A 112,717-nucleotide genomic window follows, 5' to 3' on the forward strand; every position below is an offset into this window, starting at 1 on the left:
GACGCGTAGGCGACCAGCTCCGCGAACGGCCAGCCCATGTCGGCGAGCGTGTCGCGGCCGATCTCGACGCCGTTGACCGAGACGGTCATCGTCAGATCGAGGAACCCCTCCGCGTCGTGCCGCTCCGCCACCTCGTCGGCGGTCGTGATCCACGGGCCGAGCGTGCTGCCGAAGTCCTTGCCCTTGCAGGGCCCCAGGCGCACCTTCATCTCGCGGGCCTGGACGTCGCGGGCCGACCAGTCGTTGAAGACCGCGTAGCCGAAGATCCGCTCGTGGGCGGCGGCCGCGTCGAGCGAGCGCGACGGCCCGGTGCCCCCGATGACGGCCGCGACCTCGAGCTCGAAGTCGAGGCGCTCGGAGGCGGGCGGCACGAGCTCCTCGCCGGTCGCGAGCAGAGTGTGCGGATTGGTGAAGTAGAAGGTCGGCGCCTCGTACCACTCGGGGACCACGCCCTCGGAGGAGTCGATGCTCCGGACGACGCCCTCGACGTGCTCCTCGAAGGCCACGAAGTCGCGGACGCTCGGCGGGTCCAGCGGAGTCCGCAGGCGCACGGCCGACAGCGGCTCGCCGTCGCCGGAGACCAGCGAGGCGCCGCGGCGCAGCGCCTCCGGGAGACCGCCGCGGACGACGTCGAGCACGGTGAGCCCGTCCGCGAAGGCGATCACGCGGTCGTCGACGACGAGCCCCTCGGCGGAAGCGCCGTCGGACCCGATCCAGCGCGCGAGCCTCATCGCGGCACCGCGGGACCGGAGAGCAGCGCCTCCGCGTTCCCGCCGAGCACCGCCTCGAGCGTCGGCGAGTCGAGCGCTTCCCGCGCCGCCCCGACCGGGTCCTCGACGCCCATGTCGAACGGGTAGTCCGATCCGAGCAGCACCCGGTCGGCTCCGGCGACCTCGACGAGGGCGCGCAGCTGCGAGGGCGAGTGGGTCAGCGAGTCGAACCAGAGGCGGCGCAGGTAGCTGGACGGCGGGTGCTCGCACGAGCGGGCCTCGGGGCGCACGCGCCAGCCGTGGTCGCTCCGGCCGATCGAGGTGGGGAGGTAGCCGCCCGCGTGGGCCGCGACGATCCGCAGGTCCGGGAACCGGTCGAGGACGCCTCCGAAGATCAGGTGCGACAGCGCGATCGCGTTCTCGGCGGGCTGGCCGACGATGTTCGAGAGGTAGTGCTCGTCGATCCGCTCGTCGAGGGTGCAGCCGAAGGGGTGCAGGAACAGCACGGCGCCCGTCTCGGACGCGCGGGCCCAGAACGGGTCGAGTCGCGGATCCGAGAGCTCGACGCCGTTCGCGGTGGAGGAGATCTCGACGCCGGCGAGCCCGCGTCCGAGCGCGTCGTCCAGCAGGTCGACGCAGAGCTCCGGGTGCTGCGCGGCGACCAGCCCGAGTCCGCGGAGCCGGGTGGGCGCCTGCGCGACCAGCTCGGCCACGAGGCGGTTCGCCTCCCGCGCCGACCAGTCGGCCAGCGCCGCGTCCGCCCAGGGGTAGTAGTGGGAGGGCGACGGGGAGACGACCTGCACGTCGACTCCGGTCTCGTCCATGTCGGCGAGGCGGCGCTCGAGCACGGTGAGACGCCCGAAGCGGGAGCGGATCATGCCGCCCGAGACGGCGAGCGACTCCGGTCCCTGGCGGCGCGCGTCGAGCGCCTGCGCGGCGGCGATGCCGTCGGGGTCGCGCGCGGCGACCGCGGCCTGGAGCCCGGGGAGCAGGACGTGCGCGTGGACGTCGACGACGCTCATGCCGGCTGCCCCACGACGGCGGCGACGCGGCGCATCAGCCCGGGGACGTCGGCTCCGCGGTCGTGCGCGAAGAGCCAGTCGCACAGCTGCACCGAGGCCTCGACGACCTGGCGGGCGCGGTCGAGGCGGCGGGCGGTGAAGGCCTGGAAGACCGACTCGTCGACGGTGTCCGCGGCGAGCAGCAGCTCCGAGAGCACCAGGGCGTCCTCGAGGGCCATCGCGGCGCCCTGGGCGACGGTGGGCGGGCAGGAGTGGGCGGCGTCGCCGATGACCACGACGCGGCCGCGGTTCCACGGCCCGTCGATGAGGTGGCTGGTGAACCAGGTGTAGTTGACCCGGGAGCTGTCGTCGATGCTCTCGCGCACCTCGTCCCAGGGCCCGTGGTACGCCCGGGCGAGCTCCTTCATCGTCGCGACCTGCTCCTCCGCGGAGAGCAGCTGGCGCTCCTGCGCGTCCTCGACGAGGTAGGCGTACATCCGGTCCTCGCTCGTCGGGCAGTAGCCGGCGATGTAGCAGGGGCCGCCGTACACGAGGTCGGTGTGGGTGACCTCGGCGGGGCGCGGCACGAAGGCGCGCCAGATGCCCATGCCGTTGCGCTGCGGAGTCGTCTCGATGCCGATCATCGAGCGGACCGCGGAGTGCAGGCCGTCGGCGCCGATCACGAGGTCGTAGCGGTCGCTGACGCGCTCCCCGCCGACGGTGGAGTGGAGGGTGACGGCGTCGCCGTGGTCGTCGAGCGCGTCCACGCGGGTCGACCAGCGGACGCGGGCGCCGAGCTCCTCGGCCCGCGCGAGCAGGATCCGCGCCAGCTCGGGGCGGTACATCCCGATCGTCGCGGGGAATTCCGGGCCGCCGGTCTTCGCGTCCGGGATCAGCGCGACCACCGTGGCCTGCGGATCGGGTGCGCGCAGGCCCAGCACGTCGGCCGGGTAGGAGCGCTCGAGCACCTCGTCCCAGACGCCCAGCCGGGCGAGGGTGCGGCAGGCGTTGCCCTGGATCGTGATGCCCGACCCGGTGTCGGAGAGGCCGTCGCGCGAGTCGAGGAGGTCGACGTCGACCCCTCCCTCGCGCAGGAGGATCGCGGCGGCGAGACCGGCGAAGCCGGCCCCGACGATGCCGACGGAGGAGAGTGCTGGCATGACCGGCTCCTTCAGAGTGGTGGTGCGGAGGCGACGAGCGCCGGGGAGGTGGGGCTACTTCAGGGCGATCGGGTTGACCGGGGCTCCGACGGCGCCCGTGAACGGGATAGGGGCGGCGACGAGGAGGAACTCCCAGACTCCATCCGCGCGGCAGTCGGCCGCGAGTGCGTCGAGGTCCCACATCTCGCCGATGGTGAGGCCCATGTTCGGGATGGCGACCTGGTGCAGCGGCTGGAAGGCCTCGTCGAACTCGTTCGGGCGGACCTCGAAGCCCCAGGTGTCGGTGGCGACCGCGGCGACGTCGCGCTCGCGCAGCCAGCCCGCGGTGGTGAAGGAGAGGCCGGCGCTCGGGCCGCCCGCGTACCCGTTCCAGCCCTCGCGCCTGGCGCGGGCGAGGCGTCCGGTGCGGACGAGCAGCAGGTCGCCCTCGCCGACGCGGGAGCTCGCTCCCTGCGCGGCGATCGTGCGCTCGAGGTCGGCGACGGTGATCGCGTAGCCGTCGGGCAGCTCGCCGCCCTCGCCGATCGCGCTGCCGACGTCGAGGAGCACGCCGCGGCCGTTGAGCAGGGCGCTCACGTGCTCGATCCCGGTCACTGCGTCGCCCTCGCTCGTGACGACCCGGCCGGCGGCGCGGCCGTTCCAGGCCTTCCCGCGGTCGAAGATGTGGCCGAGGCCGTCCCACTGGGTGGAGGCCTGGAGCGGCATGGCGACCACGTCGTCCGCTCCGCCGATGCCGTGCGGGAAGCCCTGGTCGCCGAACTCGGCGTCCAGGCCCGTGTCGAGCATCGTGTGCACGGGGTTCGTGCGGCGGCGCCAGCCGTTCTGCGGTCCCTCGGAGTCGAAGCGCTGCGAGAGGCTGAACGCCGCGCCGCGAGTGACGAGGCGGGCCGCGGCCAGGCGGCGCTCGTCGGTGATGAGGTTCGCGGTGCCGACGCGGTCGTCCTCGCCCCAGCGGCCCCAGTTGCGGTGGGCCTCGGCGGAGCGGCGGACCTCCTCGGCGGGGTCGCTGCGGTCGAGATCCGCCGGGTCGCGGGTCGGCGGGGTCGTCATCGGGGCTGCTCCGCCACGCAGGTGAAGCGCTGCGTGCCGAGACCGGTCACCGAGCCCTCGAGGCGGTCGCCGGCCTTGAGGAAGATCCCGCGCGCCTGGCCGTTGCCGGCCGGGCTGCCCGTGAGCAGTAGGTCGCCGGGGAGGAGGGGGATCGTCTGCGAGGCGGCCGAGATCAGCCGCGGGATGTCGAAGAGGAGGTCGCTCGTGTCGGCGTCCTGCATCGTCTCGCCGTTGAGGTCGAGCCGCAGCTCGAAGGGGGCGTCCGCGAACTCGGAGGCGGGCACGGCGAACGGGCCGGTCGGATTGAAGCCGGGCGAGTTCTTCGCGCGGAACCAGTCGGTGCCGATCTCGGGCATGTCCTTGCGGAAGATCAGGTCGCGGGTGCTCACGTCGTTCACGATCGTGTAGCCCCAGACGTGGTCCATGGCGTCCTCGGGGGAGACGTGGAACGCCTCCGTGCCGATGATCACGGCGAGCTCGAGCTCCCAATCGTGGCGCTCGCTCGCGGCGGGCAGCACCAGGTCGGAGTCGGCGGCGACCACGGTCTGCGGCAGCCCGATGAAGAAGTAGGGCTCGCCGTGCGCGGCGCGGGCGTCCATCATCGCAGCGGCCTCGGCGCGGACCTGCTCCACGGGACGGGGATCGTCGGGCGAGCGGTGGCCGACGACCAGCCCGATGACGTGGGTGCGGTAGTTGGCGCCGGTCTGCAGCAGCTGGCGCGGGGCGACGGGGGCGAGGAGCTCGACCTCGTCGAGGGCGAGGCCCTCGGAGTGCCCGGGAATCGCGCGGACCGCCTGCTCGAGTTCGGCCCAGCGGGCGAAGACGTCGTTCACGTCGGCCGCACCCAGCTGAGCCAGGTCGACGCGGTGCACCCGCCCCTCGGAGACGACGCCCAGATCGGTGGAGCCGCCGGCGGCGGCAGGGCCGCCGGGAGCGCGGTAGCGCACCAGGCCGAATCGGACGTGGGCGTCCTCGGGTCGCAGCGTCATCGGTGACGGTCCTTCCGGTCCTGCGGCGTCGTCGCCGCTTCCTCACTCTGACGCCGGCCGGGGGGATCCGCCAGATCGATTCGACGATGCCGCCCATCGATCGGACGGATGCGCGACGGCATCGGCGCGACTGATGCGGACGATAGCCAACTGCGGGTTCCCTGATGCGCTCGGACGTCGCGAGAGTGAGGTCACGCCGCGTCGACGCTCGTCCCGGCCGCCGACGACGCTCACCAGCTCAGGAAAGGATCAACGATGATCAAGCTGCTCTCCCATCTCTCGTTCGTGACCATCACCGCCCCCGACGTCGAGGCGAGCGTGCGCTTCTACGAGGAGCAGGTCGGCCTCACGGTCGTCGACCGCACCGACGACGCCGTCTACCTCCGCTGCTGGGGCGACTACTACCGCTACAGCGTCGTGATCGTCGCCGGCGACGAGCCCTCGCTCGAGACCATGGCGTGGCGCACCTCCAGCGCCGAGGCCCTCGAGGAGGCTGCTCGTCGCATCGAGGAGGCCGGCTCCGCGGGCGAGTGGTTCGAGGGCGCCGGCATCGGCCGCGCCTACCGCTTCACCGGCCCCTACGGCCACTCGATGACCCTGCACTGGGACGTCGAGCACTTCCACGCCGAGGGCGACGCCGGCTCGATCTATCCCGACCGCCCGTCGCGCCGCAGCCGCCACCTCGGCGCGCCCCGCCAGCTCGACCACGTCACGATCGCCTCGCGCGACGTCGACGGTTTCGCGAAGTGGTACAACGACGTGCTCGGCTTCCGCATCATGGCGCGCACCGTCCTCGACGAGGCGCCGATCTCGGTCTTCTCGGTGCTGACCACCAACGAGAAGTCGCACGACCTGGGCGTCGTGCTGGACGGCTCCTCGCGCCCCGGCCGCGTCAACCACTACGCCTTCTGGGTCGACCAGCGCGAGGACCTCCTCCAGGCCGCCGACATCCTGATGGAGAACGGCGTGCCGATGGAGTACGGCCCCTCGATCCACGGCATCGGCGAGCAGAACTTCCTCTACTTCCGCGACCCGTCCACGCTCCGCATCGAGATGAACACGGGCGGCTACCGCAACTACGTGCCGGACTGGACGCCCAACACCTGGAAGCCCTCGCTCGGCTCGAACAACTTCTACCGCAACAGCGCCATGCCGATGTCGATGACGGAGTCGTTCCCGCCGGCCGACGGCCCGAGCGCGACCGAGGAGGGCGTGCCGGACGAGATCAAGGACGCGCTGCTCAACCCCTACAAGGTGCAGGGCCGCGGCTGATCCGCCTGCGCTGATCCGCCTGCGCTGAGCCACGCGCTGATTCGTCGGCTCCGAGCCGCGCGGCCGCCGAGCCTCAGGAGCGCCGCACCGCCGGGAGGGGGTGCGGCGCTCCTGCGCGTCGCCCGCCCGGGACGACGGCCGCCCGAGCACTCCGCGGAGCGCTCCCTCAGCGCTCGACCCGGACCGACCCACCGCTGTCGGCGGACCGGCGAGCGGCGTGCAGCACGTCGAGGCCGTGCACCGCGTCGTCGAGGGGCACGGGCGCGGGGCCGCCGTTCAGGTGCTCGGCGAGGCCGACGTAGAACGCCCGCCACTCCCCCGGCAGCGTCTCGACCGGCCGCGCCCCGTCCGCCGTGTGGAGGGAGCCCCACAGCTCGGCCCGCTCGATGCCGTAGCGCGCGTCGAGCGGATCCTCGCCCCGCCGCACCAGCGCGTCCTGCTGCCCGTCGAAGCCGTGCTTCTCGAGCGCACCGGCGAGCCCCTGCAGGCGGAACCGCGGCTGCTCGACACTGCTCACCATCGTCATCCGCAGGTGCGAGCGCATCCCGCCCGCATGCCGCAGCATCAGCAGCGCGTCGTCCGGCACGGCGCTCGCAGCCCGGCGGCGGCCGACCTCGGCGTACACGCGGTCGACCGGACCGAACAGCGCCACCGCCTGGTCGACGAGGTGGCTGCCGAATCCGCCGAGCACCCCGTCCACCCCGCTGGCCAGGGCCTCACCGCGCCACCCGGGGGCGGCTCCCTCGATCCACCGCGCGATCGTCGACTCGAAGAGCACCGGCTCGCCGACGAGGCCCTGCTCGAGGACCGAGCGGAGCGTCAGGAAGTCGCCGTCCCAGCGCCGGTTCAGGAAGGCGATCAGCGGGAGCCCGGTCTCCACCGCGCGAGCCGCGAGCAGGCGCGCACGCTCGGGGGTGTCGGCGAGCGGCTTCTCGACGACAGCGCCGATGCCGGCATCCAGCAGCGCGCTGACGTGCTCCACGTGCAGCCGGTCGGGCGTCGCCACGACGGCGACCGCGGGGCGGGGCCGGACGTCCGCCAGATCCTCGATCGAGCCGACGAGCGGCACACCGGTCGGGGCGGTGCGCTCCCGCCCCGGCGCCGAGTGGGCGACGACCGCCACGAGCTCGAGCCCGGGCACCGAGCGGATCAGCGGGAGGTGGATGCCGAGCCCGCTCATCCCCGCACCGACGACGGCGATCGGCACGCGTCCCCGGGCCCCTGCGACGGTCATCGCGTCAGCTGCTCACGCTCATGGCCTCGACGCTCGGGCGGCCGTCGGCGATCCAGCGCGGGAAGGACACGTCGAACAGCTGCTCGCGCACCATCTCCGCCCCGCCTGTGAGCGGCTCGTCCTCGTCGCCGATCGAGCGCACCATCTGCAGGTCCCGGGTGGCGAGCGGCAGGGACAGCTCGTAGACGCGCTGACGGACGCCGGCCAGGAACATCTCACCGGACGCGGCGACGGCCCCGCCGAGGACGATCGCGGTGGGATTGAAGACGTTGACCAGGGTGGCGATCGACTCGCCGGCCAGTCGCGCCGAGAGCCGGATGAGCTCGATCGAGACGGGATCGCCGTTCTGCGCGGCGATCGAGATGTCGACGGGAGTGATGTCGCCCGACTCCTCGAGCCTCGCCGCCAGAGCGTCGCTCCGCCCCTCCGCGACGGCGGCGCGGGCGTCGCGGACGAGGGCCCAGCCGCCCGCCTCCGCCTCGAGGCAGCCGACCTTGCCGCACCGGCAGAGGTGCGTGCCGTCGGTGACGCGGACGTGCCCGATGTCGCCCGCCGCTCCGGACGCCCCGCGGTGCAGGACGCCGCGGGTGAGCAGCGCCGCGCCGATGCCGGTGCCGACCTTGAAGTAGATCAGGTCGGCGCGGGCACCCCAGCGCTGGCGGCGCCGCTCGCTCAACGCCAGGAGGTTCGAGTCGTTGTCGACCCAGACGGGGGCTCCGTAGTGGTCGACGAACGGGGTCCGCACGTCGTAGCCGTTCCAGCCCGGCATGATCGGCGGCGCGACCGGCCGGCCACTGTCGAACTCGACCGGGCCGGGCAGCCCGACGCCGACGCCCCACACGGGCACGTCGTCGTCCCGCTCGGCGAGCAGGGCGTCGAGCATGGCCGTTCCGGCTGCGATGGTCGCCTCCGGACCCGATGAGATGTCCCAGTCGCGATGCGCCCGCGCCAGCACGACACCGTCGAGGTCGGCGATGCCGACCCGCAGGTGCAGTCCCCCGGCCGCGCAGACGAGGATCAGGCCGCGCTCGGCCCGGAACCTCAGGGTGCGCGGCGCGCGTCCACCGCTGGAGGGACCGAAGGTCGACTCCTCCAGGTAGCCCATCTCGGTCGCCTGGTCGAGACGCTGGGTGATCACGCCGCGGCCCAGCCCGGTGGCTCGGCCGAGCTCGGGCTTGGTGCGCGCGGCACCGGTGCGGACGAGGTCGACGATCGCCAGGAGACTCGTGGTCGAGTCGGTCTGGGCGGCGAACCGCAGTGCTGAGGAGGTGGCCATGATCGATGATAGGTCTGCGGTACAAGTACTTCCGTCCCGGATGGCGGAGTCAGCGTCGTTCTGCTACAGAAGCGGAGGCGGACAGGCGGGCCGCCGCGGCCCGGGCTCCCCGGACGGCGAGCGCCACGCTCATCAGCGTCGGGTTCATCGACGTCGCGGTCGGGATGACCCCGTTGCCGCCGACGATGAGGTTCGTGTGGCCCCAGACGCGCGAGTCCGGATCGACGACGGAGGTCCCGTCGTCGGCGGCGCCCATCCTGGTCGTCCCCATGTAGTGCAGGCTCGATCCCGGCGGGAGCAGCCGCGGCTCCGCGATGAAGGTGCCCAGCGCCTCTCCCGCACGGCGGAGGTGCTCGGTCGCGTCGGCGATCTCGGCTTCCTCCTGCTCCCCGAGCGCGTAGTCGACGGTCATGTTCGGGAACCCCCGGTAGTCGAGCTCGTCATCGTCGAACGAGACGCCGTCCTCGACGCGGGGCTGCTTGCGCATGCCATAGCCCATGTTCACGTACCCCCACTCGTTGCCGTGCTCGGGATGGTCGGGCGAGAGCGGGAACGGCGGGCTCTCGGCGTACATCACCTGCAGCGAGAACGGGTGGCCGGGCTCCGAGAACGGGATGCGGTTGACCGCCGAGATCGGGTCGGCCGGATTCACCGCGCGCGCCGCCTTCTCGCGGGCGAGGTCGTCGCGGGTGGCGAAGCGCCCCATCGAGTCGCCGTCGAGCGACACCGTCGAGATGACGACCGGGTGCTCGGTCAGGTAGCGGCCCAGCGCGGCGGGCCGCACACCGGAGGCCCAGAGCAGCTGCGGCGTGCGGAAGGCGTCCGCGGCCACCACGACGAGATCGGCGGGCAGGTCCTCGACCTCGCCGGTGCGCAGGTCCTCGACCCGGACGCCGACCGCCGTCGTGCCCTCGAGCAGGATCCGGCGGACCAGGTGCAGGTCGCGCAGCTCGAAGCGCTGCGACAGCGGCGACGCGGGATCGATCAGCGGGCCCAGCACGACGTCCGCACCGGCCCAGCGCATGGTGCCGTCCGGCTGCGGGTCCCCCGCGACGGGCAGGGTCCCGACACCGGCACCGTCGGGCAGCTCGGCTGCGAACTCCTCCTCGAGCAGCGAGCGCAGGGCGGCGCCGATCCCGGAGTCCGCGAAGGCGGCCGCCTGCGCGTGCAGCAGGTGCTCGGCCGTCTCGACCAGCCCGTCCCACTCCGCGTCGTCGAGGAACGGGACGCGCTCGGAGCCTGCGGGCCGCGGAATCGCGCAGGTCCAGTGGGCGCCCATCCCGCCGACGTTCGTCGACTCGGCGGCGGCCGGGAACGTGTCGGTATGGGCCGAGCCCGCCCCGCCGAAGTCGAGGAGGTGGGTCCCCTGCCGGGCCGTGAACATCCCCTCGACCACGGCGGCCGCCGGGATGCCCAGCGACTCCCGGTGCTCGCCCGCCTGGGGCCCCTGCGAGCGCTCGCGGGCCCGCTCCTTCTCCCCCGGGTCCGCGATGTTGCGGACGCTCTCGCCGGGGGTCGGTGTGACCTGCGGTCCCGCCTCGAGCATCACGACGCGCGCATCGTCGGTCGATTCGAGGAGGATTCGCGCGTAGGCGGAGCCGATGGGACCGCTGCCGACGACGACGACGACAGGGCCGCTGGTGCTGGTGCTGGTGCTGGTGCTGGTGCTGGTCACGGGATGCTCCTGGTGGTGGGGCCGGCGGCGGACTGCGGTGTCACGCCGAGCGGGAGTCGGACGGGGACGAGGACGAGGACGAGGACGGCACCGGGGACGGCGTCGAGGCCGGCGCCGCCTCCGCGAGGGGAGCCGCCGAGGGCGGGGGCTGCTCGTCCGAGAGGCGGGCGGCCGGGAGGAGCGCAGCGACGACGATCCCGAGGGCGTAGACGCCCGCCAGCACGAGGAAGATCGGCGCCATCACGTCGGCGTAGGCGGACGCGACCGCCTCCTGGGTCGCCGCATCGGCCGAGCGGACGGCGGCGGGAGTCGCCCGCGCGGCGTCGACGCCCGCTGGGAGCAGCGCGGCGACTCCGGCTCCGAGCGAACCGCCGATGGCGGCCGTGCCGATCGTGGATCCCATCTGGCGCACGAGATTCGACGTCGCGGTGATCGCCCCGATCTCGCCGGGCGCGACCCCGCTCTGGGCCAGCACGACGATGAGGCTCATGAAGCAGCCGGTGCCGATGCCGACGACCGCCATCAGCGCCATCGGCACGACGAGCGGGGACCCGTGCGGGACGACGGCCATCGCGGCGAGCCCGAGCGTGGCGAGCGACGTGCCGACGACGGGGAACGCCCGGTACCGCCCGGAGCGGCTGATGATCCAGCCCGAGGCGATGTTGGCGACGAGCATCCCGAACACGGTCGCGATCGGCACGAGCCCCGAGACGGTGGCGGAGGTGCGGTAGGCCATCTGGATGAAGGTCGGCACGTACGAGACGATCGAGAAGAGTCCGACGCCGATGATCGCCGAGAGGGCGATCGCGCAGGCGACGGTGCGGTCGCGCAGCAGGTGCAGCGGCAGGATCGGGACGTCCGAGCGGCGCTCGACGACGACCAGCACGGCGGCGCCGACCACCGCCGCCGCGAACGCGGACACCGTGGTCGCGTCGAGGCCGGCGCCGAGGCGGGTCACTCCGACCACAAGGCCGACCAGCGCGACGGTCAGCGCGACCGCGCCCGCTCCGTCGAAGCTGCGCCGGCCGCGGGGCGGGAGGGCGGGGACGGCCCAGAGCGCGAGGACGAGCGCCGCGGTGCCGACCGGCAGGTTGATCCAGAAGATCCAGGGCCAGCCGACGGTGTCGGTGATGAGGCCGCCGAGCACGGGGCCGATGAGGATCGCGAGCGGGAAGGCCGCGCCCACGATGCTCATCACGCGCGGCCGGTCGCGCAGCGTCGTGACGGTCGCCACGATCGTCTGCGACATCAGCTGCAGCCCGGCCGAGCTCATCCCCTGCACGACGCGAGCGGCGATCAGCTGCGGCAGGTCGGAGGCGAAGCCGCACACGAGCGAGGCGAGCAGGAAGAGCACGAGGGACGCGAGGAAGACCCGGCGCGGGCCGACCTGATCGCCGATCCGGCCGAGGACGGGCAGGAGCACCGTGCTCGCGAGCGTGTACGCGACGATGACCCAGCTCATCTGGTCGAGCGCGCCGATGTCGCCGGCGATCGTCGCGAGCGAGGTCGAGACGACCGTGTGGTCGAGGGCGCCGAGGAAGGACACCGCGAGGAGCGAGCCGACGAGCAGGCGGAGCCGGAGCGGCGACAGCGCAGCCGGGTCGCGGCGGGCGGCGGAGGGAGCGGAGGAGTCGGAGCGTGTCATGAGGGGCATCCGATCGATCGGATGATCGACGCGACCGTGTGTGCCGCAGCCTCCGTCAGAGGCGGCGAACGGGTCGTGCAGACCCCGGCGTCCCCGTCAGCATACCGCTTCCGCTCCATCGTGGCACTCTTTTGTAGTATTCAGACCTTGAGAAGCCCGGACACCCGGACGGGGACGATGAGCGGCTGGTCGCCGCCGGCCGTGAGGTAGGGGACGAGGAGCTCCAGGGCGACCTCGACCCGGTGCTCTCCCGGCGCGAGCGGACGGGGCGCGGCGAGCAGCAGCCGATCCTGGAGGAACCACCAGCCCGACTCCCCCCCGAGCGCCACCGGTGCGACCGGCCGGCCGTCGAGGATCACGGACAGCGCACCCACCGGCTCGCCGTCGATGACGAGCTCCAGGGAGAGGACGCAGTCCAGGGCGAGGGAGCGGATCCACGGCAGGCCGACGTCGAGCTCGAGTCCGGCCGTCGTGGTCCGGAGCGCATCGGGGCGCAGGGCGGTCGTCATCGAGAGCTCTCCTCCTGGCGGCGCCGAGAACGCCTCCGGTGCGATTCTTTTTTCGGAAGTCGACAGAAGTATGACAGGGACGATACAAAGAGCCCATGACCGATGCACCTCTCCCCGCCGGCTGGACCTTCGCCGCGAGCACGTTCAACTGGACCGTCGACCTCCAGCGCGCCGATCGGAGCGCCGCCGAGATCGTCGCCGGCATCGGCACGGCGGGGATCGTCGACGTCGTGGAGCTCGAGGCCGGCCAGGTGCTGCGGAGCTTCCCCGCGCCCACGCGCGCGGAGTCGGAGGGACTCGCCGAGCGGCTCGCGGAGGCGGGCGTGCGGGTCGATGTCTTCGGCGCGAGCCTCGACGACTTCGTGACGCCCTCGCGCCGGCGCACGCACGACGAGCGACTCGCCTTCCTCCTTCCCCAGTTGCGCGCGGCCCGATGGCTCGGCGCGCGCTCGGTTCGCCTCCCGCTCGGGCAGGCCGGGCGACCTCTCCTGGAGGCGCTGCTCCCCCACCTGCACGAGCTCGATCTGGTCCTGCAGGAGGAGATCCAGGGGCAGCAGGCGCCCGCGCGGCCCGATGTCGCGGCAGCGCTCGAGACGATCGCCGCGCTCGACGATCCGCGCCTCCGGCTCGCCGTCGACGTCAGTCTCCTGATGCCGGCCCTGCCCACCAGCTACCTCGCGCGCCTCGCGGAGGCGGGGCTGCCTGCGGACTTCGTCTCGCGCCTCGCCGACGACTGGACCGGCCACGGGACCGGGGACGAAGTCGTCCGGCTGCTGCGCTCGGGCGCCGTCCCGCCGCACGTGCACGTCCTCTACATGGACCTGCTGATCCGCTTCGGGCGCACCTCGCCCGGCGAGCTGATCCCCCTGCTGCCGCTGGCCACGGGCGTGCACCTCAAGTTCTGGGACCTCGACGACCGCGACGGACGCGTCACCGCTCCGCTCGAGTCTCTGGCGCCCCTCCTGCTCGAAGCGGACTTCCAGGGCACCCTCACCAGCGAGTGGGGCGGTCACGAGTGGCTCCCGGAGAAGGATCCCGACGCGATGACCCGTGAGCACCTGCGCCTGGCCGCCGCCGCACTCACCCGCGGCCTGCGATGAAGCCGACGGCCCCACTCGCCCGAGAAGACCCGTTCTCGGGGTGGAGAACGGGCCTTCTCGGCCGACCGAGGTGATCGTCTAGGCGAGCACCGTCTCCCGCGCCACGGTCACCCGATTGGTGACGTAGCGCTGCGGGGCGATCTGCATGTAGAGCAGGCGCATCGTGAGGACGATCTCGACCTGGACCGCGGCGCCGGGGGCCGGCGGGTCGTCGAGCGTGATGACGACGTCGGGCCGGTCGGCGACGAACCAGAGCGTCTCCCACTGCTCCTTCAGGTCGTCGATGCGGTAGCTCGTGCCCTGGAGCTCGAAGCGGAGGCGGTCGCGGGGGATTTCGACCCCGTCGACGCTCGCGCCGACGTCGTCGACCGCGGAGAGCCAGAGGCTGCGGTACCAGGGGAGCTGGACCGAGACGGCGAGGCCGTCGTCGGTGCGGCGGACGTCCTCGGGCGCGAAGAGGGAGTTGTGGGTGGCCATGGCGGTTCCTTACTGCTCTCGGGAGGACGGGGCGCTCGAGGACGCGGCGACGGCGTCCTCGATCGCGGTGCGCATGAGCGCGTGCTGCTTCTTGACCAGGTCGATCGGGTCGGCCTCGCCCAGGTCGGAGAAGGCGTGGCCCTCCCACTCGCTGGAGAGGTAACCGGTGTAGCCGCCGTCGACGAACTGCTTGACGATGCGAGGGATGTCCATGGCCGGCTCCTGGCCGTCGGCGCCGATGTCGTAGAACTTCGCGTGCACGTGGAAGATCTGCGGCATGATGTCGAGCCACTCCTCCGGCGGCACGAGGCCGTGCATGTTGAAGGCGAGACGGGTGAACGGGCCGAAGCGGAGGAAGTCGACGCCCTCGCCCGAGAGGTAGTCCTCGAACTTCTGGTTGCGCACGTGCATCGGCGTCGGCTCGTGCCAGATCTCGTCCATGACGGGGAAGTGCTTCTCATCCATCCCCATCTGCGACAGCGTGCGCAGGAGGGTCGGCGAGAGGCTGTGCATCGTCGAGGAGAAGTCGGCGGTGAAGCCGAGCCGGTCGGACTGCAGCTCGTCGTACATCTCGCGCATCTGGAGCACCTGCGGGTTGTTGGGGCCCGACGGAGCGTGGATCTCGTAGCCGAGCTTGAGGTCGTACTTCTCGGCGAGGGGCAGGAGGCTGCGCAGCAGCTCCTTGCCGTGCGAGCGGATGACGACCTTCGAGAAGCCGAGCGTGTGCGCGGTCTCGAGCTGGCGGGCGAGGAAGTCGTGCTCCTCGTCCGGGCTCATGTCCCGCTCCTTGCGGCGGCCCATGTCGAGGTTCGTGCCGACGGCGCTGGCCTCGAGTCCGTACTTCTCGAGCGAGTCGAACCAGAGCTTCACGAACTCGTCGTCGACGTCGGGATAGGTGCGCAGCAGCTGCGCGATGTTGAACTCGACGCCCGGGCCGATGCCCTCGTCGTGCACAGCCCTGATCAGCGTCTCGGGCGTGTACTGGCCGGCCGCGAACTCGCTCGTCATCGAGTAGAGGGTGGTGCCGAGCTTGATGCCGGTGCCGGCGATGCCGTCGGCACTCGTGGTCGTGGTCTGCGTGTCCGTCATGAGCGGTCTCCTTGGTCGGTGGGGGTCGGGGCCGGTCGCACGGTCATGCGCGGACGGGAGCGGCGAGGTGCTGCGCGAGCTGACGTCGCGCCGCCTCGGCATCGGTGGTCATGCGCGAGCCCGAGGCCTCAGCGGCCGAGCGCTGCACGGCCTGCTCGTCGCGGATGATCTCGAACGGGTCCTGCCAGGAGTTCCAGTGCCAGCCCTCGTACTCGCTCGAGATCGCGCCGGTGTAGCCCTGCTCGACGAGCAGGCGGACGAGGTCGCGGACGGGCACGGAGGGCTCCTCAGCGTTCTCGTCGATGCCGAAGAACTTGCCGTGGACGTGGCGGACGAACGGCATGATCTCGAGCCAGTCCTCGACCCGGGCGGGCCCGAAGAGCCCGGTGCCGTTGATCGCGAAGTCGATGCCCAGGTCCGGTCGGCCGAAGCGGTGCGCGAGGCCGATGAACGCGCCGAAGCGCTGCCCGTGCACCTCCTGGTCGGCGGGCGGGCCCTCGGCGTAGAAGCCGTTCCAGAGGTCGACGATCGCATGCAGCAGCTCCTCGCTCGCCCCGCGGCGGCGGTAGGCCTCCAGCAGCGAAGGGGCGAAGGCCGAGACGGTCGCCCCCCAGTCGGCGGTGAAGCCGAGGAGGGGGGAGTCGAGCTCCGCGAAGCGGTCGCGGAGCGCGAGGATGCGCGGGTGCGACGCGTACTGGTCGGCATGCACCTCGAGCGCGAGCGTCACGCCGTACTTCTCCGCGACGGGGAGCAGCGCCTCCATCGAGTCGGGCGTCAGCGAGATCTGGACGCGCGCGATCGGGAAGCCGAGGGTCGCCGCGGCGACGATCTGGCGCTCCATGTAGGCGATCAGCTCGTCCTGGTCGAGCAGGCGGTCGCGGCGCAGACCGACGTCGGCGTTGACCGCGAGGGACGTCTGCACCAGCCCGGTCTCGGCCACGAGGTCCTTGAACCAGCCGGCGAACGAGTCCTCGATCTCGGGGAAGCCGCGGAAGCTCGAGAAGCCGATGATCTCGAGCCCCGGGCCGTAACCGTCGGTCGCGACCTTCCGGATGAGCTGCTCGAGGTCGTACTCACGGGCGTGGAAGGCGCGGGTGAAGCTGTAGAGGGTCACTCCCTGGATCGGAGTGCCGAGGGTGGTGCTCATCGCTGGTCCGCCTTCATGGTCGCGGTTCCGTGCTCCTCGATGTGGAGCACGCCGTGGTCGGTGACGATGTACGGGATGTACAGCGTCAAGTCGACGGCGACCTCGTGGTCGGCGCCGGGGTCGGCGAGCGCCAGGTCGCCGGACAGGACGGCGGAGTCGAGCGGGAACCACCACTCGTCCGTGGCGTCGACGAGCTCCTCGAAGCGGAACTCGCGGCCGTTCATGCTCCAGCGCAGCGACTCCTCCGGGGCCGCGACGCCGTCGACGGTGAGGCCGGCGCCCGCGATGCACGAGCCCGGGAGGGCGCGGTACCAGGGGATGCGGACCTCGACGGCGACGCGGCCGTCCTCGCTGGTGAGCGTCCCTCGCTCGATGATGCGGTCGGGTATCACGGGAGTACCTCCATCTCGCCGGGCTGTCGCCCGGCGTCGTCGTCTGGTGCGGGGAGTCGGGTCAGCCGGCGAGCAGGGCGGCGATGCGCCGGGCGCCGCGGACGGCGAGGCCGACCGAGGTGAGCGTCGGGTTGCAGGCGGTCGCCGTCGGGATGACGCCGTTGCCGCCGAGGAAGAGGCCGGGGACGTCCCAGACCTCGCTGTCGGAGTCGACGACGCTCTCGCCGTCGTCGGTCTCGCCCATCCGGGTCGTGCCCTGGTAGTGCAGCGAGGACCCGAGCGGCATCACGAAGGCGCGGTCGTCGAGCGGTTCGCCGATCGCCCGGCCCAGCCGCACGATCTCCTCCCGTGCGCGGTCGATCGTCTCGTGGTCGCGCGGAGTGAGCGTGTAGTGGATCACCGGTGTGGGCATCCCGGTCCCGTCGAGCTCGTCGTCCGAGAACTCGACGCGGTCGCTGGACTGCAGGTCCTTGGCGCAGAAGAGGCCGAGGCCCACGATGGAGCCCGGCGCGGCCGGATCGTCCTCGGCGATCGGCACCGGCGAGGCGTCCAACTGCATGATCTGCCCGTGGAAGGGCAGCTCGTCCACGAAGGGCACCCAGGTGACGCCGCTCTGCTCGCTCAGACCGATGGCCGCGTCGGAGTCGACCTGCTGAACGGCGTCGGCGGCGTCGCGGATGCGCACCGCGAAGACGATCTGGGCCTGGTCGTTCAGCGTGCGGCCCAGGGCCGGCGGGCGGATGCCCGACGCCCAGAGCAGCTGCGGGGTGCGCAACGCATCGGCAGCGACCACCACGGCCCGGGCCGACACCGTCTGCACCTCACCGGAACGGACGTCGCGGACCTCGACGCCGACCGCCCGGCCGTCCTCGGCCAGGACGACGCGGACGACCTGCGACTCGTCGAAGAGGGTGAAGCGCGGGTTCGCGCGCGTCTCGTCGCCGAGCACCACGTCCGAGCCCGACCAGACCAGGCGCCCGTCGTCTCGACGGTGCGCGGCGAGTGGCATCGGCTGCACGGACGTCTCGGCGACGCGGCCCCGGTCGACGGCCTCGGCGAGGCGGCCCCGGTCGACGGCCTCGGCGAGGCGCGCGCGAACCAGGTCCCCGAAGGGCGCGCCGTCGAAGGCGTGCGTGGTGACGCCGAGCAGGCGCTCCGCCTCGCCGAGCAGCTCGTCGAGGTCGGGGAGGAACGCGATGCGCTCCGATCCGCCGGGTCGCGGGCAGGCGCCGGTCCAGTGCGCGGCCATCCCGCCGACGTTGGTCGACATCGCGACCGCGGGCAGGCCGTCCTCGCCGTCGACCCGGTAGTGCTCCTCGAGGAGGAAGGTCCCGGCCCGGGCCGCGCGCATGCCTGCCTTCACGCCTCCCGGGTCGCTGATCGTCGGCGCACCGGCGGCCGAGCCCTCGGAGAGGCGCTGCGCGCGGGTCCGTGCGTCGCGGTCCTGGATGTTCTTGACGTGCGCTCCGGCGGGAGAGGTGACGGTCGGGCCGAGCTCGAACATCGCGATCGTTGTCCCGGGCGAGGTCTCGGTCAGGATGCGGGCGTAGGCCGCGCCGGTCGGACCGCTGCCGACGATCGCGACGTCGACGGCCTCCGGGTACCGGCTGGTCATGCCTGCTCCGCCCAGCCCTTGATGCGGGCGACGGAGGCGACGGACTCGGTCTGCGGGTAGTACTCGAGGCCGATCGGGCCGTCGTAGCCGGAGGCGCGCAGGTCGGCCAGGCGGGCCGGCCAGTCGATGTCGCCGGTGCCCGGCTCGCCGCGTCCCGGCGCGTCCGCGATCTGCACGTAGCGGATGACGTCGGCGGCGGCGGTCATCTCGGTCGCCGGGTCCTCCCCCTCGACGGTCGAGTGGTAGAGGTCGTAGAGGACGCCGAAGAAGGGCGAGTCGACCTCGCGCGCGACGTACGCGGCCTCGGCCGTGCGGTCCAGGAGCGATCCGGGGTGGTCGACCCGGACGTTCACCGGCTCGAGCACGAGGGTGATGCCCGAACCCTCGATCTGCGCGATCGCGCGGCGGTAGATCTCGGCGAGCTTGTCGAGCTGCACCTGGCGCTTGCTCCCGCCGAACCCTGTACCGCTGCCGACCACCATGCGGGTGCACTTCAGCTGCTGGGCGATCGCCACCCCGCCGTCGAGGGCGGCGAAGAACGGCGAGTCGTCGAAGGGAGGGATCATGAACTGGGTGCGCGGCTCCGAGAGCTGAGCGGTCAGGACCACGCCCGTCTCCTCGAGCGCGGCGGCCAGGGCCGGCACGTCCTTGGGCTTCGCGGGGGCATCGACGCCCGTCGGCCCCCACATCTCGACGGCGGTGAAACCCGCCGCGGCGGCCGCACGGACGCGGTCGGCGTAGTCGGCTCCCGCCTCGGTGAAGAGGAGCTCGATGTTCGGGGCTAGCTGGTACATGGGATCTCCTGATGGACGGAACGGTCGGTTCGGATCGCGGGGCGTCAGAACATGGGGTGGTCGTGGACCGGCGACTCCGGGACGGCCTGCAGCACGTCCCAGTGCTCGACGATCCGGTCGCCGTCGAAGCGGTAGAAGTCGGCGACCGCGGCGTCGGGCGCTCCGGGCCGCGTGGCCCGGACGTGGACGACCGCGAGGTCGCCGTCGACGAGAGTGCGCTGCACCTCGAAGCGGGCGTCGGGCGAGCCGTCGAACTTCGGGGTGAGCATCGCGACAGCGGTCGCCGGCCCATCGGGGATGGTCGGGTTGTGCTGCCGGTAGTCCTTCGAGACGAGGAAGGCGAACGCCTCCGCGACCCGCTTGCGCGTGTAGAACAGCTCGACGAAGCGGGCGAAGTCCGCCCGGCGGTCACCCGTAGGGGCGGGCGCCTCCGCGGCGCTCATCCCTTCAGGCCGCCGGCGAAGCCCTGGATGAAGCGCTTCTGGGCGAAGAGGTAGAAGGCGAGGATCGGGATCATCGAGATGATGACGATCGCGAAGATCTGGTTCCACTGCGAGACCAGGGAGCCGATGTAGTAGTACATCGCGACGGGGAGCGTCTGGCTGGTCGAGCCGCCGAGGAAGATCAGCGACGTGAAGAAGTCGTTCCAGACGATGAGGCCGGCGAGGATCGCCACCGTCCCGGTCGCCGGCGACATCAGCGGCAGCACGACCCGGAAGAAGATCTGGGTGCGGGTCGCCCCGTCGATCGACGCGGCCTCCTCGTACTCGGTGCCGAGCCCGCGGAAGAAGCCGGCGTAGAGGAAGATCGCGAGCGGCAGGAGCATCCCGCTGTAGAGGATGATCATGCCCCAGACCGAGCCGGTGAGGCCGATCGTCCTGGCGCCGATGTAGAGGGGCACGGTGCCCAGCTGGGTCGGCAGCACGATCGCGATCAGGAACAGCAGGTAGGCCCCACGGCTCCAGCGGCGGGTGCTGCGCGAGATCACGTAGCCCGTCAGCGAGCCCAGCAGCACCATCACGAGGATGCTGCCCGCGGTGATGATCGCGCTGTTCAGCAGGCCGAGCAGCACGTTCGACTGCCCCGTCGCCGAGAGCACGTCGACGAAGTTCTGGATCGTGGGCGAGGCGGGCGGCGCGAGCCGGGAGGTGCTGAACACCTCCTCGTCAGGCTTCAACGAGATCGCGATGAGGAAGTAGAAGGGGAGCAGGTAGACCAGCGCGACGACCCAGAGCGAGACCTCGCGGACGGCGGTCCATCTCGTGTAGCGGAACATGTCACTCCTTGCCGGTGCGGTCCTGCGTGACCCGCTGCTGGACCACCGCGAAGAACAGGATGATGAGGGTGAGGATCAGCGCCAGTGCGGCGCCGTTGCCGAACTGGCCGAGGCTGAACGCCTGCTTGTAGACCTCGGTGGCGAGGGTCGAGGTCGCGTTGGCCGGGCCTCCGCCGGTGAGGGCCATGATCTGGTCGAAGATGCGCAGGCCGTTCACCAGGCCGAGGGTCGTCGCGATCGCGATCGACGGGCGGATCGAGGGCAGCGTGACGTGGACGAAGCGCGACCAGAGGTTCGCGCCGTCGATCGCGGCCGCCTCCTCGACCTCCACGGGGACCGAGGCGAGGCCGGCGGCGTAGATCACCATGGCGAAGCCGATGTTCTGCCAGACGACGACCACCAGAACCGCCCAGATGGCGAAGACGGGGTCGGCGAGCCAGGAGCGGGCCATCGAGCCGAGGCCGACGCCCTGCAGCACCACGTTGAGCGGCCCGTCGAACTGGAAGATGAACTTCCAGATGTAGGAGGTGGCGAGCGGGCTCAGCACCACCGGCATGAAGAAGAGCGTGCGGAGGATGTAGCGGGTCTTGAGGAGGCGGTTGAGCCCCACGGCGAGGCCGAGGCCGGCGAGGTTCGAGAGGATCACCGAGGCGAAGGCGAGGAAGAGCGTGTTGACCAGCGCCCCGACCTTGCTCGGATCGGCGAAGATCTTCGCGAAGTTGTCGAAGCCGACCAGGTCGAAGCCGCCGATGCCCGTCCAGTTGGTGAAGGCGAAGAAGGCGCCGACGCTGGTCGAGACGTAGTGGATGGCGATCACCATCAGGATGCCGGGCAGCGCCCACCACCAGTGGCCGAGCTGGAGCAGGCCCTTCTTGCGGCGGGGCGGATGGGTGACCCGGTCGAGGGGACCCTTCGGCTTCCGGGGCGGAACGACGAGCCCTGTGGTCGCGTCTCGTACGGTCGATGTCATCGGGTCCTCGCTACGTCGTCGTGAGCAGGTGGTGAGCGGAGCGTCCCGCCCGGCCGCCGAGCGGCCGGGCGGGACCGGGATTCACTGATCCCAGGCGGTGTCCATCGAGGCGAGGACCTGGTCGATGCTCGACTGGCCCGTGAGCAGTCCCTGCACGCCGGTCGCCATGGCGTCGTAGACCGAGGCGTTGGCCCAGGCCTGGTTGGGCAGCGGGGTGTAGTCGCCGTTCTTCAGCAGGTCGGAGACGCCCTCGTAGGTGCCGCCGGTGAAGTCCATGTCGGCGAGGCCGGAGACGGGGAGGCCTCCGGACGCGTCGGCGAAGGCGGTCGCCTGCGCGGGGTCGGCGAGCCAGTCGAGGAAGTCGCCGGCCGCCTCCTTGTTGGCGGACTTCGCGTTGATCGACAGCGAGTAGGTCGGGCTCGCGACGCCGTAGGGCTTGTCGCCCGAGGTGGCGGGCGGGAACGCCTGCGCCACGAAGGTCTGGTCGGGCGAGGCCTTGGCCAGCTCGGAGGCCGAGCCGAGGGGCCCGAAGAAGGAGAGAGAGGCGCCGGAGGTCATGTTGTTGGTGATGGCGTCGAAGCCGGCACCCTCGACTCCGCCCTGGAAGCACCCCGCCTCGTTGAGATCGACGACGGTCTGCAGGGTGTCCTTCCAGCCCTCGCTGTCGGCGAAGGTGACGTCGCCCGCGGCGCGCTGCTCGTTCCAGTCGGGCGTCTCGGCGAAGACGCGGGTGGCGGAGACGATGAGAGCGGTGATCCCGGCGTTGGGAGCGGCGCCGCCCGCGACGACGAACATCGACTTCCCGGCGTCCGCGGCCGTCGCGCAGGCCTTCTCGACCGAGGCGAAGTCTGTCGGGAAGTCCGCGAGGCCCACCGAGTCTGCGGTCGTCTTGTTGAGGATGAGGCCCGCGTAGGAGACGCCGAGGGGGAGGCCGTAGATCGAGTCGTCGACGGAGTAGCTGCTCTCGCTGCCGGGCGGGATGACCTCGGCGGCGTCGGGGATGGCCTCGAGGAAGCCCGCCTCCGCGAGGGGGATGACGCTGCGGCTCTGGCCGGAGCCGGCCTCGGTCTCCATCACGTCGGGGGCGTTGCCCGCCTGGAGCTGGGTGCGGATCGCGTCGCCGTAGGTGTCGTTGGGCTGGGGCGAGAGGGTGATGGTGACGCCGGGGTGGCTGTCCATGTAGTCCTGCGCCAGCGTCTCGAACGGGCTGGCGATGGTGTTCGACTTCGCGTAGGTCAGCGAGAACGAGGTGGAGCCGTCGGAGCTCTCACCCGAGGGAGATCCCGAGCAGCCGGCGAGGAGCACGGCTGCCACGGCGGGGAGGGCGAGGTAAGCGGATCTGCGGACAGGGAAGCGACGCTGCTCTGACATGTCCAACCTTTCTGACGTCGATGTCACGGTGGGGAGCCGGGGGCGGCTTCGCTTCAGTATCACAGCGATGCGTCTGAAACACACATAAGACTTCGCGATGATCGACATAAGTACGGGCGCGGGCGCCTGGCGAGCCCGCGGCGTCCCGCGCGCGGTCCGGGCCGGGCGGAGGGGGTCGCCACCCGGCGAGGCCGACCGCACACTGCCCGCCGCGAGGACTGGCCCTGCGGCGCGATCGATGCGTCACGAACGGTCGCCACGGCGGCCGGATGACGACCGTTCGTGACGCATCGCCGGAGCGACGGGGGTGAGGACCCGGGGACGCGCACCCATCCGGGTGTGCGCCCGCTCCGAAGAGAGGCGGGGACTTCAGGAGGAGACAGATGGCACGCGGCAGATGGCACGTCGGCACGATCGTCGCGCGAGTGCGCGCATCCGCAGCGATCGGGGCCTCCGGGCTCGACGCGGTGGAGAGGGCGGAGCGCCGGGCCGAGGTCCTGCGCATCGCCGGAGGAGTCGACTCCGGTCGTCTCGGCGACGACCAGGCGATCGCGGCGTTCGGCCGGATCGTCGACGGCCTGCAGAGCGACCTGCCCGGCTCGGCGCTCGGCGCCTAGCCCGCGAGGCCGGCGTCCCGGCACCCGCCCGGAGCGGACGCCCGCCGGGCCGACATCCCGAGCCTCCGCGCGGCGCTGAAATCCGGGGCGAGCGTGCCGACGGCCCACTGGGCGCGGAGACCAGGCACCCCGAGCACCCTCGCGTCGCAGAGCCCCGCTATCCCAGCGTCCCGAGCGCGATCCGCGGCAGCAGCCGCTGGATCGCGACGGCCGCCGCGCCGCGCGCCCACTCCACGAGCCCGCCGTCGTCGACGAGCAGCGCCAGGGGCGGAGCGTCCGGGTCGCGCGTGGCCGCGATCGCGGCGTCCACCACCGCGGCCTGCTCCGAGTAGAGGGCGACACCCTCCCCGGCCAGGATCACCGTGCCGGACATCGAGAGGTTGCCGATCGCGGCGATCATCGTCCCGAGCGCGTTGCCGGAGTCGGCGAGGATGCGCTCGGCACCGGGGTCGCCCGCGCGAGCGGCGGCGAAGCCCTCGGCCAGGGTCAGCTCGCGGCCGGTGGCGACGAAGAGCTGGCGGAGGAGCGAGGGCAGGCTGAGCATCGCGGTCGAGCAGCCGCGGTGGCCGGCCTCGCAGACGGGGCCGGTGGGATCCAGCGGGTAGTGGCCGCCCAGGCCGAGCCCCGCCTCCGGGGGCGCGACCACCCGGTCGTGCACCACCAGTCCGTAGCCGACGCCCGCGCCGACCGTGAGCACCGCGAAGTGCGGGATGCCGCGGCCGCGCCCGAACCAGTGCTCGGCGCCCGTGAGCGCGACCACGTCGTTCTCGAGGGCGACCGGCAGCCCGAGGGCGGCGGAGAGCGGAGCGGCGAGGTCGACGTCGCGCCAGCCGAGGAACGGCGCGCGGCTCACCCGGCCGTCGGCGCCGATGCTCCCGCCGAGCGTCACGCCCAGGCCGGCGAAGGCGGAGGGGCCGCCGAGCTCGTCGACGACCGAGACGATCGCGGCGATCACGTCGGCGGGCTCCGTGCCGGGCAGCGGGCGGACCAGCTCCCGCTCGGTCCGCGCGCGCAGGTCGGTGCGGACGGCGAGGACCTCGGTGCCGGTGATCTTCACGCCCGCGAAGCTCAGCGCGTCGGCGCGGATGTCGAGCGGGCGGGCGGGGCGGCCGACTCCGGTGCTCTGCTCGGGGCCCTCGACGACCAGGCCGCCGTCGAGGAACGGGCGCGCGAGCCGGGTCAGGCTGGCGGGCGAGAGGCCGAGGCGGCGGCCGAGCTCGGCCCGCGAGACGGGACCGTGGATCAGGACCTCGCGCGCCAGGAGCTCGGAGGAGCTCCCGGAGGCGTCCTCGGCGACGATGGTGTCGGTCACGGGGCTCCTTCTTTCCGGCCTGGTAGAAAGCTACCGGCAGTGCGCCGCTCCAGGAACGGATCCGGTCACCCTCACCACTCTTGACACCCCTATTACTTCTGCTCTAGAAATAAGCCATGCACCGCAGCATCGCCCCCACGAACGACGCCGTGACCCTCTCCGGCCGGGAATCGCGCCTCTTCCACTTGCAGGACGGGGGCACCAGCGTCGTCGTCGACGCCCGCCTCGTCACCTTCCCCACGATCGTGCACTGGGGCGCCGCGCTCGGAGATCTTTCCGCCGCCGAACTATCCGCCCTCGCCGACGCCGCCCTCCCCCAGCGCGTCTCGGGCGGACTCGACGCCTTCGCGCCGTTCGGCCTCGTCGCCGTCGAGGCCGACGGCTGGCAGCACGCCCCCACCTTCGAGGGCACCCACGAGCGCGCGGCCGCGTCGGAGCGGTTCGAGGTCGAGAGCATCGAGGCGCTCGGCTCCGCCCTCCGGACCGTCGCCACCGGCGCGGGCGTCCGGCTGACGGTGGACCTCGAGGTCGATGCGGCCGGCCTGCTCACCCAGCGCGCCCGGGTCGAGAACCTCGACGCCCGCCCGTTCCGCCTCGAGCGCTTCGAGCTCGGCTTCCCGCTCCCCGCGACCGCGCGCGAGATCCTCGACACCACCGGGCACCACCTCCGCGAGCGCCACCCCCAGCGCCGCCCGCTGACCATCGGCGAGCACACCCGCCGCACCCGCCGCGGCCGCCCCGGCGCCGACGCGACCCTCCTCCTCGCCGCGGGCATGCCCGGCTTCGGCTGGGAGCGCGGGCTCGTGCACGGCGTCCACCTCGGCTGGAGCGGCGACAGCTCGCTCCGCGCCGAGCGCACCGTCGAGGGCGTCTCGCTCCTCGCGGCCGGCGAGCTGCTGCGGCCCGCCGAGATCGAGCTCGCGCAGGGCGAGAGCTACGAGACCCCGGTCGCCTACGGCTCCTGGGGCGACGGGCTCAGCGCTCTGCAGGCCCGGTTCCACGCGTCGCTCCGCGCCCGCCCGCAGCACCCCGTCGCTCCGCGGCCCGTCACCCTCAACACCTGGGAGGCCGTCTACTTCGACCACGACCTCGCTCGCCTCACCGCCCTCGCCGAGCGGGCCGCGCGGATCGGGGTCGAGCGCTTCGTGCTCGACGACGGCTGGTTCCTCGGCCGCCGCGACGACACCGCGGCGCTCGGCGACTGGACCGTCGACCCTTCGGTCTGGCCGGAGGGCCTCACTCCGCTGACGGACGTCGTCACCGGCCTGGGCATGCAGTTCGGCCTCTGGGTGGAGCCCGAGATGATCAGCCCCGACTCCGACCTGGCCCGCGCGCACCCGGAGTGGATCCTCGGCCCGGCCGGCCATCTGCCGGCCTCGGGGCGGCAGCAGCAGGTGCTCGACCTCTCGCAGCGCGGCGCGTTCGAGCACGTGCGCGACGCCCTCGACGCGCTGCTGACCGAGTACCCGATCGCGTACCTCAAGTGGGACCACAACCGCGACGTGATCGAGGCGGTCTCGCCCGCCACCGGCCGCTCCGCCGTCCACGAGAACGTGCTCGCGCTCTACCGCCTGCTCGACGAGCTGCGCTCCCGGCATCCCGGCGTCGAGATCGAGTCGTGCGCCTCCGGGGGCGCCCGCGTCGACCTCGGGATCCTCGCCCGCACCGATCGCATCTGGACGAGCGACTGCATCGACCCGCTCGAGCGGCAGACCATCCAGCCCTTCACCCAGCTGGTGGTGCCGCCCGAGCTGATGGGGCAGCACATCGGAGGGCCGCGGTCGCACTCGACGCAGCGCACCCACTCGCTCGCCTTCCGCGCCGGCACCGCGCTGCCCGGCCACCTCGGCATCGAGTGGGACGTCTCGGATCTCGCCCCCGCCGTCGAGGAGGAGCTGACCGCCTGGGTCGCCTTCCACCGCGAGCACCGGGCGCTGCTGCACACCGGGACGGTCGTGCGCGCCGACCTCGCCGACGACGCCGCCTCGCTCTCCGGAGTCGTCGCCGCCGACCGCTCCGCCGCCCTCTTCACCTTCGCCCAGCTGCGCACCGGCGAGACCTACCCGCCCGGCCGGATCACGCTCCCGGGCCTGGACCCGGAGCGCACCTACTCCGTGGCGCTCGCCCCGGTCACGTCGCCGCTCGGCGGCCCCGGGCAGTCGCCGCTCGGCTGGGCCGAGCACGGGACCGCGCTCCGCGGCCGCGTGCTGGGCACTGTCGGGCTCCAGGCCCCCGTCCTCGATCCGGAGCAGCTCGTCGTGCTCGTGCTCACCGCCCTCTGACCCGCCCTCCCGGCTCCGGAGCCGACCCGCTCCACGGCCGCCGCACCTGCTCTCGCACCGCCCTCCGCGGTCGAGCGCGCCCTGAGACCTGTCCCCACGCGCAAGGAGGCGCCGCATGTCCGCTCATCCGCATCCCCCCGGGTTCTCCCGGCGGCTGTTCCTCTCGGTGCCGCTCGCCGCGGCGTCCGCCGCCGCCCTCGCCTCGTGCGCCTCCCCCGGCGCCGGCGACGGAGTGACCACGCTCGACTTCTTCCAGTTCAAGGCGGAGGCGGTGGAGGACTTCGCGCGGATCATCCGCGAGTTCGAGGCGGCCAACCCGGACATCCGGGTCATCGCCAACAACGTGCCCGACCCCGACACGGCCATCCGCACCCTGCTCGTCAAGGACAAGGTGCCGGACGTGCTGACCCTGAACGGCAGCGGCTACTACGCCGACCTCGCGAAGGCCGGCGTGTTCCACGACTTCACCGGCGACGAGCTCGTCGAGCGGGTGAACCCGGCGGCCCTCGACATCCTCGCCGCCCTCGGCAGCTTCGAGGGGAACGAGGTGAACGCGCTCGCCTTCGCGAACAACGCGGACGGGATCCTCTACAACCGCACGATCTTCGCCGAGAACGGGATCGAGGTGCCGACCACCTGGGACGAGCTGATCGCCGTCTGCGAGACGCTCACCGCCGCCGGGATCACTCCCTTCTACGGCGCCCTGCTCGACAACTGGACCGGCGCCCCCGCCTTCAACGCGCTCGGCGGGCAGCTGCAGCCGGACGGCTTCTTCGACGCGATGCGCGAGGAGGGAGCGGCGCTCGGCCCCGACTCCCCCGTCTCGTTCACGAAGGACTACGCGACGACGATGGAGCGGCTCGGGCAGCTCTTCTCGTACACGCAGGAGGGCTCGTTCGGCCGCGGCTACGACGACGGCAACCAGGCCTTCGCCGCGGGCGAGGCGGCCATGTACCCGCAGGGCATCTGGGCGATCAACCCGGTGCGCACGAACAACCCGGACATCGATCTCGGCGTCTTCCCCTACCCGGTGCTCGACGACCCCGCGGACACGCGGGTCACCTCGGGCGTCGACGTGGCCGTCGCCATCGGCCGCGGCACTCCGAAGCTCGACGCGGCCCGCCGCTTCGTCGACTTCCTGCTGACCCCCGGAGTCGTCGAGCCGTACGTCGAGAGCCAGGCCGCCTTCTCGCCGCTGGTCGGCGCCGCACCCAACTCGGACCCCACGCTGGCCGAGCTGCAGCCCTACTTCGAGCAGGGACGGCTGATCGGCTTCGTCGACCACCAGATCCCCGCGAGCATCCCGCTCAACCCCACGCTCCAGGCGTTCCTCGCCAGCGGGGACGCCGACGCGGCGCTCCGGACCCTCGACAGTGAGTGGCGCAAAGTCGCGGCACGCACGACCAGGAAGTGACCCCATGACCACGACCACGACGGCCGCCGCGCAGGCGGTGGCGACCACTCCTCCGCCGCCCGCGCGCCGCAAGCGCACCATCGGCCGCACCTCGAAGACCTTCTACTGGATGACGGTCCCCGCCGTCCTGCTCTTCTTCGTGCTCCACACGGTCCCGGTCCTCACCGGAATCTTCTTCAGCTTCACGGACTACGCGGGCTACGGCTCCTGGGACCTGATCGGCGCCTCGAACTACCTCGCGCTCCTCCAGGACGACCGCGTCTGGAAGGCCTACGGGTTCACCTTCGGCTTCGCGATCGTGGCGACCGTGCTGGTGAACGTGATCTCGCTCGCCATCGCCGTCGCCCTCAACGCGCGGATCAAGTTCCAGACGGCGTTCCGCGGGATCTACTTCATCCCCTACGTGCTCTCGACCCTGGTCATCGGCTACGTGTTCCAGTACCTCTTCGCGAACTCGCTGCCGCAGATCCTCGGCGCGATCCCGGTGATCGGCGAGAACATCCTCGCGAACGCCGACTGGGCGTGGGTGGCGATCGTGGTGCTGGCGGTCTGGCAGGCCTCGGCCTTCTCGATCATCATCTACCTCGCCGGACTCCAGACCATCCCGGGCGAGCTCTACGAGGCGACCTCGCTCGACGGAGCGGGGAGGTGGCGGCAGTTCACCTCGATCACGTTCCCGCTGATCGCCTCCTTCTTCACGATCAACATGGTCATCTCGATGAAGAACTTCCTCCAGGTGTTCGACCACATCATCGCCCTCACCAACGGCGGTCCCGGCACCTCGACGGAGTCGATCACTCTGCTGATCTACCGCGGCGGCTTCCAGGGCGGCGAGTACGCCTATCAGACGGCCAACGCCGTCCTCTACTTCCTCATCATCATCGTGGTCTCGCTGATCCAGTTCCGAGTCCTCAGCCGCAGAGAGGCGTCGTTCTGATGACATCGACCATCACCCCCACGACCGCGATCGCCCTCGGCGAGCCCGAGGGGCGGCGCCGGCCCTCCCGCGACACCTACCGGATCAACTGGTGGGCGACCGCGCTCATCGCGGTCTGCTCGCTGACGATCCTCCTGCCGCTCTACTTCGCCGTCGTGACCGCGCTGAAGACGCCCGACCAGCTCGGCGGCACCGGGTTCGAGCTGCCGACTTCGATCTCGTGGGGCAACTTCGCCGAGGCGTGGACGGCGACCCGCTTCCCGCAGGCCTTCGTGAACACCGCGCTGATCACGGTCGGAGCCGTCGTGCTGACGCTGTTCTCGAACTCGATGGTCGCCTACGCGGTCGCCCGGAACATGCACAGGCCGTTCTTCAAGGGCGTCTACTTCTACCTGCTCGCCGCGGTCTTCGTGCCGTTCCCGATCATCATGCTGCCGGTGGTGAAGGAGACGGCCCTGCTGGGCCTGGACAACCAGGCCGGGCTGATCCTGCTCTACGCCGTGTTCGGGCTCTCGATCAACACGTTCATCTACACCGCCTTCATCCGCTCGATCCCCATCGAGCTCGAGGAGGCGGCGCGCACCGACGGCGCCTCGACCTGGCGGACCTACTGGCAGGTGATCTTCCCGCTGCTCGGCCCGATGAACGCGACCGTCGGGATCCTGACCTGCGTGTGGGCGTGGAACGACTTCATCCTGCCGCTCGTGGTGCTCTCGGACCCGTCCGCCCGCACCCTGCCGCTGGCCGAGTACGTCTTCCAGGGGCAGTTCAACACGAACTACACCGTCGCCTTCGCGTCCTACCTGATGGCGATGGCGCCGCTGCTGATCGTGTACCTCTTCGCGCAGCGCTGGGTGGTCAGCGGAGTGATGCGCGGGTCGATCAAGTAGCGGTCGCGGCGAGCGCCGCCTCGAGCAGATCGGTGAGCACGGTGCCGTGCGAGCCCGCGTCCTCCGGGTGCCACTGCACGCACCAGAGCGGCGCGGACTCGTGCTCGAGGGCCTCGACGGTGCCGTCGTCGGCGCGGCCGACCACGACGAGGCCCTCGCCGGGACGGTCGACGGCCTGGTGGTGGGAGCTGCGGACGTCGAGCTCGGCGGCGCCGAGGATGCGAGCGAGGGCGCTGCCCGGCTCGAGCGCCACGCGGTGGTCGACCATCCCGGACAGGTGCTCGCCGGGGACCGACCGGCCGACGTGACCGGCGCCGGGCAGGTGCTGCACGAGGTCGCCGCCGAGGGCGACGTTGACCAGCTGCATCCCGCGGCAGATCCCGACCAGCGGGGTCCGCGTCTCGACGGCACGGCGGACGAGCGCGATCTGCGCGCGGTCGGCGGCGGGGAAGGACTGGCCGCGGTGCGGGTCGTCGGGCCGGCCGCCGTAGAGGGACGGGTCGACGTCCTCGCCCCCGGTGACCACGACGGCGTCGGCGGCGGCGAGCCGGCGCTCGAGCTCGGCGGCGCCGGCCTGCTCGGCCGGGACGCGGTCGACCACGAAGCCCGCGGCGGTGGCGGCCGAGACGACGCTCGCGGTCAGCAGCTGCAGCTCGATCTCGAACTCGGGGTCCTCGCGGCCGCCGTCGGCGACGTCGACGACGAGCAGGACGGGGCGGTCGGAGGCCATGCGGACATCGTGCCACCCGGCCGGCTCCTGCAGAACGTCGGCGGAGAGGAGGCCCCCTCGGTCGAGAGGCGAGGAACCGCGCTCTCGGCGGGCGTTCTGCACGAGCCCGCAGACCTCTCCCGGGGTCTGGTCAGGATCCGGTACCGCGATCTAGGATGTTCACGTTCACATTCCGTGCGAAGACGCACACCTCCGCGGCCCTGCGGATCGTGCCTCGACGCCGCACCCGATCACGAGGGCCATCTGCATGAGACGATCACGATCGGCGGTGAGGACCGCTCTGGCGGTCGCGACCGTCGCCGCCACGGCGCTGCTCGGCGCCACGGTCCCCAGCTCCGCCTTCGGAGCCACCGAGACCCCGCTCCTCCACTACACGTTCGACACCGCCCCCACCGGCACCACGGTCGCCGACACCAGCGGCAACGGCTACAGCGCGACGCTGCGCGGCTCCGGGGCCCAGTTCCGCAACGGGCTCATCAGCCTCCCCGGCGGATCCGCCGCGGCCGCCCCCTACCTCGAGATCCCCACCGCCGGCCTCGTCGGCAAGAAGGACCTGACCTTCTCGACCTGGCTCGCCCACAAGGGCGGGACCGGCAACGTCGCCGCCGCGTTCGTCGGAGCGCCCGTCGCCTCCGGCGCCTCGTTCTCCTCCGGCTACTGGCTGCTCAACCCGAGCAACCTCTCCGGCTACACCAAGTCGGTCGTCACCAACTCGGTCAACGCGGGCGCTCCCTACAACACCGAGGTCGGCGCCGGAGCGACGGGCACCCCGACCGTCGGCGCGCGCACCCCCTCGGGCCTCTCGCTCTACACGACCGTCGTCGACGGCTCGACCGGCAAGCTCACCGTGTACGTCAACGGCGCGCAGATCTCGCAGAGCACGATCGCCCGCGACGTCTCCTCGTTCGGCCCGTCGCTCGTCGCGTACATCGCGCGCTCGACCTACAACGACCCGGGCTGGAACGGCGAGATGGACGACTTCGCCGTCTACGACAGCGCCCTCAGCAGCAGCTCCGTGCAGGCGCTCTACTCCTCGCAGGCCCTCGACCGCGCCGTCGCGTCGGTCACGGTGCCCACGGAGGCGACCGCCGGCTTCACGGTGCCCACCACCGCCAGCGGCGTCGGCATCACCTGGACGTCGAACAGCGCGGCCGTGGCCATCACCGGCGGCACCGCGACCGTCACGCGCCCCGCCGCGGGGCAGGCGGACGCCACCGCCACCCTCACCGCCACCTACAGGGTCGGCACCGAGACCCGCTCGGTCGACTACACGGTGCGCGTCGCCGCGCAGCTGGACGACGCGACGAAGGTCCAGCGCGACCTCGCCGCGATCGCCATCCCGAACGTCGGCGACATCCGGACGAACGTCTCGGTGCCCACCACCGGCACGCTCGGCTCGAGCATCGCCTGGAGCGTCGTCAGCCCGAGCGGAGCGACCGTCCGCGACGGCAGCGCCGCCGGCACCCGCACCATCGACGTCGACCGCCCCGCGACCGGGAGCCCCGCGATCGACGTGGTCGTCCGCGCGACCGCGACCAGCGGATCCACCACCCGGACCCGCGACTTCACCCTCCGGGTGCAGCCGCTCCCCGCCGGCACCGACGACACCGAGGCGTACGTCTGGGCGTTCTTCACCGGAGAGGGCGACGGCGCCGAGCGCATCAGCCTCGCCGCCTCGAAGGGCAACGACGCGCTGAGCTGGAACACGCTGAACGGCGGCAAGCCGGTCTTCACCTCGAACCTGGGGACGATGGGCCTGCGCGACCCGTTCATCATCCGCTCGCACGAGGGCGACAAGTTCTTCATGCTCGCCACCGACCTGAAGATCGACGGGCTCCCCGGCGGCTTCGACACCGCGCAGAAGTCGGGCTCGAAGTACATCGAGGTCTGGGAGTCGACCGACCTGGTGAACTGGTCCGCCCAGCGCCACGTCAAGGTCTCCACCGACTTCGCCGGCAACACCTGGGCCCCCGAGGCGTACTGGGACGACGAGCTCCAGACCTACGTCGTGTTCTGGGCCTCGAACATGTACCCGACCACGAACACGGCCGACCGCGCCTCCGTCACCTACAACCAGATGATGTACGCGACGACCGAGGACTTCACCTCCTTCTCGGAGGCGAAGCCGTGGATCGACGTCAAGCGCGGCGCCGGCAAGGGCACCATCGACTCGACGGTCGCGAAGGACGGCGACACCTACTACCGCTTCACCAAGGACGAGGCGTCGATGACCCTCCGCGAGGAGAAGAGCACCGACCTGCTGGCCACCGTCTCGGGCTCGCTGCCCGGCACCGGCGGACCGGCGGACGAGTGGTCGCTGGTCAAGGAGAAGGTGGCCTCGGGCCTGCCCAACGGCGAGCCCGGCAAGACCTTCACCAGCGGTGAGGGCCCCAACGTCTTCCCCGCCAACGAGGGCGACGTGAACGGCCTCGACTGGTTCCTCTTCATCGACCAGCCGAACTACCACGACGGGCCGAACCACTACATCCCGTTCGGCACCGACGACCTCGCGAACGGCGACTCCTGGCAGCCGCTCGGAGCGAAGCTCCGCACGGGCCTGCCGCAGAACGCCGACGGCGGCAAGCCGCGCCACGGCACGGTCATCCCGGTGACGCGCTCCGAGTACCAGAAGGTGCTCGAGGGTTACGCCCCCGGCCTGGCCGTCGCCTCGGTCGCTCCGCTGACCGCGACGACCACGGCCGGCACCGCGCCGGTCCTGCCCCGCGCCACGATCACGACCGCCGCCGGCACCACCAGCACGGTCGACGTGGCCTGGGACGCCGTCGCGCCCGCCGCCTACGCCACGGCCGGGACCTTCACGGTCTCGGGCGTCGCGCAGGACGCGTCGCGCATGCCGGTGCAGGTCACGGTCACCGTGCAGTCCTCGCTGAAGGTGAGCGCGACCGCCACGTCGCGCTGCGTCGCCGGCAAGGTCGTGCTGACGGTCGTCGGCAGGAACGGCGACACGGTGCCCATGGACGTCTCGATCAGCACCCCCGAGGGCGTGAAGACGATCGCCGGCGTGAAGCCCGGCGCCTCCGGCTCCGCCGCGTTCACGGTGCGCTCGACGCAGCTCGCCGCGGGCGAGGCGACGGTCACCGGCACGGCCACGGTCGGCGGCAAGACCGTCACAGCCACGGCCACCGCGCCCTACAGCGCGCGCAGCTGCGGCTGACGCACGGCACTCCCCGGGAGCCCGTCGCACCTCACCGGTACGGCGGGCTCCCGTCGTCGTGCGGGGGGAGCCGGGAAACCGCCCTGACGCCGAGACGCCGCTCCCTCGGCTGCGCTTCGACGGACGGCGCGGCGCCTCGGTACGCGGGCGGGGGCCCGGGACGGCCCGCCCGGCGTCATCCGGCGACGGCTGCCTGCCCGGCTTCGAGCAGGTCGCGGACGTTGCGCGGCTCGCGTCCGAGGAGGCGCCCGAGCTCGGGGCCGGTGCCCGCGAAGAAGCCGTGCTCGGCCGCCTGGTGCATCCCGAGGGTGAAGCGCACGAGGAACTCGGGCTGACCCGCCGCGACGCGCGCGGCGACCCACTCGTCGTCGCCGAGGACGCGCAGCTCGACGGGTCGCCCGCCGACCTCGGCCGCGATCCCGGCGATCTCCTCGAACGTCGGAGCCTCCGTCGCGGTCAGCATGATCGGCCCGTCCTGCGGGCTCCCCGAGAGGAGGAGCCGGGCGGCCGCCTCCGACTCGTCCTCGCGGGCCGTCCACGAGACGCGACCGTCCGAGGGGACCTCGATCACTCCGGTCTCCCGCCACGGTCCGAGGAAGAGGCCCAGGCTGTGCGCGTAGAAGCCGTTGCGGAGCGACGTCCAGGCGAGCCCGGACTCGGCGAGCAGGCGCTCGGTCGCCGCGTGGTCCCGGCCCGGGCCGAAGGGGGTGTCGGCGGCGGCGCCCTGGTGGCTCGTGTAGAGGACCCGTCCGACTCCGGCCGCGACGGCCGCCTCGACGGCGGTGCGGTGCAGGGCGACGGCGTCGGCCCGCGGATCGCTCGAGGAGACGAGGAGCAGCTGATCCGCTCCGTCGAAGGCGCCCGGGAGGGAGGCGGGGTCGGCGTAGTCGCCGACGCGCACCTCCACTCCGCGCTCCGCGAAACGGGCGGCCTTCGAGGCGTCGCGGGCGACGACGGCGATCCCGGAGGCGGGGACGGAGTCGAGGAGGTGGTCGACGGTGGCGCCGTTCAGAGCGCCGGTGGCACCGGTCACGATGATCATGGGGAGAGCCTTCCGATGAGGGGTATCAGCGATACCACGAGGAAGATAACCACGGAATTCCACTGATAGCAACAGTGCGCTACCGTCGATACGTGACCAGTCCCACCCCTCCAACCGACACGCGCCTGCGCATCGTCGAGGCAGCCGCCGGCCTCCTCCGCGACGACGGCCCCGCCGCCGTCACCACGCGAGCGGTCGCCCAGGCGGCCGGGCTGCAGGCCCCGGCGATCTACCGCCTCTTCGGCGACAAGGACGGCCTGCTCGAGGCGGTCGCGGAGCACGTGCTGGCCACCTGGGTCGACTCCAAGGCGCGGACGGTCGAAGCGGCCGTCGCCGGCGGCGTCGACCCGGTCGAGGACCTGCGCTCGGGCTGGGCCGCGCAGGTGGAGTTCGGCCTGGCCAACCCCGCGCTCTTCCGCCTCCTCAGCGATCCGGGTCGCGCCTCCGGATCGCCGGCCGCCCTCTCCGGGCGGCGGGTCCTCGCCGCGCGCGTGCAGCGTGTGGCCGCCGAGGGCCGCCTCCGCGTGCCGGAGGAGCGCGCCGTCGGCCTCATCCAGGCGGCGGGCACCGGCGTGGTCACCACCCTGCTCTCCACCCCCGCCGCCGACCGCGACCCCGGTCTCGCCGACGCCGCGCTCGACAGCGTGCTCGCGGGGATCCTCACCGACCCGCCCTCCCCCGGCGACGGCGGGCGGCTCACCGCCCTCGTCGGCGTCCGTGCCCTCGCACCGGAGCTCGCCGGCCTCACGCCCGCGGAGCGCCTGCTGCTCGCGGACTGGCTCGACCGCGCCCTCGCGGCGGCCGAGCAGGAGTGACGGGCGCGCAGGAGTGACGGGCGCGCTTCCACCACAGGAGTGATGGGCGCCGTCCCGCCGCGGGAACGACGGCGCCTCCGTCCCGCAGAGGCGCGGGCTTCGCGGCTAGGCGCGCCTGCCGTCGGGCGGGAGGATCGACGCCTGGATGAGCGGCACGGGGAAGTGCGACGCCCGCAGCGGGTCGAGCAGGCTGTCGGTGATCCCCGCGGTGAAGTCCTCCGTGCCGAAGACCTTGAACAGCGCCTCCCGCCCGAACTTCGAGCTGTCGGCGACGAAGAACGCCTCGCGCGCGGACGCCATCATCAGCCGCTTGAGCTCGAGCTCGTAGCTGGTGGTGCTGTAGATGCCGTCGTCGCCCACGGTGTCGGCGCCGAAGATCGCGACGTCCACCCGCAGGTTCGAGAGCTGCTGCACCGAGGTCGGCCCCCACATCGAGAAGGCGTTCGGCAGGAGCTCGCCCCCGATGAAGACGAGGTGGATCGTCTGCTTGCGGGCGACGGCGAGGGCGACCCGCAGGTCGCCGGTCACGACGGTGAGGCGCTGGTTCTCGAGGTGCCGCGCGACCTCGAGCGTCGTGGTGCCCCCGTCGAGGAGGATCGTCTGCCCCTCGAGGACGCGCTCGGCCATCGCCCGCCCGATCGCCGCCTTCTCGCTGCGGTGCAGCTCCTCCTTGAAGTGGTGCGGAGTCTCGGACTGCTTCACCGGGATCGCGCCTCCGTGCGTGCGCTTGACCAGGTCCATCGCCTCGAGCCGCTCGAGGTCGCGCCGGATGGTCGACGGAGTGACGTCGAACCGCTCCGCGAGGTCTCGCACCGACTGGAAGCCGCCGTCCTGGAGGGCGTCGACGATCTCTGCTTGACGGGACATCCCACACCTCGATCCTGGTCTCGCCTCCGTCGAGGCTACGGGGCGGAGCGGGGAGGAGGCGCAGACGGCGCGCGGAAACGCGCAGATTGCGCGCATGCGCGGGCGGTTGCGCGTCTCAATTGCCGGGTGCGCGGCGAGCCTGCGCGGTCCAACGCGCCGTTTGCGCCCGGGATGCGCGATTCGCGCGCTTCTCCCGTCTGATGCGCGAAAGAGTGCAGCCATCTGCGCGTTATCGCTTGACGCAGTGCTCGATCAGCGATTAGCGTCGGGCTCCTGCGACGGATTCCGACACAGCAGCGTCAGAACACCGCACCGGATGAGGGCCGAACGGCCGCCATCCTCTCGTTCACGAAGGAGTCAACGAATGGACCGCTCTCGACTTTTCCGAGGCATGACGCTCGCAGCGGGCGCCGCAATCCTCCTCACCGGATGCACGACCGTCGGCGCCGGCTCCGACACCGCCGCCGGCAGCGGAGGCTCGGCCGCCGCGGGCGAGATGGTCATGGTGACCGTCGTCAAGGCGCAGACCATCCCGTGGTTCCAGCGCATGGCCGTCGGCGTGCAGGACTTCGCCGACGAGACCGGGATCGACGCCCGCCAGGAGGGCGCCGACGACGTCAGCCCCGAGAAGCAGACCGCGATCGTGCAGGACCTGATCGCGCAGCGCCCGACGGCCATCACGGTCGTCCCGAACTCGCCCGAGTCGCTCAGCAACGTACTCGCCCAGGCCCGCCAGCAGGGCATCATCGTCGTCTCGCACGAGGCGTCCGGCATCGAGAACGTCGACGTCGACATCGAGGCCTTCGACAACGCGTCCTACGGCTCCGAGATCATGGACAACCTCTCGGAGTGCATGGGCGGCGAGGGGAAGTACGTCCAGTTCGTCGGCGGCCTGACCGCGAAGACGCACATGGAGTGGGTCGAGGCGGCGTACGAGACGCAGCAGGCCGACTCCCCCGGCATGACGCGCGTCGAGACCCCCATCGAGAGCACCGACAACCAGGAGACGGCGTACGAGCGCGCGAAGGAGATCCTCGCGAAGTACCCCGACATCGCGGGCTTCCAGGGCTCCGCCGGCAACGACGTCCCCGGCATCGCGCGCGCGGTGCAGGAGGCGGGCCTCCAGGACCAGGTGTGCGTGATGGGCACCTCGATCCCGTCGGTGGCCAACCAGTACCTGGCCGACGGCTCCATCGACAAGATCTTCTTCTGGGACCCGGCCCTCGCCGGTGAGGCCCAGCTGTCGATCGCGAAGATCCTCGCCGACGGCGGCGAGATCACCGAGGGCACCGACCTCGGCGTCGAGGGCTACGACTCGCTCAAGAAGCTCGACGGGTTCGACAACGTCTTCGTCGGGAACGCGTCCGTCGCGGCCGACGCGGAGACCGCCGCGCAGTACGACTTCTGATCCCCCTCCACCCCCCGCTCCGGGGCGCGCCGCCCGCGCGCCCCGGAGCACCCTCAGGAAGGTCGACGATGACCGACGCTCCCCCCGGCACCACCGCCCCGATCCTCAGCGCCCGCGGCATCACCAAGCGATTCGGCGGCGTCACCGCCCTCGACGGCGTCTCGCTCGACCTGATCCCCGGCGAGGTGCACTGCCTCGCCGGCGAGAACGGCTGCGGCAAGTCCACCCTGATCAAGATCATCTCCGGGGCCGAGCGCCCCGACGCGGGCGAGATCTCCATCGACGGGGACACCCGCTCCCGGATGGACACCACCTCCGCGATCACGAGCGGGATCCAGGTCATCTACCAGGACTTCTCGCTCTTCCCCAACCTCACGGTCGCCGAGAACATCGTGCTGACCTCGGCCGTCGCGGCGAAGCACCGCCTCTACCGCGCCGGCACCGCGCGCCCCCGGGCGAAGGCCATCGTCGACGAGCTGCAGCTCGACCTGGACCTCGACGCCGACGTCGCCGACCTCTCGGTCGCCGACAAGCAGCTCACCGCGATCTGCCGCGCCCTCGTCAACGACGCGCGCGTCATCATCATGGACGAGCCCACCACCGCGCTGACGCACACCGAGGTGGCGCGGCTGTTCACGATCGTGGAGCGGCTGCGCAGCCGCGGCGTCGCGCTCGCGTTCGTCTCGCACAAGCTCGAGGAGGTCCTCGAGATCTCGCAGCGGGTGACGATCATGCGCTCCGGCCGCGTGGTCACCAGCGGCCCCGTCGCCGACTTCGACCGCCGCTCCATCGCCGAGCACATGACCGGCCGCGAGCTCGACGAGTCGCGGATCGTGAGCACGCTCGACGAGTCGGCGCCCCCGATGCTCGAGGTCGTCGGCCTCTCCCGCCCCGGCGCCTTCCACGACGTCTCGTTCTCGGTGCGCCCGGGCGAGATCCTCGGCATCACCGGACTCCTGGGCTCGGGCCGCACCGAGATCGCGGAGGCCGTCTTCGGCTCCCAGCCCGCCGCCTCCGGGATCATCGCCGTGGACGGAGCGCCCACCGCGGTGCGCAGCATCCGCGACGCCGTCCGCGCCGGGATCGGCTACGTGCCGGAGGACCGCCTCTCGCAGGGCCTCTTCCTGGAGAAGCCGATCGCGGACAACATCATCGCGGGCTCCCTCGACGCGCACCGCACGCCGTGGCGCTCGCTCGACAAGCGGCGGATCCGCGCGACCATCGACCGGCTCTTCGCCGAGCTGTCCATCAAGGCCCCGAACCCCCAGGCGCCCGTCCGCTCCCTCTCGGGAGGGAACGCGCAGCGCGTGGTGATCGCGAAGTGGCTGGCGACCGACCCGAAGGTGCTGATCCTCAACGGCCCCACGGTCGGAGTCGACGTCGGCTCGAAGTCGCAGATCCTCGAGCTGCTGCGGCGCGAGGCCGCCCGCGGGATGGCCGTCGTCGTGATCTCGGACGACGCCCCCGAGCTGGTCGCCTGCTGCCACCGCGTGCTGGTGGTCGCCCGCGGCCGCATCGCCCACGAGCTCCGCGGCGACGAGATCACCGCCGAGAACCTCCAGAACAGAATGGCGGTCTGACGTGTCCACGCTCCGATCCCTCCGAGGCGCGAACAACGAGGGCGTCCTCGCCCTGGTCCTGGTCGCCCTCGTGATCGTCATGACGGCCGTGAACCCGGTCTTCTTCAGCGCGACGACGGGTCTGTCGATCCTCCGCAGCGCCACCGTGCCGCTGATCTTCGCGCTCGCGGTCCTGATCGTCATCGTCTCCGGAGGCATCGACGTCTCGTTCGCGGCCGTCGCGATCTTCTCGGCCTACACGGCGGTCAGCGTCACACTCGCCACCGGGCAGGACCTCCCCGCGCTCGCGATCATCGCGATGGCCGTGGTGATCGGCGCGGTGCTCGGCCTGGTCAACGGCTTCGTGATCGCGAGGTTCCGGCTTCCCACACTGATCGTCACGCTCGGCACGCAGGGCGTGTTCGTCGGTGTGATGTACACCTTCGTCGGCGCCCAGTACTACGCGCAGCTGCCCCCGTCGCTCGCGGCGCTCTCCTCGGTCAACGTCGTCGACGTGGCGACCTCGGGCGGCCGCGCGGCCCTCCACCTGATGACGCTGCTCGCCGTCGTGCTCGCGGTCGTGGTCTGGCTGATGCTGACGCGCACGATGTTCGGACGCTCGCTCTACGCGATCGGCGGCGACATCGAGGCCGCCCGCCGGGCGGGCTTCCGCGTGGTCAGGACCCAGCTCTCGGTCTACGTCCTCGTCGGCGTCCTCGCCGCCCTGGCCGGGATCGCGCACATGGTCCTCGGCCGCAGCGCGAACCCGCAGGACCTGGTGGGCGACGAGCTCGACATCATCGCCGCGGTCGTCCTCGGCGGCGCGTCGATCTTCGGCGGCCGCGGGTCGGTGCTCGGCACGGTGCTGGGCGTCGTCCTGATCCAGGTGATCAACAACAGCCTGCTGCTCGCCGGCGTCCCCAGCGCCTGGCTGCGCGCCGCGGTCGGAGTCCTGCTGATCGTCGGAGTCGGCGTGCAGGCGATCGCCGCGCGCCGCAAAGCGAAGCGGGTCCGGCCCGTCGACGACGACGTGAGCCACGAACGAGAGAGCGCGAGGGTCGCATCATGACCGACGGATCCCGGACCACCTCCGAGCACCCGGCTCGGCGCATGAACGACCGCCTCGACGCGTTCACCCGCGGTGTCGTCGGACGCGCCGCGGGCAACCGCGGGACGGGCCGGATGCTCATCGCGCTCGTCGTCGCGGTCGCGATCTTCGCGATCGCCAATCCCCGCGTGTTCCTCAGCCCGCTCAACCTGCAGAACATCGGCGTCGCGGCTCCCGAGATCGGCGTGATCGCCATCGCGATGATGCTCGCCATGCTCACGGGCGGCATCGACCTCTCCCTCGTGGCGATCGCCAACCTGTCGGCGGTGACGATGGCGACGATCTACTCCCAGGTCGCCGCCGCCGACCCCGCCGCCGCGGAGGCGATGACCGTGCCGATCGTCCTCGCGGGCCTGGTCGTCGGAGTCCTCTGCGGCGCCCTCAACGGATTCCTCGTGAGCGTCGTCGGGATCACCCCGATCCTGGCGACCCTCGGCACCATGCAGATCCTCAACGGCATCGCGGTGGTGTGGACCGGCGGGACCACGCTCTACGGAGCGCCGTCGGCCCTGACGACCTTCGGCATGATGGCCGTCGGGCCCGTCCCGGTGCTGTTCCTGGTGCTGCTCGTGGTGGCCGTCGCGGTCGCCCTGCTGATCAACACGACCTCCCTCGGCCGCAAGGTGCAGCTGGAGGGAGCGAACCCCGAGGCCGCGCGCTTCTCGGGCATCCGCAGCGTCAGCGTCCTCTCGCGCAGCTACATGATCGGCGGGCTGCTCGCCGGCGGCGCCGGAGTGCTGTTCCTCGCCCGCAACCCCACCGCGTCCGCCGACTACGGCTCCTCGTACGTGCTGCTCGTCATCGTCATCGCGGTGCTGGGAGGGACGAACCCCTCGGGCGGCTTCGCCTCGGTCGCCGGAGTCGTGCTCGCCACTCTCACCCTCCAGGTCGTCTCGAGCGGATTCACCGCTCTGCGGCTGACCTCCTACGAGTACGCCATCGCCCAGGGCGTCCTCCTCATCGCCGTCATGGTCCTCGACTCCGTCACCGCGAACCGGCCGCGCCGGCAGCGGGCGACGGCCCCGACCCCTCCCGCGCCCGCGCGGCCCACCGTGGACGCGTCCACCAGAACGGAGCACCAGTGAAGAAGATCATCAACGAGCCGAAGGACTTCGTCGACGAGTTCGTCGAGGGCATCCTGCTCGCCCACCCGACCCTGGTGAAGACGCCGGGCAACGACCTGCGGATCCTCGCCCGCGCCGACGCCCCCGTCGCGGGGAAGGTCGGGATCGTCACGGGCGGCGGCTCCGGCCACCTGCCGCTGTTCAAGGGCTACGTCGGCACGGGGCTGTGCGACGCGGTCGCCATCGGCAACGTGTTCTCCTCGCCGTCGTCCGCGCAGATCCTGGAGGCGACCAAGGCCGTCGACGGCGGCGCCGGCGTCCTCTACCTGTACGGCAACTACGGCGGCGACGTCTTCAACTTCGACCTCTCGGTCGACATGGCCGAGCTCGAGGGGATCCGCACGCTGACCGCCCTCGGACGCGACGACGTCGCCAGCCAGCCGAAGGAGCGGGCCGCGGACCGCCGCGGAGTCGCCGGGATCTTCTTCGCGTTCAAGGCGGCCGGCGCCGCCGCCGAGCGCGGGGACTCGCTCGACGAGGTCGCGGCCGTCGCCGAGGACGTCATCGAGCACACGGCGACCATGGGAGTGGGCCTCTCCCCGACGATCCTCCCGATGACGGCCAAGCCGAGCTTCGAGCTGGCCGAGGACGAGATGGAGATCGGGATCGGGATCCACGGCGAGCCCGGCATCCACCGCGGCGCCCTCGAGTCGGCGGACAGCATCGCCGAGCACCTCACCGAGCGGCTCGTCGCCGACCTCGGCATCGGCGAGGGCGACCGCGTGGCCGTGCTCGTCAACGGCATGGGCGCCACTCCCCTCGAGGAGCTGTACCTGCTCTACCGGCGGGTCCACGGGCTCCTCGCCGGGCGCGGCGTCACCGTCGCGAAGAACTACATCGGCGAGTACGCGACCAGCCTCGAGATGGCCGGAGCGTCGATCTCGCTCCTCGCCCTCGACGACGCGCGTCTCGAGCTGCTGAACGCCCCCGCCCAGTCCCCCTTCTTCCGAGAGGTCTGATCACGATGAACGGAACCGAACTCAGCTCCGCGATCGCGAAGTGCCTGGTCGTCTTCCCCGAGCACGCCGACGAGCTCGGCGACCTGGACCAGGCGCTCGGCGACGGCGACCTGGGCATCACGGTGTCGCTCGGCGCCAAGGCCGCCCGCGAGGCGCTCGCGCTGCTCCCGGACACGGCGACGCCGACCGAGGTCGTGCTCGCCTGCGCCAAGGCCTTCGCCAACGCGAACCCGTCGACGATGGCCGCGCTCGTCGCGGGCGCGCTGCTCGCCGGCTCCCGCGTCTGGGGCGACGCCGCCACCATCGGCTCCGGCGACGTCAGCGCCTTCGCGCTCGCGGCCGCCGAGTCGATCAGCCAGCGGGGCAAGTCGCAGGTGGGCGACAAGACGATCCTCGACGCGATGTTCCCCGCGGCCGAGGCGCTGCGCACGTCGGAGCCCGGCCCCGCCGCCCTCGACGCGGCGATCGCGGCCGCCGAGCAGGGCGTGATCAGCTCGAAGGAGCTGCAGTCCCGCCGCGGCCGTGCGTCGTGGCTGCAGGACCGCAGCATCGGCCTGCAGGACCCCGGAGCCACCGCCTACCTGCGGTTCCTCCAGTCCTGGAAGGCCGCCACTTCCGACCAGGGGGCGGAGCTCCCCGCGGAGACGACCTCCGACACAGAGATGAAGGTGCACTGAGATGGCGAGAATCGGATTCCTCGGACTGGGGACCATGGGACGCGGCATGGCGGACAACCTCGTGAAGGCGGGGCACGACGTCACCGTCTGGAACCGCAGCGCGGTCCCCGAGGTCGCGGGAGCGGCGACGGCCGGGTCCGTCGCCGACGCGGCGAAGGGCGCGGACTTCGTCCTCTCCTGCTTCGCCGACGACACGGCCGTGCGCGAGGTCGTGCTCGCCGAGGGCGGGCTCGCCGGCCTCGTCGATCCGTCGACGATCGTCGTCGACCTGTCCACGATCAGCCCCGAGGCCAGCGACGAGGAGCGCGCGGCGTTCGACGCCCGCGGCGTCCGCTTCCTGGACGCCCCGGTGTTCGGCTCGAAGGGCGAGGCCGCGGCGGGCGGGCTCTGGGTCGTCGTCGGAGGTGACGCCGAGGTCTTCGCCGAGGCGCGGCCCGTGCTCGAGGCGATCAGCGAGACCGTCCACCACATCGGCCCCGGCGGCTCCGGTGCGCGGATGAAGCTGGTCGGCAACCTGATCGTCGCGTCGCAGCTGCTCGCGCTCGGCCAGGCGCTCACCCTCGCCGAGAAGGGCGGGCTCGACCTGCACAAGGTGCTGGAGGTGCTCGCCGTCACCGACTTCAAGTCGCCGATCTTCGACGGCGTCGGTCCCTCCGTCCTCGCCGGCGACTACTCGCCGTCCTTCGCCCTCGCGCTGATGCAGAAGGACGCGGGGCTGATCCAGGCCTACGCGGACAGCGTCGGTGCGCCCGTCCCCGGCGTCGCGACGGCCCGCCACTACATCGACGAGGCGATGGCCGCCGGCTTCGGCGGGGAGAACGCCTCGGCGCTGATCAAGGCGATCGCCGCCGAGGCCGACGTCGACCTGACCCGGCGCTGACCCTCCGCCCCGGGGTGCCCCTGCCCGGCCGTGACGGCCGCCGCAGGGGCTCCCCCGGCACCCTCCCCGTCCCGGCCGCGCCGCGTGCTTCACTGGAGGGATGACCACGCGTGACGACCACATCGCCGACTTCGCCGAGTTCCTGACCGCCTCCCCCTCCTCGTACCACGCGGCCGCCGAGGCGGCACGGCGCCTCGAGGGAGCCGGATTCACGGGGCTGGACGAGACGCAGGCGTGGCCCGCGGAGCCCGGCCGGTACTACGTCGTCCGCGACGGCGCGATCATCGCCTGGCACCTGCCCGAGGGCTCCGGGGCGACCACGCCCTTCCGCATCCTGGGCGCCCACACCGACTCCCCGGGCTTCATGCTCAAGCCCCGGCCGACGATCGGCTCGAAGGGCTGGCTGCAGGCCGGTGTCGAGATCTACGGCGGCCCGCTGCTCAACTCCTGGCTCGACCGCGAGCTCGAGCTGGCCGGGCGCGTGGTCACCCGCGACGGCTCGACGCGCCTGCTCCGGACCGGCCCGCTGCTGCGCATCCCGCAGCTCGCGATCCACCTCGACCGCACGGCGAACGAGGGCCTCACCCTCGACCGCCAGAAGCACACCGTCCCCGTGTTCGGCATCGGCGACGCCTCCGAGGTCGACCTGCTCCAGCTGCTCGCCGCGCACGCCGGGCTCGACGAGGCCTCCGACATCGCCGGCTACGACCTGCTCACCGCCGACACGCAGGAGCCGCGCCGCTTCGGCCTCGACGAGATGTTCCTCGCCGCCGGGCGGATGGACGATCTCAGCTCCGTGCACGCCGGCCTCGTCGCGCTCCTCGCGGCGAGCGCCGATCCCGCGGCGCCGCCCGCGCACATCAGCGTGCTCGCCGCCTTCGACCACGAGGAGCTCGGCTCGGCGAGCCGGTCCGGAGCGAGCGGGCCGTTCCTCGAGGACGTCCTCTCGCGCATCGGCACGGCCCTCGGCGCCGGTGTCGACGAGCGCGCCCGGGCGATCGCCGCCTCCTGGTGCCTCTCGGCCGACGCCGGCCACTCCGTGCACCCCAACTTCTCCGAGAAGCACGATCCCGCGAACCAGCCGGTGGCCGGGAAGGGGCCGCTGCTCAAGATCAACGCGACGCAGCGCTACGCGACGGATGCGCGCGGCGCGGCGCTGTGGGCGGGCGTCTGCGAGCGCGCCGGGGTCGGGTACCAGGAGTTCGTCTCGAACAACTCGGTGCCGTGCGGATCCACGATCGGCCCGCTGACCGCGACCCGGCTCGGCATCTCCACGGTCGACGTGGGAGTGCCGCTGCTCTCGATGCACTCGGCGCGCGAGCTCGCCCACGTGGACGACCTGGTCGCCCTGACCGCGGCGATCGAGGCGTTCTTCACTCCCTGAGCGGGGTCCGGGGCGACCGGGGCCCGTGGCTCCGCGCAGCCTGTGGGCGGACCCTGCGACTCCGCGCAACCGCCAGGCGGGCCCCGCGGCTCCGCTCAGTCGCCGGGCGGCCGCCGGCGCTGCTGCTTCGTCTCGGAGCGCCGCTGCTTCGCGGCGAGCCGCCGGCGGGTGGAGCCGCGCGTGGGCCGGGTCGGGCGCCGCGGGGCGGAGGGAGGCGCGAGGGCCGCGGTGATGATCCCGCGGAGGATCTCGAGGGCCGTCTCGCGGTTGCGCAGCTGCGAGCGCTCCTGCGCCACCGTGACGGTGACCGCCCCGGAGACGAGCCGCCTCCCGAGGCGCTCGAGCAGGCGCGAGCGCTGCTCGTCCGAGAGAGCCGTCGACTCCTCGACGTTCCAGGTGAGCTGCACGCGGCTGTCGGAGGTGTTCACGTGCTGCCCGCCGGGCCCGGAGGAGCGCGAGAACCGCCACTGCAGGTCCGATGCGGGGACGACGAGCCCCGGCCGCACCTCGAGATCCATGCGGCAAGCCTGGCACGCGCCCACCCCGGAGCGGGAGCGCCGGCGATCCGCTCCCGGGTGCGGTGTCCTCTTCCGGACGTGTCCGCTACAGGCTCTTGTCCCCTCCGTGGTCACGTCCGGACACTGGAGAGGTGCCCGGGCGGGCGCATCGGCCGACTCCTCAGGGCCACCCGAAGGCGTCGAGGGGTCGGCCGCACGGCTCGGTCCCGCGGGAGCTCAATCGCGCGGCACCGTCTCGGCGAGGTCGATCTCGCCGTCGCCCAGCGCTCCCGGCTCGAGTGCCTCCGGATCGTCGAGCACCGATTCGCCCACACCGGCGTCGCCGTCGCGGGTGCGCGAGTCCGCCGCCCACGCCGTGCCGAGCGCGAAGAGCGTCGCCACTCCGTAGTGCTCCATCGCGGCGGCCACGCGGCGGCGGCCGGTCCGAGGGTTCATGCCGAGCCGGTGCGACGCGGTCTCGAGCGTGACGCCCTGGCGCATCAGCCGGAGCAGCGGCAGCCAGCTCTGGTCGACGGCTCCGATCGGAGCGGCCTGCCGCCACAGGACCTCGAAGTACGACTCGACCAGCCCCGCCAGCGCCGCATGGCGCACGCCGAGCACGCTGGTCGGCTTCGTCTCGCCCCGCTCGAACGGGACGGCGAGGTGGTCGCCGTCGACCCAGAACCAGCTCGGCGGGCTCTCGAGGAGCCGGTACTCGACGCCCGCCGCCTGGTACGCCTCCACCCGGGCGAGCACCCGGGGGTCGCGCGCGCCGGCGGCCGGCATGATGACGCGCACCCGGTCCTTCGCCGCGAGCGCGTGCCCGAAGCGGACCGCCCGCTCCGTCGGCGGGTCGAGGAACCGCTCCACGTTCGGGAGCACCGCCACGAGCGAGCCGCAGTCGCGGCGGATGAGGTCGAACCAGAGGTCCTCGGACGCGTGCGGCCCGTGGCGGAGGAGCATCGGCACGGGATCCGTCGTGTCCTCGCCGACCCGCCAGGCGCCGAGCAGCATCGGCAGGCCCGCGACCACGCTCTCGATCCCGTCCAGCGACTCCCTGCTCGCCCGCCGCGCCGACTCGGTGTGCCGGGCGATGGCCGCGGCCGCCCACTCCATCGGCGCCGGAAAGTCGAGCTGCTCGCCCTCGCCGCCCATGAGCCCCCGGCCGCGGAGCCGCTCGATCGCCGCGGCGACCTCGGCCTCGTCGATGTGCGTCAGCTCCGCCGCGTCGGCCAGCGTCGCCGGCCGCCCCCGCAGCAGCGCGGCCAGGAGTCCGTCGTCGTCCATGCGTCTCCTTCGCTGTGGGCCGTCACCCGAGGGTGCCGTCTCCGGGGTCCGGGGAGCAAGAGACGCGCGGCGGACGGCGGGGAGCGGCCAGGCGGGGGCGGGGGATGAACTCGTGACGAGCACGGACCTCGGCTCACCTGAGGACGTCCAGCGGAATCCTTCTTCTCCGCTCTCGATCGCGATCTCTCGCAGTGGCGCCTCGTCACCGGGAAGGCGGTGGTCACTGCGGACGTCCGGGATCGATCAGGAGCGCGGTACTGCGGTCACTCGGACAGCAGCGGGATCGAGCGGCCCAGGCGCCTGCCGTACTCGGCGATGGCGCGGCCGACGGGGAGCCGCTCGGCCTCGTAGCGCTCGAGTGCCTCGTCGACCGGGTGCCGCGCGAGGGAGGCGGCGAGGGCCAGCGCGTCGCCCGCCGCCTTGGCCGCGCCCATGGCCGTGTGCGGCCGCACCGTCACGGCGGCGTCACCGAGGAGGGCGACCCGGCCGCGGACCGTCCGCGGCGGGACGTAGTCGACGATCGCCTGCAGGAAGGGCTGCGACTCGGCCAGGACGGCAGCCGCGAAGGGCGGCGGCAGGCGGTCGACCGCGTCCTCCTCGAGCCGGCGGCGGAGATCGGGAGCGAGGTCGCCGGGCGCGAGGGACACGCTCTCCGGCGGACGGCCGGACGCCGTCATCACTCCGCGGAGGGCGTCCTCCGCGAGGGGCCGGTACCAGACCCAGTTGTAGCGCCGGCGGCCGGGCTCCACCTCGCCGGCTGGTCCGGGGACGAGGTAGCCGAGCATGTGCTCGCCGGGCGCGGTGTAGAAGACGAAGCGTCCGAGCAGAGTCGCCGCGGCCCCGGCGGGGAGCGCCGACTCCGGGATCAGCCCGCGCCAGGTCGAGTAGCCGGCGTAGCGGTTGCCCGGCGCCTCGGGCGCGACCGCCGCGCGCACGACGGATCCGAGGCCGTCGGCTCCGATGACGACGTCGAACTCCAGGCCGCTCCCGTCGCGCAGCTCGACGACGACCGGGTCCGTCCCGACCGAGGGGCGCACCCCGGCGACGGCGTGGCCGAGGAGGTAGCAGTCGGCGGGGATCTGCGCGCGGAGCGTGTCGTAGAGGTGGTCCCACGACACCTGCGTCTGCGGGGAGGGGTCGCGGCCGATCACGCGCCCGGAGCGGTCGAGGGTGATCCGCTCGTGCGCGACGACGCCGACCCGCGCCTCGTCGTCGCGGCCGATCGCGTGCAGGAGGTCGATCAGGTCCTGCTGGGCCACCAGCCCGGCGCCCCGCCGCGACAGGCCCGTCGCCGACCGCTCGAGGACCGTCACGCGGTGCCCGTCGCGGACGAGCAGGGCCGCGGCGAACAGTCCGCCGATCGAGCCGCCGACGATCCCGACGTCGAGCGGGCGCACCGCTCCTCCTGCTGCCATGAGCGCGACCGTACCGGCGAGCGGGCGGCCCTCGTTCCTACAGACGGCGGAACGGCGCCCCTCAGGCGCGGTCGTCCGCCCGGAGCGACCGGATCATCCCGCGGAGCAGGCGCGCCGCCGCCTGCCGCTCCTCCTCCGCGAGCCCCTCCAGCATCCGCAGCTCCACCCCGCGGACGGCGGCGGACGCCTCGGCGAGGCTGCGGCGTCCGCGCTCGGTGAGCCTGGCGGGGAGCGCCTTGCCGACCGGAGCAGCGTCGGGGCGGGTGACGACGCCGTCGCGCTCCAGAGTCTGCAGCAGGACGTTCATCGACTGCCGGGTGACGAAGGCGCCCCGCGCGAGCTCCGAGTTCGAGAGGCCCGGCCGCTGGGCGAGGAGCTCGAGGCAGGAGTAGTGGGTGACCGTCATCCCGAGCGGGCGGAGCACGGCCTCCATCGCCGCGCGCAGGGCGCTCGACGCCTCCTTGAGGAGGTAGCCGAGCGAGGTCTCGAGGTCGATGCCGTCTTGACTCATGTCAGTATTCTGACATACGCTCCTGTGTGTCAGAAATCTGACACAACCGAGGAGGAACCCCATGCCCGTCACCGGCCCCGACTTCGTCTCGCTCCAGGTCCGCGACCTCGCGGCGTCCCAGGCGTTCTACGAGCAGTACCTCGGCCTGGTCCGCTCGCCCGCCGGCCCGCCGCACGCCGTCGTCTTCACGACGACTCCGATCGCCTTCGCCCTGCGCGACCTCGCGCCCGGCACCGACCTCGACTCCGCCTCCCGCCCCGGTGTGGGCGCCGCGATCTGGCTGCACGCGACCGGCGTGCAGGAGATCCACGACGCGCTCGTCGCGGACGGGCACCCCGTCGTCGCGGCTCCGATCGACGGCCCGTTCGGGCGCACCTTCACCTTCGCCGACCCGGACGGGTACCACGTCACCCTGCACGACCGCGCCTGAGCGGAGTGGGACGGGGCGGGGCCGACCGCGCCTGAGCTCAGCGGGGCGGAGCGGACGGGACGAGGCCGGGCGCCTCAGCCCATCGCGCGCAGCTGAGCGGCGAAGAGGTGCAGCGAGCGGTCGACCTCGGGCAGCGCCGGCGTCCGGTTCAGGTGCCCGTGGGGCATGCCGGCGGCCAGGTGCCCGGTCACGGCGACGCCCGCCTCCGCGAGCTGGCGCAGGAGCAGCTCAGCCGACCCGCGCAGCTCGTCGTACTCGTTCACGAGGACCGTGACCGGAGGCAGACCCGCCAGCGGCGCGGAGCCGGGCAGCGCCTCGACGGGGAGGTCGGAGATCCGGCCGAGGTAGGTGCGCACCATGCCCTCGATGCTCGACGGAGGGAAGCGGAGGACCGGCGGCAGCTCCCGCAGCTCGGCCGCGATCGCGTCGTCGACGGCGGGGTTGGGGAAGTGCGCGAAGGGGTAGGCCAGGAGCACGTGCTCCGGCAGCCGCGCGCCGGCATCGCGCTCGCGGAGGACCGCGCCGAGGGCCAGGGCGGCCCCCGCGCTCGCGCCGCCGATCGCGACCGGTGTCGATCCGGCCTGCGTGCTGCGGAGGTGCCGCCAGGCGGCGTGCACGTCGTCGAGGGGGACGGGGTAGCGGACGTCGGGGCCGGCGAGCCGGTAGTCGACGGAGACGACCCGGGCCCGCGCCCGGTCGGCGAGCTCCGCCGCGACGACGTGCGACTCGCGCATGTCGACGCTGCCGGCGGCGAATCCTCCTCCGTGCACCCAGAGCAGAGCGCGCTCGGGCGCGGCGGGCGAGTACACGCGCAGCGGGACCGGTCCGTGCGGGCCGGACGCCGTCTCCGCGACGACGTCGATCCCCTCCGGCAGCGACCAGGGCCCCGGATCCTCCTCGAACGCGGCCATGCGGGCGGCCTGCTCGGCGTCGAGCGGATACGCGAGGCCGTCCAGGAGGGGCAGCCGATCGGCGAGGTACGGATCGAGCGGCATCGGCGCCTCCTGCGGGGTCGGGGTCGCGGACCACGCTAGCCCGACCGCGGCGCCCAGGTCCTCGAGCGGTGCCGGCTCAGCCGCGGCGCTGCAGCAGCAGCACGCCGTCCAGGAGCACTGCGGCCGTGCCGTCGGGGGCGGTCACGGCGCGCTCCCGCGTCTCGACGAGCAGGGCGGTCCACTCGGCCGGGTCGAGGGCGAGCTCGGCGAGCTCCTCCTCGGGGGCGACGAGGTGCGCGGCTCCGTGCCGGTGCTCGTCGGCGCTCGCCCACGGCGGAGGCGCGACGTGCGAGACGACGGCGAGGCGCCCGCCCGGAGCGACGACGGAGGCCGCCCGCCGCAGCACCTCGATCCGCGGGAACTCCGCCATCGAGTGCAGGAAGCTCGCCGTCACCAGATCGAACTCCCCGACGACCGGCCAGCCCTCGGCGAGGTCGGCCTGCACGAACTCCACCTCGGCGCCGTGCTCGACCGCGGCTGCGCGCGCCCGGCTCAGCGCCGTCTCGGAGAGGTCGAGCCCGGTCACGCGCCAGCCGAGCGACGCCAGCCACAGCGCGTCCGCCCCCTCGCCGGCGCCGAGGTCGAGGGCGCGGCCCGGCGGCAGCGAGCCGACCACCCCGACCAGCGTCGCGTTCGGGCGGCCCGACCAGATCCGATCGGAGTCGGCGTAGCGCGCCTCCCACTGCTCGCGTGCGGTGCTCATGCTGCTCCTCGTCCCCGGGCGCAGGGGCACCCGGGTCGAGGATGCCGCGCCGCCGGTCCGGCCGCCACCGGTCGTGCCGAAGCGGCACGGGCGCCCGCACCCGCGGATCGGACGGCCGGACGGAGTCGCGGCGCCGCGCGGACCCGCCGGACGCACTTCCCCGACACGCCCCGCGCCGATTAGCGTCGGTGCATGGCCCTCCGACTCGAAGAGATCATCGTCGACTGCACCGACTTCCGCACCCTCGGCCACTGGTGGCAGGAGGCGCTCGGCTGGGACGTCGTCGACGAGGACGAGGACGGCATCGAGCTGCTCGCCCCGTCGGGCCGCGGGCCGAGCCTCCTCTTCCTCGACGTACCCGAGCGCAAGACCGTGAAGAACCGCCTGCACCTGGATTTCGTGCCGGACGACCAGGAGGCGGAGGTCGCGCGGCTGGTCGGCCTGGGGGCGACGCGGTCCGATGTCGGGCAGGGCGAGCAGTCCTGGGTCGTGCTCGCCGACCCGGAGGGCAACGAGTTCTGCATCCTCTCGGCGCGGGAGTGAGAGCGCTTCCACTTTCCGGGACGGTTGTCGGGAAAGCGCTTCCATGCGCATGCATCGAAAAAGATTCTGAAATGTCAAGGGTAGAACGATCGTTCTCGACTCCCTAGCATCGCCTCCGACGCGTTTCCCGACCGGGAGCGCGCGGAGCCGAGGAGTCACCGTGACCACCTACGACAGACCCGTCGCCGCCGTCGGCATGACGCAGTCGCAGCAGCAGGGCGAGCTGCTCGCCGGCCGCGCCCTCGAGAACCGCGCCCTCGGCCTCTACGCGTACGCCTACCGCCTCACGCTGTCGGACTCCGCGGCGAGCGCCGCCCTCCGCCACGCGGCGGTCACCGTCCGCAGCGGACGGCCGCAGGGACTCGACGACACGGGCGCCCTCGACCTGATGCGCTCCGAGGTCGGACGCGCGAGCGTGCAGCGCGGCGGCTCCGCGATGGAGCGCGCCGAGCAGGCCCCGCCGGCGATCCGCGAGGACGACCTGCTGCGCTCGGGCTTCCACCGCCGCCTGCACGCCCTGCCGACGCTCGAGCGCCAGGCCTGGCTGCTCCGGCACACCGGCGGCCACGACGTCGACGCGATCGCGGCGATGCTGCAGGAGCCGGCGGAGCGCATCCGCTCGGCCCTCGCCTCGGCCGCCCGCACGCTGGTCGAGGGCGAGCTGGCCGAGAGCGAGTCCGCGGAGTAGCGCGGCACGAGGTGCCCGAGAGACGCCGGGTCCAGCCGGCGGCGCCCCTCAGGCGTCTGGGACCCGGCCGCGACTCGGCGCGACCGGGAGGACGGGGTCAGTCGAGGTAGTCGATGTCGTCCCACGGCTGGTGGACGTCACCGGTGTCGCGGTCGTCGTCCGGCACCTCGAGCTCCTCGAAGATCACCGGAACACCCGTCGAGATCAGGACGCTGACCTGGCGGTTGCCCACGATCACGAAGTCGACGAGGCCTCCTCCGGCCTGCGTCGCCTCGGTCGCCGACCGCTTCAGCTCGGCGACGTCGGTCCCCTGGGACAGCCCGTAGGTCTTGCCCTCGATGGTGACGGTGGTGCGGATCATGTGGCGCTGCTGCTCCTCGGCTCGATGGGTTCAGCGTACGAATCGAGACAGAGCGCTGCCAGGCCTTGCGGTGGACGCCCGCGGCTGCCACGGGTGAAGGGGCCGGCCGAGGCGAGCGGCGTCCGGAGCCGCGGCCGGAAGCAGCGTGACGGGCCGCCCGGGCGGATCCGCCGCTCCTGACCTCGGTTCCGGACGTCGGGCGGCGGAGTCAACCGGGCGCGCTCCACGGAGCTCCCGCCGTAGCGTGGAATCTGTCCGCACGTTCCGCATCCAGCGACAAGGAGGATCCGATGACCGAGAAGAACACTCCCGAGGACCCGCAGACCACCGACCCCGAGCACGTCGACCCCGAGACGGCCACCGACCCCGAGGGCGACCCGGTCGAGAACCCGTCGGGCTGACGCCCGCACCGGAACGGCTGCGGCCACCGGGACCCCGCTGAGAAGGCGGAGTCCCGGAGGTCGCGGGCCGTTCCCGTGTCCGGCGCCGCCATACTGACGGAGTGCAGGCCGAGGACGACGAGCGCAGGGATCTCGAGCGGATCCTGTCGGCCCGACCCCGCGACGACGGCGCCGACCGGGACGAGCGGCGCGAGGCGCTGCGACGGCTCGGCGAGCTGGAGGCGGAGGACGCTCCTCCCGGAGTGACGGGGTCCAGCGCTCAGACCGGCGCCGCGCCGTCCGTGGCGCAGCCGGGTACGGCGCATCCCGGGACGGCGACCGACTCGCGCGCCCCCCTGCCGGCGACCGCACTCCCGCTGTCGGCGACCGCCGGCTCCGAGACTGCGGAGTCGCCCGCCGAGCACCCCGACGGGCCGGCCCCGCGGACGCCGCACCCGCGCCGCCGCCGCCTCGTGCTCGCCGCCGCGATCGTCGGCGGTGCCGCGGTCGGCGCGATCGTCCCCACCGCGCTCCTCCTCCCTCCGCCCGCGGACCCCGTCGCCGCGCCGACCGCCTCCGCGGATCCCGCCGACCGCTTCGCCGCGCTCGTCGAGGGCTGGGAGCCGACCGCCGACGTCCCGCCGGGCCTCGCCCTTCTCGCCGGGGAGGCCGTCGTCTACGGCTCCGGGTTCGACACCGCCGAGAACGACCGCCTGCTGATCACCGAGCCGAACGGCACCACGGTGTGCCTCGCCGTGCAGCGCCCGGACGCGTCCTTCTTCGCCGGCTGCACCGGCTCGGAGGCGTTCTTCGCCGGGGAGCCCCTCCGGGTCAGCGGCACGACGCTCCGCAGCGGCGCCCCGGTGTACACGCAGATCCTGCTCCGCCCGGACGGGACGATCGAGGGCGGCTACCAGCTGGTGCCGGAGTCGCCGCAGCCCGAGGCGGAGGACCCCGGAACGGTGGAGTCCGGGTCGGTGGAGCCTGCGACCAGCGAGCCCTGAGCCGCCGGGGCCGCGACCAGCGAGCCGTGAGCCTGCGACCAGCGAGCCGCTAGGCGCGCGTCGCCTCCGCCGCGTCCGCGATCACCTCGGCCGCGGACGCCGTCCGCTCCCACACCGCGCGCTGCCGCTCGGCGCCCGTGCCCCGCGCCAGGACCCGCTCGACACCGCACGCCGCGACCTCCTCGTCGCCCGACTCCGCCAGCGCCCGACCCGCGTGGTCGAGCAGGCGCGCCAGTACCGCGGAGGCGGGGGCCGGGCAGCCGTCGACCGGATCGACGAGGTCGCCGGTCGTGCCGTGGCGGCTCGCCAGCCAGGAGGAGACGGCGATCACCGGAGTCGGCAGCGGCACGGGCGGGACCCCGGCGCTCGCGTCGCGGACGGCGGTCTCGGCGAGCGCCCGGATCAGGACGGCGATCAGCGCGGAGTCCTCGGCGTGCAGCGGGACGTCGGAGATGCGCACCTCGACGGTCGGATGCGCGCGCGAGAGGCGGGCGTCGAAGTAGAGCATCCCCTCGTCCAGCAGCACGCCGCACGAGGTGAGGGAGGCGACGACGCGGCGGTACTGGGCCAGGTCGCCCCAGATGCCGACCGGGCCGGCGGTGGGCCAGCGCCCCCACGACTGGTAGCGCCAGCTGGCGAAGCCGGTGTCGACGCCGGCGCTCAGCGGGGAGTTGGTGCTCAGGGCGAGGAGGGCGGGCAGCCAGCCGCGCAGCCGGTCGAGGACCGCGATCCCCTCCTCCGGCGACCCGATCCCGACATGGACGTGCAGGCCGCAGGTGAACTGCTCGCGGGCGACGAGGCCGAAGCGCTCGGCCATCCGGTCGTAGCGCTCGTCGGCCGAGAGGTGCGGCTCGAACGCGGCGGGGCTGGTCGCGACCGCGACGGCGCGGGCACCGACCTCGCGGGCGGAGTCGTCGGCCAGGCGGCGACCCTCGCGCAGTCCGGCCAGCAGCGCGTCGTGCGTGCGGGCGGGCGAGCCGACCGCCTCGATCTGCTCCGCCTTGAGCTCGGCGGCCAGGGCGACCGCAGCGGAGCCGCGCACGGAGCCGAGCAGCAGCGGCGCCGCGGGCGTCGGGAGGAACGTGCCGGCGTCGACGAGGAGGTACTCCTCCTCCACCCCGAAGGTGCGGGCGCTCATCGGAGCGCCTTCCGCCCGAGTCCCCCGCCGCAGCCCACCCGGTCATCCCACCGTGCCGGGCGCCCGCCGGGCAACCGTCCTCGGCCGATGTTCAGCGTCGGGACGCCCGCGACGCCGGTCCGCGGGCGGGCTGTCAAGGCCGGGTGCTGCCGAGTGCGGAGCGGCAGGATCGGAGCACACCCAGAACCGGAGGTCCCCGTGCCCGACAGCACTCCCGAGCAGGCCGAGTACGACGTCGCCGTCATCGGCGCAGGACCCGCGGGGACGGCCGCCGCCCTCCGCGCCGCTGAGCTGGGAGCGCGCGTCGTCGTGCTCGAGGCCGCGCGCGTCGGCGGCACCTGCGTCAACACCGGCTGCGTGCCCACCCGCGTCCTCGCGAAGACGGCGCGGATGATGCGCGAGACCCGCTCCGCCGGCGACTACGGGATCGAGATCGGCACTCCCGTCCTCGACTGGGCCGCGACCGTGCGCCACGTGCACGAGCGCGTCGACCGGGTGCGCTCGATCAAGCGCGAGGCGCAGCGGTTCGAGGAGGCGGGGGTCGACCTGATCCACGAGGGCCGCGCCCGCTTCGTCGACGAGAGCACCCTCGTGCTCGACAGCGGGCGGCGGATCCGCGCGCGCTCGATCATGGTCTGCGTCGGCGGGCACTCGCGGCGGCTGCCGATCCCGGGCGCCGAGCTCGCGACCGTGCCGGAGGACGTGCTCGGGCTGACCGAGCTGCCGCGCCGCGTCGCCGTGATCGGCGGCGGCAACACGGGCGCCCAGCTCGTCACCGTCTTCAACTCCTTCGGCTCGGAGGTGACGCTCCTCGACGTCGCCCCGCGGATCCTGATGACCTCCGACTCCAGCATCTCCGAGCACGTCGGCGCCGCCTTCGAGCGCCAGGGCGTCCGCGTCCGCACCGGGATCGAGACGGTGTCGGGCATCGAGCGGCAGGACGACGGCTCGCTCGCGATCGCGTGGCGCGAGGGCGGCGAGGACCGCACGGCCGAGGTCGACGAGGTGATCATGGCCACCGGCTGGCCCGCCGACGTCGAGGACCTCGGACTCGAGAACGCGGGCATCGAGGTCGTCCGCTCGGCGATCCCCGCCGATCAGTACTTCCGCACGGTGGTGCCGCACATCTTCGCGGTCGGCGACGCGAACGGGCGCGACATGCTCGTGCAGGCGGCGCAGTTCGAGGCGGAGGCCGCCGCCGAGAACGCGGTGCTCGGCGCGAACCGGCGCACGCCTCAGTTCCTCCTGCCCGCGGGCGGATTCACGGACCCTGACTACGCGGGCGTCGGCTTCACGCAGGAGCAGGCCCGCGAGCGCGACCCGCAGTGCGTCGTCGCCTCGGTGCCGTTCTCCAATTTGGACCGCGCCGTCATCGACGACCGCGAGAACGGGTTCCTCACGCTGATCGCCGACCGGCGCCGCGAGCTGCTGCTCGGCGCGCACGCGGTCGGCGAGAACGCGATCGAGGTCGTCCAGTCGGTGACCACGGCGATGGCGGCCGGAGTCGACCTCGCGACCCTCGCGAACGTCCGCTTCGCCTACCCCACCTACAGCGCGGTGATCGGGATGGCGGCGCGCGCCCTGCTGGCCGAGCCGGCGCGCCCGACCGAGCTGGACTGACGCACTACCCGATCCCCGGAGGCGGCGCCAGCCCCGAACCGGCGGCCCGCCGCCTCCGAACCACTGGAGACGGGCACTCCGCCCGCCCCGCCGAGAGGAACCCCCGTGCCGATCCCCGCTGTCGACTACAACCACGTCCGACTCACCGTCCGCGACATCGCCGTCTCGCGCCCCTTCTACGACTCCGTCTTCGGCTTCGACGTCGCCTTCGAGGCGCCGCCGGCCGACGCGTCGCCGGAGGAGAAGGAGCAGCTGGCGTTCGTGTTCGGCGGGGTGATCTACCAGTTCCCGGGCGGACTGCTCGGCCTGCGCCCCGTCGCGCCCGGCGACGACCGCTTCGACGAGGACCGGGTCGGACTCGACCACGTCAGCTTCACCGTCCCCGACCTCGACGCGTTGAAGGCCGCCGCGGCCGTGCTCGACGACCTCGGCATCGCCCACGAGCCGATCAAGGACGCCGGCGGCATGAGCCTCCTCGAGTTCCGCGACCCCGACAACATCGCGCTCGAGATCACGTCCCCGAGCTGATCGGAGCAGCGCGCGCACGATCGGGCGGGTCTCACCAGGCCTCCACGCTGATCAAGTAGCGCGCGTATCGAGATCCCCCACGCTCGAGGGGGCGGGTCTCGATCCGCCGTTGCGCCGCTACTCGACCAGCGAGGGTCCCCGCCGTGCTGATCGAGTAGCGCGCTCAGCGCGCGTCTCGGGATCCCCGCGAACCCACGGAGCGCGGACTACGGACGACGGCGACGGTACGGAGTCGTCGTCGACACCCGGACCAGGCCCGCGCGCTCCAGGATGGGCCGCGAGTACTCGGTCGAGTCGCTGTGCACGAGGGTCTTCCCGAGTGCCTGTGCGGAGGCGGCGCGGGCGGCCGTGACCAGGCCGTAGAGCCCGCGTCCGCGGTACTCCGGCAGCGTCGCTCCGCCCCAGATACCGGCGAAGGCGGTGCCCGGGACGGGCTCGAGCCGGCCGCCGGACGCCATCCGCCCGTCGACCTCGGCGACCCACAGCTCCATGCCGTCGCCGCGCGCCAGGCGGGCGACGAGCGAGTCGGCGATCGACACGTCGATCTCCTCCTCGAAGGCGGCGTCGATCATGGCGCTGAACGCGCGGACGTCCGGCTCGTCGACGACCCGCCGCAGCACGACCCCCTCCGGGACCGGCCGGTCCGAGAGCAGCGCCTCGACCGGGCCGATCATGATCGACTCGGCCTCGTCCGGCGCGAAGCCGTTCGCGACGAGCTCGTCGTGCAGGCCGGGGGCCTCGTCGTGGCCGCGGGTCTTCCACTCGACGCGGGTGATGCCGGGATCGGCGTCGAAGTGCGCGCAGGCCGCGGCGACCAGGCGGGCGATCTCCGCGGAGGAGGCGCCGGCGAGGTCGCGGTAGGTGACGAAGCCGCGTCCGCCGGCGAAGGTCACCAGACGCAGAGGCCCCTCGCGCGTCACGGAGACGGCGCTCGGGGTCTCGGCGTCGGAGCGGAGCTGGTCGTCGTAGGCGCGGAGGTAGTCGGAGCTCATCGCCCCGACGCTACCCCCGGACCCGGGCGATCAGGTCCTGGATGAAGGGGATGACGTCCTTCGCCTGGTCGACGCTGGCGAATCCGGTCGCGACGAGCGGCCAGATCGAGCCGATGAGCGTCGCGATCACGGCGGCCACCGCGGCGACCCAGGCGAGGGCCGCGTTGCGGGAGAGGAACGCGACCGCGAGGCAGGCCAGGCCGACCGCGTAGCTGAGGACGATCGAGAGGACGATCGCGCCGACCGGGACGTCGAGCGCCCCGGCCGTGGTGCCGTCGGCCGCGCCGATCAGCCCGAGGACGGGCAGCAGCACGGCGACGACGACCACGAACGAGAGCACGACGCCCGTGCCGAGCGCGATCCAGGCCGCACGCGGCTTGCGTCGCGCGCCGTACGAGCGGGTGCGCACGGGACTACTCCCGACCGGCGGCGGACGACGCGCGGTCGTCCTCGGAGCGGTGGGCGTCGGTGTCGTCGGACGCGGCGTCGCGATCGGCCGCGGCCTCGTCGCGCTCGACGTGCTCGGACTCCTCCGCCGGAGCGACCTCGACGGTCGCGGTGCGGGGGTCGCCGTCGTCGTCGACCGGCTCGACCTCGACGCGGACCACGAACTCCGCGGTCTCGACGACGGCCGGGGCCGCGTGCGTCTCGACGCGGGGGTCGTCCTCGTCGCGCTCGGCGGCGCGCTCGTCGTCGGCCGTCTTCTGGGCGGCTGCGCGCTCGTCGCGCTCGTCGGCCGCGCGGTCCATCGCGTCAGCGGCGTCGTCGGCGGCGTCCGCCAGGCGTCCGCGGGCGGAGTCGACGGCACCGGAGACGGCGTCGCGGGCGTTCCCGGCGGCCTCCTTGGCGGAGTCGCGGGCGTCGGACGCGGCGCGCTTGGCGGTGTCGACGAGCGGCTCCTTGTCCTCCTCCGGCTTCTCGATCGGGTCGAACGGGCCGTGGACGTCGGTCGCCTCGACGTTGACGACGACGTGGCCGCCGGCGACCGGCTCCGCCACGCGCTGCACCTGATCGCGCACGGCGTCCAGGACCTCGCGGACGGGGTGGGGGTACTCGACGACGAGGTCGATGTCGACGGTGGTGACGCCGTCGGCCTTCGAGACCGTGACTCCGGGGACGGTGCTGGTGCCCAGCACGCGGCGGGAGGCGCGGTCGAGGCCGCGGGCGACGGCTCCGCCGAGGTGGTGGACGCCGGACACGCGCTGGGCGCTCTCGCCGGCGGCGGTCGCGACCCGGCTCTCGGTCGTCGCGGGCTCGGACGGCGTCGCGACGCGGCGAGCGGACTCGCGCCGGCTCTGCTCGTTCGGGGTCGACTGCTCGTCGGTGCGGATGCGCTCGACGGTGCCGGGCTCCATCGGATCGGACATGGGGTGCTCCTTCAGAAAGACTTCCATCCCGCCTGAGCGGGGCTCTCCGGCCCTCCCGATCGGGAGGGCCGGACGGTGGTGCCGGCGGCTACTGCACGCGGGCGGTGCCGCTCATCTTCGTCCGCAGACCGCTGACGATCTGAATGACGACGGGCGTCTCCTCGCCGAGGAGGGCGTCCCACTGGCGGACGGCCTGGTCGACCGTCTGCCGGGTGCGGGCGGGCGAGGCGCCGCGGCGGGTGTGCGCGGTGACGCGCAGCACCTTCTGGTGCTTGATCTCGAACGCGGTCACGTCGACCGCGACGATGGTCGGCTCCTGCGACAGAGCCTCCTCGAGGACCTGCTCGGCGACCTTCGCGTCGATGGTGACGGAGCCGCCCGTGGGCGTCCCCGCTCCCTCTCCGGAGCCGACGCGCAGCAGCGTGGAGGTGCGGCCGCGGCCCTGGCGCACGATGAAGCGCACCAGCAGCAGGATGAGGACGAGCGCGACGACCGCGATGACCCAGAGGATCCACGGGGTGCCGCCCGAGAGAGCCTGGCTCGTGGGGTCGGCCGCGTCCTGCGCGGCGGTGGACACGTTCTCCTGGACCTGCGGGAGCAGCGACCCCACCGCGACGGCGCCGCCGGCGAGAAGGAGGACGAGGCCCACGACGAACAGGAGCAGCCGGTTGAGGAATCGGTTCGTGGTGGTCATCAGCGGACCGTTCCCTTCTCGGACAGGCGCACCTTGGAGCGCAGGCGCGGGGTGCAGTCGAACGTGGCGAGCTCGGCGTCGACGGCCTCGCGGATCGGCGTGACGTCGATGCTGCGGCCGGAGGTGCGGGAGACCGTCACGTCGACGACGCGGGATCCGACCGACACCGACACGTTGTCGGGGTCGACGTCACCGGCGTAGCCGGCGGTGCGGGCGACGGCCTGCGCGATGACGCGGTCGTCGACGATCGCCGCGGTGCGGTCGGTGCTGACGGCGCGACGGCCGCGACGGCCGGGCTTGAGCGACACGACGATCAGGACGAGCCCGATCAGCGCGAGCACGGCGCCGGCGGCGGCGGTCAGCGCGATGGGCGCTGCGGCCGCGTTCAGCAGCGAGGACGCTCCGTCCTGGGGGGCCACGAGCAACGCGGGCTGCCCGAGGACGGCGAGGACCGCCTCCGTGCCCAGCCACGCGAACAGGAGGATGAGCAGCACGGCGAGGACGATCGCCGATCCGGAGCGGGACGAGTGCGTCTCGCGCCGCACCAGGCGCGGGTAGAGCGCCCGGCCGGCAGTGGTGGGAGTCGTCACGACACCCTCCTTCGTTCTCGGAGGTCGGCACCGGTGATCCGGAGGTCGACCCGGCCGATCGTGGAGCCCGTCAGTTCGAGGCAGCGCGAGCGGATGGTCGTCTGCGCCCGGCTGAGTCGGTCCAGCAGCGTCCCGGAGGAGCGGCGGCCCGTCCCGCCCAGGGGCGTGACGTGGATAGGAGCGTGCGCGACGACGTGGAGGCGTCCTCCCTCGTCGTCGAGCTCGACGGAGACGTCGGACGAGTCCACGTCCAGCGCCTCCGCGGTGACGGCCGACACGACTCGGCGCACGGCGCGCGAGCTGATCGTCGTGCGGCCGTGGCTGGCCTCGTCGGCCATCACCGCCGCGGTCACGAGGACCGCCGCCCGCGGAGGGTGCCGCCGAGGGAGCGCAGGTCGAGCTTGCCCTCGACGACCCGCCCGACGCCGTAGCCGATCGCCATGGCGAGCGCGACCCAGAGGAGCGCCCAGAAGCCGAAGACGAGGGCGGTCAGCGCGAGGACCGCGCCGAGGACCAGGCCGATGTGGGACGGAGTCACTTGACGCGGCTCTCGGTCTCGTCGTCCTTGTCGTCCGAGGGGATGAAGACGTCGGAGATGGTGACGTTCACCTCGGCGACCTCCATGCCGACGACCGAGGAGATCGCCTCGGACACGGCGGAGCGGATGCTGTCGGCGAGCTTCTGCAGCGCGACGGGGTACTCGGCGACGACGGTGATGTCGGCGGCGACCTGCTTCTCGCCGACCTCGACGGAGATGCCCTGGCCGCGGTCCTGCGCGTTGATCGCGTTGCGGATGGCGCCGATGGCGCGGGCGGCGCCGTTGCCCAGGTCGTGCACGCCGGGGACCTCGCGGGCCGCGATGCCGGCGACCTTCTCGACGACGCCGTCGGCGATCGTGTTCTTGCCGGCCGAGGTGGCGGTGCCGTGCTTGGCCGAGGAGGCGTTGGCGAGGCTGGTGGGGGTGACGTTGGTCATGATCTTCTCCAGATGGTCAGAGGTCGTGGCCGGGGCCGCGGTGCTCACGATCCGTGGCACATGATGAGGACGTGGCCCGGGGCCCGGACGTCCCGGTGGCTCAGCCAAGGTGCAGGAAACGTCGAGCGCGGATGCGTTTCGCGGCCAGCGGGCTGCACAGGCCCCCGCGGAGCACTCGCGGAGCGGCCAGCCGAGTGCACAAGAGGTGGAGCACAAGGGGTTCGCGCGAGACGGGTGAGCGGAGTTCGCGGAGCCGGATTGCTCGGTACTCGCCGTGGGCACGCCGCCGCCAGCTAGAAGGCGCCTCCGCAACCGCCACCCGCGCCGAATTTGAGCCGGGAGCGTCCCAAGCACGTAGGGTCTCATCCGAGCGATGCTCAACAGAGCGGAACTTATGCCGGTAATTCAGAGGAATTCGCGACGAATGAAGCGCGGAGCCGTTCTCGTTACCCTGCTGCTCTCAATCGTGACGGGTTGCTTCGTTCCAACCGCGACAGCTGCCGCGGCCGACGGAAGCACAATCGTCTTCCAGTGGAAGAATACCGAGAAGCGATCCCTGTTCGTCCGGTCAGGGGCTTGGAACGGAAACAAGGGCTTCGGTTGAGTAAAGATCCAGACCAAGCACAACATTCACAAATTTCAAACGCTCCGCTTCATCTCGAACAACCCAAAAGGTGCGACCTTCCAGGGGTCGGATGCTCTCTACGAGGCATACGCCAATAAGAAGGTCTGTACAGACGGGAAGTGCACCTACACGGACAGCATCCCCGTCAGGCTCGTCATGGCGTTTGAATATGTGTCCAATTACTACGGCGTCGACATCAACGGGACTCTCGGCGTGAAGACGAGCTACTGTATTGCGGACGATCGGTCAGGCGACTGCCCTGACTGGGTGGATCTAGCCTTCGCCGGTACCGTCTTTTCCACCAGTTCGGACAAATACCCTTCGGCGATTACCACCACCGTCGAAATGAGCTATTCGCCTCGAACTCGATTAAGCGACTGAAGGAAGGCAAGGAGAAGCAGGTGACTTCTTCCGACGTCGCCCGGTTCCTCAAGCACTTGCGGGCGCGAGTCGTAGACGTTCGCGATCCGCGCTCTGCAGCCCTCGTGTGGGTACTTGGAGTCGAGGACACGGAGGGTGATGCAGTCGTCCTCTACCGCGAGAGAGCGGGAGGTCCACTACTCGGGCGCCGCTACCGACTTCCTGAGTACGCGGCTCTGTTCGATATCGGGTCCTCGCCGGAGCGATTGGCCGACATTGCCTTCACCGACGATGTTTCCGACCCTACCGGCGGAGGAGTCGAGGATGCGGCCGCAGAAGAGCGAGCCGGGCTAGAGCCGGGCAGCGGGGTCCAGTGGGTATAAAGAACGAGAGTCATGACGTAACCGACGGACGAAACCAAACCGACACTATGCAAGACGGCTCGTAGACGGCGGACGATCAGAACCCGATAAGCGTAGAAGATCCAACTGAGGTGCCACAAGATATGGCGCTGTGCTCTGGTCTTCGCGGCAGACATACCCGGTTGCCGGACAAGTACATTGTATCGGTTGACTTCGGTAGACGGCTCAGGGTTATTTCGCCGTGACGGATGGTGGGGAAGAAGTTGCGAATCAAGAGGAGGTCGAACTCGAAGCCCTCGTGAACGGCATCGAGGTCATGTCGGTCTGCTGTGCGGAGGATGCGCGGACGGGATCCCCTGCTACGAGTCCGCGAGTGAGACGTTCTCGACGGAGTGAACGCCTCCTGCCGCGCCGTTCTTGCGTGGAGGCGCGCCGACACGATGCCCCCACCGGCGCCGGAGAGGCGTCGCGCTCCTCGATGAGCGAGAGGACATAAGCTCCCACACGTGGCAGCCGGCGCAGTGATGTACAACTTCGCGATACAGCTGGCTGATGTGGACCGCGGCGTCTACGAGGACATCACGTTGCGAGCCGCTCGGCACCCCTCCGAGACCGACGTGTACATGATGACGCGCGTGCTCGCGTACTGCCTCGAATACGTGGAGGGGATCACCTTCAGCGAGGGGATCTCGTCGACGGCGACCGAGCCGGCGGTGCTGGTCCGCGATCTCACCGGCAGGCTGACCACGTGGATCGAGGTGGGCGCGCCGGATGCCGAGCGACTGCACTTCGGGAGCAGGCTGGCCGACCGCACGACGGTCTACACGCATCGCAACCCGGAGAAGGTGATCGCGGCGTGGTCGGGCAAGCGCGTCCACCAGCTCGAGCAGATCACCGTCCAGAGCTTCGACCAGGGGTTTGTGGATGCCGCGGTCGCGGTACTCGAGCGCCGCAACACGCTGACCGTGTCGGTCGTCGAGGGGCAGCTGTATCTCGAGTTCAACGGCGTGACGTCGAGCAGCGGCATCCACGTGCATCAGCCGGGCTGAGCCGGCGCCGAGTGTCACGAGGTCCGTGTCCGGAAGACCGGTCGGAGGACACGATGGAGCGTCCTCCGAGACGGTCCCTCGGGACGCACCCGGAGACGACGAGGGCCCGGCACCGTCCCGAGACGGTCCGGGCCCTCGGGCTCGCAGGGCTGCGCGTCAGCGGCGCAGCGTGTGGCTCGGCTTCTCGTCGAAGCGCACCTGGTAGGCGCTCGCGAAGCGGCCGAGGTTGCCGAAGCCCCACTCGCGGGCGACCGCGGCGACCGTCGTCGAGCAGGGATCGCCGGCGATCAGGTCGGAGTGGGCGCGATCCAGCCGCACGTCGCGCAGGTAGACCGAGGGCGACACTCCGAGGTGCCGCTTCGTCGCCTGCTGCAGCGTGCGGGTGTGCAGGCCGGCCGCGCGGGCGGCGTCGGCCGGGGTGATCGGCTCGTGGGCGTGGTGCTGGAGGAAGTCCAGCGCGACCCGGGTCTTGGACGCGGACGGACGGCGCAGCACGGCCGGCACGTCCCACGCGCGCCACGGGAACAGCAGCAGCAGCACGCGGGCGAGGTCGAGCTCGGCGGTGAAGCGCACGAGCGGAGTGATCGCGGCCGTCGCGAGCGCGGCGCTCGCCTCGGTCACCGCGGCGCGCCAGCGGGCGAGGACGCCGGGGTCGGCGTCCGCCCCGTGGTCGAAGGAGACGGGCTGGCGGGGGCCGGCGTGCGTCTCGGTCGCGACGTCCTCGAGGAACCCGGGGGCGAAGTGGATGAGGTTCTGCCGGTGCGGCTCGAACTCGAGCCCGAAGTGCCGCTCCGCCGGGAACAGGAACGGGGCCGAGAGCGTGCCGGTCCGGGTGAACGGCGGGAGGTTCAGGCGTCCGCCGCCGGCGCGGAACCAGCCGACGACGTACTCCTTCAGGTGGGGGACCTGGCCGGTGAGGGCGCCGGAGCAGTCGGAGGTGCGCAGGGTCACCCGGTCGCTGCCGCGGACGGCGTAGCGGTAGGAGAAGCCGCGCTGCGACGGAGCGACGCGGAACTCGCCTCCGCCGTACGCCTCGGAGTAGACGGCGGACGCGGCGGACGGATCGTCGCCGGAGGCTTCGTAGCGCCGGTCGGCCCGCTCGTCGCCCGCGAACGGGCTGCCGAGGGTGAAGGTCGACTCGCTCATGACGTCCGCCCGGGGCGGCGGCGGAGGGAGCAGTGCATGGGGGACTTCTTCCGGGTTCGGGGTCCGTGCGCTCGGGGGGACGCACGAGGGGTACGGAATCAAGACGTGTCGAGGAGCCGGAATGTCACGAATCCCGTCTCGTGACGTCCCCCATCGGCGGCACTCGCAATCCGGCCAGCGGATTCGGCGGCCCGTTGTCAAGGCTGGTAGTCATGCCGGACGGCGCCCCACACTGAGGGCATCGGCGCGCGGGCACACCGCGGGCGGGACCGCGGAGGAGGCGCTCATCGACGACGACCCCCTCCTGAACGCGTCCGACGCGACCCTCGCCGCGCGCGCCGTCGACGGCGACGTGCAGGCGTTCGAGCAGCTCGCCCGCCGCCACGGCGCGCTCATGCGCGTCTACGCCGCGAAGCTCCTCGGCTCCGAGGCGGAGTCCGAGGACGTGGTGCAGGAGGCGTTCCTCACAGGTTGGCGGCGTCTGGCCGATCTCGACAGCCCGGCGCACATCCGCAACTGGCTGATGCGCATCGTCACCCACAAGGCGATCGACCGGATCCGCGTCCGCCGCCGCCACGACGACATCGACGACTGGGATCCGCCCGCGCCGCCCGAGCACTCCCCCGAGCGCATCGTGGAGGCACGACTCCAGCTGGACGCGGTCTGGGAAGCGCTGGACCGATTGCCTGCTGATCAGCGACGCTGTTGGCTACTCCGCGAGACCGCCGGCTACAGCTACCAGGAGATCGCCGACGCTCTCGAACTCCCCGTCTCGACGGTCCGCGGCCTCCTCGCCCGGGCCCGTCGATTCCTGCTCCACGAATTGGAGGCATGGCGATGACCGACGACGCCGCCGTGCCCGAGGACGACCTCGACGGCCACACGCTCGAGGAGCTGGGCGAGTACCTCGACCGCGGCCGCGAGCCGCGCGACCCCTCGATCGAGAACTCCGCCGCGTGCCGGCTCGCTCTCGCGAACCTCACCCGCCTCACCGAGCTCTCGGCGCGGGCGCTGCGCCAGGAGGCCGACCGCGAGCCCGACCGCGACGAGGTCTGGATCGCAGGCCTGCTCGACGCGATCCGCTCCGAGGTGCGCTCCGGCCGCGACATCCCCGTCCGCCACCCCGACCCGACCCTCCGCCTGGCGCTCACAGAGGCGGCCGTGCGCGGCATGATCCGCCGCGCCGGCGACACCATGGGCGGCGTGATCATGGGCCGGTGCACCCTCGACGGCGAGATCTCGGTACCCGGGGCCGTGATCCGGATCGACGTGACCTGCGCTCTCGAGTTCGGCCTGCCGGTCGCCGTGGCCGCCGACAGCCTGCGCGAGCGCATCCGCTACGCCCTGGAGCGCCACACCGAGCTGACCGTCGGCGACATCGACGTCACCGTCGACGACGTCTACCCCCCGAGGGACGAGGAGCGACCGTGATCGCCGGGCACGAGGACGCCGGCACCGCCGGCTATGACGACACCGCCCTCTCCCAGCGGCTGACCGCCGGGATCCGCGACACCGAGGGGGTCGCCGGCGTCTACCCGGCGCAGCCGATCGTGGAGGCGGCGGCCGACGCGCTGGCCGTCAAGCTCGCGCTGCGCAGCCCCGACGTGCTGGTCGACATCGACCGGTCGGAGGGGTTCACGACCGTGACCGCGCACATCGCCGCCTCCGCCTCCCTCCCGGCCCCCGAGACCCTGCGCGCGGTCGGCGAGAGGATGCTGGCGCTGCTCAGGGCGGACCCCTCCGTCTCCGGCCCCTTCGCGGTGAACGTGAAGGTGCGCCTCGTCGAGGACTCGGGCCGAGCCGAGCGCTGAGCCCCGGCCGGAGGCGTGCCGCGAGGCGAGCAGCAGGGCCCGGTGCAGGTCAGCGGGCCGGCGGCTGCCGCCCCGACGGGGCGACGCCGGTCGGCTCGGTCTCGGAGGGGACCACCACGACGGCCGAGCCGTCCGATCGCGGATCGCTGGCCGCGTCCCAGCCGTGCTCGGTCGCCACGATCAGGTTGCTGTGACCGAGGAGCTCATCGCGCGGCGGCACGACGCGGACCTGGAAGCCCTCCTCGGCGATGGCGTCGCGCGCCGCGCGGGGGACGTCGGCCTCGACCGTCACGGTCTCCTCCACATCGCCGTCGTCCTGAATCCCGACGACCCACCGCGGTGCGGAAGTCGCCTCGAGTGCGGAGGATCCGGCGACGAGGCGCAGGAGGAGGTGCGTGTGGATCTGAGCCTGCGCCTGGCCTCCCATCGTCGCACCGGCGTAGGCGAGCGAGCCGCTCCGCTCGACCAGCACGGGCATCAGCGTGTGCGGTGGCCGGCGCGAGGGCGAGTAGGCGGCGGGATGCTGCGGGTCCAGGGAGAACGAGGTGCCGCGGTTCTGGAACAGGATCCCCGTCTCCTGCTCGAGGACGCACGCGCCGAACGCCCAGAACACCGACTGGACGAGGGAGACCGCCCACCCGTCGTCGTCGACCGCGACCAGTCCGACGGTGTCGCCCGTCGCCGGCGCGAGCGGGGTCCCGGGCAGGGACGCCGGTTCCGCCATCGCGATCAGCGCGTCGGCGTCGTGGTGGGCCGTGTCGGGATCGGAGAGCCAGCGACGGCGGACGCTGTTGCTCGCGAGGAAGGTCCGCGCGAGCAGGCCCGCGTCGGCGCCGAGCGGGTCCGGCCAGGCCGCGGCCTCAGCGGTCAGGGCGTTGCGCAGGAAGGCGAAGCCCTGCGAGTTGGGGCGGCCGGTGTGCAGATCGAGGCCGAAGACGCGTCGGGTGAGCGGTTCGGACACCGTCGGGCGGTACTCGGCGGCGTCGTCGACGTCGAGAGCCGAGCCGAGAGCACTCAGTCCGGCGATCCAGCGCTCGGCGAGGGGGCCGCTGTAGAAGGCCGCGGTGCCGTGCTCCTGCAGCGTCTCGAGCGTGCGGGCGAGCTGCGGCTGGCGCAGGGTGTCGCCGTCGACGAGGCCCCGGCCGTGCGGGAGGAAGAGCGCGGCGCAGCCGGGGTCGGCCGCAAGAGCCTCGCGGTCCACGCGGATCGCCGCACCGACCGAGCGGGAGACCGGAGCGGACTCCGCCAGCATCCGCGCCGGCTCGAGCAGCTCGCCCAGGGGGAGTCGCGCGCCCGCGTCGTGCAGGACGCCCCAGCCGGCGACGCCGCCGGGAAGGGTGACGGTGTCGATGCCGCGGGAGGGGAGCCGGTCCTCGTAGCGCGCGCGCATCGTCTCGAGGCTGCTCCGGCGCGCCGAGGTCCCCGTCGCGTTGATGAAGCGGATGCGGCCGTCGGGGCTGCGGACGAGCGCGACGAGGTCGCCGCCGAGAGCGACGTTGTTCGGGTACACGACGCAGAGCGCCGCCGCGGCGGCGATGGCCGCATCGACGGCGGAGCCGCCGGCGCGCAGTGCCCGCTCGCCGGCGGAGGTCGCCAGGTAGTGCGACGTCGAGACGGCCCCGCTCATCACTCGTCCCCCGAGACGGTCGTGCGCTCGGCCGAGGCGAGCAGGATCTGCTCGAACACGGTCCGGACGTGCTGGCGCGCGGCTTCCTCCGCGAGTGCGCCGTCCTTCTCCGCGATGGCCTCGTAGATCCGGCGATGCCCCGCGTTCGACGTGTGCAGCCGCGCGACCGACTGCAGGGTGCTGCGGCGGCTGGGCGCGATCCGGGTCGAGATGAGGTCGGTCAGCTGCGCCAGGAGCGGATTGTGGCTGTACACCGAGATCGTCTGGTGGAACAGTCGATCCAGTTCCGAGTACCGGGCGAGGTCGGTCTCGGCCTCCATCTCGTGGACGAGGGTCCTCAGCTGCTCGATGTCGCGGGCGGAGACGCGCTCGGCCGCGAGAGCGGCGATGGGCGGTTCGATGAGGGTGCGCAGTTCCATGATCTCGGTGAGCTCCGTGCCCTGTCTCGTGGCCGCCGGCAGCATCGCGGCGAGGGAGTGCGCAGTCGTTCCCGACTGCGAGGAGGGGGCGCGCACCGTGGTGCCGCGTCCCGGCTTGCGATCGATCAGACCGCGCTGCTCCAGCTCGTGCAGGGCCTGTCGGACCGAGACGCGCGACACTCCGAGCTGCTGGGCGAGGGCCTGCTCGGTGGGGAGGCGCTCACCCGGCTTCAGAGTGCCGTCGAGGATCGTCCGCTCGATGTCGAGGGAGAGCTGGTCCGGGAGGGAGAGGGTGGGCGAGCGTCGGAGCGCAGACCATTCCATGGGATCCCCTTCGGTGTGACGTGAGTCCACATTGACGGTTGGTCCTACGAACTGTCAAACTCCGTCTTGGACGATCGTTCAACTGATGCACCACGAGAGGAAGCGACATGATGCGCACTCGACTCGCCGCTCTGTCCGGCATGGGAGCCCTCGCTCTGCTGCTCGCCGGCTGTGCCACTTCAGCCGGCGGCTCCGACGCCGAGAGCGGCGGAGGTGACGCGCTCGGCCTGATCGAGCCGGGCACCCTCACCGTGTGCGTCAACCTCGAGTCCCCGCCGAACGTGTACGCCGAGGCCGACGGGACGCCGGTCGGCGTCGAGGTCGACCTCGCGAAGGACATGGCCGAGCAGATGGACCTCGACATCGCGTTCAGCGAGCTGTCCTTCGCGGGACTGATCCCGGCCCTGCAGGCGCAGCAGTGCGACACGATCATCTCGTCGCTCTACATCAAGCCCGAGCGCGAGGAGATCGCGAGCTTCGTCCCCTACCTCCTCTCCGGCTCCGGCATCCTCGTGGCGAAGGACAACCCCGCGGGCGTCGAGGGCTACGACGACTCCCTGTGCGGCACCAAAGCGATCGGCATCAACGGCGCGACCGGCGCCGGCCTGCTCGAGGAGCAGTCCACGGCGTGCACCGCCGCGGGCGAGCCCGGCATCGACGTGACGCTGACCGACAAGGCGGCGGACGCGCTCCAGCAGGTCATCGCGGGGCAGCAGGACGTCTACCTCGACACCGCCGAGGGCGCCGCCTACTTCGCGAAGCAGTCGGAGGGCCGGCTGGTCCCCGTCGGCGAGACCGTCGGGGAGATCCAGATCGGCGCCGCGTCGCTGAAGTCGAACGCGGCTCTGCACGACGCGCTCACGGCGTCCTTCGCCGCACTCCAGGAGGACGGCACCTACCAGAGCGTCCTCGACACGTGGGGCTTCGACGCCCTCGACATCGCGAACGCCTCGTCCTGATCACCTCGGGGGGCGCTGTCCGACAGCGCCCCCTCCTGGCAAGGAGACATGATGACCTTCGACTGGTCCTACTTCTGGGAGAGCCTGCTCGCTCCCAGTCCGCGATTCCTCAGCGGACTCGCGCTGACGGTCCTGATCTCCGTGACGGCGATGCTCCTCGCGCTGATCGTCGGACTGGGGATCGCGCTGCTCGGCCGCAGCCGCTTCCTCCTGTTCCGCCTCTTCGCGAGCTTCTACGTGTGGATCATCCGCGGGACGCCCCTTCTCGTCCAGCTGGTCATCCTCTACACGGGCTTCGCCGCGATCGGGCTGTTCCGATTCGAGGACCAGGACCTCGCCGGAGTCCTCGTGAAGGGCGCCGTCCAGGCCGCCGTCGTCGGCCTGATGCTCAACGAGAGCGCCTACATCTCGGAGATCGTCCGCTCCGGACTGGAGTCGGTGGATCGCGGACAGAGCGAGGCGGCGCTCTCGCTGGGGATGACCCCCGGCGCCGCCATGCGCCGGATCATCGTGCCCCAGGCGATCCGCATCATGGTGCCGCCGCTCGGCAACTCCTTCAACGGCCTGATGAAGCAGACCTCCGTCCTCTCCGTCATCGGCGTGGCGGAGATGTTCCAGGCCGGGGCGACCATGAGTGCGGCGACCTTCAAGGTCTTCGAGATCTACCTCGTCGTCGCCTTCTACTACCTGGCGCTCACCACGGTCTGGACAGCGGTGCAGACCTGGATCGAGAACACGCTGAACGCCCGAGCGGGCCTCCCGCCCGCTGAATCGCTCTGGAAGCGCCTGTTCGGCCTGCGCACCCGCCGCCGGACGATCGCCCCGCAGCCCGTCCCCGTCGAAGCCGCGTGAGGGCATCATGACCACTCCATACACCACCCCGGTCCAGACCGTCCAGGCGGGTCCGCTCGTCCGCGCCGAGAAGATCACGAAGTCCTTCGGCGACAAGCGCATCCTGAACGAGGTCGATCTGGCGGTCGACGCCGGCGAGGTCGTCGTCCTCGTCGGGCCGTCGGGCGCGGGCAAGACGACGTTCCTGCGCACCCTCAACCGGCTGGAGCCCATCGACTCGGGCGAGATCTTCATCAACGGCGAGCGGCTGGGCTGCCGCGAGAGCGCGAACGGGCGCCTCGTCGAGCTCTCGGCCCGCGAGCTCGCCCGGCAGCGCGCCGACATCGGCTTCGTCTTCCAGCACTTCAACCTCTTCCCGCACATGAGCGTGCTGGAGAACATCTGGAGCGCCCCCGTCAGCGTCAAGCGCGAGACGAAGGCGGTCGCCGTCGCTCACGCGAAGGAGCTTCTCGCCCGCGTCGGCCTCGCGGACAAGGCCGATGTGCGGCCCCGATCGCTCTCAGGCGGTCAGCAGCAGCGCGTGGCGATCGCCCGGGCGCTCGCGATGCGACCGGCCCTGCTCCTCTTCGACGAGCCCACCAGCGCCCTCGACCCGGAGATGGTAGGCGAGGTGCTCGCCGTCATGAAGGACCTCGCCGTCGCGGGGATGACAATGATCATCGTCAGCCACGAGATGGGCTTCGCTCGCGAGGTGGCCGATCGGGTGATCGTGATGGACGCGGGCAGCATCATCGAGTCGGGCCCCCCGTCGCAGGTGTTCACCGCTCCTCGGAACGAGCGCACCCGCCAGTTCCTCTCGAAGGTGCTGTGATCCCGGTGAGCACGTCGGACGCCTGCGAGCAGCTGTACTGCCTGACCCTGGCCTGGGACGAGATCCCGGAGTGGATCTCGATCGAGGGAGGGTCCGACGAGATCCTCCTCGAGCCCGTCTGCGCCGTCCTCGTCAAGAGCTCGATCGGCTGGGTCCTGCTCGACACCGGGACCGACGCGCGCCGGTTCCGCGGCCCGGACGCGGATCGCGAGCTGTACGCGCCAGGAGGGCTGCCCGTCTTCCCCACCGACGGCGACCCTCTCCTGGACGCCCTCGCCGAGCACGGCCTGACGCCCGCCGACATCGCCCTTGCGGCCGTCTCGCACCTCCACTTCGACCATTCCGGAGGGCTCCGGCATCTGGCCGCAGCGGGCGTCGAGGTCTGCGTCCAGCGCCGCGAGCTCGAGTTCGCGACGACGACGGCGGGCCGCGAGGACGCCTATCTGCGCGACGACTACGACCTCGGCGGCCTGACGTGGCGCGTGCTCGACGGAGACGCGGTCCTCGCCCCCGGGATCGAGGCGGTCTCCACTCCCGGCCACACTCCCGGGCACATGTCCTACCGGGTGCGGATGGCCGAGTCGGGAACCTGGCTGTTCGCCATGGACGCCATCGACCTCCAGGCCGGCATCGACCGCGACCGCGTCGTCGGGACGCACGCGCTCCCGGAGGACGCACCCCTCGTGCGCACCTCCCACGACCGGCTGACGGCGCTGGCCGCGGCGGAGGACGCGCGCCTGATCGCCGGGCACTGCCCGGTCAGCTGGCCGGCCGTGAACGGAGCCGACGGCCACCGCTGACGGAGCCCCGGCCCGATCACGCCGACGCCGAGGACCGGCATCGGCGAGGCGGTGCTCGCGCCCCTCGACGGCGGCTCCGTGCACGCTTGAGACAATCGGAAGGGGCTCCGCGGGGTGGATCCGCGGCGCCCGGAAGGAGACCTGATGGCTGCAGCAGCGATCGCGCCCCCGAGTCGCAAGGGCGCGGAGCGGAAGGAGAAGATCCTCGAGACCGCGCTCGGCATCATCGGGCGGGACGGGCTGGCGGCCCTCTCCATGCGGACCCTCGCCGCAGAGGCCGCCCTTCCGCTCGGCGCGGTGAGCTACTACTTCGGGAACAAGCAGCAGCTGATCGTCGAGACGTTCGATCTGCACGCCCAGCGCGAGCTGCGCCGGGTCATCCGCACGATCTCCTCGATCGGGACGGCCGGTTCGGCAGCCGACCTCGCGCGGGTGCTCTCCGACTTCCTCATCGAGGGCCTCGAGAATCCCGACAACGCGATCGTCGCCGAGTACGAGTTCCTCATCGAGGCCTCGCGGGGCGCCGAGCTCGCCCGTGCGTCGACCGCCTGGCAGCAGTCGCTCCACGCTCAGCTGTCCAACGTGCTGCAGGAACGCGGGGCTCTCGATCCCGACGACGACGCCGGACTCGTCATGGCGGTGCTCGCCGGCCTCGAGATCGACAACCTCACCCGGGGCGCGCTCGCGAAGTCGCAGGCTGCCGCGATCCGGAGGTCTCTCGACCGCTTGTTCGAGGTGATGGATCAGTCGTGGAGGCGGTCCGCTCCGCAGACAGGCGCCTGAGGTCGCGGGTGACGGAGGACTCCGTCGGCGTCAGCTGCTCGGGATGAGGGTGTACTTCGTCGAGAGGTACTCGTGGATGCCCTCGGCGCCGCCCTCGCGGCCGATGCCCGACTGCTTGACGCCGCCGAACGGAGCGGCCGCGTTGGAGAGGACGCCCACGTTGAGGCCCATCATCCCGGTGTCGAGAGCGTCGATCATCCGGTCGCCCCGGGCGAGCGACTCGGTGAAGACGTAGGAGACGAGTCCGTACTCCGTGTCGTTGGCGAGGCGCACCGCCTCCGCCTCGTCGTCGAACTCCACCATCGAGACGACCGGTCCGAAGATCTCCTCCCGGAGGATGTCGCTGCCGGGCTGCACCCCGGTCACGATGGTGGGCTCGTAGAAGCTGCCCGGGCCCTCGAGAGCGCGCCCGCCGGTGACCAGAGTGGCGCCACGGGTGACGGCGTCCCTGACCAGAGCATCGGCCTTCTGCACCGCGGAGTCGTCGATGAGGGGTCCGATGGCGACCCCCTCCTCGGTGCCCCGGCCGACGCGCATGCTCATCACCGCGGAGGCGAGTCGCGAGGCGAACTCGCCCGCGACGGCGCTGTGGACGAGGAAGCGGTTCGCGGCCGTGCAGGCCTGGCCGGTGTTGCGGAACTTGGCCGCGAGGGCGCCGGCCACCGCCTTGTCCAGGTCGGCGTCCTCGAACACCACGAACGGGGCGTTGCCGCCGAGCTCCATCGAGGTGCGCAGCACGTTCTCGGACGCCTGCTTGATCAGCGTGCGACCCACCGGCGTGGACCCGGTGAAGGAGAGCTTGCGCAGGCGCGGGTCGGCGATGATCGGCTCCGACACGGCCGCCGAGGCGGACGTCGTGATGACGTTGAGCACGCCGGCAGGCAGTCCCGCCTCCTGGAGGAGGGCGGCGAGGAGCAGCGTCGTGAGGGGCGTGAGCGTGGCCGGCTTCACGACGACGGTGCAGCCGGCGGCGAGTGCCGGAGCGATCTTCCGCGTGGCCATCGCGAGGGGGAAGTTCCACGGGGTGATGAGGTAGGACGGGCCGACGGGGCGCTGCGAGACGACCATGCGCCCGGTCCCCTCGGGGTTGCCGCCGAACCGGCCGGAGATGCGCACGGCCTCCTCGCTGAACCAGCGGAGGAACTCACCGCCGTAGGTGACCTCGCCCTGCGCCTCGCCGAGGGGCTTTCCCATCTCGAGCGTCATCAGGAGCGCCACGTCGTCGCGGCGCTGCTGCAGCAGGTCGAAGGTGCGGCGCAGGATCTCGCCGCGCATCCGCGGTGCCGTCCGCGCCCAGGACTCCTGGGCGTCGACGGCGGCATCGAGGGCCCGGAGCCCGTCGGCCGGGCTCGCGTCGGCGATCGCGGCCAGGCGGGCCCCGGTCGCCGGATCGTGCACCGGCACGGTCCTCGATCCGGAGGCATCAACCCACTCCCCACCGATGAAGAGGCGTGTGGGGACGCTGTCGAGGAGCTCGCGCTCCGTCAGTGCTGTCATCGTGATGAGCTCTCTCGCGGATCGGTCGGGGTGGTGGGAGGGGATGACGCGTCGGCTAGTCGGTCTCGGAGCCGCGGCAGTACGGGCAGTCCGCTTCGTCGCAGTCCCACTCCAGTACGGGGAGGCCCATCGCTCAGGGGTAGAGGCCGCGGAGGCGGTGAGCGTCGGTGACCCGCTTGACGGCCAGAGCCGTGGCGGCCGCCCGTAGGGTCAGGTCGTGGAGGGAGGCGAAGGCGGTGACGTCGTTCCATCCGGAGCGCATGCGCTCCGCCAGTCGGCTCTCGACCTCGTCGAGACTCCACCGGTAGGCCTGATTCGACTGCACCCACTCGAAGTACGAGACGATCACTCCCCCGGCGTTGGCGAGGATGTCGGGGACGACGAGCACTCCGGCGGCGGCGAGGACGCGGTCGGCGTCGCGGGTGGTGGGGCCGTTGGCGCCCTCGACCACGATGCGGGCCCTCACCCGGGAGGCGTTCCCCGCGTGGAGGACCCCCTCGACCGCGGCCGGCACGAGCAGATCGACGTCCAGCTCGAGCAGCGCGGAGCTCTCGAGCGCCTCCGCGCCGGGGAAGCCCACGACGCTCCCGTCGGCGTCGACGTGGCGGCCGAGCGCCTCGACGTCGATCCCGGCCGGAGAGTGCACGGCGCCGTACTGGTCGGAGACGGCGACGACGGCGACGCCGGCCTGGTGCAGGAAGCGGGCGGCGTCGCGGCCGACCTTGCCGAACCCCTGGACCGCGGCCGTGGACGAGGAGGCGTCGATCCCGGCGGTGTCGAGGGCCGCGAGGGCGACGTGCACGACCCCGCGGGAGGTGGCGCTCGCGCGGCCGAGCGAGCCACCGAGGCTGAGGGGCTTGCCCGTCACGACTCCCGGGACGGTGTGGCCCTGGCTCACGGAGTAGGTGTCCATCATCCACGCCATCACCCGCTCGTCGGTGCCGATGTCCGGGGCCGGGATGTCGTGCTGGGGGCCGATGATCGGCAGGATCTCGGTCGTGTACCGCCGGGTCACCCGCTCCAGCTCGGCACTGGAGTACCGGCGCGGGTCGATCGCGATCCCGCCCTTCGCGCCGCCGTACGGCACGTCGAGCAGAGCGCACTTCCAGGTCATCCACATGGCGAGCGCGCGGACCTCGTCGACGTCGACGGAGGCGCTGTAGCGCAGGCCCCCCTTGGCGGGGCCGCGGGAGATGTTGTGCTGGATCCGGTAGCCGGTCAGCACCTCCACGGTGCCGTCGTCGCGTCGGAGCGGGATGCTGACGGTGAGCTCGCGCCGGCTCGCGGCGAGCATCGCGTGAGTGCCCTCGTCGTAGCCGTGGAAGGCGACCGCCTCCGCGAGCTGTGCGTGGGCATCGGCCAGGGCCTGGCTGCCGCCTCCGTGCGCTTCCGGGGAGGGCCCCGGCTCGCGGGAAGGGGTCGAGGCCGCCGCGGCCTGCTGCGGTGCGGCGGCCATCAGCCGGCCGCCAGAGCGTCGCGCAGGACGTCGAGTCCGTCGTGCGCCAGCTCGTCGGAGATCGCGAGCGGAGGGAGGAAGCGGATGACGTTGCCGAAGGTGCCGCAGGTGAGGAGCACCAGTCCGGCCGCGTGCGCAGCCGCAGCGATGCGACCGGTGAGTGCCGCGTCAGGGTCGCCCGTAGCGGGGTCGACGAGCTCGATCGCGAGCATGGCGCCCCGGCCGCGGATGTCGCCGATGCGGGGGTCCGCGCCGCGCATCTCCTCGAGCCGACCGCGGAACAGGATCTCGAGCTCGCGGGCCCGCTCGACGAGGTCCTCGCGCTCGTAGGTCTCGATCGTGGCGAGCGCCGCCGCGCAGGCGAGGGGGTTGCCGGCGTAGGTGCCGCCGAGGCCGCCGACGTGCGCCGAGTCCATGATCTCCGCCCGGCCGGTCACGGCGGAGAGCGGGAGGCCGCCGGCGATGCCCTTGGCCGTGACGAGGAGGTCGGGGTCGATGCCCTCGTGCTCGCTGGCGAACAGGGCGCCGGTGCGGGCGAAGCCGGTCTGCACCTCGTCGGCGATGAACACGACGCCGTGGGCGCGGGCCCACTCGAGCAGGGCCGGGAGGAAACCGGGGGCCGGGACGATGAAGCCGCCCTCGCCCTGGATGGGCTCGATGATGACGGCGGCGACGTTCGCCGCGCCGATCTGCTTCTCGATCATCGTGACGGCGCGCGCGGCGGCCTCGGCGCCGGAGAGGCCGCCGTCGCGGAAGGGGTAGGAGAGGGGAGCGCGGTACACCTCGGGCGCGAACGGGCCGAAGCCGGACTTGTAGGGCATGGCCTTCGCCGTGAGCGCCATCGTGAGGTTGGTGCGGCCGTGGTACGCGTGGTCGAAGGCCACGACGGCCTGCCTGCCGGTGTGGTGGCGCGCGATCTTGACCGCGTTCTCCACCGCTTCGGCGCCCGAGTTGAACAGGGCGGTGCGCTTGTCGAACCGGCCCGGCGTGATCGCGTTGAGCTTCTCCGCGACCTCGACGTAGCCCTCGTACCCGGTGACGGTGAAGCAGGTGTGCGTGAACGCGGCGGCCTGGCGCTGCACCGCCTCGACGACCGCGGGAGCCGAGTTGCCGACTCCGGTGACGGCGATGCCGGACCCGAAGTCGATCAGCGTGTTGCCGTCGATGTCGCGGAGGACGCCGCCGCCGGCCGCCTCGACGTAGATCGGGAGCGCGATCCCGACGCCCGCCGCGACGGCGGCCGTCTTCCGGGCGTGGAGCTCGCGGGAGCGCGGGCCGGGGATCTCCGTGAGCAGCTCGCGCCTCTGGGCGAGCGTCGGGCCGCCGACGACGGTTGCAGATGCGGGCGATGCGGTCATCCGGAGTCCTCCTGATCAGGGCGAGTGGCCTCCACGCTAGGACGGCGAGCCGCTCCGGCCGGTGAGCCGGAGCGGCAGAGGTAGCGGGCAGCAATGCCGTCGCGGCAGAGGGATTCCGTCGGCTCTGCCGCTAGCCGACGTCCTGTCCGCGGCCGTGGGCGACCTGGTGGCCGCCGAGCACGGTGTCGTCGGCCTCGGCCGCGGCCTGCTCAGCCGGACAAGCGCTCCAGGCGCACTCGCAGGCCTGTCAGCATCGCGTCGAGGCCCGCCTCGAACGACGCCAGGGCGGGTCGGTCTCCCCGCGACGAGCGGCGGTTCGCAGCGGTGACGCGGCTCAGGGTCGGCGCGTCGTCGGGGCTGCGGAGCTCGAACATGTCGTCGGGCGCGACGGCGTCCAGGGCTGCACCGAGGATGAAGTCCTCCAGCGCGACGAGCGCGACCACCACGTCGTCCTCGGGCCACCCTGCGCTCAGGAAGGCGCCGACGACCCGTTCGTACATCTCCGTCGTCCGCCCGGCTCCGCCCAGGGCAGTGGTCGCGAAGACCGCGATCGTCGCGGGGTGGCGCGCGAAGGCCTCGCGGTACGAGCGCGCCCAGACCCGCAGCGCGTCGAACAGGGGGGTCGAGTCGAAGATCTTGACGTCGATCCGGTCGCTGACCAGCTCGCGGACCCGAGCGAGCACTTCCTCCTTGCCGGCGACGTGGTTGTAGAGCGCCGACGCACCGACGCCCAGGCGACGCGCCAGCTGCGTCATCGTGAAATCGCCCACCTCGTCGAGCAGCTCGACGGCGGCCTCGGCGATGCTGTCGGCGGTGATGAGGGGCGCGGCGGGGCGACCCGCACGTCGCGCGGAGCGCTGGGGTGCTCGTCTCTCGCGCTCGGCCTCGGGAGTCATCGGAGCCCGATCGTACTGCCCGCCCGCCCCCTCGCCAGCTGGGCGAGCGATGGATCTCGCCGGTGAAGTAAATGAACGGCATTCGTTTGATGCGGACATCTCGCGCGGGCCGAGCCGGAAACACGACCGTAACGAGTTGGTAATCCTTCGGAAAATCGTTGTTGTGGCGGGCGCCGAGCGCGTCTACTATCAGTTTTCACCAAATGAACCGCCTTCATTTGCGGCACCGGCGATCGTCGACGAAGACGTCCCGCCCGGACCGCCCGTTCGAACTGCACCTCACGCACCGCCACGCTGACGCTCTTCCAGCACCACGCCGGTCGAGTCACATCCGTTCCCGTCTAGAAGGTCTGCACATGCGCACATCCCTCCGTCTCACGTCCGCCCTCGTCCTCGCGTCGGCGCTCGCCCTGACCGGCTGCACCTCCCTCGCCCCCACCGCCGACTCGGCACCCGACACCGCCGCAGGCGATTCGACGGAGAAGGGGGCTGTGGCGATGAGCTTCGCCGGACTGGACATCCAGGTCTGGAACACCCTCCTCGAGAAGATCGGCCCGCAGGTGGAGGACGCCGGGTACGAGTTCCTCAGCGACGACCCGCAGTGGGATCTCCAGACGCAGATCTCCGACTGGGAGTCGTGGATCACGCGCGGCGACGTCAAGGCGATCATGGGCTACCCCGTGCAGTCGGACTCCATGGTGACGGTGACCCAGCAGGCCCAGCAGTCCGGCGTGGAGGTGCTCGGCTACGCCAGCCAGTGGGAAGGCACGAGCGCAGCCGTGCTCATCGACAACCGCACCGACGGCATCAACCTGGGCGAGGCGATGGGCGAGTGGATCAACGACAAGTACGGCAAGGGGACCGAAGTGCCGGTGGCTCTGCTCGGCTACTGGGACACCGACCTCGGGCGTGAGCGCTCGGAGGGCATCGTGGAGGGGCTGGAGAACGTCGACGCCGCCGTGTCGCTGACCGAGCACTCCGTCGTCTCGCTCGACGACGGCTACAAGGCCGCTCAGAATCAGCTCGCCGCTGTCCCCGACACCAAGGTCTGGGTGTCGATGGGTCCCGACCCCGCCACGGGCGCGTACCAGGCGCTGCTCGACTCCGGGGTGGACCCGGCCGACCCCTCCGTGGCTCTGGGAAGCATCGACGCCACCGATGAGATCCTCGACATCTTCACGAAGCAGGACTCGCTCTGGCGTGTGCTCTACTCGCCGCGACTGGACGATCTGGCCGACCAGATGGCCGACCTCCTCATCGCCTCCGCGAGCGGCGCGGAACTGGAGACGTCGACCCTCGGCTCCGAGCGCGTGACCGCGGACAACGCCGACTCCTTCTACGTCGGATGAGCGGCGTGGAGACGTCGACGGCGGTCCGCTCAGCACCTGAGCCGACTCCGCGACTGGAGCTGCGCGACATCGGCGTGCAGTTCGGTGCCACCGCCGCACTCGAGGACGTCGATCTGCGGGTTCCCGCAGGTCAGATCGTCGGTCTGCTCGGGCACAACGGAGCCGGCAAGACCACGCTCTTCAACGTCGTCTCCGGTGTCATCGCCGCCTCATCGGGAAGCTTCAGCATCGACGGTCGTGAGACCGGCAGGCGCCTCACCCCGCGGGACGCGAGCGATCTGGGGATCACTGTCATCCATCAGGAACCGGCACTCGCCCAGAACCTCTCGGTGCTGGACAACCTGTTCCTCGGCCGCCCCGCCCGCCCGTCCGCCGACCGCGCAGCGGCCGCCCGTGCGGCACTGGACCGGGTCGGCTCCTCGGTCACGCTGGAGACCCCTGTCGGAGCGCTCGGCCTCGGTGACCGCCAGCTGGTCGACCTCGCCCGCGGGCTCCTGGCGGGCGACATGAAGATCCTCCTCCTGGACGAGCCCACCGCCGCCCTCGGTCGCGCCGAGACGGACTACCTCCACGCCCTCATACGCTCGCTCGCCGCCGAGGGCGTCACCGTGATGTACGTCTCCCATCGTCTGCCCGACATCCTCACCGTCTGCGACCGCATCGTGGTGCTGCGCGGCGGCCGCATCGTGGAGGACGACGACGCGTCCTCCTTCACTCCCTCGCTCCTCGCCTCCGCGCTGGTCCCCGACATCCTCCAGCACGTCTTCTCCGACGCGCACGTCGGCGAGCGGATGCTGGAGACCACGCAGGGGCCGACGATCACAGCCCACGCGGGCGAGGTCGTGGGGCTGTTCGGCATGGCCGCGGGTGAGCAGTTCGCACTGCTCAGTGCGCTCGGCGGGCAGGACGGCCGCTACGCGGCGCTGCTCGGGGGTGCACCCACTGTGGTGACGAGTCCAGCGGACGCCATCACGAAGGGCGTCTTCCTCGTGCCCGCGGACCGTGAGCTCGACGGCCTCGTGCAGGGGCAGACCGCGCTCGAGAGCGTGATGCTGCCGTGGTACTCGCAGCCCTGGTGGCGCGGTTTCTGGGTCAGCCGCTCCACCGGACTCGACGCCTACCGCCGCGCGCGCGAGGACTTCGGCATCACCGGCCCGGACCACACGGCGGCGGTGTCGTCCTTCAGCGGCGGGAACCGGCAGAAGCACCTGCTGGCGCGGTGGACGCATCCGCGCACGCCGCGGCTGCTCCTCCTCGCCCAGCCGACCCAGGGCGTGGACGTCGGCGCGAAGGTCGACATCGTCCGAGTGGTCCGGGAGACGGCCGCGCGCGGCGTCTGCGTCCTCGTCGCCTCTGCCGAGTCGGACGAGATCGCGTCGATGTGCGACCGCTCCTACGTCATGGTCGCCGGCCGCGTCGCCGAGCTCTCCCGTTCCGACCGCTTCGACGAAGACCTTCTCGGCGAACTCCTCGCCCTCGCCGCCCCGGCGGCGTGACAACGATTCCCCGTACAGGAGACCCGTACCCATGAACAGCTCCCACGCCAAGCTCTTCCTCGCGAAGAACGGCATCTTCATCGCGCTCCTCGCGCTCATCGCGCTCTTCGGCGCCCTCAACCCGAACTTCCTCACCCTGGGCAGCGCCACGAACGTGCTCATGCAGGCCTCGGAGCTCGCGATCATCGCCCTCCCGCTCGCGTTCCTGATCATGTCGGGCACGATCGACCTCTCCGTCGGCTCGGTCGCCTCGCTCGCCGGCGTGAGCGCGGGCCTCACGATGGTCTCGACGGGATCCACCGTGACCGGCCTGCTCGTCGGACTCCTCGTCGGGCTCGGTGCGGGAGCGCTCAACGGCCTGCTCATCGCCTATCTCGGTCTGAACTCCTTCGTCGTCACTCTCGGCGCCCTGAGCGTCTGGGGAGGCCTGGCCCTGCTCATCACCGGAGGGAAGACGGTGACGCGCACCGACCTGCCCGAGGACTTCCGCAGCATCGGCACCAGCGGGCTCGGCCCCGTCCCCGTCCAGATCGTCATCCTCGTGCTGCTCGTCGTCGCCGGCTGGTACGTGCTGACTCACACGCAGTTCGGCAAGCAGGTGCTCGCCATCGGCGGCAATCGCCGCGCCGCACGGCTGATGGGCGTGCGGGTGGCGCGCACCCAGTTCATCCTGTTCGCCGTCAGCGGCCTCTTCGCCGCGTTCGCGGGCATCATGCTCGCAGCCAAGGTGCAGTCGGCCAGCCCGACGATCGGCACCGGCATGGAGCTGAACGCCCTCACGGTCGTCCTGCTGGGTGGAGTGGCCTTCGAGGGCGGTCTCGGGCGCATCTCCAACGTCGTCGCAGGTCTGCTGTTCTTCCGAGTGCTCAACAACGGGCTCATCTACCTGCAGGCATCGCCCTTCCTGCAGACGGTCCTGATCGGCGTGATGCTGATCGTCGCGGTCGGGCTCGACTCGACGATCCAGCGGATCGTCCGATCCTCCTGGGTCCAGATCGGCAAGAGGCCGACGTCCGCGCCCCCTGCGCTGGCCACGACGGCAGCTGAGTGAGGACCCGGTCATGAGCGCACCCGACCTCGTCCTGATCGCGGACGCGATCATCACCCTCGACCCGGCCACGCCGGATGCACAAGCCCTCGCCGTCGCCGACGGCGTGGTCGTCGCGGTCGGCAGCGCCGACGAGATGCGGAGGCTCGCTGACGCGGACACCCGCGTGGAGACGGTCGACGGCGTGCTCACGCCCGGGCTCACCGACAGTCACACCCACGTGGTGTGGGGTCTCGAGCTCACTCGCGGAGAGCAGCTGACCGACCTCGACCTCTCCACGGTGCGCAGCCGAGTGAAGGCTGCGGCGGAGGCGTCCGCCGAGGGTGCGTGGGTGCACGGCTGGGGCCTGGATCCCAACCTCTTCACCGACACCGGGTTCATAGGACGCGCCTTCGACGACGTGACCGGCGACGTGCCGATGTTCCTGCGGATGCGCGACGGCCACTCGGCGATGGTGAACTCGGCGGCGATCCGCGCTGCGGGCCTCACCGGCGCCGAGAGCTTCCCGGACGAGTCGCGCATCGGCGTCGCGGACGACGGTGCGCCCAGTGGCTACGTACTCGAGATCCGCGCCATGGACCTCGTGCTCTCCCACGCGCCGGAGGAGTCCCTCGACGTGATGGCGGTGCGTCTGCGGGAGCTGCTGTCCGACATGGCGGCCTCGGGCATCGTGACGACCTACGTGATGGACTACCACCGCTCCACTCCGCCACTCATGGAGATGCTCGAGGGCGAGGGCGATCTGCCCGTGCGTCTGAAGTTCTCCCCGTTCGTGTATCCGGGCGCGTCCGCTGCCGACTTCGAGGAGATCCGAGGGCTGCAGGGCACCGGCGGCCGGCGATGGCAGGTGGAGGGTGCGAAGTTCTTCATCGACGGCACCATCGACAACGGCTCCGCCTGGCTCGATCGGCCGGACGCGTACGGGCAGGGGACGAAGTCGATCTGGTCCGACCCCGACGCCTACCGCGAGGCCCTGGCCTTCTTCGTGCACAACGGCATCCCCACTGCGACCCACGCGATCGGCGACCGGGGCGTGGCCTTCGTGCTGGACGCGTTCGAGGCGCTCGGCCCCGAGGTGGCTGCGGGCGCACATCGCATCGAGCACATCGAGACGATCCCGGACGAGGTCGTTCCGCGCTTCGCGCAGCTCGGCGTCATCGTCAGCATGCAGCCCACCGCCGGCACCCACCACACGCGCGCCGACCTCACCGACAACTGGTCGACGCGGCTGGGACCCGAACGTGCAGGTCACGGCTGGCGCTGTCGCGACCTGCACGATGCCGGCGCCGTCATCGCGCTCGGATCGGACTGGCCGATCGTCCCGTTCGACCCGCGGGTCGTGATGGCCGACACGATCCTCCGCCGCCCCGTCGAGCGCCCGGAGGTGGAGCCCATCCGCGCGGAGCAGGCGCTCAGCCCGCTCGAGGCGCTGGAGGGGTACACCGTGAACGCGGCGCGCGCGGCCGGCTGGCAGGACCGTGCCGGAACCATCGCGGCCGGGAGACGCGCCGACTTCACCGCCTGGAGGACGAACCCGCTCTCGACCGCTCCCGAGCTGCTGCCCGATATCGCCATCGTCGCTACCTGGATCGACGGCGAACGCGTGAAGTGACGCCGGCGACGAACGCCCGGCCGGCGCGGACCGCGCCCGCGCACACCCCGAGAGACCGCCCGAGAGGGCAGCAGGAGGTTCCCTTGACTGTCACCGTGTTCCGTGGCGGCACCGTCCGCATCGACGGCTCATCGCCGGACGCCGATCAGCTCATCGTCATCGACGGCGTCGTCGCGCCCGACGGCAGCGCCGTGCCCGACGACGCCGACTACGTCGACCTCGAGGGCGGACTCCTGCTGCCCGCCTTCGGCGAGGGCCACGCCCATCCGCTGCTGGCCGGGCGCGAGCGGGTCGGCCCGGAGCTGCGGGACGCGACGACCGTCGAGACCGTCGCCGCGCGCGTGCACGCGTGGGCCGCCGTCTCGGATGCTCCGTGGCTCGTCGGCGGCAGCTACGACGCCACGATCGTGGAGGGAGGGATGTTCGACGCCCGCTGGCTCGACGCGGTCGACCGGCCCGTCGTGCTGCACGCCTGGGACTACCACACCGCCTGGGTCAACAGCGCCGCGCTCCGGGCGGCCGGGATCGATGCGACGACCCCGGATCCGGAGCTGGGCCGCATCGCACGGCGCTCCGACGGCTCGCCCCTGGGAACGCTCATCGAGCGTCCGGCCATCGACCTCGTGCTCGACCACGCGCCGCGGCCCACGATCGCCGCCGACATCGACGCCTTGGGGTGGGCAGGCGAGCACCTCGCTGCACACGGGGTGACCTGGGTGCAGGAGGCCTGGTGCGAGGTCGAGGACGTGGCTGCCTGGCGCGCGGCCGCCGCATCGGGCCGGCTCGTCGTCGATGCCGACCTCGCCCTGCGCGCCGACCCGATCCGCTGGCCCGCACAGCTCGACGAACTGCGACGCATCTCCGATGAGATCGACGGCACCCCGGGCCTGACGTGCCGCACCGTCAAGTTCTTCGTCGACGGCATCCTCGAGAACCGCACGGCGCACCTGCTCGAGTGCTACCACGACGCTCGCACTCGGGGCCTGGCCAACTGGTCGCCCGAGCGGCTCGTCGACGCCGTCGCGGCGTGCGACGCCGCCGGATTCGACGTCCACCTGCACGCCATTGGCGACGCAGCGATGCGCGCCGCCCTCGATGCCGCGGAGAACATCCACGAGAGCCTCCGCCGCGGCCGGCGCCTCACGATCGCGCACGCGCAGGTCATCGACCCCACCGATCTGCCGCGGCTCGCCGGCCTCGACGTGACGATCTGCTTCCAGCCCCAGTGGGCGCTCGAGGACGCCGTCATGACTGATCTCACGCTGCCCCGACTCGGCCCGCAGCGCGAACGGCAGTACCGCATGCACTCCGCTCGGAAGGCCGGTGCCCGCCTCAGCTTCGGCAGCGACTGGCCCGTCGCCGCTCCCGACGTGCTCGCCGGCATCCGCACCGCGATCACCCGTCAGGATGCGGACGGCCACCCCGACGGAGGATGGCAGCCGCAGGAGCGGCTCACCGTGGACGACGCCATCGACGCCGCCACGAGCGGCGTCGCCTGGCAGAGCGGCGACCAGGACCGCCGCGGCACCCTGCGCCCCGGCATGCTCGCCGACCTCGTCCTGCTCTCCGACGACATCCGGGCCATCCGGCCCGTCGCCATCGCCGACGTGCGTGTCCGCGGCACGTGGCGGCGCGGCATCCGCACCTACACAGCGACGGCTCCCGTCGTCGTCGCACTCTGAGCCGGACAGGACCGCCATGACCTCCACCGACACCTCCCTCAAGCGTGCGATGGGAGTCCCCTCCCTCGTCGTCTTCGGCCTCGCCTATATGGTGCCCCTGGCCGTGTTCACGACCTACGGCCTGGTCGCCGTCACCACGAACGGTCATGTGCCGACCGCGTACCTCGTGACGCTGATCGCCATGCTCGTCACCGCGTTCAGCTACGCCGCTCTGGTGCCCGTGTTCCCTCGTGCAGGAAGCGCTTACACCTACGCCCGGAAAGCGTTCGGCGGACACGTCGGATTCCTCACGGGATGGGCGCTCATGCTCGACTACCTCCTGCTCCCGCTGATCAACTACGTCCTCATCGGCATCTACCTCCACGCGCAGGTGCCCGGGATCCCGCCGTGGATCTTCGCGCTCGTGGCCGTCGTGGTCATCACGGGGCTCACTGTCGTCGGCATCTCGGTCCTCCGCAACGCCAACCTCGTGCTCGTCGGGCTGCAGCTCCTCTTCGCCGCCGTCTTCCTGTTCTGCGCGATCGGCTACGCCGTGCAGCACCCCACGGCTTCACTCCTGCAGCCCCTGTACGACGCCGGGTTGACCTTCCCCGGCCTGCTCGCGGGCGGGGCGATCCTCGCTCTGTCCTTCCTCGGCTTCGACGCCATCTCGACCATGTCGGAGGAGGCGCGCGACCCCGGCCGCACCGTGCCGCGCGCGATCATCCTCACCACGATCATCGGCGGGCTCATCTTCACGGCCATCGCGTACGCGTCCGCTCTCGTGATCCCTTCGGTCGCGGACATCGCGGACCCCGACGCGGCGGCGAACCAGATCATGGACGTCGCCGCAGGCAAGTGGCTCGAGATCTTCTTCCTCGTCGCGTACATCTCCGGCTGCTTCGCCGCGGCTCTGGCCGCGCAGGCGTCCGTCGCCCGCATCCTGTTCGCGATGGGTCGCGACGGCGTGCTGCCGCGCCGGCTCTTCGGCTCGATCAGCCGGCGCTGGCGGACACCGGTCGGTGCAGCGCTGTTCGTCGGCGTGGTGTCGCTAGCGGCCCTCGTCGCCGATCTCAACACCGTCGCGTCGATGATCAGCTTCGGCGCGCTGGCCGCGTTCTCGCTGGTCAACCTCGCGGTGATCAAGCACTTCCTCATCGATGAGCGGCGGCGAGGCGGTTCCGCCCTCCTCCGCTTCGGGGTGCTGCCGGGGCTCGGCTTCCTGTTCACCGCGTGGCTGTGGCTCAGCCTGTCCGGCGTCGCGCTCGTGGCCGGTCTCGTCTGGGTCGCTCTGGGCGCCGTCTGGCTCGCCGTCATCACCCGCGGCTTCCGACGGCAGCCGCCGGAAGTGGAATTCGACGACGTCGACGCGGACTCCGGGACCGTGACCGTTTCAGAGGTCCGGGAACCGGGTGTCCGGGCCTGAGAGCCCGAAGGCTCCGTCGAGCACTCCTCGGCCGCGGTACAGGCGACGGGGCGGACGAATCACGATCGCGAAGGAGCGACACCATGACGACACCTCACGACATCGAGACCTTCACGGCCGAGGGCAGCCTCTTCCCACCACCGCCCGGATTCTCCCGAGCAGCGATCGCGACCGGGCGGTTGCACGACGAGGCGTCGGGCCGACCGCAGGAGTTCTGGGCGGAGCAGGCTCGAGACCTGCTGCACTGGCACACCCCCTTCACCCGGACGCTGGACTGGTCGGATCCACCGTTCGCGCGCTGGTTCCACGACGGCACTCTGAACGTGGCCTACAACTGCCTCGATCGGCACGTGCTCGCCGGGAACGGGGACCGCGTCGCTCTGCAGTGGGAAGGCGAGCCGGGGGATTCCCGGACGATCACCTACGCGGAGCTCACCGCTGAGGTGAAGAAGGCGGCCAACGTCCTGCTCGCGCTCGGTGTGCAGCAGGGCGATCGGGTCGTGATCTACCTCCCGCTCATCCCCGAAGCCGTGATCGCGATGCTCGCCGTCGCCCGCATCGGCGCCATCCACTCGGTCGTCTTCGGCGGATTCAGCGCCGAGAGCCTCCGAGCACGGATCGACGACGCGGACGCGACGCTCGTCATCACCGCCGACGGCGGATACCGCAAGGGCGCAGTGTCGCCGTTGAAGCCCGCCGTGGACGCCGCGCTGGACCTCGTCACTCAGCGGCCGCACCGCGTCGGCTCCGTGCTCGTCGTCCGTCGCTGCGGCAACGACGTCGCCTGGACTCGGGAGCGGGACCTGTGGTGGCACGAGGAGGTCACTCGCGCCGACTCGGAGCACGACGCGGAGGCGTTCCCCGCCGAGAACCCCCTGTTCATCCTCTACACCTCCGGGACGACAGGGACGCCCAAGGGGATCCTGCACACGAGCGGCGGCTACCTGACCCAGACCGCGTTCACCCACAAGAACCTGTTCGACCTGAACCCCGAGACCGACGTCTACTGGTCCACCGCCGACATCGGCTGGATCACCGGGCACTCGTACGTCGTCTACGGGCCACTCGCCAACGGCGCCACCCAGGTCGTCTACGAGGGCACTCCCGACAGCCCCCACCCCGGGCGCTGGTGGGAGATCGTGCAGAAGCACAAGGTCTCGATCCTCTACACCGCGCCGACCGCGATCCGCACGTTCATGAAGCTCGGGCGGTGGATCCCCGAGCAGTTCGACCTCTCCAGCCTGCGCCTGCTCGGCTCGGTCGGCGAGCCCATCAATCCGGAGGCGTGGATCTGGTACCGGGACGTCATCGGTGCCGGCCGCACCCCGATCGTGGACACCTGGTGGCAGACCGAGACCGGTGCCATCATGATCTCCGCCCTTCCCGGAGTGACCACGCTCAAGCCCGGCAGCGCCCAGGTCCCTGTCCCGGGGATCTCCATCGCCGTCGTCGACGACGACGGGAACCCTGTCGGCGTCGACCAGGGCGGGCTGCTCGCGGTGACCGGCCCCTGGCCCGCGATGGCGCGGGGCATCTGGAACGACCCCCGTCGATTCGTCGAGACCTACTGGTCCCGGTTCGGCAGCGGCGTCTACGTCGCCGGCGACGGAGCAAGACAGGACGGGGACGGGGACATCTGGCTGCTCGGCCGCGTGGACGACGTCATGAACGTGTCCGGCCACCGCCTCTCCACTGCGGAGATCGAGTCCGCCCTGGTCGCGCATCCGGCAGTCGCGGAAGCCGCGGTCGTCGGCGCCTCCGACGCCACCACCGGCCAGGCGGTCGTCGCGTTCGTCGTCATCAAGGATTCGCAGCAGGAGCCGGCTCGCACCGAGAACGCGACGCAGGAGCTGCGATCGCACGTGGCGGCGCGGATCGGGGCGATCGCCCGGCCCAGAGACGTCCACATCGTCGACGAGCTCCCGAAGACCCGCTCCGGGAAGATCATGCGCCGTCTGCTCCGCGACCTCGCCGAGGGCCGTGACGTCGGGGACACCACCACCCTCGCCGATCCGCGGTCGATCGATCGGATCGCCGACGGCATCCGGAGCCGGGCTTCGTGACCGGATCGATCCTGCTCGAGCCGGTCTCCGCGAGCGGACGTCCCGGTGGAGTCGGCGGAGACCGGCCCCTGCTCCGCGTCGTCCGATCGACCGCGCGCGATCGCCTGCCTGAGCGGCAGCGATCCCGGCCGGTACTGCCTCCACGGCGGACCGTTCCCGGACGATCTGTGATGAGCTGATCCCATGACAGCGACTGTCCGCGATCTCGTCGCGCACGAGCCTCTCGGGCTGACGCTGCTGACGTCGGGCTTCGACGGGCTCGAGATCGGCTGGTCGCACTCCTCCGACCTGGCGGACCCCAGCCCGTTCCTGGAGCCGGGGCAGCTGCTGCTGACGACCGGCCGCCAGTTCGCGACGTTCGCCGATCGCTCCTCGTACGACGCCTATGTCGGCCGCCTGGCTCGCGCCGGAGCGGTGGCGATCGGGTTCGGGACCGAAGTCGTCGAGGCGGGAACGCCGCGTCACCTCGTCGACGCGTGCGAAGCCGCAGCCCTCGCCCTGATCGAAGTGCCGTACGCGACTCCGTTCATCGCCGTCAGCAGGTTCATCGCCGATCGCCACGCCGCCGAATCGCGGCGGCGGATCGAGTGGGCCCTGCAGGCGCAGGAAGCCGTCTCGAAAGCCGTCCTCAGCTCGGGCGGCCTCCGCGCGGCGGTGGCCACGGCGGCGGAGGCGCTGCAGGGCGATGTCGCGGTCCTCGACTCCGAGGGCCTGGTCGTGCACGGAGCGGCGCCGCACTCGCTCCGCGAGCGGGCGCGCGTCCTGCTGAAGCACGGCACCCGGGCTCGGGACGAGGGACGCGACGACTCCGGCCACTGGGTCGTCAACACGCTCGGCCGCACGGGTGCGCTGGTCGGAGCGACCGTCATCGGCCGGCCCGGCCCCCAGGGCACCGCCGACCGCTCCGTCGAGACGCTGCTGACCGCTCTGACGGAGCTCTCGCTCGAGCACGCCGAGGATCAGCGCCTGGGCTTCCGCTCCATCGCTCCCCACCTCCTCCGGCTGCTCCTGGACGGGCGGATCGACTCCGTCGGGGAGGCGCTCGGCCACTACTCGATCGCGCTGCCGAGGACTCCCGTCGTCGTCTTCGCCCTCCCTCTCGACGGTGTCCCCTCCGCGCTGAGGGACTCTCTGGAGCGGATGTCCGCCTCGCCCGGCGTCCGCCTCTTCGCGGTCCAGTCCGACGACGGCCTCCTCGTCCTCACCGACCAGAGAAGCCGCCGCACGGTCGCCGATCGCATCACCGAGGACCGGGTGAGCGCGGGGATCGCGACGGCCGATCGCTGGGCCGACCTCGCCGATGCGACGAAGCAGTCGCGCGCGGCCCTGAACGGAGCGAGGGCAGGGGAGATCCGCTCGTTCGACGATCTGCGCCGAGGGTCCGTGCTCGGACTGCTCGCCGAGAACCGCGTCGCCGAGCTCGCCCGGCTGAGGACGGCCGCACTCCTCCGCTCCGACGACGGGCCCGCGCTGCTGCGGGAAGCCGCAGTGTGGCTCCGGCACGACGCCTCGTGGGAGCGAGCCGCCCGCGATCTGAATCTGCACCGGCACACCCTCAAGCAGCGCATGACCGCACTCGGGCAGGAGCTCGGGCTGCCCGTGGACGAGTTCAGGGGCCGAGCGGAGCTGTGGGCGCTGCTCGTGGCACTCGATCTCGCTCGATCGTGACGAACCCCGAGCGGGACGACGGCCCGTCGCCGAGACCCTCGCCAGCATCGACCAACGAACCAGGAGACAGTGAATGAGCAGCTACACAGTCGTCGACCCCGCAACGGGGCGGACCCTCGCGGAGTACCCCCTCCTCTCCGACCGCGAGGTGGAGGAAGCGATCACCTCGACAGCCGAGGCGTACACCGGCTGGGCGCGGCGGTCGACCGTGGCCGATCGGGCCGCGCTGATCGCACGCGTCGCCGCACTGCACCTCGAGCGCCGCGAGCAGCTCGCCGAGATCGCCGTGCGCGAGATGGGCAAGCCCCTCGATCAGGCTCTCGGAGAGGTCGATTTCGCCGCCGCGATCTACCAGTACTACGCCGACAACGGCGCCGCGTTCCTCGCCGACGAGGACATCCGACTGGCGGAGGGATCGGGCTCGGCCTTCGTCAGACGCTCCGGTCTCGGCGTGCTGCTGGGCATCATGCCGTGGAACTTCCCCTACTACCAGGTCGCCCGCTTCGCCGGCCCGAACATCGTGCTGGGCAACAGCATCCTGTTGAAGCACGCCCCGCAGTGCCCGGAGTCGTCCGCCACCGTGCAGCGGATCTTCGACGATGCCGCCGCCGAGTCGAACGTGCACGTCAGCGTCTACCGGAACATCTATGCGTCCAACGAGCAGGTCGCCGGCATCATCGCCGACCCGCGCGTGCAGGGCGTGTCGGTCACAGGGTCCGAGCGTGCAGGCGCCGCCGTCGCCGAGCTGGCGGGACGGCATTTGAAGAAGGTCGTGCTCGAGCTCGGCGGCTCCGACCCCTTCGTCCTGCTGTCCACCGACGACCTCGACGCCACCGTCCAGGACGCCGTGAACGCCCGCCTCGACAACAACGGCCAGGCCTGCAACGCCGCCAAGCGCTTCATCGTGATCGACGAGCTCTACGAGGAGTTCGCCGCGAGGTTCACCGCCCTCCTCACCGCGGCGCAGCCGGCCGACCCCCTGACGGACGGGACCCTGCTGGGTCCGCTGGCATCGGCCGCCGCGACCGAGCGCCTCACCGAGCAGCTCGAGCGCGCGGAGAAGCAGGGTGCCACCGTGCTGGCCTCGGGAACCCCGTCGGGCAACTTCTTCCCGCCCGCCGTGCTCGCCGACGTGACCGAGGGGATGGACGCTCACCACGAGGAGTTCTTCGGTCCCGTCGCGGTCCTCTACCGCGCGACCTCCGAGGAGGACGCCGTGCGGCTCGCCAACGACACCCCCTACGGCCTCGGCAGCTACGTCTACACCGCCGACCGGGAGCAGGCCCTGCGGGTGGCCGACGGCATCGACGCCGGCATGGTGTGGATCAACCTGGTGCTGGGCGACTCCGCAGAGCTGCCGTTCGGCGGCGTGAAGCGCTCCGGCTCGGGACGCGAGCTGGGCCGGTACGCCATGGAGGAGTTCGCGAACAAGAAGCTCATCCGCATCCGGTGAGCCCGGGCGGGGACGCGGTGCCGCGTCCCCGCCCGGCACGGCCTAGAGCGCCGGCAGGGGGAAGCCGTCGCTCCGGTGGGTGACGCGCCCGCCCAGGAGGGTCAGGACCACGGTGTTGCCGAGCAGACCGTCCGGGTGCCCGGGATCGAGCTCGAGCACGGCCAGGTCGGCGGCGTATCCGGGCGTGAGGCGGCCGACGTCTCCGTCGCCTCCGTAGGACGCCGCCGCGTCGCTGGTCGCGTGCCGGAGAGCCGCACCGAGCGTGACGGCCGACTGCGGCGTGTTCGCCGGGAGGTCGGGCTGGAGGACGGACCTCCGCGTGGTGGCGACGTAGAGGTGCAGCAGCGTCTCGTGGGGAGCGGTGGGGGCGTCCGTGCCGAAGGCGATCCGAGCGCCCGCGTCGCTGAAGGAGGACCACGGGTATCCGCCCTCGACGCGCTCGTCGCCGAGCTGGGCCCGCCAGTTCGCCTGGATGGCCGGGTCGGCGTGCGCGGGCTGGATCGAGGCGGTGACTCCCAGGGCGGCGAGGCGAGCGGGCGTCCCCTCCGAGACGACTTCGAGGTGCTCGATCCGGGGCCGCCGATCCCAGTCCGCGTTGACGGCGACGACGTGCTCGAGGATGTCGAGCGCCACGTCGCTGGCCCGGTCTCCGATCGCGTGGAGGGCGAGGCGCAGCCGGAGCGCGTCGGCCTCGACCGCGATCGCGGTCAGGCGGTCGACGTCCCACATGAGGTCGGCGTTCGCGCCGGACGAGTAGGGGTGCCGCATCGCCGCCGTGCAGGCGTCGATGACGCCGTCGAGGACGAGCTTGATCCCGATCACCCGGAGCCACTCCGTGCTGCCGGCGCGAGCGTTCTCGGCGTCGCGGAGCTGGGCGAGGTTGCCGTCCTCGTCGCCGGCGTCGGCGATGAGCCAGTGCGCGGCCACCCGCACGGGGAGCCGGCCGCCGTCCTCGGCGGCGATCGTCTGCAGCGCGCGCCAGCCGTCGTGATCCATGCCCATGTCGACGACGGAGGTCACGCCGGCGGCGGCGAAGGCCTGCAGCGCCCGCCTCGCCGACTCGACACGATCCGCGTCGGTCGTCAGCCGGGCGAGGTGCGCCCAGCCGATCTCGTGCGCTGCCCGCTCGGAGAGCACTCCCGCGGGCTCCCCCGACGGCAGACGCGAGAGGCGTCCGGCCGGCGGGTCCGGCGTCGTCGCATCGACGCCCATCGCTCGCAGCGCGGCGGTGTTCACCCACACCGAGTGCATGTCGTTCGAGTCGAGGAACACGGGGATGTCGGAGACGACGGCGTCGATCATGGCGGCGGTCGGCTCGCCGTCCACGGCGTCGTAGAGCCACCCCTTGCCCCGGAGAACGCGGGCGTCCTCGCCCAGACGAGCGCGCTCGGCGGCGAGCCGGCGCTGGATCTCGGAGAGGTCGGCCGCATCGGTGAGCGGCACGTTCCCGAGGCTCTCCCCCGTCCAGACGAGGTGCACGTGCGTGTCGATGAGACCCGGCACCACCACCCGACCGCCGATGTCGATCACCGTCGTCCCGGCGGCGAGGGAGTCGGCTCCCCCGTCGACGATGCGGCCGTCCGCGATGAGGACGGTCGCCTCGGTGGACGTGGGCCTCTCCACGGAGAGGTCGAGGGTTCGTGCGCGGGTCAGGGCAAGACGGGTCATCGGACGACCTCTCGTTCGTTCTCGGATGCCGCTTCTCGCTGTCGATCGCGACGCTCGATGCGGGTGGACAGTGCGGCGATGACCACGACAGGGACGATCAGGACCCAGCTCGTGAGCGCGATGGCCCAGCCGAAGCCGGAGTAGCCGAACGACTCGGCCAGCCACGCGCCGACCAGGGGCGAGAAGCTGGAGCCGAAGAGGTAGACGCCGATGCACGGGCCGGAGAAGCGGCCGTTCGCGTCGAGAGCCGCCGCCGTGGCGATGAAGAGGAGGAAAGCAGCCAGGTAGACGGTGTTCCAGGCGATCAGGACGACGGTGTACACCGTCGGATCGTCGGTGAGGGAGGCGGTCAGCTTCAGCGCTCCCCCGGCGACGAGCAGCACCGCCAGGGGGACCGCGCGGCCGAGCCTGTCGCCGACGGCCATCAGGGCCAGTGCCGCCACGAAGCCGCCGGCGCTGGAGACGCTGAGCACGACGCTGAGGCCGGCGTCGGTCAGGCCGGTCTGGTCAGCGCCCATGGTGCCCGCCAGCGCCCAGACGGAATCCTCGCTGATCGCCCAGAGCGCGAACATCGCCAGCAACGCGATCCCGGCGAGGGTGACTGCGCGACTCCGCGTCTCGGGGACGGTCGCGCTCACCGGGGAGGGAGTGGCGGCGACGGGTGCGCGGGGGAGCCACGTCGCCGTGAACAGCAGGACGAGCGAGATCGCCGCGACGCACCCGAACGCGCTGCCGGTCGTGATGCCGATGAGAGGGATCACGGCCAGCACCGCGGTCACGACCGCGCGGTTCACCAGCCCGTTCAGCGCGGACGTGCGGTTGGCGTTCTTCAGCGCGGCCAGGGCGGCGCCACTGGCCGCGAGTGCTCCGCCCGCACCCGCGCCGCCGACGATCACGGCGGTGACGGTGGCGGCGACGCCGAGGTCCACCGCTGCGATGCCGAAGGCGACGGCGGAGACGGCGAGACCGACCTGAGCCACTCGGACGCGACCCGCGCCCTCCGCCCACCGCGTCGCCGCCGTGCAGGCGACGGCCGTCGCCAGCAGCGAGCCGGTCAGCACGCCTCCCGCCTGCGTGATCGTCAGACCGAGGGACTGCTCGAGCGCGATCAGCATCAGAGGCAGCAGATTGGCTGTCAGCAGCCCCAGCATCGACATCGCGAACGTGGAGACGGCTCGTCGCGGTGTCAGAGGCAGACGGATGGAGTCGGTGACGGTCATCGTCATCCATTTCTCTGGCATCGGCGCCAGCTCAGGAATCCGAGCCCTGACGGGGCGGAGGACGGGCCGTCCGGAAGCTCGGCCTGGAGGATCGGGTCAGCGCTGCGAGTCGGTCGTCCGTGCCTGCCCGAGAAGGTCTCACGGTGGGCAAAACATACATCGTTTGTTTACGAGCGGCTAGACGGATCCGCGAAGACGTGGAGGCGGAGGACCGGTCGGGGGCGTCGGATCAGCGCGGCCGCGCCGAGGCGACGAGCAGGTCGAGCCCCAGCTCGAAGGACCGCGTGGCGACCGGGTCGGCGGGATCCTCGCCGGCGAGCGTCTCGAAGGCCGCGGAGAAGCGGGGGAAGTCGCCCTCCTGCCCGGTGGGGTCGAACACGACGGTGGGCCCCGACATGTCGAGGACGCTGCCGAGGATGAACGACTCGAAGGCCGTCAGCAGCGGGATCACGTCGCGGGGCGCCCATCCGGCCACCTCCGCGGCGGCCGCGAAGTCCTCGTACTGCGCGAGGAGGACGGGCGCCGAGACGCGCTCGGTCATCAGCAGCGGGACGGCCCGTGCATGCCGGGCGAAGGCTCTCCGGTACGAGCGCGCCCACGCGCGGAGCGCCTCCTCCCACGGGAGCTCCCGCAGCGGTGTCGAGTCGATGTTCGCGGAGACGAGCGCGCGCACGTCCTCGACCATCGCCGCCCGGTTGGGGACGTGGTTGTAGAGGGAGGCGGGATTCACGCCCAGGCGTGCGGCGACGCGACGGATGCTGGCTCCGTCGGGGCCCTGCCGGTCGACCAGCGCGAGAGCCGTCCGCGCGATGAGGTCGCGGCTGAGCAGCGGCGTGCGCGGTCGAGCGATGAGGGCCTCCAGAGGTCGGTACGAGCCTAGGCGCGAGCCGCGGAATCCCGTTCCGGCACCTATAAACAAACGGTGTATGTTTACGGCCATGACCTCCAGGGCCTTCACCGTCGTCGACGCCGGCATCGCCGGCCTGAGCGCCGCGCTCGACTCCGGCGCAGCCACCAGCGTCGAGCTCGTGGCGCGCTACCTCAACCGCATCGCGGCCTACGACCGGACGGGGATCCGCCTCAACGCCGTGCCGGTCCTGAACCCCCGGGCCTTCTCGGAGGCGCGAGCCGCGGACCGGCGCCGCGCCCGCGGCGAGTCGCTCGGCCCGCTCGACGGCATCCCCTTCACCGTCAAGGACAGCTACCGCGTCTCCGGGCTGACGGTCGCCTCGGGATCCCCCGCCTTCGCCGATCTGATCGCCGGTGACGACGCCTTCGCGGTCGAGCGGCTGCGCGCGGTCGGCGCGGTCCTCCTGGGTCTGACGAACATGCCGCCGATGGCCGCGGGCGGCATGCAGCGAGGCGTCTACGGACGCGCCGAGTCGCCCTACAACGCCGACTACCTCACCTCGGCGTTCGGCTCGGGCTCGTCGAACGGCTCGGGCACGGCCACGGCCGCGAGCTTCGCAGCGTTCGGGCTCGGTGAGGAGACGTGGTCGTCCGGTCGCGCCCCCGCCTCGCACAACGCCCTCGTGGCCTACACCCCCTCGCGCGGGCTCATCTCGGTGCGGGGCAACTGGCCGCTCGTCCCGACGATGGACGTCGTCGTGCCCCACACCCGGTCGATGGACGACCTCCGGTCCGTGCTCGACGCCGTCGTGGTCGACGACCCGGTGACCGACGGCGATCTGTGGCGGACGCAGCCGTGGATCGCCCTGCCGCGCCCGTCGGAGGTGCGCCCCGACTCCTTCGCCGCGCTCGAGCCGCTCCCGCTCGCGGGTCTCCGGATGGCGATCCCGCGCATCTACATCAACGGAGACCCCGGCAACGCCTCGCCCATCGTCACGCGCGACAGCGTCATGCGCTTGTGGACAGCCCTGCGCGCCGACCTCGAAGCCGCGGGAGCGGAGGTGGTCGAGACCGACTTCCCCGTCGTCGACCGCTACGAGAAGCTGCATCCCGGCGACGAGGACTTCCTCGACCGCGGCTTCGTCACCCGCGAGTTCCTCGACGACGAGGTGGGAGACCTGGCGGTGTGGGCGATGGACGCCTTCCTCCGCCAGAACGGCGACCCGGCGCTCGACCGCCTCGCCGACGCCGACGCCTCGCGCATCTTCCCCCACCCTCCCGGCGCTCTCCGGGACCGCTACGGCGCCTGGCACTACGACATCGCCTACGACATCGGCGACTACGTGGCCCGGGCGCAGGAGTGGGAGCCCGACTGGCGCGAGGTGCCGAGCCTGGAAGCCGGTCTGCGCGGTCTCGAGCACACGCGCCGGGTCGACTTCGAGGAGTGGCTGACCGCCGAGGGCTTCGACGCGGTGATCTTCCCCACGCAGTCCGACGTGGGCCCCGCCGATGCGGATGTGAACCCCGACTCGGCCGACATCGCCTGGCGGAACGGCGTCTGGGTCTCGAACGGCAATCTCGTGCCCCGCCACCTCGGCATCCCGACGGTCACCGTCCCGATGGGCACGATGGACGACACCGGGATCCCGGTGGGCCTGACCATCGCCGGTCCCGCCTACAGCGACGCCCGGCTCGTGCAGCTGGGGTCGGCCGTGGCCGCTCTCGGCGACCGCCGCACGACACCCCCGCGCACCCCCGCACTCCCCGACGAGGCCGTCTTCGCCTCCGCACGGGCGGCCGGCGACGGCGAGCTCCGCGTGACCGTCACCGACCTCGACGTCGAGGACGGCGAGGACGGCGCCGTCGTGCGCTTCGCTGCGACCGTCAGCGGCGGAGCGGCGCAGGATCACGCCGCGTACGTCGACGGCGTGCGGGTCGAGACCCGCCTCGACGGCGACCGCGTGCGGGGGACCGCCCGCACCGACGCCGTCCACTCGACCGCGGCGGGCGAAGGGGTCGCCCCCTACGGCCCCCTCGTCGTGGTGGTCGTCCGCGACGACGCCGGCGCTGTCGCCGGTACCCTCGCGACCACCGCCGCCTCCACCCTCTGACACCCCGAGGAACAGCCATGACCGAGGTCTTCGACTACTTCACGCAGGTCGACCTGCCCACTCCCACCCTCGGCGACGAGGAGGTCCGCCGGCTCGTCGCCGAGACGTTCGGCGTCGCGGTCGACCTGCGCTCGCTCGGCAGCCAGCAGGACCAGAACTTCCGCGTCTTCGCCCACGGCTCGACCGAGCCCCTGGGTGTGCTGAAGCTCAGCAACCCGGTGTTCAGCGGGGCCGAGATCGACATGCAGGACGCGGCGGCCGCCGTCGTGGCCGAGCGCAGCCCCGGTCTCCGCATCCCGAAGCTGGTCGAGGGGCCGCGCGGAGCGATGTCGACCTGGTGGGACTCCTCGCAGGGGCGCATCCACGCCCGCGTGATCGAGAACATCGCCGGCCGCACCCTCATGGGGTCCGGCTACCTCTCGCCGTCCGCGGTCGAGGCGATGGGTGCTCTCTCCGGTGCCGTGAGCGCGTCGCTCGCCGACTTCACCCACCCGGCGAGCGGCCGGGTGCTGCAGTGGGACCTCCGCCACGCGGGTCGGGTCATCGACACCCTCCTCCCGGCCGAGCCCGACGCCGAGGTGCGCGCGATCGTGCAGCGCGCCTCCGACGCCGCCCGCGCGGTCCTCGCGACGGTGCAGGACTCCCTCCCCCTCCAGGCCGGGCACTTCGACGTGACCGACGACAACGTGCTCTGCGCCGAGGGGGCGCTCGTGCCCGACGCCGTCATCGACTTCGGCGATGTGTGCTCCTCGTGGCGCGTCGGCGAGATCGCGACGACCGTCTCCTCCGTGCTCCACCACGACGGCGCGTCCCCCGAGACCGCGCTCCCCGCCGTCCGGGCCTTCGACCGCCTGCGCGACCTCGGCGACGACGAGATCACGGCGCTCTGGCCCCTCGTCGTCCTGCGCGGCGCTGTGCTCGTCCTCAGCGGACGAGCCCAGGTCCGCCTCGACGAGGAGAACGACTACGCCGCCGTCGCGCTCGATCGGGAGTTCCGCATCCTGACGCAGGCGGCCTCCGTGCCGATCCCCGTCATCACCGCCGCCACCCGCGCCGCTCTCGGCCGGCCCGCCGCAGCCGAGCCCGCGTGGACGGGTGCCGCTGTCCTCCCCGCGCTCCACCCGCACGTCGAGCTCGATGCCACGACCGAGTCGCCGCTGAACGACGCGGGCGCGTGGCTCGACGCCTCGACGCTCGACGAGGCCGCTCTCGCCGCACTCGACCGGGGAGCGGCCCTGGTGACGGTCCCCGCCTGGCGGGCCCGGCTCACCGGGACGACGGACCCGCTGCCCTCGACCGCCGACTCGGTGCCGACCGGAGTGATCGTCTGGCTCGCGGAGCCGGTCTCCCTCGCCTCCGCCGGCACGCGTCGCGACGGCGGGAGCACGGTCCTGGCAGCAGGCGGGACGGAGGTGACGATCACGGGCGACGTCGACCTCGACTCCGCCGTCCTGCCCGCTCGCACGCGCCTGGTCCTCCGGCGCGGGGCCGGCGGGACGGTGCCGCCGGAGCGCGTCACGCCCGCTCTCGCCGCCGCCTGGCGCGAGGTCGTCGGAGACCCGGGTGCCGCGATCGGGGTCCCGGCCGCCGTCCCCGTGGCCGACGACGTGCTCGCCCGGCGGCACGAGTCGGTCGCCGAGGTGCAGGAGCACTACTACGCCGCGCCTCCCCTCATGGAGCGCGGCTGGCGCGAGCACCTGATCGACGTGAACGGCCGCGTCTACCTCGACATGGTGAACAACGTCGCGTCGGTGGGTCACGCGCACCCGCACGTGGTCGAAGCCGGCGCGCGGCAGATGCACCTGCTGAACACGAACTCGCGCTTCCACTACCGGGCGATCGCCGACTACGCCGACCGGATCGCGGCGACTCTGCCCGACGGCTTCGACACGGTGTTCTTCGTGAACTCCGGATCGGAGGCCACCGATCTCGCGATCCGCTTGGCCATGGCGGCGACCGGTCGCCCCGACATCCTCGCGATGCGCGAGGCGTACCACGGGTGGACCTACGCCAGCGATGCGGTGTCCACCTCGATCGCCGACAACCCCAACGCACTCGCGTCGCGCCCCGACTGGGTGCACACCGTCGATGCGGCGAACTCCTACCGCGGCGTGCACCGCGGGGCGGATGCCGTGAACTACGCGCCCGAGGCCGTCGCGGTCATCGACGCGCTGGCGGCGTCCGGCCGGCCTGCCGCGGGGATGATCGCGGAGACCTTCTTCGGCAACGCCGGCGGGGTGGCCCTGCCCGACGGGTACCTCAGCCAGGTGTACGCCGCGATCCGCCGCCACGGCGGGCTCGCGATCGCCGACGAGGTGCAGGTCGGCTACGGCCGGCTCGGCGAGTGGTTCTGGGGCTTCCAGCAGCAGGACGCCGTGCCCGACATCGTCGCCGTCGCGAAATCCATCGGCGGCGGGCACCCGCTCGGGGCCGTCATCACGAGCCGCGCGATCGCCGACCGCTACCGCACCGGCGGGTACTTCTTCTCCTCCACCGGAGGCTCCCCGGTCTCGGCCGTCATCGGCACGGCCGTGCTCGACGTCATCGAGAACGAGGGCCTGCAGCAGAACGCGCGCGTCGTCGGACACCACCTCAAGAGGCGCCTCGAGGAGCTCCGCGACAAGCACGCACTCATCGGCGCCGTGCACGGGTCGGGGCTGTACCTGGGCGTCGAGTTCGTCCGCGACCGCGAGACGCTCCAGCCCGCCACCGCCGAGACCGCCGCGATCTGCGACCGCCTCCTCGAGCTCGGCGTGATCATGCAGCCCACCGGCGACCACCAGAACGTCCTCAAGATCAAGCCGCCGCTCGTGATCACACGCGCCTCGGCCGACGTCTTCGTCGACGCCCTCGACCGCACCCTCACCACGGGCTACTGACCCGTCCCGACCTGGAAAAGGAGCACGCCATGTGGCGCATGCCCGCAGAGACCGCCCCGCACGAACGCACCTGGATGGCGTTCCCCCGCGAGGGGATCACCCTCGGCGACGACGCGGAGGGCCGCGAGGAGGGCTACCGCGCGTGGACCGACGTCGCTCACGCGGTCGAGGAGTTCGAGCCGGTCACCATGGTCGTCGACCCCACCGAGACGGCCCGCGCCCGGCGCATGCTCGCCTCGACGATCGAGATCATCGAGGCTCCGATCGACGAGTTCTGGATGCGCGACATGGGCCCCACCTTCGTGGTCGATCCCGAGCGGCCCGGAGTCCTCGGCGCCGTCGACTGGATCTTCAACGGCTGGGGGGCGCCCGCCTGGGCCGAGTGGCAGAAGTCGGCCGGCATCGCCCGCACGGTCGCCGAGCACCTGGGCATCGAGCGCGTCGACTCCCTCCTCGTGGCCGAGGGCGGCGGTCTCCACGTCGACGGCACGGGGACCGTCCTTCTCACCGACACGGTGCAGCTCGACCCGCGGCGCAACCCCTTCGCCGATCGCAGCCGCGTCGAAGCGGAGATGGCCCGCACGGTCGGAGCGACCGACGCGATCTGGCTCTCACGCGGCCTGACCCGCGACTACGAGGACCTCGGCACCAAGGGCCACGTCGACATGGTCGCCACCTTCGCCACGCCGGAGCACATCCTCCTGCACGAGCAGACCGACCCCGGCCACCCCGACCACGAGGTGTCGCGGCTCGTCCGCGCCGAGCTCGAATCCGCCTTCGCGGCCCGCGGCCGGACCGTGACGATCACCGGGATCCCCGCTCCCACGGCGCTCCGCGACGAGGAGGGCTGGCTGGACTGGAGCTACATCAACCACCTCGTCACCAACGACGGAGTCGTGCTGTGCGGCTTCGGAGACGAGACCGCCGACGCTCGTGCCCGCGAGATGATCGCCGACGCCTACCCCGGTCGCCGCGTCGTGACGATCGACGCCCGCCCGATCTTCGACCGCGGCGGCGGGATCCACTGCATCACCCAGCAGCAGCCGCGACTCGACTGAGGCCGGCGGCCGGGCGGGTCCGGCCGCCGGTCCGCCCCGTCACCGCACGAGCAGGCGGGGCGGGACCGGCGCAGGACTCAGGCCCCGCGCTCCTCGTTGATCGAGTTCGCTCCGTCGACGACGAGCAGCTGGCCCGTGATGTAGGACGCGCTGCGACCGGCGAGGAACGCCACGGCGGCCGCGACCTCGGCGGGGGTCCCCGAGCGCCCCACGGGGGTGGCCGCCCCCATCGCGATCTCGTGCTCGCTCGCGGACGACGTGGCGATCCACCCGGGCGCGACAGCGTTGACGGTGACGCCGGCCGCGGCGACGTCGACCGCGGCGCCCCGGGTCAGCCCGAGCATCCCGGCCTTGGCGGCGTGGTAGGCGACGTCGCCGGTGTAGGCCATCACGGGACCGGAGATCGACGCCACGTTCACGATGCGGCCGTATCCGGCGGCTCTCATCGCGGGCACCACGGCTCGCGTCATCCGCATCGCGGTGGTGAGGTTGCGGTCCAGGGACATGGCCCACTGGTCGATGGTGATGTCGTCGATCGAGGCGGGGGAGTCGGCCGTGGACACCGAGGTCATGCCGGCGTTGTTGACCAGGACGGTCGGCTCGCCGAACGCGCGGCGTGCGGCCTCGAGCACCGCCTCCACCCCGGGCTGCCCCGTCAGGTCGGCCGCCACCCCGTGGGCGTCGACGCCGGCCCGTCGGAGCTCGGCGACGCGCTCCTGGATGCGCTCGGTCGTCGAGGTGACGACCACGCGCATGCCGGCGCGTCCGAGCAGGAGTGCTGTCGCGGCGCCGATCCCCTCGGGGCTTCCCGCTCCGGTGACGATGGCGATGTCGTTCGAGTCGGTCATGGGTTCTCTCTCTTCAGGCGGGGGTGGATCTCGGAGGCGTTCGGGCGGTCGTCAGTCGGCGGACTCGGCGGAGGCCTCGTCGCGCGCGTCCAGCATGAGGAACTGCGTGCCCTTCCGGGGCCGGAGGTACAGGGCGTAGTAGATGTAGCCGGCGACGACGATCCCCGCCGCGACACCGAGGCTGATCCACTGTGCGGGGTCGAAGAGCCCGATCCCCACGACGGCCACGATGACGACGAGCGCGACGAGCGCGGGCAGCGGCCACAGCGGCATGCGGAACAGCCCCGCCTCCTGAGCGCCGGGGCGGCGCCGCACCACGATGGCGGCGACGGCGATGAAGGCGAAGCCGGTGACCACGAGGGAGCCGGAAGCGTTGGCGAGCACGGTCATCGGGATGAGGCAGCAGACGCCGGAGACGACGCCCATCACGATCGTCGCGATGCGCGGCATGTGCGCCGACCCGGAGACACGGGACAGCGGTTTGGCGAGGAGCGGCGGCATCGCCCCGTCGCGTGCGGCGACGTAGAGCAGCCGGCCCGCCTGCAGGCTGAGGGCGATGTTGGCGTTCAGGATCGCGAGGGCCATCGACAGGAGCACGAAGACCGCGACAGCGTGCCCGGCTCGCTGCTCGAGGAAGGCGTGGACGGGCAGGTCGGAACCGACGAGCCCCTCGATGGACTGCGCCCCGAGCATGACGGCGGTGAGAGGGATCACCTCGAGGACGACGGTGATGACGGCCGACCACAGCACCGCCCGCGGGATGCTCAGCCGCGGGTTCCGGGTCTCCTCGGCGAAGTAGACCGCACCGCCGAAGCCGAACTGGGCGAAGACGCCCTGCGTCACCACGAGGACGAGGCCCGCGATCCCCACGGGCGCGAGCGCGCCGCTGTCGTTCATCGCCTGCGGACTCAGCAGGTCGGTGAGCGGCCGCTCGATGTGGAGGAGGCCGAGTGCCGTCAGCAGCACCAGAGCGACGACCTCGACGAGCAGGAACGTGCCGGTCACCCACGCGTTGGTGCGGATGTTCAGGCAGGACACGACGGTGGCGACGAGCGTCACGGCGAGTGCGGTGACGATCGGGTCCATCCCGGCGACCGTGACGCCCATGTAGTCGGCGACGCCGAGAGCGAAGACGGCCTGCGACAGCGGAAGGGCGATCAGGCCCAGGAAGAAGACGGCGCTTCCGGAAGCCGGTCCGAGCGTCCGGCTGACCAGGGCGTAGTCGCCGCCGGCGATGGGGTGGCGGGAGCCCAGCTCGGCGTAGCAGAGGGCCACGAGCAGGCTGATCACTCCGCCGACCAGGAATCCCCAGAAGACACCCGTGCCGTAGGTGGCCAGGGCGGCACCGCCGAGGATGAACACGCTCGCTGCCGGCGAGATCGACGAGAGCGTCAGCAGCACGTTGCCGCTCACCCCGAGAGAGCGCTCGAGCGCCTTCGGCGGGATCGGGGCCTCGCCCAGGACGGGGACGATAGGGGTCTGGGACATGTGCGACCTTCTTCTCGGCGGGGCGCCAGGATTCTTTGACATCTGCGTCAAAGAATCAGGAGCGACAGTGACACGGCGCGCCGGTACTGTCAACAGGTGGCTCGTCATCGTGATCAGGCGGCGCGGCGGAACGCCCTCATCGAGGCGACCTACGCCGCTGGTCTCGAACGCGGCCTGCGCTCGCTCTCGCTGACCGACGTCGCGAAGCAGGCGGGCCTGACCCGAGGCGCGGTGCTGTACTACTACGACGATCTCGACTCGCTCCTGGTCGAGGCGCACGCGGCAGGTGTCGCCCGCTTCTGCGACGACCGCGACGCACGCGTCGCCGCCGAGTCGGACCCGCGGGCCAAGCTCGGGGTCGCGATCCGCTCCGGCCTGCCGTCGGGCCCGGACGATGCGCTGATGCGGCTGCTCCTCGAACTCGACGTCCTCGCCGGCAGCTCCGACCTGCACGAGGAGCTGATGCAGGAGCTCAACCGCCGGCAGTCCGCGACGTACTTGAGCATCGTGACGGCCGGCGTCGAGAACGGCGCATTCACTCCGACCCTCGGAGCGGAGCTCGTCGCCCAGACCTTCGTCGCCCTCGAGGACGGCTACGGGATCCACATCGTCGCCGACCGCGTCACCACGCACGAGGAGGCTCTGCGGGCGATGACCGCCGTCGCCGCGCAACTGGGATGCCCCACCGGGTGACACCGGTGCCGGCCGCGGCGCCGGTTGTCGGAGCGCGAGCGGATGTGCTTCACTCTCCCCCGCATGCGGGGAAGGTCCGGGACTGCATCGCCCCGCCCCCGCCTGCTCCCCTGCGGCTCCGGCCCGCGCTGGCACGACGACGTGACGAGAGGCCCCCGATGACGACACGAGCATCCGAGAACCCGAGATCCGACGAGCCGGCGGAGGGGATCGCCTGCGCGAATCGGGACCGGCTCCCCGAGCGCGTCCCGCTCGACCGCGGGAGCGACCGCGCATGACGTACGTCCGCATCCTGCCCAAGAACGAGGCCGCCGAGTCGCGCATGACCGAGAGCGGCGACGCCGTCATGGACCTGCTGTTCGCTGCGGCGAAGGAGATCCTCGGGATCCCGGACGACGACATCATCGTGGAGTCGAACCGGAGCACCACGATCTCGTTCAACCGGTCGGCTGTGCAGGCGGACGTCGCGCCCGACGTCGTCCTCACCTTCGCGACCAGCGACCACCACCTCGAGCCGCTCTTCCCGGCCCTCTGCGACCGGGTGGTGAGCGACTGGAACGACCTGTTCGAGGACGTCAAGCTCGAGGTCTGGGTGAGCCTGATCGGCGCGTCGGGAACGAACATCGACGTGGGATGACCGCGACCTGAGCGGAACCGCGGTGTCGACGCGATCCTGCACTGCGCGCGAGACGGTCGGCGCGCGGCGAGCGGAGGCTCCGCTCGCTCGCCGCCGTCGAGGCGGGCTCCTCGGGGGTCGGCGGCGCTCTTGTGCGCCGAGCCGCCGGGGTCCACCATCGAGCGACGGCCCCCGCCCGGGGCGGCCGCACCCGACGGGTCAGGGGCGCCATGCGGTCGCGAGGTCTGCTCTTCTGCCTGATCCCGCCGATCCTCTGGGGCGGCATGCTCCCGGTCGCGGACAGCATCGCGGCGACGGTCGACTCCTTCTTCATGACCCTCATCCGCTACACGGCCGCCGCGGTCGTCCTCGCCCTTCTGCTCGCCCGGGCGGAGGGGCTCCGCGCCTTCCGGCTCGACGGCCGCGGGTGGCGGCTGGCGCTGCTCGGCGCCTCCGGATTCGCCGGCTTCGGCCTGCTCGCCTTCACGGCTCTGCGGTTCACCTCGGCCCCGAACGTCAGCCTGATGATGGGGATGATGCCCGCGATCGGCGCAGTGCTCGCGAGCATCGGCGCGCGTCGCCTGCCGCCGGCCGCCACCGTCGGCTGCATCCTGCTCGCGCTCGCCGGAGTCGCGCTCGTCGTCACCCGCGGCGACGTCGCCCTCCTCCTCGACGGCGAGCTGGGGTTCGGCGAGCTGCTCGCCCTGCTCGGCGCGATCTGCTGGGTCGTCTACACGCGCGGAGCCGCGGCGTTCCCCGGCTGGTCGGCGCTGCGGTACTCGACGCTCACCACCGCGCTCGGCTGCCCCTCGATCGCCGTCGCGGTCGCCGTGGCGACGGCCACCGGCTCCGCGCACCCGCCGACCGGAGCCGAGGTGCTCGCGGCCTGGCCGCAGCTGGCCTACCTGATCCTCCTGGCCGGCGTCGTCGCCGTGCTGCTGTGGAACGCCGGCATCAAGCTGCTCGGCGCCCTCAACGGCACGCTCTTCCAGAACCTCGTCCCGGTCACGACCTTCGCGATCAGCATGGCGGGCGGCTACCGGCCGGGGCCCGTCGCCCTGCTCGGCGCGGCCATCGTCGTGACGGCGCTGCTGCTCAACAACTGGGCGACGCGGCGCGCGGCCGCGGTCGCCGCGCGTCCCGCGGCGGTGCCGGCTCCGGTGCGCTGAGCGCACCGCGGGAGCCTCCCGCTCGGGGCGGTCACTGGTCGGAGTTGCCGGCCCAGCGGACGGAGCCCTGCGCCTCCTCCTTGCTGATCGGGGACACGGTGCCGCAGTGCGAGCACTCGAGCAGGTAGCGGGTCGAGACGGTCAGGACGGGGACGAAGAAGAGCGAGAGGCGCGTCCGGCGGCGAAGGATCCGCTGCTCGTCGCGCTGCCCGCAGACGCGGCAGACGAAGACGAGCGTCCGGAGGAGGTCCTCGACGGCTCGAGTCCCGAAGATGAGGAGCATGCGTCCGAGCGTAGGGAGCAGGGCGCGCTCGGCGGAGGGGGTTGCCGGGGCGCCGTCGCCGCGTAGCGCCGGGCGCAGACGACCACGGCGAGCGCCGTCTCGAGCAGGTCGCCTCCGTAGAACAGCAGGAGCGCCGCCTGGCGTCCGGTCTCGTCCGGCGCCTCCGCGTAGAGCACGGTCGCGAGCAGCGCGTGCGCGGCGATGCCCGCTCCGAGCACGCCCAGGCGCAGGCCGAACGGGGCGCGGTGCGGGTTCGGATCGACTCCGGCGAGCGCCGCCGTCAGCAGGCAGCCGCTGAGGAGGAAGTGCAGGCCGAGTGCGAGGTGCAGCAGCGGGTCGGCGTGCGCGGCGGCGAGCAGTCCGGTCGCGTGCACGAGCCAGAGGGAGCCCGTCGAGAGCAGGAGCGCCGTCACGGGGTGGGCGAGGAGACGGGCCGGGCGGCTCCGGAGCAGCCGCGAGAGCCGCCGGGCAGCCGTGACGTCGAGCGCGCGCAGGGCCAGGGTGACGGGGGCCGAGAGCACCAGGAGGAGCGGCGCGAGCATCCCGAGGACCAGGTGCGTCAGCATCGCCCCGCGCGGATCCGCGTGCGACCACTCCGCGAGCGGACCCGCGAAGCAGAGCGCCGCGGTCGCGAGCCCGCCGAGGAGCAGGGCGGTGCGGTGGAGCGGCCACGGCCGTCCGCTCCGCCGCTCGAGTGCCGCGGCGCCCCCTCCGAGTGCCGCCGCCGCGGCCAGCGGGACCAGGAGCAGCAGGCCCGGGTCGAGCAGGGAGTGGTCGGCGTGCGGGGTCACGCCGTCGCGCGCCGTCGCCGAGGCAGGAGGAGGAGCCCCGCCGCGAGCAGCACCGCTCCCGAGGCGATCCAGGCGGAGTCGTAGAGGAGCAGGTCGACGTCGTAGCGCACCTGGTGAACGCGGAGCAGCTTGTGGTCGACGACTCCGTCCCACAGCTGGAACAGCCCGGCCCCGGTGAGCCCCGCGGCCCACGCCGTGCGCGGACGCAGAGCGGATCGGCGCCGGGCGTCGGCGAGCAGGAAGCCGCCGCCGACGAGCGCGAGGAGCTCGGCCGCGTGCAGCAGCCCGTCCGAGAGCAGGCCGATCACCGGGGTGGAGCGGTCGTAGAAGTGGTGCCAGGCGAGGATCTGGTGGAAGACGATCTCGTCGACGGCCGCCATGAGGCCGACTCCGATCAGGAAGGCGCCCTGGAACGCCCTGTCGCCGCGGAGTCCCCGACGACGCATCCGGTCCCCTCCCGATCGAGTGCCGGGGCCCCGGGATCCCGAGACCCCCGCGCCTCCTCCCGAGGCCCCGCCTTCAGGGAAGCGGACGCGCGGATCGCGGCCTAGAGGGTTGACTCCTCGCGCCCGCGCCGGTCGTGCTCCCCCTTTGCTACGGGCTTAGCCGACGAGGCGCAACCCCGCGCGAGGGGCGCTCCCGTTCGGGAGAGTGGAGGCATGCAGCAGCTGACCTACGCCTCCAAGAGCTTCGTGACGACCGACGCCGTGACCGAGGCCCTCCTCGACCTGGTGACCGCGATCGACCGCCAGGAGCACTCCGAAGCGGTCACGGTCCCGGCGTTCACCGAGGACGGCGAGCTCATCGAGGCGAAGATGACGCTCGACGCGAGCAGCGAGCTCGTCGCCGTCCCCGTCGAGGTCTCCATCAAGGACGAGGAGTCGACCACCGGCGCCGTCGAGGCCGCCGTCGAGGACATCCGCTCCCGCATCAAGAGCAACCGCGCCACGATCGCGCGCCCCGTGATCGACGAGGACCCGGAGCCCTACAACTACGAGGAGTTCTGAGCAGCGCCTGCGGGCCTCAGCATCTCCGCACCTCCGCACTGAGGTGCCCGGATGTGCTCACGACACGTCGGAACTGTCGGCCGATCCGAGCACCTCAGCGCCGGTCCTCGCCCTGCGCCTCTTGACCGGCGGCACCGCAGGGAGTCGGATGAGGGCGTGCGCGCGCTGGTCCCCGTCTCCGATCCGTGGTCCGTCGACGGGAGCGGGCGGACGGACGACGGGCCCGTCGACGACCTCTCGGTCCGCGCCGAGCGGGACGGCGGCTCGTACTCGGTCCGCACGCTGCGGCTGACCGGTGTCCGCCTCGGGCCGCGCGGCTCGGTGCACGGAGTGGTCACCGACCCGGTCGCGACGGCCGCGCTGGCGATCGGCTCGCTCCTCCTCTCGGCCATCCCCGCCGGCCTGCCCGGGGACCGGACGCGAGCGGCGATGGTGGCGGCGGAGGCGCGGGCCCAGGAGCTGGCCGCCGACCGGCCCGCGTGGGACGTGAGCGCCCTCCCCCTCGACGGGATCGACTACGCCCTGTTCACCCGGACCCTGCCCGAGGGCGCCGTCGCGCACGCCGACCTCGGCTGGGCCGTCGTCGCGCTGTGGAGCACAGGTCCGCTCCCCCGGGGTCCCTTCCACCTGCTCGACATCCCCGACGAGGCCGCCCAGCGCTGAGTCGCCCGGATCGGCTCGCGACACACCGCAGCGGGGGGGCCGATCCGGGCGACTCAGCGAGCGGATCCGCGCAGGACGGCGCAGGGTCACGCGCCCGCGACCGTGGAGCCGCGCACCAGCAGCTCGGTCGGCAGCAGCGTCACGCGCTGCACCTCCTCGCCGGCCAGGAGGCGCACCAGCACGTCCGCCATCGCCTCGCCGAGGCCCGTGGAGGGCTGGCGCACCGTGGTGAGGCGCGGCTCGCTCGCCTCGGCGAAGTAGTCGCCGTCGAATCCCGCGAGCGCGATGTCGCCCGGCACCGTGAGGCCGCGCTCGCGCAGCGCCGTCAGGGCGCCCGCCGCCATCTGGTCGTTGGAGGCGAAGACCGCGTCGATCGGCCGGCCGGAGTCGAGCAGGCGGCGCATCGCGGTCGCGCCGTCCTCGGGCGAGTAGTCGCCGTACTCGACGAGCGAGTCGTCGAGGCCCGCGGCGGTGACGGCCGAGCGCCAGCCGGACAGGCGGTCGATCGCGGCGGGCATGTCCTGGCGGCTCGCGATCATCGCGGGGGCCGTGCGGCCGAGGCCCAGGAGGTGCTCGGTGACCGTGCGCGCCGCTCCGGTGTTGTCGACGTCGACGAAGTAGCTGCCGCCCTCCTCCGTCAGCGGCCGCCCGCCGAAGACCACGGGGAGCGAGGCGCCGAGCTGCGCGTAGGAGTGGTCGCCGCTGTGGTGCGAGACGACGAGCGCGCCGTCGACGTTGCCGCCGAGCAGGTAGCGCCGCGTCTTCTCGGGCGCCGCCTCCGACGCGATCACGATGGTGAGCGTGTACTCGGTGCCGGCGAAGGCCATCGCGGCCCCCTGCACCACCGAGGCGAGGAACGGATCCGCGAACACCTTCGCCGCCGACTCCGGCACCACGAGCGCGACGGTCTGCGTGCGGCGGCTGGCGAGGGAGCGCGCGGCGCGGTTGGGCACGTAGCCGAGCTGCTCGATCGCGGCGAGCACGGCCGTCCGGGCGCCGTCCTTCACGCGCGGGGAGTCGTTGACGACCCGGCTGACCGTCGCGCGGGAGACTCCGGCCAGCGCGGCGACGGCTTCGAGGGTCGGGGCGGCCGAGGCGGTGTCGTGGGTCATGCAGGCCTTCCTCGCGGGTGCCTCCGAGGCTAGCCGAGCGCCGGAGGAGCGGGCTCGTGCGGGGCGTCCGCGGCGCGAAGGGGCGCGGATCGCGGCCATTCGGGGGTGATGCGGGCCGCCGGACCGGGCCGATGGAGCGAGTCCGCGGCGTGAGAGGGCGCGGATCGCGACCGTTCGGGGTGGCGTAGCGCGGTCGGGGGCGCCGCCTCGGCGATGGCCGACACGACCGGCGCGCAGCGATCGATCGCCCGCCGCCGGCAGCAAGCCGCCCCCGTGACGGTCAGCGCCCGCGACGGAAGCGCGCGAGGAGTCTCCGGAGCCGCTCGGCCTGCCGGTCGGTGAAGTCGTTCGACAGCCGGAACGCCTCGCTCGTCGGATCCGCCCCGTTCGCGACGTCGCGGATGGCGCGCAGCGCCTGCTCCGACGGCGTCGGCCCGTCCTCCGGACGCGGCTGCGCCGGCCCGCTCGAGGGATGCTCGTCGCGCCGGTCCTTCGGCTCCATGTCGCCTCCTCCGCGCCAGCCTAGGCGGCGGGAGGTCGGGCCAGGAGGCCCGAACGGGGCGTGATCGTCGGGATCCTGCGCGGCAGCGGTCGGGATGCGCCGAGCACGACGACCGTCCGGGTCGCGAACCCGCCGGCCGCTCAGTCCACGGCCCTATCTTTCCCCACAGCCCCCGACCCCCGGACCCGGAGCGCCACGG

At 72.2% G+C, this 112,717-nt stretch carries 104 protein-coding genes and 1 pseudogene (1 of these 105 only partly in view); 49 read left to right on the plus strand and 56 right to left on the minus strand.

Going from position 1 to position 112,717, the window contains the following annotated elements; all coding sequences use genetic code 11:
• The 5 genes in view from GSU40_RS15870 to GSU40_RS15890 are tightly spaced (at most 54 nt apart) and all read right to left on the minus strand, a layout consistent with a single transcriptional unit that may run on beyond the window.
• Window positions 1-731: the 5' portion of a fumarylacetoacetate hydrolase family protein gene (locus GSU40_RS15870; protein ID WP_160035802.1), read on the minus strand. The gene continues 253 nt to the left of window position 1, outside the view; only the first 731 of its 984 coding nucleotides appear in the window; it begins with the start codon at window positions 729-731; its stop codon lies off the left edge, out of view.
• The gene (locus GSU40_RS15875) at window positions 728-1,732 is read right to left on the minus strand and encodes an amidohydrolase family protein (protein WP_160035804.1); all 1,005 of its coding nucleotides are present in this window, start codon (window positions 1,730-1,732) and stop codon (window positions 728-730) included. Before GSU40_RS15875 ends, GSU40_RS15870 begins: the two co-directional genes overlap by 4 nt.
• A complete protein-coding gene (locus GSU40_RS15880; protein WP_104328258.1) occupies window positions 1,729-2,871 on the minus strand; it encodes an FAD-dependent monooxygenase in 1,143 nt (380 codons plus the stop codon). The genes GSU40_RS15875 and GSU40_RS15880 overlap by 4 nt, the downstream gene beginning before the upstream one ends.
• Window positions 2,872-2,925: 54 nt before the next feature.
• Entirely contained in the window at window positions 2,926-3,921 is a 996-nt protein-coding gene (locus tag GSU40_RS15885; RefSeq protein ID WP_104328259.1) for a cyclase family protein, read from the minus strand.
• Complete coding sequence (locus GSU40_RS15890) at window positions 3,918-4,910, minus strand: fumarylacetoacetate hydrolase family protein (RefSeq protein WP_104352505.1); 993 nt, start codon at window positions 4,908-4,910, stop codon at window positions 3,918-3,920. Before GSU40_RS15890 ends, GSU40_RS15885 begins: the two co-directional genes overlap by 4 nt.
• A 255-nt stretch (window positions 4,911-5,165) precedes the next feature.
• Between GSU40_RS15890 and GSU40_RS15895 the strand changes: the two genes are divergently transcribed.
• Window positions 5,166-6,182 carry a VOC family protein gene (locus GSU40_RS15895; protein ID WP_104282542.1) on the plus strand — a complete coding sequence of 339 codons (1,017 nt, stop codon included), beginning with the start codon at window positions 5,166-5,168 and terminating at the stop codon, window positions 6,180-6,182.
• A gap of 166 nt (window positions 6,183-6,348) precedes the next feature.
• Here the strand turns inward: GSU40_RS15895 and GSU40_RS15900 are convergent, their stop codons facing one another.
• The 5 genes from GSU40_RS15900 to GSU40_RS15920 form a co-directional block, all read right to left on the minus strand.
• Window positions 6,349-7,416: a Gfo/Idh/MocA family oxidoreductase gene (locus GSU40_RS15900; protein ID WP_160035806.1), complete on the minus strand. Its 1,068-nt coding sequence runs from the start codon at window positions 7,414-7,416 to the stop codon at window positions 6,349-6,351.
• Between the two features lie 4 nt (window positions 7,417-7,420).
• On the minus strand, window positions 7,421-8,692 hold the full coding sequence (locus GSU40_RS15905; protein WP_104352507.1) for an ROK family protein: 1,272 nt from the start codon (window positions 8,690-8,692) through the stop codon (window positions 7,421-7,423).
• A 49-nt stretch (window positions 8,693-8,741) separates the two neighbouring features.
• Window positions 8,742-10,367, minus strand: a complete 1,626-nt coding sequence (locus tag GSU40_RS15910; RefSeq protein WP_244229520.1) for a GMC oxidoreductase — start codon at window positions 10,365-10,367, stop codon at window positions 8,742-8,744.
• A gap of 40 nt (window positions 10,368-10,407) precedes the next feature.
• On the minus strand, window positions 10,408-12,012 hold the full coding sequence (locus GSU40_RS15915) for an MFS transporter (RefSeq protein WP_160035808.1): 1,605 nt from the start codon (window positions 12,010-12,012) through the stop codon (window positions 10,408-10,410).
• A 140-nt stretch (window positions 12,013-12,152) separates the two neighbouring features.
• Window positions 12,153-12,521: a hypothetical protein gene (locus GSU40_RS15920; protein ID WP_160035810.1), complete on the minus strand. Its 369-nt coding sequence runs from the start codon at window positions 12,519-12,521 to the stop codon at window positions 12,153-12,155.
• 95 nt (window positions 12,522-12,616) lie between these two features.
• Here GSU40_RS15920 and GSU40_RS15925 point away from each other — a divergent pair, with 95 nt between their 5' ends.
• On the plus strand, window positions 12,617-13,621 hold the full coding sequence (locus tag GSU40_RS15925) for a restriction endonuclease subunit R (RefSeq protein WP_160035812.1): 1,005 nt from the start codon (window positions 12,617-12,619) through the stop codon (window positions 13,619-13,621).
• A 78-nt stretch (window positions 13,622-13,699) separates the two neighbouring features.
• Here the strand turns inward: GSU40_RS15925 and GSU40_RS15930 are convergent, their stop codons facing one another.
• The 10 genes from GSU40_RS15930 to GSU40_RS15975 form a co-directional block, all read right to left on the minus strand.
• Window positions 13,700-14,098: a DUF6379 domain-containing protein gene (locus GSU40_RS15930; protein ID WP_104352511.1), complete on the minus strand. Its 399-nt coding sequence runs from the start codon at window positions 14,096-14,098 to the stop codon at window positions 13,700-13,702.
• A 9-nt stretch (window positions 14,099-14,107) separates the two neighbouring features.
• Window positions 14,108-15,187, minus strand: coding sequence for a TIM barrel protein (locus tag GSU40_RS15935; RefSeq protein WP_104352512.1), 1,080 nt, complete (start codon window positions 15,185-15,187; stop codon window positions 14,108-14,110).
• A gap of 43 nt (window positions 15,188-15,230) precedes the next feature.
• On the minus strand, window positions 15,231-16,334 hold the full coding sequence (locus tag GSU40_RS15940) for a TIM barrel protein (protein WP_104352513.1): 1,104 nt from the start codon (window positions 16,332-16,334) through the stop codon (window positions 15,231-15,233).
• Window positions 16,331-16,726 carry a DUF6379 domain-containing protein gene (locus tag GSU40_RS15945; RefSeq protein WP_160035814.1) on the minus strand — a complete coding sequence of 132 codons (396 nt, stop codon included), beginning with the start codon at window positions 16,724-16,726 and terminating at the stop codon, window positions 16,331-16,333. The genes GSU40_RS15940 and GSU40_RS15945 overlap by 4 nt, the downstream gene beginning before the upstream one ends.
• A gap of 61 nt (window positions 16,727-16,787) precedes the next feature.
• Complete coding sequence (locus tag GSU40_RS15950; protein WP_160035816.1) at window positions 16,788-18,341, minus strand: GMC oxidoreductase; 1,554 nt, start codon at window positions 18,339-18,341, stop codon at window positions 16,788-16,790.
• The gene (locus GSU40_RS15955; RefSeq protein WP_104352516.1) at window positions 18,338-19,135 is read right to left on the minus strand and encodes a TIM barrel protein; all 798 of its coding nucleotides are present in this window, start codon (window positions 19,133-19,135) and stop codon (window positions 18,338-18,340) included. Before GSU40_RS15955 ends, GSU40_RS15950 begins: the two co-directional genes overlap by 4 nt.
• 44 nt (window positions 19,136-19,179) lie before the next feature.
• Entirely contained in the window at window positions 19,180-19,578 is a 399-nt protein-coding gene (locus GSU40_RS15960) for a nuclear transport factor 2 family protein (protein ID WP_104352517.1), read from the minus strand.
• Window positions 19,575-20,411, minus strand: a complete 837-nt coding sequence (locus tag GSU40_RS15965) for a carbohydrate ABC transporter permease (protein WP_104352518.1) — start codon at window positions 20,409-20,411, stop codon at window positions 19,575-19,577. Before GSU40_RS15965 ends, GSU40_RS15960 begins: the two co-directional genes overlap by 4 nt.
• Before the next feature lies 1 nt (window position 20,412).
• On the minus strand, window positions 20,413-21,381 hold the full coding sequence (locus tag GSU40_RS15970) for a sugar ABC transporter permease (protein ID WP_160035818.1): 969 nt from the start codon (window positions 21,379-21,381) through the stop codon (window positions 20,413-20,415).
• Between the two features lie 81 nt (window positions 21,382-21,462).
• Window positions 21,463-22,752, minus strand: a complete 1,290-nt coding sequence (locus GSU40_RS15975; protein ID WP_104352520.1) for an extracellular solute-binding protein — start codon at window positions 22,750-22,752, stop codon at window positions 21,463-21,465.
• Between the two features lie 383 nt (window positions 22,753-23,135).
• Here GSU40_RS15975 and GSU40_RS15980 point away from each other — a divergent pair, with 383 nt between their 5' ends.
• Complete coding sequence (locus GSU40_RS15980) at window positions 23,136-23,369, plus strand: hypothetical protein (RefSeq protein WP_104224027.1); 234 nt, start codon at window positions 23,136-23,138, stop codon at window positions 23,367-23,369.
• Between the two features lie 157 nt (window positions 23,370-23,526).
• Here the strand turns inward: GSU40_RS15980 and GSU40_RS15985 are convergent, their stop codons facing one another.
• Window positions 23,527-24,681: an ROK family transcriptional regulator gene (locus GSU40_RS15985; RefSeq protein ID WP_160035820.1), complete on the minus strand. Its 1,155-nt coding sequence runs from the start codon at window positions 24,679-24,681 to the stop codon at window positions 23,527-23,529.
• A 116-nt stretch (window positions 24,682-24,797) separates the two neighbouring features.
• On the opposite strand from GSU40_RS15985, the gene GSU40_RS15990 reads away from it, so the two are divergent.
• From GSU40_RS15990 to GSU40_RS16005, 4 genes are all read left to right on the plus strand, one after another.
• On the plus strand, window positions 24,798-26,963 hold the full coding sequence (locus GSU40_RS15990; protein ID WP_160035822.1) for an alpha-galactosidase: 2,166 nt from the start codon (window positions 24,798-24,800) through the stop codon (window positions 26,961-26,963).
• A 115-nt stretch (window positions 26,964-27,078) separates the two neighbouring features.
• Window positions 27,079-28,377, plus strand: a complete 1,299-nt coding sequence (locus GSU40_RS15995) for an extracellular solute-binding protein (protein WP_160035824.1) — start codon at window positions 27,079-27,081, stop codon at window positions 28,375-28,377.
• A gap of 4 nt (window positions 28,378-28,381) precedes the next feature.
• Window positions 28,382-29,314, plus strand: a complete 933-nt coding sequence (locus tag GSU40_RS16000; protein ID WP_104225874.1) for a sugar ABC transporter permease — start codon at window positions 28,382-28,384, stop codon at window positions 29,312-29,314.
• Window positions 29,314-30,204: a carbohydrate ABC transporter permease gene (locus GSU40_RS16005; protein WP_347877594.1), complete on the plus strand. Its 891-nt coding sequence runs from the start codon at window positions 29,314-29,316 to the stop codon at window positions 30,202-30,204. Before GSU40_RS16000 ends, GSU40_RS16005 begins: the two co-directional genes overlap by 1 nt.
• Here GSU40_RS16005 and GSU40_RS16010 read toward each other — a convergent pair.
• Entirely contained in the window at window positions 30,197-30,934 is a 738-nt protein-coding gene (locus GSU40_RS16010; protein WP_160035826.1) for a gamma-glutamyl-gamma-aminobutyrate hydrolase family protein, read from the minus strand. The genes GSU40_RS16005 and GSU40_RS16010 overlap by 8 nt on opposite strands.
• Window positions 30,935-31,202: 268 nt before the next feature.
• Here GSU40_RS16010 and GSU40_RS16015 point away from each other — a divergent pair, with 268 nt between their 5' ends.
• Window positions 31,203-34,109: an immunoglobulin-like domain-containing protein gene (locus tag GSU40_RS16015; protein ID WP_160035828.1), complete on the plus strand. Its 2,907-nt coding sequence runs from the start codon at window positions 31,203-31,205 to the stop codon at window positions 34,107-34,109.
• Between the two features lie 175 nt (window positions 34,110-34,284).
• Here the strand turns inward: GSU40_RS16015 and GSU40_RS16020 are convergent, their stop codons facing one another.
• Window positions 34,285-35,151 (minus strand): NAD(P)H-binding protein, encoded by an 867-nt coding sequence (locus GSU40_RS16020; RefSeq protein ID WP_160035830.1) that lies wholly within the window; start codon window positions 35,149-35,151, stop codon window positions 34,285-34,287.
• 92 nt (window positions 35,152-35,243) lie between these two features.
• On the opposite strand from GSU40_RS16020, the gene GSU40_RS16025 reads away from it, so the two are divergent.
• Entirely contained in the window at window positions 35,244-35,966 is a 723-nt protein-coding gene (locus tag GSU40_RS16025) for a TetR/AcrR family transcriptional regulator (protein ID WP_160035832.1), read from the plus strand.
• A 105-nt stretch (window positions 35,967-36,071) separates the two neighbouring features.
• On the opposite strand, the gene GSU40_RS16030 is transcribed toward GSU40_RS16025, so the two are convergent.
• Complete coding sequence (locus GSU40_RS16030) at window positions 36,072-36,833, minus strand: DeoR/GlpR family DNA-binding transcription regulator (RefSeq protein ID WP_104238145.1); 762 nt, start codon at window positions 36,831-36,833, stop codon at window positions 36,072-36,074.
• A 391-nt stretch (window positions 36,834-37,224) separates the two neighbouring features.
• Between GSU40_RS16030 and GSU40_RS16035 the strand changes: the two genes are divergently transcribed.
• From GSU40_RS16035 to GSU40_RS16070, 8 genes are all read left to right on the plus strand, one after another.
• Entirely contained in the window at window positions 37,225-38,241 is a 1,017-nt protein-coding gene (locus tag GSU40_RS16035) for an autoinducer 2 ABC transporter substrate-binding protein (protein ID WP_244229521.1), read from the plus strand.
• A 68-nt stretch (window positions 38,242-38,309) separates the two neighbouring features.
• On the plus strand, window positions 38,310-39,821 hold the full coding sequence (locus tag GSU40_RS16040) for a sugar ABC transporter ATP-binding protein (protein ID WP_104328618.1): 1,512 nt from the start codon (window positions 38,310-38,312) through the stop codon (window positions 39,819-39,821).
• 1 nt (window position 39,822) lies between these two features.
• Window positions 39,823-40,869 (plus strand): ABC transporter permease, encoded by a 1,047-nt coding sequence (locus GSU40_RS16045; RefSeq protein WP_244229522.1) that lies wholly within the window; start codon window positions 39,823-39,825, stop codon window positions 40,867-40,869.
• Window positions 40,866-41,993: an ABC transporter permease gene (locus GSU40_RS16050; protein ID WP_244229523.1), complete on the plus strand. Its 1,128-nt coding sequence runs from the start codon at window positions 40,866-40,868 to the stop codon at window positions 41,991-41,993. Before GSU40_RS16045 ends, GSU40_RS16050 begins: the two co-directional genes overlap by 4 nt.
• On the plus strand, window positions 41,990-42,991 hold the full coding sequence (locus tag GSU40_RS16055; protein ID WP_160035836.1) for a dihydroxyacetone kinase subunit DhaK: 1,002 nt from the start codon (window positions 41,990-41,992) through the stop codon (window positions 42,989-42,991). Before GSU40_RS16050 ends, GSU40_RS16055 begins: the two co-directional genes overlap by 4 nt.
• 5 nt (window positions 42,992-42,996) lie before the next feature.
• Window positions 42,997-43,668, plus strand: a complete 672-nt coding sequence (locus GSU40_RS16060; protein WP_160035838.1) for a DAK2 domain-containing protein — start codon at window positions 42,997-42,999, stop codon at window positions 43,666-43,668.
• A 1-nt stretch (window position 43,669) separates the two neighbouring features.
• A complete protein-coding gene (locus tag GSU40_RS16065; RefSeq protein ID WP_104352532.1) occupies window positions 43,670-44,548 on the plus strand; it encodes an NAD(P)-dependent oxidoreductase in 879 nt (292 codons plus the stop codon).
• A 100-nt stretch (window positions 44,549-44,648) separates the two neighbouring features.
• Entirely contained in the window at window positions 44,649-45,932 is a 1,284-nt protein-coding gene (locus tag GSU40_RS16070; RefSeq protein WP_160035840.1) for a M18 family aminopeptidase, read from the plus strand.
• A 95-nt stretch (window positions 45,933-46,027) separates the two neighbouring features.
• On the opposite strand, the gene arfB is transcribed toward GSU40_RS16070, so the two are convergent.
• The 4 genes from arfB to GSU40_RS16090 form a co-directional block, all read right to left on the minus strand.
• A complete protein-coding gene (gene arfB, locus GSU40_RS16075) occupies window positions 46,028-46,450 on the minus strand; it encodes an alternative ribosome rescue aminoacyl-tRNA hydrolase ArfB (RefSeq protein WP_160035842.1) in 423 nt (140 codons plus the stop codon).
• A 216-nt stretch (window positions 46,451-46,666) separates the two neighbouring features.
• Window positions 46,667-47,716: a hypothetical protein gene (locus GSU40_RS16080; protein WP_160035844.1), complete on the minus strand. Its 1,050-nt coding sequence runs from the start codon at window positions 47,714-47,716 to the stop codon at window positions 46,667-46,669.
• 263 nt (window positions 47,717-47,979) lie between these two features.
• Window positions 47,980-49,131 (minus strand): FAD-dependent monooxygenase, encoded by a 1,152-nt coding sequence (locus GSU40_RS16085; protein WP_167299042.1) that lies wholly within the window; start codon window positions 49,129-49,131, stop codon window positions 47,980-47,982.
• Between the two features lie 61 nt (window positions 49,132-49,192).
• Complete coding sequence (locus GSU40_RS16090) at window positions 49,193-49,642, minus strand: MarR family transcriptional regulator (RefSeq protein ID WP_104225858.1); 450 nt, start codon at window positions 49,640-49,642, stop codon at window positions 49,193-49,195.
• A gap of 61 nt (window positions 49,643-49,703) precedes the next feature.
• Between GSU40_RS16090 and GSU40_RS16095 the strand changes: the two genes are divergently transcribed.
• The gene (locus tag GSU40_RS16095) at window positions 49,704-50,072 is read left to right on the plus strand and encodes a VOC family protein (protein ID WP_104225857.1); all 369 of its coding nucleotides are present in this window, start codon (window positions 49,704-49,706) and stop codon (window positions 50,070-50,072) included.
• Between the two features lie 74 nt (window positions 50,073-50,146).
• Here the strand turns inward: GSU40_RS16095 and GSU40_RS16100 are convergent, their stop codons facing one another.
• Window positions 50,147-51,067 carry an alpha/beta hydrolase fold domain-containing protein gene (locus GSU40_RS16100; protein WP_160035846.1) on the minus strand — a complete coding sequence of 307 codons (921 nt, stop codon included), beginning with the start codon at window positions 51,065-51,067 and terminating at the stop codon, window positions 50,147-50,149.
• Between the two features lie 76 nt (window positions 51,068-51,143).
• Window positions 51,144-51,770 (minus strand): class I SAM-dependent methyltransferase, encoded by a 627-nt coding sequence (locus tag GSU40_RS16105; RefSeq protein ID WP_160035848.1) that lies wholly within the window; start codon window positions 51,768-51,770, stop codon window positions 51,144-51,146.
• A gap of 192 nt (window positions 51,771-51,962) precedes the next feature.
• On the opposite strand from GSU40_RS16105, the gene GSU40_RS16110 reads away from it, so the two are divergent.
• Both GSU40_RS16110 and GSU40_RS16115 read left to right on the plus strand, forming a co-directional pair.
• Window positions 51,963-52,313, plus strand: coding sequence for a VOC family protein (locus GSU40_RS16110; protein WP_104224051.1), 351 nt, complete (start codon window positions 51,963-51,965; stop codon window positions 52,311-52,313).
• Window positions 52,314-52,473: 160 nt separating this feature from the next.
• A complete protein-coding gene (locus GSU40_RS16115) occupies window positions 52,474-53,001 on the plus strand; it encodes a hypothetical protein (RefSeq protein ID WP_104224052.1) in 528 nt (175 codons plus the stop codon).
• Between the two features lie 97 nt (window positions 53,002-53,098).
• Here the strand turns inward: GSU40_RS16115 and GSU40_RS16120 are convergent, their stop codons facing one another.
• Window positions 53,099-53,362 (minus strand): hypothetical protein, encoded by a 264-nt coding sequence (locus GSU40_RS16120; RefSeq protein WP_104224053.1) that lies wholly within the window; start codon window positions 53,360-53,362, stop codon window positions 53,099-53,101.
• 502 nt (window positions 53,363-53,864) lie between these two features.
• Between GSU40_RS16120 and GSU40_RS16125 the strand changes: the two genes are divergently transcribed.
• A complete protein-coding gene (locus tag GSU40_RS16125; RefSeq protein ID WP_160035850.1) occupies window positions 53,865-54,746 on the plus strand; it encodes a hypothetical protein in 882 nt (293 codons plus the stop codon).
• 49 nt (window positions 54,747-54,795) lie between these two features.
• On the opposite strand, the gene GSU40_RS16130 is transcribed toward GSU40_RS16125, so the two are convergent.
• A complete protein-coding gene (locus GSU40_RS16130; protein ID WP_160035852.1) occupies window positions 54,796-55,884 on the minus strand; it encodes a glutamate--cysteine ligase in 1,089 nt (362 codons plus the stop codon).
• Between the two features lie 198 nt (window positions 55,885-56,082).
• Here GSU40_RS16130 and GSU40_RS16135 point away from each other — a divergent pair, with 198 nt between their 5' ends.
• Window positions 56,083-57,504, plus strand: coding sequence for an NAD(P)/FAD-dependent oxidoreductase (locus GSU40_RS16135; protein WP_244229524.1), 1,422 nt, complete (start codon window positions 56,083-56,085; stop codon window positions 57,502-57,504).
• Window positions 57,505-57,609: 105 nt separating this feature from the next.
• Window positions 57,610-58,032, plus strand: a complete 423-nt coding sequence (locus tag GSU40_RS16140; protein ID WP_104223996.1) for a VOC family protein — start codon at window positions 57,610-57,612, stop codon at window positions 58,030-58,032.
• Between the two features lie 206 nt (window positions 58,033-58,238).
• Here the strand turns inward: GSU40_RS16140 and GSU40_RS16145 are convergent, their stop codons facing one another.
• From GSU40_RS16145 to GSU40_RS16180, 8 genes are all read right to left on the minus strand, one after another.
• Complete coding sequence (locus GSU40_RS16145; RefSeq protein WP_160035856.1) at window positions 58,239-59,024, minus strand: GNAT family N-acetyltransferase; 786 nt, start codon at window positions 59,022-59,024, stop codon at window positions 58,239-58,241.
• 10 nt (window positions 59,025-59,034) lie between these two features.
• Entirely contained in the window at window positions 59,035-59,433 is a 399-nt protein-coding gene (locus GSU40_RS16150; RefSeq protein WP_104223994.1) for a hypothetical protein, read from the minus strand.
• Window positions 59,434-59,437: 4 nt separating this feature from the next.
• The gene (locus GSU40_RS16155; protein WP_160035858.1) at window positions 59,438-60,391 is read right to left on the minus strand and encodes an Asp23/Gls24 family envelope stress response protein; all 954 of its coding nucleotides are present in this window, start codon (window positions 60,389-60,391) and stop codon (window positions 59,438-59,440) included.
• 88 nt (window positions 60,392-60,479) lie between these two features.
• Window positions 60,480-61,085 carry a hypothetical protein gene (locus GSU40_RS16160; protein ID WP_160035860.1) on the minus strand — a complete coding sequence of 202 codons (606 nt, stop codon included), beginning with the start codon at window positions 61,083-61,085 and terminating at the stop codon, window positions 60,480-60,482.
• A complete protein-coding gene (locus tag GSU40_RS16165; protein WP_104225847.1) occupies window positions 61,085-61,675 on the minus strand; it encodes a DUF6286 domain-containing protein in 591 nt (196 codons plus the stop codon). Before GSU40_RS16165 ends, GSU40_RS16160 begins: the two co-directional genes overlap by 1 nt.
• The gene (locus GSU40_RS16170) at window positions 61,672-62,028 is read right to left on the minus strand and encodes a hypothetical protein (protein ID WP_244229525.1); all 357 of its coding nucleotides are present in this window, start codon (window positions 62,026-62,028) and stop codon (window positions 61,672-61,674) included. The genes GSU40_RS16165 and GSU40_RS16170 overlap by 4 nt, the downstream gene beginning before the upstream one ends.
• Complete coding sequence (locus tag GSU40_RS16175) at window positions 62,025-62,213, minus strand: DUF2273 domain-containing protein (protein WP_160035862.1); 189 nt, start codon at window positions 62,211-62,213, stop codon at window positions 62,025-62,027. The genes GSU40_RS16170 and GSU40_RS16175 overlap by 4 nt, the downstream gene beginning before the upstream one ends.
• The gene (locus tag GSU40_RS16180) at window positions 62,210-62,650 is read right to left on the minus strand and encodes an Asp23/Gls24 family envelope stress response protein (RefSeq protein WP_104223989.1); all 441 of its coding nucleotides are present in this window, start codon (window positions 62,648-62,650) and stop codon (window positions 62,210-62,212) included. Before GSU40_RS16180 ends, GSU40_RS16175 begins: the two co-directional genes overlap by 4 nt.
• A gap of 1,853 nt (window positions 62,651-64,503) precedes the next feature.
• Here GSU40_RS16180 and GSU40_RS16185 point away from each other — a divergent pair.
• On the plus strand, window positions 64,504-65,046 hold the full coding sequence (locus GSU40_RS16185) for a YaeQ family protein (RefSeq protein WP_160035864.1): 543 nt from the start codon (window positions 64,504-64,506) through the stop codon (window positions 65,044-65,046).
• A gap of 156 nt (window positions 65,047-65,202) precedes the next feature.
• Here the strand turns inward: GSU40_RS16185 and GSU40_RS16190 are convergent, their stop codons facing one another.
• Window positions 65,203-66,192 (minus strand): helix-turn-helix transcriptional regulator, encoded by a 990-nt coding sequence (locus GSU40_RS16190; RefSeq protein WP_160035866.1) that lies wholly within the window; start codon window positions 66,190-66,192, stop codon window positions 65,203-65,205.
• Between the two features lie 121 nt (window positions 66,193-66,313).
• Between GSU40_RS16190 and GSU40_RS16195 the strand changes: the two genes are divergently transcribed.
• Genes GSU40_RS16195 through GSU40_RS16205 form a run of 3 tightly spaced genes read left to right on the plus strand, consistent with a single transcriptional unit; the run spans window position 66,314 to window position 68,003 of the window.
• Window positions 66,314-67,033 carry an RNA polymerase sigma factor gene (locus GSU40_RS16195; RefSeq protein ID WP_160035868.1) on the plus strand — a complete coding sequence of 240 codons (720 nt, stop codon included), beginning with the start codon at window positions 66,314-66,316 and terminating at the stop codon, window positions 67,031-67,033.
• Window positions 67,030-67,623 carry an Asp23/Gls24 family envelope stress response protein gene (locus GSU40_RS16200; RefSeq protein WP_160035869.1) on the plus strand — a complete coding sequence of 198 codons (594 nt, stop codon included), beginning with the start codon at window positions 67,030-67,032 and terminating at the stop codon, window positions 67,621-67,623. The genes GSU40_RS16195 and GSU40_RS16200 overlap by 4 nt, the downstream gene beginning before the upstream one ends.
• A complete protein-coding gene (locus GSU40_RS16205; protein WP_160035871.1) occupies window positions 67,620-68,003 on the plus strand; it encodes a hypothetical protein in 384 nt (127 codons plus the stop codon). The genes GSU40_RS16200 and GSU40_RS16205 overlap by 4 nt, the downstream gene beginning before the upstream one ends.
• A 49-nt stretch (window positions 68,004-68,052) precedes the next feature.
• On the opposite strand, the gene GSU40_RS16210 is transcribed toward GSU40_RS16205, so the two are convergent.
• On the minus strand, window positions 68,053-69,630 hold the full coding sequence (locus GSU40_RS16210) for a gamma-glutamyltransferase (protein WP_160035873.1): 1,578 nt from the start codon (window positions 69,628-69,630) through the stop codon (window positions 68,053-68,055).
• Window positions 69,630-70,373 carry a FadR/GntR family transcriptional regulator gene (locus tag GSU40_RS16215; protein ID WP_160035875.1) on the minus strand — a complete coding sequence of 248 codons (744 nt, stop codon included), beginning with the start codon at window positions 70,371-70,373 and terminating at the stop codon, window positions 69,630-69,632. Before GSU40_RS16215 ends, GSU40_RS16210 begins: the two co-directional genes overlap by 1 nt.
• Before the next feature lie 107 nt (window positions 70,374-70,480).
• Between GSU40_RS16215 and GSU40_RS16220 the strand changes: the two genes are divergently transcribed.
• From GSU40_RS16220 to GSU40_RS16240, 5 genes are all read left to right on the plus strand, one after another.
• Window positions 70,481-71,332: an ABC transporter substrate-binding protein gene (locus GSU40_RS16220; protein WP_160035877.1), complete on the plus strand. Its 852-nt coding sequence runs from the start codon at window positions 70,481-70,483 to the stop codon at window positions 71,330-71,332.
• A gap of 51 nt (window positions 71,333-71,383) precedes the next feature.
• Entirely contained in the window at window positions 71,384-72,184 is an 801-nt protein-coding gene (locus GSU40_RS16225; protein WP_160035879.1) for an amino acid ABC transporter permease, read from the plus strand.
• Window positions 72,185-72,191: 7 nt separating this feature from the next.
• Window positions 72,192-72,995: an amino acid ABC transporter ATP-binding protein gene (locus GSU40_RS16230; RefSeq protein ID WP_160035881.1), complete on the plus strand. Its 804-nt coding sequence runs from the start codon at window positions 72,192-72,194 to the stop codon at window positions 72,993-72,995.
• A gap of 5 nt (window positions 72,996-73,000) precedes the next feature.
• The gene (locus tag GSU40_RS16235; protein WP_160035883.1) at window positions 73,001-73,795 is read left to right on the plus strand and encodes an N-acyl homoserine lactonase family protein; all 795 of its coding nucleotides are present in this window, start codon (window positions 73,001-73,003) and stop codon (window positions 73,793-73,795) included.
• Between the two features lie 144 nt (window positions 73,796-73,939).
• The gene (locus tag GSU40_RS16240; protein ID WP_160035885.1) at window positions 73,940-74,578 is read left to right on the plus strand and encodes a TetR family transcriptional regulator; all 639 of its coding nucleotides are present in this window, start codon (window positions 73,940-73,942) and stop codon (window positions 74,576-74,578) included.
• A 30-nt stretch (window positions 74,579-74,608) separates the two neighbouring features.
• Here GSU40_RS16240 and GSU40_RS16245 read toward each other — a convergent pair whose 3' ends face one another.
• The 4 genes from GSU40_RS16245 to GSU40_RS16260 form a co-directional block, all read right to left on the minus strand.
• On the minus strand, window positions 74,609-76,075 hold the full coding sequence (locus tag GSU40_RS16245; RefSeq protein ID WP_160035887.1) for an NAD-dependent succinate-semialdehyde dehydrogenase: 1,467 nt from the start codon (window positions 76,073-76,075) through the stop codon (window positions 74,609-74,611).
• A 133-nt stretch (window positions 76,076-76,208) separates the two neighbouring features.
• A complete protein-coding gene (locus tag GSU40_RS16250; protein ID WP_160035889.1) occupies window positions 76,209-77,531 on the minus strand; it encodes a Glu/Leu/Phe/Val dehydrogenase in 1,323 nt (440 codons plus the stop codon).
• Window positions 77,531-78,889, minus strand: coding sequence for a 4-aminobutyrate--2-oxoglutarate transaminase (gene gabT / locus GSU40_RS16255; protein ID WP_160035891.1), 1,359 nt, complete (start codon window positions 78,887-78,889; stop codon window positions 77,531-77,533). Before gabT ends, GSU40_RS16250 begins: the two co-directional genes overlap by 1 nt.
• A 209-nt stretch (window positions 78,890-79,098) precedes the next feature.
• Entirely contained in the window at window positions 79,099-79,785 is a 687-nt protein-coding gene (locus tag GSU40_RS16260; protein WP_160035893.1) for a TetR/AcrR family transcriptional regulator C-terminal domain-containing protein, read from the minus strand.
• 356 nt (window positions 79,786-80,141) lie between these two features.
• Between GSU40_RS16260 and GSU40_RS16265 the strand changes: the two genes are divergently transcribed.
• From GSU40_RS16265 to GSU40_RS16305, 9 genes are all read left to right on the plus strand, one after another.
• The gene (locus GSU40_RS16265; RefSeq protein ID WP_160035895.1) at window positions 80,142-81,134 is read left to right on the plus strand and encodes a substrate-binding domain-containing protein; all 993 of its coding nucleotides are present in this window, start codon (window positions 80,142-80,144) and stop codon (window positions 81,132-81,134) included.
• Window positions 81,135-81,139: 5 nt separating this feature from the next.
• Window positions 81,140-82,630, plus strand: a complete 1,491-nt coding sequence (locus GSU40_RS16270; protein ID WP_244229526.1) for a sugar ABC transporter ATP-binding protein — start codon at window positions 81,140-81,142, stop codon at window positions 82,628-82,630.
• A 31-nt stretch (window positions 82,631-82,661) separates the two neighbouring features.
• Window positions 82,662-83,681: an ABC transporter permease gene (locus GSU40_RS16275; RefSeq protein ID WP_160035899.1), complete on the plus strand. Its 1,020-nt coding sequence runs from the start codon at window positions 82,662-82,664 to the stop codon at window positions 83,679-83,681.
• A 10-nt stretch (window positions 83,682-83,691) separates the two neighbouring features.
• The gene (locus tag GSU40_RS16280) at window positions 83,692-85,290 is read left to right on the plus strand and encodes an amidohydrolase (protein ID WP_160035901.1); all 1,599 of its coding nucleotides are present in this window, start codon (window positions 83,692-83,694) and stop codon (window positions 85,288-85,290) included.
• An 83-nt stretch (window positions 85,291-85,373) separates the two neighbouring features.
• Window positions 85,374-86,972: an amidohydrolase gene (locus GSU40_RS16285; protein WP_160035903.1), complete on the plus strand. Its 1,599-nt coding sequence runs from the start codon at window positions 85,374-85,376 to the stop codon at window positions 86,970-86,972.
• A gap of 16 nt (window positions 86,973-86,988) precedes the next feature.
• The gene (locus GSU40_RS16290; RefSeq protein WP_160035905.1) at window positions 86,989-88,377 is read left to right on the plus strand and encodes an APC family permease; all 1,389 of its coding nucleotides are present in this window, start codon (window positions 86,989-86,991) and stop codon (window positions 88,375-88,377) included.
• An 83-nt stretch (window positions 88,378-88,460) separates the two neighbouring features.
• The gene (acs, locus tag GSU40_RS16295; RefSeq protein ID WP_160035907.1) at window positions 88,461-90,440 is read left to right on the plus strand and encodes an acetate--CoA ligase; all 1,980 of its coding nucleotides are present in this window, start codon (window positions 88,461-88,463) and stop codon (window positions 90,438-90,440) included.
• A gap of 183 nt (window positions 90,441-90,623) precedes the next feature.
• Window positions 90,624-92,108, plus strand: coding sequence for a PucR family transcriptional regulator (locus tag GSU40_RS16300; protein ID WP_160035909.1), 1,485 nt, complete (start codon window positions 90,624-90,626; stop codon window positions 92,106-92,108).
• A gap of 73 nt (window positions 92,109-92,181) precedes the next feature.
• Window positions 92,182-93,561 carry an NAD-dependent succinate-semialdehyde dehydrogenase gene (locus tag GSU40_RS16305; protein ID WP_160035911.1) on the plus strand — a complete coding sequence of 460 codons (1,380 nt, stop codon included), beginning with the start codon at window positions 92,182-92,184 and terminating at the stop codon, window positions 93,559-93,561.
• Window positions 93,562-93,603: 42 nt separating this feature from the next.
• Here GSU40_RS16305 and GSU40_RS16310 read toward each other — a convergent pair whose 3' ends face one another.
• From GSU40_RS16310 to GSU40_RS16320, 3 genes are all read right to left on the minus strand, one after another.
• Entirely contained in the window at window positions 93,604-95,229 is a 1,626-nt protein-coding gene (locus GSU40_RS16310) for an amidohydrolase (protein ID WP_160035913.1), read from the minus strand.
• Complete coding sequence (locus tag GSU40_RS16315; protein WP_160035915.1) at window positions 95,226-96,449, minus strand: MFS transporter; 1,224 nt, start codon at window positions 96,447-96,449, stop codon at window positions 95,226-95,228. Before GSU40_RS16315 ends, GSU40_RS16310 begins: the two co-directional genes overlap by 4 nt.
• Before the next feature lie 229 nt (window positions 96,450-96,678).
• A complete protein-coding gene (locus GSU40_RS16320) occupies window positions 96,679-97,389 on the minus strand; it encodes a TetR/AcrR family transcriptional regulator (RefSeq protein ID WP_160035917.1) in 711 nt (236 codons plus the stop codon).
• Here GSU40_RS16320 and GSU40_RS16325 point away from each other — a divergent pair.
• The 3 genes and pseudogenes from GSU40_RS16325 to GSU40_RS16335 all read left to right on the plus strand — a co-directional run.
• A pseudogene (locus tag GSU40_RS16325) lies at window positions 97,388-99,061 on the plus strand (amidase); the annotation flags it as partial. The gene GSU40_RS16320 and the pseudogene GSU40_RS16325 sit on opposite strands and share 2 nt — an antisense overlap.
• 365 nt (window positions 99,062-99,426) lie before the next feature.
• Entirely contained in the window at window positions 99,427-102,288 is a 2,862-nt protein-coding gene (locus GSU40_RS16330) for an aminotransferase (protein WP_160035921.1), read from the plus strand.
• Window positions 102,289-102,317: 29 nt separating this feature from the next.
• Window positions 102,318-103,346 carry an agmatine deiminase family protein gene (locus GSU40_RS16335; RefSeq protein ID WP_244229527.1) on the plus strand — a complete coding sequence of 343 codons (1,029 nt, stop codon included), beginning with the start codon at window positions 102,318-102,320 and terminating at the stop codon, window positions 103,344-103,346.
• 77 nt (window positions 103,347-103,423) lie between these two features.
• On the opposite strand, the gene GSU40_RS16340 is transcribed toward GSU40_RS16335, so the two are convergent.
• On the minus strand, window positions 103,424-104,194 hold the full coding sequence (locus GSU40_RS16340; RefSeq protein ID WP_160035923.1) for an SDR family NAD(P)-dependent oxidoreductase: 771 nt from the start codon (window positions 104,192-104,194) through the stop codon (window positions 103,424-103,426).
• Between the two features lie 51 nt (window positions 104,195-104,245).
• Window positions 104,246-105,682, minus strand: coding sequence for an APC family permease (locus GSU40_RS16345; RefSeq protein ID WP_160035925.1), 1,437 nt, complete (start codon window positions 105,680-105,682; stop codon window positions 104,246-104,248).
• Window positions 105,683-105,778: 96 nt separating this feature from the next.
• Between GSU40_RS16345 and GSU40_RS16350 the strand changes: the two genes are divergently transcribed.
• From GSU40_RS16350 to GSU40_RS16360, 3 genes are all read left to right on the plus strand, one after another.
• Complete coding sequence (locus tag GSU40_RS16350) at window positions 105,779-106,375, plus strand: TetR family transcriptional regulator C-terminal domain-containing protein (protein ID WP_160035927.1); 597 nt, start codon at window positions 105,779-105,781, stop codon at window positions 106,373-106,375.
• A 274-nt stretch (window positions 106,376-106,649) separates the two neighbouring features.
• On the plus strand, window positions 106,650-107,012 hold the full coding sequence (locus GSU40_RS16355) for a hypothetical protein (RefSeq protein ID WP_160035929.1): 363 nt from the start codon (window positions 106,650-106,652) through the stop codon (window positions 107,010-107,012).
• Between the two features lie 209 nt (window positions 107,013-107,221).
• A complete protein-coding gene (locus tag GSU40_RS16360) occupies window positions 107,222-108,160 on the plus strand; it encodes a DMT family transporter (RefSeq protein WP_104257493.1) in 939 nt (312 codons plus the stop codon).
• A gap of 141 nt (window positions 108,161-108,301) precedes the next feature.
• On the opposite strand, the gene GSU40_RS16370 is transcribed toward GSU40_RS16360, so the two are convergent.
• Complete coding sequence (locus GSU40_RS16370) at window positions 108,302-109,234, minus strand: cytochrome c oxidase assembly protein (protein WP_160035931.1); 933 nt, start codon at window positions 109,232-109,234, stop codon at window positions 108,302-108,304.
• Complete coding sequence (locus tag GSU40_RS16375) at window positions 109,231-109,680, minus strand: DUF2243 domain-containing protein (RefSeq protein WP_160035933.1); 450 nt, start codon at window positions 109,678-109,680, stop codon at window positions 109,231-109,233. The genes GSU40_RS16370 and GSU40_RS16375 overlap by 4 nt, the downstream gene beginning before the upstream one ends.
• A 213-nt stretch (window positions 109,681-109,893) precedes the next feature.
• Here GSU40_RS16375 and GSU40_RS16380 point away from each other — a divergent pair, with 213 nt between their 5' ends.
• Both GSU40_RS16380 and GSU40_RS16385 read left to right on the plus strand, forming a co-directional pair.
• The gene (locus tag GSU40_RS16380) at window positions 109,894-110,241 is read left to right on the plus strand and encodes a hypothetical protein (protein ID WP_104223965.1); all 348 of its coding nucleotides are present in this window, start codon (window positions 109,894-109,896) and stop codon (window positions 110,239-110,241) included.
• A 156-nt stretch (window positions 110,242-110,397) separates the two neighbouring features.
• Entirely contained in the window at window positions 110,398-110,904 is a 507-nt protein-coding gene (locus tag GSU40_RS16385) for a hypothetical protein (RefSeq protein ID WP_160035935.1), read from the plus strand.
• A gap of 86 nt (window positions 110,905-110,990) precedes the next feature.
• Here GSU40_RS16385 and GSU40_RS16390 read toward each other — a convergent pair whose 3' ends face one another.
• On the minus strand, window positions 110,991-112,016 hold the full coding sequence (locus tag GSU40_RS16390) for a LacI family DNA-binding transcriptional regulator (protein ID WP_104223963.1): 1,026 nt from the start codon (window positions 112,014-112,016) through the stop codon (window positions 110,991-110,993).
• A gap of 280 nt (window positions 112,017-112,296) precedes the next feature.
• Window positions 112,297-112,518: a hypothetical protein gene (locus tag GSU40_RS16395; RefSeq protein WP_160035937.1), complete on the minus strand. Its 222-nt coding sequence runs from the start codon at window positions 112,516-112,518 to the stop codon at window positions 112,297-112,299.
• Window positions 112,519-112,717 lie beyond the last annotated feature (199 nt).

The sequence above is a fragment of the Rathayibacter sp. VKM Ac-2805 genome (assembly GCF_009834265.1).
Classification (GTDB): Bacteria; Actinomycetota; Actinomycetes; order Actinomycetales; family Microbacteriaceae; genus Rathayibacter.

Coding starts and splice junctions, on each gene's coding strand:
- GSU40_RS16355 (WP_160035929.1), top strand. CDS start 106,650: ATGACGTACGTCCGCATCCTGCCCAAGAACGAGGCCGCCGAGTCGCGC.
- GSU40_RS16305 (WP_160035911.1), top strand. CDS start 92,182: ATGAGCAGCTACACAGTCGTCGACCCCGCAACGGGGCGGACCCTCGCG.
- GSU40_RS16250 (WP_160035889.1), bottom strand. CDS start 77,531: ATGGCCGCCGCACCGCAGCAGGCCGCGGCGGCCTCGACCCCTTCCCGC.
- GSU40_RS16130 (WP_160035852.1), bottom strand. CDS start 55,884: ATGAGCGCCCGCACCTTCGGGGTGGAGGAGGAGTACCTCCTCGTCGAC.
- GSU40_RS16240 (WP_160035885.1), top strand. CDS start 73,940: ATGGCTGCAGCAGCGATCGCGCCCCCGAGTCGCAAGGGCGCGGAGCGG.
- GSU40_RS15895 (WP_104282542.1), top strand. CDS start 5,166: ATGATCAAGCTGCTCTCCCATCTCTCGTTCGTGACCATCACCGCCCCC.
- GSU40_RS15970 (WP_160035818.1), bottom strand. CDS start 21,381: ATGACATCGACCGTACGAGACGCGACCACAGGGCTCGTCGTTCCGCCC.
- GSU40_RS16195 (WP_160035868.1), top strand. CDS start 66,314: ATGTCACGAATCCCGTCTCGTGACGTCCCCCATCGGCGGCACTCGCAA.
- GSU40_RS16300 (WP_160035909.1), top strand. CDS start 90,624: ATGACAGCGACTGTCCGCGATCTCGTCGCGCACGAGCCTCTCGGGCTG.
- GSU40_RS16280 (WP_160035901.1), top strand. CDS start 83,692: ATGAGCGCACCCGACCTCGTCCTGATCGCGGACGCGATCATCACCCTC.
- GSU40_RS16060 (WP_160035838.1), top strand. CDS start 42,997: ATGAACGGAACCGAACTCAGCTCCGCGATCGCGAAGTGCCTGGTCGTC.
- GSU40_RS15925 (WP_160035812.1), top strand. CDS start 12,617: ATGACCGATGCACCTCTCCCCGCCGGCTGGACCTTCGCCGCGAGCACG.
- gabT (WP_160035891.1), bottom strand. CDS start 78,889: ATGACCGCATCGCCCGCATCTGCAACCGTCGTCGGCGGCCCGACGCTC.
- GSU40_RS16095 (WP_104225857.1), top strand. CDS start 49,704: ATGCCCGTCACCGGCCCCGACTTCGTCTCGCTCCAGGTCCGCGACCTC.
- GSU40_RS15930 (WP_104352511.1), bottom strand. CDS start 14,098: ATGGCCACCCACAACTCCCTCTTCGCGCCCGAGGACGTCCGCCGCACC.
- GSU40_RS15955 (WP_104352516.1), bottom strand. CDS start 19,135: ATGTACCAGCTAGCCCCGAACATCGAGCTCCTCTTCACCGAGGCGGGA.
- GSU40_RS16380 (WP_104223965.1), top strand. CDS start 109,894: ATGCAGCAGCTGACCTACGCCTCCAAGAGCTTCGTGACGACCGACGCC.
- GSU40_RS16040 (WP_104328618.1), top strand. CDS start 38,310: ATGACCGACGCTCCCCCCGGCACCACCGCCCCGATCCTCAGCGCCCGC.
- GSU40_RS15920 (WP_160035810.1), bottom strand. CDS start 12,521: ATGACGACCGCCCTGCGCCCCGATGCGCTCCGGACCACGACGGCCGGA.
- GSU40_RS16360 (WP_104257493.1), top strand. CDS start 107,222: ATGCGGTCGCGAGGTCTGCTCTTCTGCCTGATCCCGCCGATCCTCTGG.
- GSU40_RS16090 (WP_104225858.1), bottom strand. CDS start 49,642: ATGAGTCAAGACGGCATCGACCTCGAGACCTCGCTCGGCTACCTCCTC.
- GSU40_RS16215 (WP_160035875.1), bottom strand. CDS start 70,373: ATGGAATGGTCTGCGCTCCGACGCTCGCCCACCCTCTCCCTCCCGGAC.
- GSU40_RS16395 (WP_160035937.1), bottom strand. CDS start 112,518: ATGGAGCCGAAGGACCGGCGCGACGAGCATCCCTCGAGCGGGCCGGCG.
- GSU40_RS16220 (WP_160035877.1), top strand. CDS start 70,481: ATGATGCGCACTCGACTCGCCGCTCTGTCCGGCATGGGAGCCCTCGCT.
- GSU40_RS16260 (WP_160035893.1), bottom strand. CDS start 79,785: ATGACTCCCGAGGCCGAGCGCGAGAGACGAGCACCCCAGCGCTCCGCG.
- arfB (WP_160035842.1), bottom strand. CDS start 46,450: ATGGATCTCGAGGTGCGGCCGGGGCTCGTCGTCCCCGCATCGGACCTG.
- GSU40_RS16245 (WP_160035887.1), bottom strand. CDS start 76,075: ATGACAGCACTGACGGAGCGCGAGCTCCTCGACAGCGTCCCCACACGC.
- GSU40_RS15875 (WP_160035804.1), bottom strand. CDS start 1,732: ATGAGCGTCGTCGACGTCCACGCGCACGTCCTGCTCCCCGGGCTCCAG.
- GSU40_RS16030 (WP_104238145.1), bottom strand. CDS start 36,833: ATGTCCCGTCAAGCAGAGATCGTCGACGCCCTCCAGGACGGCGGCTTC.
- GSU40_RS16070 (WP_160035840.1), top strand. CDS start 44,649: ATGACCACGCGTGACGACCACATCGCCGACTTCGCCGAGTTCCTGACC.
- GSU40_RS15900 (WP_160035806.1), bottom strand. CDS start 7,416: ATGACCGTCGCAGGGGCCCGGGGACGCGTGCCGATCGCCGTCGTCGGT.
- GSU40_RS16375 (WP_160035933.1), bottom strand. CDS start 109,680: ATGCGTCGTCGGGGACTCCGCGGCGACAGGGCGTTCCAGGGCGCCTTC.
- GSU40_RS15995 (WP_160035824.1), top strand. CDS start 27,079: ATGTCCGCTCATCCGCATCCCCCCGGGTTCTCCCGGCGGCTGTTCCTC.
- GSU40_RS16160 (WP_160035860.1), bottom strand. CDS start 61,085: ATGACCACCACGAACCGATTCCTCAACCGGCTGCTCCTGTTCGTCGTG.
- GSU40_RS16275 (WP_160035899.1), top strand. CDS start 82,662: ATGAACAGCTCCCACGCCAAGCTCTTCCTCGCGAAGAACGGCATCTTC.
- GSU40_RS15890 (WP_104352505.1), bottom strand. CDS start 4,910: ATGACGCTGCGACCCGAGGACGCCCACGTCCGATTCGGCCTGGTGCGC.
- GSU40_RS15905 (WP_104352507.1), bottom strand. CDS start 8,692: ATGGCCACCTCCTCAGCACTGCGGTTCGCCGCCCAGACCGACTCGACC.
- GSU40_RS15940 (WP_104352513.1), bottom strand. CDS start 16,334: ATGAGCACCACCCTCGGCACTCCGATCCAGGGAGTGACCCTCTACAGC.
- GSU40_RS16200 (WP_160035869.1), top strand. CDS start 67,030: ATGACCGACGACGCCGCCGTGCCCGAGGACGACCTCGACGGCCACACG.
- GSU40_RS16010 (WP_160035826.1), bottom strand. CDS start 30,934: ATGGCCTCCGACCGCCCCGTCCTGCTCGTCGTCGACGTCGCCGACGGC.
- GSU40_RS16320 (WP_160035917.1), bottom strand. CDS start 97,389: ATGGCCGTAAACATACACCGTTTGTTTATAGGTGCCGGAACGGGATTC.
- GSU40_RS16265 (WP_160035895.1), top strand. CDS start 80,142: ATGCGCACATCCCTCCGTCTCACGTCCGCCCTCGTCCTCGCGTCGGCG.
- GSU40_RS16050 (WP_244229523.1), top strand. CDS start 40,866: ATGACCGACGGATCCCGGACCACCTCCGAGCACCCGGCTCGGCGCATG.
- GSU40_RS16315 (WP_160035915.1), bottom strand. CDS start 96,449: ATGACCGTCACCGACTCCATCCGTCTGCCTCTGACACCGCGACGAGCC.
- GSU40_RS16120 (WP_104224053.1), bottom strand. CDS start 53,362: ATGATCCGCACCACCGTCACCATCGAGGGCAAGACCTACGGGCTGTCC.
- GSU40_RS16345 (WP_160035925.1), bottom strand. CDS start 105,682: ATGTCCCAGACCCCTATCGTCCCCGTCCTGGGCGAGGCCCCGATCCCG.
- GSU40_RS16080 (WP_160035844.1), bottom strand. CDS start 47,716: ATGGACGACGACGGACTCCTGGCCGCGCTGCTGCGGGGGCGGCCGGCG.
- GSU40_RS16335 (WP_244229527.1), top strand. CDS start 102,318: ATGTGGCGCATGCCCGCAGAGACCGCCCCGCACGAACGCACCTGGATG.
- GSU40_RS16340 (WP_160035923.1), bottom strand. CDS start 104,194: ATGACCGACTCGAACGACATCGCCATCGTCACCGGAGCGGGAAGCCCC.
- GSU40_RS16190 (WP_160035866.1), bottom strand. CDS start 66,192: ATGAGCGAGTCGACCTTCACCCTCGGCAGCCCGTTCGCGGGCGACGAG.
- GSU40_RS16100 (WP_160035846.1), bottom strand. CDS start 51,067: ATGCCGCTCGATCCGTACCTCGCCGATCGGCTGCCCCTCCTGGACGGC.
- acs (WP_160035907.1), top strand. CDS start 88,461: ATGACGACACCTCACGACATCGAGACCTTCACGGCCGAGGGCAGCCTC.
- GSU40_RS16000 (WP_104225874.1), top strand. CDS start 28,382: ATGACCACGACCACGACGGCCGCCGCGCAGGCGGTGGCGACCACTCCT.
- GSU40_RS16310 (WP_160035913.1), bottom strand. CDS start 95,229: ATGACCCGTCTTGCCCTGACCCGCGCACGAACCCTCGACCTCTCCGTG.
- GSU40_RS15980 (WP_104224027.1), top strand. CDS start 23,136: ATGGCACGCGGCAGATGGCACGTCGGCACGATCGTCGCGCGAGTGCGC.
- GSU40_RS15915 (WP_160035808.1), bottom strand. CDS start 12,012: ATGACACGCTCCGACTCCTCCGCTCCCTCCGCCGCCCGCCGCGACCCG.
- GSU40_RS15960 (WP_104352517.1), bottom strand. CDS start 19,578: ATGAGCGCCGCGGAGGCGCCCGCCCCTACGGGTGACCGCCGGGCGGAC.
- GSU40_RS16330 (WP_160035921.1), top strand. CDS start 99,427: ATGACCGAGGTCTTCGACTACTTCACGCAGGTCGACCTGCCCACTCCC.
- GSU40_RS16020 (WP_160035830.1), bottom strand. CDS start 35,151: ATGATCATCGTGACCGGTGCCACCGGCGCTCTGAACGGCGCCACCGTC.
- GSU40_RS16085 (WP_167299042.1), bottom strand. CDS start 49,131: ATGGCAGCAGGAGGAGCGGTGCGCCCGCTCGACGTCGGGATCGTCGGC.
- GSU40_RS15935 (WP_104352512.1), bottom strand. CDS start 15,187: ATGACGGACACGCAGACCACGACCACGAGTGCCGACGGCATCGCCGGC.
- GSU40_RS16145 (WP_160035856.1), bottom strand. CDS start 59,024: ATGAGCTCCGACTACCTCCGCGCCTACGACGACCAGCTCCGCTCCGAC.
- GSU40_RS15965 (WP_104352518.1), bottom strand. CDS start 20,411: ATGTTCCGCTACACGAGATGGACCGCCGTCCGCGAGGTCTCGCTCTGG.
- GSU40_RS16105 (WP_160035848.1), bottom strand. CDS start 51,770: ATGAGCACCGCACGCGAGCAGTGGGAGGCGCGCTACGCCGACTCCGAT.
- GSU40_RS15975 (WP_104352520.1), bottom strand. CDS start 22,752: ATGTCAGAGCAGCGTCGCTTCCCTGTCCGCAGATCCGCTTACCTCGCC.
- GSU40_RS15950 (WP_160035816.1), bottom strand. CDS start 18,341: ATGACCAGCCGGTACCCGGAGGCCGTCGACGTCGCGATCGTCGGCAGC.
- GSU40_RS16290 (WP_160035905.1), top strand. CDS start 86,989: ATGACCTCCACCGACACCTCCCTCAAGCGTGCGATGGGAGTCCCCTCC.
- GSU40_RS15990 (WP_160035822.1), top strand. CDS start 24,798: ATGCACCGCAGCATCGCCCCCACGAACGACGCCGTGACCCTCTCCGGC.
- GSU40_RS15885 (WP_104328259.1), bottom strand. CDS start 3,921: ATGACGACCCCGCCGACCCGCGACCCGGCGGATCTCGACCGCAGCGAC.
- GSU40_RS16110 (WP_104224051.1), top strand. CDS start 51,963: ATGGCCCTCCGACTCGAAGAGATCATCGTCGACTGCACCGACTTCCGC.
- GSU40_RS16180 (WP_104223989.1), bottom strand. CDS start 62,650: ATGACCAACGTCACCCCCACCAGCCTCGCCAACGCCTCCTCGGCCAAG.
- GSU40_RS16230 (WP_160035881.1), top strand. CDS start 72,192: ATGACCACTCCATACACCACCCCGGTCCAGACCGTCCAGGCGGGTCCG.
- GSU40_RS16155 (WP_160035858.1), bottom strand. CDS start 60,391: ATGTCCGATCCGATGGAGCCCGGCACCGTCGAGCGCATCCGCACCGAC.
- GSU40_RS16390 (WP_104223963.1), bottom strand. CDS start 112,016: ATGACCCACGACACCGCCTCGGCCGCCCCGACCCTCGAAGCCGTCGCC.
- GSU40_RS16225 (WP_160035879.1), top strand. CDS start 71,384: ATGACCTTCGACTGGTCCTACTTCTGGGAGAGCCTGCTCGCTCCCAGT.
- GSU40_RS16065 (WP_104352532.1), top strand. CDS start 43,670: ATGGCGAGAATCGGATTCCTCGGACTGGGGACCATGGGACGCGGCATG.
- GSU40_RS16210 (WP_160035873.1), bottom strand. CDS start 69,630: ATGAGCGGGGCCGTCTCGACGTCGCACTACCTGGCGACCTCCGCCGGC.
- GSU40_RS15880 (WP_104328258.1), bottom strand. CDS start 2,871: ATGCCAGCACTCTCCTCCGTCGGCATCGTCGGGGCCGGCTTCGCCGGT.
- GSU40_RS16035 (WP_244229521.1), top strand. CDS start 37,225: ATGACGCTCGCAGCGGGCGCCGCAATCCTCCTCACCGGATGCACGACC.
- GSU40_RS16005 (WP_347877594.1), top strand. CDS start 29,314: ATGACATCGACCATCACCCCCACGACCGCGATCGCCCTCGGCGAGCCC.